Raw genomic sequence first — 115,343 nt, forward strand, 5'->3', positions numbered from 1 at the left:
GATGACGCCCAGCGCCTCGAGGCGGTCGGCGTCTTGCAGCGCCTCGCCTAGCAACGACGTGGGCGCCTCGGCGCGGCTGAAGCTGTGCGTGCGGATGGCCGCCCCCACCCGGCTCGCGGCCTCCTCGCTGAAGCCCAGCTCCAGCAGCCACTCGGTGGCCACGGCCTCGCTCTGCTCGCTGGCCAGCGCCCGGTCCGGGTGGTCTTTCGGCAGGTTCACCACGTCGTGCAGCAGCGCGGCCGCGATCATCTCGCGCGGGTCCACGTCCTCGCCGCCCAGCAGCAGCCCGGCCCGCGCCACCCGCAGCGCGTGCTCCACGTCGTGGCCCGGGTCCCCGGCGATGCGCGGGGTCACCCGCTCCAGCAGGGTGGCCAAGCACGAATCGCTCGCGATGCGCTCGAGCAGCTCGGCGCGCGTGGGGGAGGGGGGCATCGGCGCAACCTACGCGACGTGTCCGCCGCCGTCACCCAGCAGCTGCCCGATGGCCACCGTCCACACCTCGGGCTTGTCCCGCATGTGGCTGATGCGCCGCGCGCGCTTCTGGAAGATGGTGGGCGTGGGGTCCTTTTGCAGCCGCGTGATCTCCTCGCGCAGCTTCCGGCGGGCCTCGTGCACGCGCCACGCGATGGTGCCCTCGGTGGTCTCGAGCACCACGGCCGCCTCGCTGTAGTTCATGCCCTGGAGCGTGGTGAGCACCACGGTGGTGCGCAGCACGGGGCTCAGCCGGTCGAAGGCCGCCAGCAGCTGCCCATAGGCCTCCTGCAGCTCGAGGGTGCGAGCGGGGTCTCCCGCCGCATCCACCGCGATAGCGGCGGTGATACGCGGGTCGTCCAGCGGCGCCGTGGGCCGCCGGCCCCGGTCGCGCTTCACGTTGAGCGCGCGGTGCAGGGCGATGCGGTACAGCCACGTGAAGAACTGGCTGCGCCCCTCGAACTCGTGCAGCCGCGCGTAGGCCCGCAGGAAGGCGTCCTGGGTGATGTCGTCCGCGTCGGAGGGGCTGCCCGTGAGGTGCAGGGCCAGGGCATAGATGCGGGGCCGGTAGCGCAGGACCAGCGCCTCGAACGCGCGCCGGTCCCCCGCTTGGGCGGCGGCGACCAGCTCCGCGGCCTCTCGGCCTCGGGCTTCGGCGCCCACCTGGGGCTGCTCTTCGTCGCGGGACGTCATCTGCCTATCGGAACCATCAGGCTCGCCATCCTTGGGTGGAAGTGCGCACTATGCCGAGCTTGGTTGGCCGCTGCGACCCTACATCCGCTGAGTTTGGTTACATTCTCGCACCTGGGTCGGCCTCGGAGTATCCTCCCTGTAGGTGTCGGTCCGCCGACACCGGGCCCTTTCTGGGCGCTCCTTGATCGCCTCCCATCGATCTGTTAAGACCAATCTCCCCTGTTCCTCGGACGAAAGAACTGGTGAGGAGCCGTTCGGGTCGACCTCTGGCCGCCCTGACCCCACCCTCGCCACCAGACTTTCACTCCCAACGTTCTCTGTCCTCTAGGCGAGCGCCTCCGCTCGCAGGTTCGTCCCGATGCTATTCGACTGGCTCTACGGACTCTTCTCCAACGACCTCGCCATTGACCTCGGCACGGCTACCACCCTGATCTACGTCAAGGGGCGTGGCATCGTGAGCTGTGAGCCGTCCGTGGTCGCCGTCCAGCGCGACCCGCGCGGCGGCAAGAAGGTGCTCGAGGTCGGCAAGGCCGCGAAGGAAATGCTCGGCCGCACGCCCGGTTCCGTCGTGGCTGTCCGGCCGCTGCGTGATGGCGTCATCGCCGACTTCGAGATCACCGAGGCGATGCTCCGCTACTTCATCAACAAGGCGCACAACCGGAGCACCCTGGTTCGGCCCCGCATCATCATCTGTGTGCCCTTCGGCATCACCGAGGTGGAGAAGCGCGCCGTGAAGGAAGCCGCCGAGGGCGCCCGGGCCCGCGAGGTCTACCTCATCGAGGAGCCCATGGCGGCCGCCATCGGGGCTGGCCTGCCCATCACCGAGCCCAGCGGCAACATGGTCGTGGACATCGGCGGGGGCACCACCGAGGTGGCCGTCATCTCGCTGGCCGGCATCGTCTACTCGCAGTCCGTGCGGGTGGGCGGCGACAAGATGGACGACGCGATCATCGCGTACATGAAGCGCAAGTATAACCTCCTGATCGGCGAGCAGACGGCCGAGCGGGTGAAGTGCACCATCGGCAACGCCCACGCCGGCGACGAGACCCTGACCATGGAGGTCAAGGGGCGCGACTTGGTGGCCGGTGTGCCCAAGACGGTCATCGTGAACGGTGACGAGATCCGCGACGCCCTGAGCGAGCCCATCAACGCCATCGTCGAGGCGGTCATGACCGCGCTCGAGCGCACGCCCCCCGAGCTGTCGGCCGACATCGTGGACAAGGGCATCGTCCTCACGGGCGGCGGCGCGCTGCTGCGCAACCTGGACGTGCTGCTTCGCGAAGAGACGGGCCTCCCGGTCATGGTGGCAGACGACCCGATCAGCGCCGTGGTGCTCGGCTCGGGCAAGGTGCTGGACCACCCCCGCCTGCTCAAGGAAGTGACGATCCAATAGCCGCTGCCCGCGATCGCTCGCGCGATGGCGGAGCTCCTGACTGGGATCCGAAGGGCGCATGAACACACTTCGGCGGTTTCGAGATGCAGTGATCTCCGTGGCGCTGCTGATCCTCCCCTTCCTGGTCCTCCAGGCCAATCTGAAGGACCCGTCGAAGGTCAACGCGTTCGACAAGGTCATCGTGGAGCTCAGCGGCACGCTGCAGCAGGCTGGCGTGAGCGCGGCCGACGCGGTGGGCGCCGTCATTCAGGAGTACTTCTACCTGGTGGACGTGGGGCGCGAGAACGAGCGTCTGCGCCTCGACAACGCGCGCTATCGGGAAGAGAACCGCCAGCTGCGCCTGTTGGGTCACGAGAACGAGCGTCTGCGGCAGCTGCTGGAGCTGCGCACGCGTATCGGAGGTGACTCGGTGAGCGCGCAGGTGATCGGCAAAGACACGTCGGAGTACTTTCGGGTGGTGCGCCTGGTGGTGGACCGCGGCGAGCGTGACCGGGTGCGCGTGGGCATGCCGGTGGTCTCGTCCGAGGGGCTCGTGGGCCAGGTCTCGCGGCTGTTCGGTGACCGCGCGGACGTGCGCCTCACCGTGGACCAGCAGAGCGCCGTGGACATCATCATCCCGCGCACCGGGACGCGCGGCATGCTGCGGGGCACCGGCGAGCGCACGCGCTACGCCGCCCGCATCGAGTACCTGGAGCGCACCGACGAGATCCGCGTGGGCGACGACGTGTACACGAGCGGCCTCGGCCACCGCTTCCCGGCCAGCATCCTGGTGGGCCGCGTGACCGAGGTGAGGCGCCGTGAGTTCGGGCTCTACCAGCAGGCCGAGGTCACGCCGTCGGTGGACTTCTCGGCCCTCGAAGAGGTGCTGATCCTGACCAGCGGCTCGCGCGAGCAGACCGCCGACGAGCGCTCGGCCGACGTCCCCGAGCTGGACCTCGAGGCCCCGCGATGAGCACGCTCCAGCGCAGCGTGCTGATCGTGGCGCTGGGCTTCGCGCTCCTGCTGCTGCGCTCCGTGGTCTGGCGCGCCGTGGCGCTGGGCCCCTTCACGCCGCAGCTGGTGCTGCCCATGGCCATCTTCCTGGGGGTCTCCCCGGACGTGCGGCTGGTGCGCGGCGCCGTCATCGCGTTCTTGCTGGGCTACCTGAGCGATGGCTTCTGCGGGCTGCCCATGAGCGTGCACACGTTCCTCACCATGGCCACGTACCTGATCGTGCGCGGCATGGGGCTGCGGGTCTTCTTGCGCGGCCCGTGGTTCCAGGTGGGGCTCACGTTCGTGGCCTCGGCGCTCTTCGGGCTGGCCACCACGGGCGTGCGCTCCATCTTCGAGGCCGAGGCGCCCTTCGCCGTGGACGGCGGCTCACGGCTGCTCATTTACAGCACGGTGGCCACGGCGTTCGCCACGGCCCTGGTGTCACCGGTGGTGTTCGCCGCCATGCGCTCCATCGAGGACACGGCCACTGGCCGCAGGGAGTCGGCAGCCACGTGATCATGCTGTCCCAGCGCCGCGAGGTCGGCGAGTTCCGCAAGCGCTACAAGTGGTTCGCGCTGGTGGCGGTGCTGGCCTACGGCGGCCTCATGGTGCGCATGCTCTCGCTGCAGGTGGTGCACGCCGACGAGTGGCGCGAGGCGGCCCGCGACAACGTCACCAAGACGCTCACGGAGCGCGCCACGCGCGGCATCATCCGGGACACGCGGGGCCAGACCATCGCCACCAACCGCGCGTCGTACACGGTGTACGCCACGCCCTCGTTGCTCTCGCCCGAGCAGATGGACCTGACGGTCAGCCTGATGGGGCTCACCCCCGAAGACGCCCAGTCCTTCCGCAGCCGCATCGAGACGGTGGAGACCCGTCGGCGCACGCATCAGATCCGCGCCTTCGCCGACATCACCCGTGACCAGGTGGCCGCGCTCGAGGAGCACAGCCCCGAGCTGCCCGGCATCGACGTGGTGGCCGGGCCCGTGCGGCAGTACGCCTTCGGCGCGCTGGGGGCGCACACCGTCGGCTACCTGAACGAGGTCAGCGCCGAAGACCTCGAGCGCCTGGCGGACCAGAACTACTACCGGGCCGGGGACCGCGTGGGCCGCATGGGCATCGAGCGCAGCCTCGAGAGCGTGCTGCGCGGGCGACGTGGGTTTCGACACGTGATGGTGAACGCGCGTGGCCGGCGGCTCACCGAGCAAGAAGCCCCTCCCATGGAAGGCGAGAGCCACCGTGAGGCCGTGCCGGGCCACGACGTGGTGCTCACGCTCGACATGGAGCTCATGCGCATGGCGCAGCGCGCGTTCCAGGGGCACCCCTCGGGCGGCGTGGTGGTGGTGGACGTGCACACGGGGCGCATCCGCGCGCTGTACTCGAAGCCGGCCTACGACCTGAACGAGCTGACCGGCCGCCTGTCCGTGGAGGCCTACCGCGAGATGGTGGACAACCCGCACCGTCCGCTGATCGACAAGACCATCTACGACACGTTCTTCCCGGGCTCCACGTTCAAGCCCTTCAGCGCGCTCTCCGCGCTGCAAGAGGGCGCCATGGACCCGCGCGAGCTGGTGTTCTGCGAGGGCTCGCTCAAGATCGGTAACCAGCGCATGCGCTGCACCGCGCAGCACGGCGACGTGGACATGCGCTCGGCGCTGGTGCAGTCGTGCAACGTGTACTTCTGGGCCCTGGCGGAGCGCGTGGGTCTCGACCGGCTCAACCGCTACGCGCGTGACTTCGGGCTGGCGGAGCGCACGGGCATCGGCATCAACAGCGAGGCGCGCGGGTTCCTCGCCTCGCGTCAGTGGTACGAGGAGCACTACGGCCGGTTCCGCCTGGGCTACACGCTCAACACGGCCATCGGTCAGGGAAACACGCGCGTGACGCTGCTGCAGCTGGCGCTGGCGTACGCCGCGCTCGCCAACGGCGGCGTGCTCTATGCGCCGCAGCTGATCGAGCGCATCGAGACCCCGGATGGCGCCGTGGTGGAGGAGCCCGAGCCGCACGTGCGCAGGCGCCTCGGCGTGGACCCCGAGCACCTCGCGTTCAACGCCGAAGCCCTCCGTGGCGTCGTCAACGACGAAGAGGGCACCGCCTTCAGCGCCATGATCGCGGGAGGCGTGTCCATCAGCGGCAAGACCGGCACGGCCGAGGTGGCGCCCGGCAGCCAGCGCTCCGGCGACGCGCGCCGCGCGGCCTACTTCCGCCAGTCGCACGCGTGGTTCGCGGGCTTCGCGCCCTCGGACGACCCGCAGGTGGCCATCGTGGTGCTGGTGGAGCACGGCGGCGCCGGTGGTCGAAACGCGGCCCCTATCGCCACGCGCATCCTGCAGGAGTACTTGGCGGGCACCACCGACCGGCCGGCGCCTCCCCCGCCCGAGGAGCCGGCCCCTCGCCGCGGGCAGCCCCGCCGCCCCCGAGGAGCGCGCTGAGATGGCCATCGGACGCGGAATTCGCGAGCAGTTCGACTGGCCGCTGTTCGTCTGCGTGATGGCCATCGCCACGCTGGGCGTCATCAACCTGTACAGCGCCACCAGCGCCGACGCGCACTACGCGGACTTGTACATCCAGCAGATCTACTGGCTCACGCTGGGCGCTGGCGTGGCCACGCTGGTGGCCGCCATCGACTACCGCCACTTCGAGCGCTTCGGCTGGTTCGCCTACGGTGGCGGCATCGTGCTGCTGGTGCTGGTGTTCCTGCTGGGGCGCAGCATCCGCGGCAGCACGCGCTGGATCCCCATCGGCACGTTCTCGCTGCAGCCCAGCGAGCTCATGAAGGTGGCGCTCATCGTGGCGCTGGCGAAGTTCCTGCACGACGACACCAAGACGGACGGGCGCGCGCTCAAGGACCTGATCATCCCGGGCATGATCCTGGCGGTCCCCATGGGCCTCATCCTGGCGCAGCCGGACCTGGGCACCGCGCTCATGTGCGCGTTCATCTTCGGCACCATCATGGTGCTCACCCAGCTCAAGCTGCGCTCGCTGTTCACGCTGGCCGCGCTGTTCGCGGCCGCTGCACCGCTGGCGTACAACTACGCCCTGCGCGGGTACCAGAAAGAGCGCATCACGGCGTTCTTGGCGCTGTGGTCCGGCGAGCAGGACATCCAGGACGCGGGCTGGCACACGCACCAGAGCCTGGTCTCCATCGGCAGCGGTGGCGTCTTCGGCAAGGGCTACATGCAGGGCACGCAGAACCAGTTCGGCTTCCTGCCCGACCGCCACTCCGACTTCCCGTTCGCCGTCTGGGCCGAGGAGCAGGGGCTGCTGGGCACCACGCTGTTGGTGGGGCTCTACCTGTTCCTGGTGCTCTGGGGCCTGCGCATCGCCTCACAGGCCAAGGACCGCTTCGGCGCCGTGTGCGCCGTGGGCGTGTCGGCGCTCATCTTCTGGCAGTCGGTCATCAACCTGGGGATGGTGTCCGGCATGCTGCCCGTGGTGGGCATCACGCTGCCCCTCTTCAGCCACGGCGGCTCGTCGGTGCTCACGGTGTCCATCTGCATCGGGTTGCTGATGAACATCTCGATGCGCCGCTTCCAGTACTGAGCGGTGCGGCCGCTGCGGGCTGGCTCAGAGCGGGACCTCGACGCCCACCTGCACCATGAAGGGCCGGTAGCCGCGGGCACCGAACGGCCGGCGCGACACCAGCGGCTGTGCGTTGGTCACGTTCTCGAGCCGTAGTGTGACGTCGAAGCGCTCGAGCACGGTGTAGCTGCCGGTGACATCCACGATCAGGTAGCCCTCGGTGCGCACGGAGTTGTCGGCGACCTCGGGCATCGCGCTCACGTAGGTGCCCGACGCGTTCACGGCCCAGTCCTCGTGGTGCAGGCCCAGCTGCAGCGACCACTGGTGCTCCGGGACATAGGGCACGGGGTCACCCACGCGCACGCTGCCCAGCTGAGGGTCGCCCGACTCCGAGAACGCCGTGCGGAACGTGGCGCGCGTGAACGTGTAGGAGAGGTGCATGGGCAGCGTGAGGTCGTGGCCCAGGTCCAGCTCGTAGGCCGCTTGCAGCTCGACGCCGCCGATCAGCACGTCGCCCGCGTTGAACTGCCGGTCGAGGTCCATCGCGTCGCAGCCACCGCTGCCACCGCACTGGGTCACGAACTGCTGATAGTCGTTCACGAACCCGATCAGCTCGCCGCTCAGGCCATGCTCTTCGTGTTGGACCCGCACCCCCGCCTCGTAGGCGATGGACGTCTCCATCTCCACGTCGTCCCCGGCGCCGGGCGCGAGCGGGCTGAAGCCGCGGTGCACCCCCACCAGCGCGGCCACGTGCTCGGTGAGCTCGTAGGTGGCGCCGAGGCCAGGGAGCACCACCAGGTACGTCTGCGTCGAGCTGCGCGGGCCGCCGGCGGCGAGCTCGTCCCGCAGGGTGGCGCGGATGCTCTCGATGCGGATGCCGGGCTTCACGGTCAGCCCTCGGTACGAAAGCGAGTACGCGGCGTGCCCCGCCAGCGCGGTGGCCGAGCCCTCGTTCAGCGTGATGGTGCTCGGGTCGTCGCCGTTGGCCACCAGCTGCTGCGCGATCAACGAGTACGCGCGCTCCACGTGGTTGCGGTCGATCTCGTCGTAGTGCAGCCGAAGGCCGACGATGAGCTCCTGCTCGACGGCCTCGCCGAACGTGGCGTGGAGCTCCGTCTGGATGCCCTGCGAGACGAAGCGGCGCGCGTTGCTGACCACCAGCAGGTCGTGCTCCGGGCCGAACTCCGTGGAGTCGCGCTCCCCGGAGAGCACACGGTAGTAGGTGTCGCGCCCGCCGGTGGGGTTGTTCAGTGTGTCGAAGAGGGAGGGGCCCGTTCCGTCGCGCTCGCCCACGAAGCGGTTGAGGCGGCGCCAGGTGCGCTGGAAGTCGTGACGGTAGGCGGTGGTCACGAAGTCCACGTGCTCGCCGATCACCAAGTGATGGCGGAGCTCCACCTGCGTGCGCCACCACGTCATGCGGTCGAGCTGGCTCGCGGCGTAGCGCCGGTAGGGGTTGTCCCGGAAGTCTTCGTCCGACAGTCCGAGGTACGTCTCGTTGCTGCGCTCGCGCGAGAAGCCGAGCTTGAGCTCGAGCCGGTTGAAGATGGGCTCGCCCGGCGTGGTCTGCACGAAGCTGCGCAACATGAACTCGCTGCGGTTGAAGCCCGTGTCTGGGTCGCCGGCGTCGATGTCGCGGAAGCCGTTGGTGCCGAGGTGCACGCCCTCGAACAAGATGCCCGCGTGGCGGCTGCTGCCGCCGTAGTAGAAGTGCGTGCGGCGGTACTGGAAGCGGCCGTAAGACAGCTCGAAGCGTCCCTCGGGCGTGGTGGGCACCTCGCGCGTGCGCAGGTTGATGGCGCCGCCGATCGTGTTGGGCCCGAAGAGCACCGCGGCCGGGCCCTTGTAGACGTCCACGCCCACGATGCGCGAGAAGATGGGGAAGTAGTACGCGGCGGGCGCGGAGTACGGCGCCGGGCCGAACAGCACGCCGTCCTCCATGAGCGTGACCTTGCGGCTACGGTCCGACGTGGTGCCGCGCAGGCCGATGTTGGGGCGCAGGCCGAAGCCCTCTTCCTGGCGTACGTAGACGCCGGGCACCTGCTGGAGCGCGCTGTTCACGTCATCGTAGTCGTAGGCGTCCAGCGTCTCTGCGGAGAGCTGCTGCACGGAGCCACCGGTGCGGAAGGGGTCGATGGGCGCGCGCACCTCGTAGGCGTCCAGCACCCAGTCGTCGTCTTCGTCGTCCTCCTCATCTTCGTCGCCCGCGCCGTCGTCCTCGGATCCCTCTTCGTCCTCGGCTTCCTCTTCGCGCGGCTCGGCTTCTTCTTCCGCAAGCTCTTCGGACAGCGCGCTCCAGTCGATGGGCGCGTCTTCCTCTTCCTCCGCCCCTTCGGCAGGGGTCTCGGCGGGCGGCTCATCGGGGGCAGGCGGTGCGTCCGGATCCGGGTCTTCTGACGGTGCGGTGTCCGCGTCCACGTCGGGGGCAGCGTCCCGCGGGGCATCGGGGGCGGGCGCTTCGGGAGCTTGGGCCTGCGCCACCGGCGAGGAGAGCGCGAGGAGGAGAGTCAGCAGGGTGAGTCGGCGCATGGGGCAAGTCATCGACCGAGCGCGAGCGTGCGAGCTCGAGGCGGGGGTGGCGTGTGGAGAGGGGGCGTGGTGGGGGCCGGCAGGATGTAGCGAGCGGGGCTGAGGCCGTCGCGCACACCAGCGAGATCCACGTCGGGATCGATCAGGCGCTGGCTGGGGCGCCCGTTGAGGGACACGAACACGTCGGCGCGCACCTGCACGTCTTCATGGCCGCGCGCGCGGTAGTCGGCCGCGATGCGATGCGCCAGCTGCAGGATGAGATCGGGCTGACCGGCCATCTCGCGCTCTTGGAGCGCGTTCAGGTAGCGGCAGGGCTCCACCCGTTGCTCGTTCACCAGGCCGCGCGCGCGCACGCGGTATGTCACGGCGCCGGTCTTGCTGCGCACCATCACGCGGAACGAGAAGCGCATGCCCTGCTCGTGCCAGAGCACGTTGCCGCCATAGGCGTGGGCGCGCAGCGGGAGGGCCACCTGCACCAGCATGTAGAGGGCGAGCGCCAGCGTGAGCGGCGCGGTGAGGCGTGCCGACGTGGGGCTGGCCACCGTTCGCTGGATGAGCCGTGGAGCGCTGCTGCGTGCTCTGCCCAGGCGCGCGAGCGCATACCGTGGCCAGTCGGCGTCGAAGAAGATGGGCGCCGAGAGCATCATCAGGAACGGGAAGATCCCGATGTGGAACAGCACGTGCGTGAGCGCGTGGAAGACGATCACCAGCGCATACGCATAGGGGCGCGTGCGGCGCAGCAGCAGCCAGAAGACGATGGTGCTGTCGAACAGGAAGCCCGCCCAGCTCATGATGAGCGGCATGTGTGGCAGGCCGAAGAGCGGGCCGAAGAGCGGCGTCTCGGTGCGCGCGGCGAGCCAGATGCCCAGCGGCTGCCCATGCAGGAGCCAGTCGGGCTGCGCCTTGGCCAACCCCGCGAACACGTAGACCACGCCCACCTGGAAGCGCAGCACGAAGAGGCACCAGGCAGGCAGCGTGTCGCGCCGCAGACCAGGGCGCAGGCGTGCGTCCAGCGACAGCGCGCGGTGGGCCGGGACCACGCAGAACAGCAGGGCCAGCAGCGCCGCCTGGTAGTAGTGGTTCAGGTAGTTGCTGACGTCGCACAGCTCCACGTAGACGAAGCTGAGCAAGAACACGGGCGCGGCGACGCGGTACAGCAGCCCCACGCACGCCAGCGCGGCGGACACGGCCATGACCACGTGCAGCGTCATCATGGCGCTGGGGCTCAACACCTGAACGGCGCTGGCGCCCCAGTAGTGGAAGAAGAACGAGGGCTGCACGAAGCAGCGCTCTACCCAGCCCTCGGCCATGAAGCGCACGGACGACGCGCACATCAGGCCGAAAAAGAGCACGCGGAAGACCGCGACGGACGCGATGTCCACCTCGCTCGAGAGGCGCTCACGGACACGCGTGACGAGGCTCGGCGCGGACATGGTCAGTCGTTGTCGGAGCCCGCGCGGTTGGGCGGATCGAGCGACAGCGTGGCCAGGAACGTGGTCTTCAGGTCGGTGGTGCAGAGCTGCACCGCGGCGTGCAGCGCGCGCACGTCGTCGAGGTCGGACACCAGCGCCTCGGCCAGCGTGCCGTCCACATTGCCCACCGCGGCGATGGCCGCGTCGATGTGCGCCAGCATGTCGGTGGCGAAGGCGCTCGCGCCCACGTCGACCAGCAAGTCATCGAAGCCCAAGCCGTCGCCGCCCGTGATCATCAGGCGATAGCCGATCAGGTTGTGCAGGATGCGCTCCTTGTTGTCACCGGCGTACAGCGACTCGAGCGTCTCCGGGCAGGTGGCCGTGGTGCACTCGCTCAGGCCGGCAGGGCGCCCGATGCGCATGTCCTTCGTGATCTGATCCAGCACGAAGAGCCCGTCGGCCAGCGCGTTGAGCCCCTCCTGCGCGCTGCGATAGAGCGCGCCCGCGCGCATGGGGGCGGTGAGCTCCTGCAGGAAGGCCGGGTCCCATGCCGCCACCAGCGCGTCGGCGTGTGCCTTGACCTGCGTGCTCAGCACTCTGGCCATTTGGGCGCGCCGCACGTCGAGCGCGGCGGGGTCGGCCGCCAGCGCGGCCCAGGTGCCGTTGGTGTTGATCTCGGCGGCGGCACCACAGGCGTTCGCTGTGGTGTCCACGAAGAGCAGGTAGTCGATGGCGCCGAGGCCGCGGATGTTCAGCGGCTCGGCACCCAACACCGTGGCGTCCTGGTGCGTGGCGCCCGCCAAGAAGCGGTCCACGCCGCACAGGCTGAGCGGCACCACGGACCACGAGTACATCTCGTCGAACAGGTCTTGCCCGCCTGGGGTCAGCGTCGCCGCGCCGAGCGGCCCCGCGGTCATCAGCTCGACCTCCATCATGGACTCCATCAGCAGCCGGTACGCCGCCTGCGCCGCGGTCCGGTCTGCGAGCAGGCCGCTGGCGACGAACGTGGCGATGGCCGTGTCCAGCGCGGTGGCGCGCGTCTGCAGCGTGCGGTAGCTGGGCAGCATCACGTTGGTGCCGAGCGCCGCGAGCACCTCGCTGCGGCGACCCAGCAGCGGCTCCTCGCTGCTGCCACAGCCCACGACGGCCAGCGGCATATAGAAGGAAGCGAGCACCAAGGTGAGGCTCGGCAGGAAGCGCGAGGGCGTGTGGGGGATGGTCATACGTAGGCGTGCGCGGGGCTGGAGGACGCTCAAGATGATGAAAGTCACTTTCAATAACACGCGGAGTGCTAGCAGTCGACTCCGAGGTGATCAAGAAGTCCCTCGGCCCCATGCCGGGAAAAATCCGTTGCCACGCGTGCGGACTTGGCCGACCTTCGGCGCCGACCTCCGACCTCCCACCAGGAAGATCCCATGAAGCGACCCCTCATCTCAGTCCTCGGCCTCTGTGCACTCCTCTCCGGCTGCGGCGGCGCTGCAGCCACCTCCGAGCCCGCCTCCACCACCACGGCGGTCGAGGAGACCCAGCAGCCGATCATGGCCGCGGGCGAGCTGACCCCCGGCGGCACCGTCGCCAACTTCGGCGTCCACAACCTCACCTCCGGCTTCATGCCCGACCCGTACACGGTGGACGTGGTCTCCGGCGGCGGGATCGACGCCTCCACCTCGAACGCAGGCGCTGGGTGCGCGGGCTGGGTCACCGGTCAGCCCGACGTCATCGTGAACTTCGAAGAGATGTCCGGCTTCCTGCGCTTCGCCTTTCGCCCGACCGCCGACGGCGCCGACGGCACGCTCGTGATCAACGACGGCCAGGGAAACTGGCACTGCAACGACGACGCGTCGGGTCTGAACCCGGTAGTCGACCTGGCCGACGCGCCTCCCGGTCAGTACGACATCTGGATCGGCAGCTACAACTCGGAAGACCGCATCACCGGGCAGCTGCTGGTGACCGAGCTGACCGAAGTGATGCCGTGAACCACGCGCCGCGTGCGCGCGCGCTCTCGCGGTGCGCACGCGGTGGTAGGCTCCCTGGCAGATGACGCCGGGTGACAAAGTCGCGGACCGCTTCGTGCTCGTGCGCCAGGTGGGCGAGGGAGGGATGGGGGCCGTCTTCCTCGCTACCGATCAGCGCACGGGCGGGCAGGTGGCGCTCAAGACGCTCACGCTCGCGGGTGACGCCGCGCGGGCCCGCTTCGAGCGCGAGGCGCTGACGCTTCAGTCGCTCCAGCACCCGAACATCGTTGGCTACGTGGCCCACGGGCTGCCGCACGAGGGTGCGCCGTGGCTGGCCATGGAGTGGGTGGTGGGCGTGGCGCCCGACGAGACCGAGCTGCACCTCGCCGATGCGCTGCAGGTGCTGCGCGGCGCGGCGCGTGGGCTCGCGGCGGCGCACGCGCGCGGCGTCATCCACCGCGACATCAAGCCCAGCAATTGATCCTGGTGAACGGAGACCCGGAGCAGGTGAAGCTGCTCGACTTCGGCATCGCGCGGGGCCTCGTGCGCGGCGAGGGAGCCGTCACGCTGACGGCTACGGGCGAGACGATTGGGACGCCGCACTACATGGCGCCCGAGCAGGCGCGCGGGACGCGCCAGGTGGACGCGCGCGTGGACGTGTACGCGCTGGGCGCCGTGCTCTATCAGCTCATCGCGGGGCGGCCGCCGCTCGAGGGGCAGAGCGCCATCGCGGTGCTGGCCAAGATCCTGCTGGAGGAGCCCACGCCCATCGACGAGCTGGTGGAGGGCCTGCCCGACGGCGTGAGCGCGCTCGTGCACGCCATGCTGCAGAAGGACCCCGAGCGACGCCTGCCGGATGCGCGGGCCGTGCTGGACGCGCTCGACGCGCTGCCGCTGCCCACCACGGACCCTGTGCGGAGGCTGTCGCAGCCCGCGCGCTCGCTGGGCGCCGCCGAGCGCCGGCTGGTGTGCGTGGTGTTCGTGGCCGGCGATGGCGAGTCCGCCTCCGTGTACGCGCCCACGCTGGCCTCCGGGGTGGGCCTCGACGCGCGCGCGCCCATGGTGGACGTGGTGCGGCAGCACGGGGGCCACGCGGAGCTGCTGGCCGATGGCACGCTGGTGGCCACCTTCCCCGGCGAGCTGCCCACAGACCAGGCCAACCGTGCGGCGCGCTGTGCCCTGGCCCTGCGCGAGGTGGTGCGCGGGAGGCCCATCGCGGTGGTGGCGGGTCAGTCGCTGGTCAGCAGCGTGGTGCCCGTGGGCGAGGCCCTCGAGCGCGGCGCGCTGCTGCTGGCCGGGCTGGCGGCCGGGGCGGGCGCGAGCGAGGGAGGCGACGGAGCGCCGAGCGACGGAACCAGCCGCGTGCACATCGACGGCGTGGTGGAGAGCTTGCTCGGTCGTCGCTTCGAGTGCCGGCCTTTGGGCGGTGAGCGTCACGAGCTGGTGGACGTGCACGTGGCCCGCACCGGCGCGCGCCGTCTGCTGGGCGTGGAGGTGCCGTGCGTGGGCCGCCGCAGGGAGCTCGCTGCGATCGCGGCGCTCTTCCACGAGTGCGTGGAGGAGCCGGTGGCGCGCGCGTTGGTGGTGGTGGGCGCCGCAGGCTCGGGCAAGACGCGCTTGGTCCGTGAGGCGCTCGACGCCATGCAGGGCACAGACCTGGCGAGCCCTGCCGCACCGCAGCTCTGGGAGGGCCGCGCCGACGCCATGCGCGTGGGGGCGCCCTACGGCCTGGTGGGCGACCTGGTGCGCCGCGCTGCCGGCGTGCGTGAGGCCGACCCCGTGGCGGTGAAGCAGGTGAAGCTGGCGCAGTTCCTGGGCAGGTTCCTGAGAGGCACCGAGCTGCGCAGCGCGCTGTTCTTCCTGGGCGAGATGGTGCGTGCGCCGTTCCCCAACGAGGCCAGCGAGGCGCTGGCGGCTGCCCGCGCCGACGCCACCCTGATGGCCGACGCCATTCGTGGCGCCATGCTGCAGCTGCTGCGGGCCGCGACGGAACGCGCCCCGCTGGTGCTGGTGCTGGACGACTTCCAGCACGGCGACCACCCCTCGCGCGAGCTGCTGCATCACGCGCTGCGTCAGCTCGAAGATGCCCCGCTGTTCGTCATCGCGCTCGGGCGACCGGAGCTCGAGCAGCAGTTCCCGGGCCTCTGGGACGACCGCGAGCCGCAGACGCTGCGCCTCACGAAGCTCACCAAGAAAGCCTGCGAGCAGCTGGTCGACGCGGTCGTCGAAGGGGTGCGCGCGGAGGGTCGCCGCGTGGCGAGCCGCGGGGTGCTCGACAGCATCGTGGAGCGCGCGGACGGGAACGCGTTCTTCCTCGAAGAGATGCTGCGCGCGGCCATCGAGAGCCCCACCGCGGCGCTGCCCGACACGGTCATCGCCATGCTGCAAGCGCGCCTCGCCAGCCTGGACGCCGATGCGCGCCGCGTGCTGCGGGCCGCGAGCGTGTTCGGCGTGCGCTTCTGGGGCGGCGCCGTGGGGCACCTGCTGGGCCGCGCGGACGCGCCCGACGCCACGCTCGAGCACCTGGCGGAGCAGGAGCTCATCGACCTGGTGGACGAGCGCGACGTGCCCTCGGAGTGGACCTGGCGCTTCCGCCAAGACCTGGTGCGCGAGGCCGCCTACGCCATGCTCACCGACGAGGACCGGCGCCTCGGTCATCAGCTGGCGGGTCAGTGGCTGGTGGACAACGCCATCGCCGACCCGCTGTCCCTCGCCGGGCACCATCTGGCCGCGGGCGAGCACGGGCTTGCGGCGGCGGCGCTGGCGCAGGCCGCCGAGCAAGCGCTCGAGGCGTGCGACAACGAGGCTGCGCTGCGGCACGCGGAGCGCGGGCTCGCGCTGGCAGGGGACAGCGCCGCCGCGGAAGCGGACCACGGCGCGGTGCGGGCACGGTTGCTCGTCGTGATGGCTGAGGCGCAGCGCTGGCGCGGGGCGTATGCCGCCACGCTGGGGCCCGCCACGGAGGCGCTCGGGCTGCTCACCGAGGGCGAGGAGGCCTTTTACCGCGTGTTGGGCTGCGCCATCGTCGCGGCGGGCCAGACCAAGGACCAGAGCGCCCTCGAGCGCTGCTTGGCGCTCCTGGTGGCCACGCCGCCCAGCGATGCCGCGGCGGCCCAGCTCAAGCTCATCGCGTTGTGCCGGGGCGCGCACCAGCGGCTGGGGCAGCGGCGCTTGCAGGACGCCGACGCCCTGCTGAGCCGCGCGCAGACGCTGGCGCGCACGCTGCCGGCCGACGGCCCCGTGGTGGCGGCCTGGCTGCACACCACCTTCGCGGCGCGCGCGCACTTCGCCGGCGACTGGGTGGCCTACGTGCAGGAGACCGAGCGCGCGGTGCAGGCCTACGACCGGGCGCGCGACCTGCGGCATGCGTGCAATCAGCGCGTGCGCTGGGGCTATGGCCTGGTGGAGATGGGTGAGTTCGAGCGCGCCGTCACGGTGCTGCGCCGCGCGGTGGACAGGAGTCGGCCGAGCTGGGCGTGCCGCTGGTGGAGGGCTATGCGCTCCAGAACCTGGGGCTAGCCTATTGCCGCGTGGGGGAGCTGGGGCTGGCGCACGCCACGCTCCGCAACGCGGAGTCGTTGGGGGCGGCCCACCAGCACGGGAGCGTGGTGGCCGGTGCTTGCTACTACCTGGCCGAGGTGCTGCTCGAGTTGGGCAAGCTCGACGAGGCGCGCGCGTGCGCGAGCGTAGCCGCAGCCACGTTTGCGCCCAGCCGCTTCCACCACAGCCTGGCGCTCGCCGCGCAGGCACGCATCGCGCTGGCTGCGGGCGACATCGCGGGCGCGAGCGAACTGGCCGAGGCCGCGGCGCGAGACCGCGTGCCCGTGGCGTTCGCCGAGGGCAGCGACGCCATCGTGGACCTCACGCTTCTGCTCACGCGCCGCGCCGCAGGTGACCAGCCGGGAGCGGAGAGCGCCGCAGTGGCGGGCCTGGCGCGCCTCGAGATCTTCCTCACTGCCGTGCCCGACGAGGCCGCCCGAGCGCGCATGCGTGAGCGCGTGCCCGCACATGCCGGCTTGCTGGCGCAGCAGACGCGGGCCTGAGCGCTCGAGTCAGGCGCTCACTCGTTGCAGGCCCCCTCTGCGGCTATGCGGGCAGGCGCGCGCGCAGCGAGTACAGCAGCGGCAGGCGCGGCATGCCAGCGGGCAGCCGGAAGCTCCCGTCCGCGTGGCGCTCCATGAACGGCCAGCGCGCGAACGCGGTGTGGTCGAACTCGTGGAACAGCTCGAGCTGCAGGCCCTGCTCCAGCAGCGCACTCAGCACGTCGGAGATGGGGTGGCGGAACTCCACGGACACGTTGGCCGCCGTCGCGGCGCCCTGGTCGGCGTAGGTCCCGGGCTCGTCCCACACGGTGCCCGCCGGGTCGTGAAAGTAGCTGTTCTGGGCCGTGAGGCTGCGCGCCTCGAACACGTCGGTCAGCGGGTGGCACTCCACCAGGTAGAGGCAACCGCCGGGGTTCAGCAGCGCCCGGACCACACTGGCCCAGCGCCGGATGTCGTGCAGCCAGATGAGCGCACCGATGCCCGTGTACACCACGTCGTAGCGCTGCCCGAGCGCGGCCGGCGCGTCGAACACGTCGGCGCACACGAAGCGGGCCGTCAGGGATGCCTCGGCGGCCAGCGCGAGAGCCGCGTCCACGGCCGGCCGCGAAAAGTCGAGCCCCGTGACCTGCGCCCCGCGACGCGCCCACGACAGGGTGTCCATGCCGAAGTGGCACTGCAGGTGCACCAGCTGCTTCCCCTCTACCGAGCCCAGCTCCGAGGCCTCGAACGGCTGGAGCGAGCAGCGGCCGCTCTTCCAAGCGGCCACGTCGTAGAACTCACTCGCCACGTGGATGGGGACGCGCTCGTCCCACATCCGCCTGTTCTGCTCTTGGTAGCTCATGGACTCGGGCAGCCTACGGCCCGACTCGCGCGTGTCTACCCCCCCGGGGGCTTCAGAGGCCGCTGAGGCGCACCACGAAGCCGTCGTAGATGTCCGGACGTGGGTGCGACGCGCCACGCTGCTGGTTGACCGTGATGTAGGCCGTGCCGTTGCGCACCGGCGTCATGGCCGGGAACCACGGGTAGTCCACGCCCACCAGGCGGCTGAGGTCGATCTTCCCGATGATGGCGTTGCGCTGGTCGAAGATGCGCAGCGCCCGGCAGTTGCCGTCCATCACGCACAGGTTGTCGCCGCACGCGACGGCGCCGTGCACGTGGCAGAAGTGGTCGGGGGCGTTCATCGAGTCGCTGCTGTCACCGAAGGCCGGGCCGCTCGGGCGCCCGTTCACGTCGAAGATGCGCACGAGGTGCGGCGAGCTCGAGGCCGCCGCATGACCGCCCACCAGGATGCGGCGCGCGTCCAAGAAGCTCACCGAGTCGATGCGCTCGAACATGTCGGTGGGCGTCCAGTCCGCCACGGTGCAGCCCGTGTCGGTGAACGTCACGCGCTTGACGGTGTCGATCCACTTGGCGAACCCGTCGCGGCCATTGGGGGAGACGCTGAGGTCGCCCATGGTCTCGCAGTGGTAGTCCACCGTGGTGCCGGTGATACGGTGCGTGCCGCGCATGCTGGACGACACGTAGATGTGGCCCTGTCCGTCGGCGACGATGCCCTTGGGCGCGCCGCCCATGCCTTCGCCCAGCGTCAGGCGGCCGCCCTCGCCGAGGGTGGTGTCCATGGTCAGCACGCAGTCGGCGCCCGGGGTCACGGTGTAGCGCCGCACCTTGGCTTCGTTGTCCAGCAGGTACAGCGAGCCGTCGGTGGCCCACGCCGAGGGGCCGATGGAGAGGAAGCTGTCGTCGCCGATGATGGGCGGGCCGTCCAGGCGGCACACGCTGGCGGTCACGGTGACGGTGCCACCCGTCTGCTGGACGGGGGCCGGCACCACGGCGGTGGTGGTGGTGATCAGCTCGGCCAGCGTGGGAGGCGCAGCCGGAGCGGCAGGCGCGGCCGGGGCCGCCTCGGGCGTGGCCGCCGGGGCAGCGGGGTCAGCCGCAGCCGCGGGAGCGACGGCAGGCGCAACGGGCGGAGCGGCCGGAGGTGCGGGCGGGGCCTCGGGCTCCGAAGAACCACAACCGAGGGCCAGTGCGAGCAAGAGAGATACGGATAGTGACGAAGCGAGCTTCATGGATTCCTCCGCTCGTCGACCGAGATTCGTTCTCACCGACGGCGCGGCGAGCATACCCTAGAGCGAGACCATGCGGCGAGGCAGCTTGCCTGCTATGAGCCGGCCGTGAGTCTCGTCGTCTTCAGTGATGTCTCTTTGCACCTTGGCGGTCGCCCGATCGTCGAGGGGCTGTCCCTGCGTGTTGGTGAGAAGGACCGCATCGGCTTGGTGGGGCCCAACGGCTCCGGCAAGACCACGCTGCTGCGGCTCATCGCCCGCGAGCAGATCCCGGATGGCGGGGCGGTGCACCGCGCCAAGACCATGCGCCTGGGCTACCTGCCGCAGGACGTGCACGTGGAGGGCGGCAAGCCGCTGCTGGCGTTCATCCTGGACAGCATCCCGGGGCGGGCGTCCCTCGACGAAGACCTGGCCACCGCCGAGGCCGACCTCGAGGCGCTGAGCGCCGCAGGCGACCACAGCGAAGCCGCGCAGGAGCTCATGCTGGAGGCTGCCGGGCGCATCGCGGACCTGCACGAGCGCGTCGCCCACTTCGACGGCGAGTACTCGGAGCACCACGCCAAGCGCATCATGGCGGGTCTGGGCTTCAAGGACAGCGACCACGTGCGCGACATGTCCGAGTTCAGCGGTGGCTGGAAGATGCGCGCCGTGCTCTCGTCGCTGCTGTTCCAGCAGCCCGACCTGCTGCTGCTGGACGAGCCCACCAACCACCTCGACATGCCGTCGGTGGCCTGGTTCTCGGGCTTCCTCAAGCGCTACGAGCGCGCCTTCGTGCTCATCAGCCATGACCGCGAGTTCCTCAACGAGCAGATCACCACGGTGGTCAGCTACGAGCCCGAGGGCGTGCGCAGCTATCCGGGGGACTACAACTCCTACAAGCGTCAGCGCGACGAAGAGCGCGTGCTGCTCGAGAACCGCGCGCGCAACCTGGAGCGCGAGCGCGAGCACCTCGAGAAGTTCGTGGACCGCTTCCGCAGCAAGGCCACCAAGGCCGCGCAGGTGCAGAGCCGCGTGAAGAAGCTCGAGAAGATGGAGACCGTGGAGCTGCAGGGCGAGCACGTGTCCATGAGCTTCCGCTTCCCGCCCACCGAGCGCAGCGGCAAGGTGGCGCTCGAGACCAAGGACCTCGGCAAGTCCTACGGCGGCCTCGAGGTGCTGAAGGGCGTGAACCAGCACGTGCAGCGCGGCGAGCGTGTGGCCCTCTTGGGGGTGAACGGCGCCGGCAAGACCACGTTGCTGCGCATGCTGGCGGGCGAGCTCGAGGCCACCTCGGGCAGCTTCGAGTTCGGGCACAACACCAAGATCGGCTACTACGCGCAGCACCACGCCGAGACGCTGCGCCGCGAGGCCACCGTCTACGAAGAGGTGAAGTACTGCGCGAAGGACGCGCCGCACCAGCAGATCCGCTCGGTGCTGGGCGCCATGCTGTTCGGCGAGCGCGAGGTGGACAAGCGCATCGGCGTGCTGTCCGGCGGCGAGCGCGCCCGCGTGGCGCTGGCCCAGCTCATGATCAACCCGGGCAACGTGCTGCTCATGGACGAGCCCACCAACCACTTGGACCTCGTGTCCAGCGAGCGGCTGGCCGAGGCGCTCGACACGTTCGACGGAACGCTGCTGTTCGTCTCGCACAACCGCGGCTTCATCCGGTCGCTGGCCACCACCATCTGGATCGTGGAGGGCGGCAACGTCCTCAAGTACCCGGGCAGCTTCGACGAGTACATGGCCAGCTGCCTGCAGCGTGACCAAGCGCCCGTGGCCGTGAGCGGCGCGCCCGTGCCCGAGAAGAAGGCGCCCGGGAACAGCACACCCAGCAAGGCACCCGTGAAGGTGCCCGTGCAGGCCATGCCCGCCACCAACGGCAAGCGTCCACAGGAGCCCGCGCGCACCGCCGCCCCGGCCGCAGAGCCCGACAAGGGCCGCCGCCGCGAGGACCAGAACGACCGCAAGCGCCGCACGGCTGCACTGCGCCCGCTCGAGAAGCGCGCCGCCGAGCTGGAGAAGCGCGTGGCGGAGCTGGAGCAGAAGCTCGAAGCCGTGAACGCCGAGCTGTCCACCCCCGAGGTCTATGGCGACGCCGCGCGACGGGACACGCTGCTGGGCTCGGTCACGCGCGTGCAGGCCGAACTCGAGGTGGCCATGGAGACCTGGTCCGAGGTGCAAGAGCAGCTCGAGGCCGAGCGCAAGAAGCTCGAAGCGGGCTGAACCGATCGCGCTCCGCTCACGCGGGCGGGAACGAGCAGAAGCCCAGCTGAGCCTCGCACGTGCCGGTGACGCAGAACCCGCAGTCACAGTCCGAGTCCACGTTGCAGCCGCGACGCGCGCAGCCGAGTGCGTCGGCGTCTGGCCGCTCGGGGTCGCACTCGTGGTTCTCGGGGCACGCCAGGTCCAGGAAGAGGCAGCCGTTGCGCTCGCAACGCCCGGTCGCGCTGTCGCAGATCTCACCCTCTTCACAGGCCACGCCGTTGGCTCCGCAGTCGGGCACACAGGTGGTCTCCACGCCACCACAGCAGTCGGGCTGCGCCGAGCGGCACCAGGACCCCGCGCTGCACTCGGTGTCGTCCTCGCAGTCGCGCATGGGCAGCTGACAGATTCCGCAGAACGAGTCGCTGGCTCCGAAGCACTGGGTGCCCCCCAGGCAGTCGGCCGACGTGCGGCACTCGCTCTGCGGCGGCACGATGATGGGCGGCGCGCCACCGCCACCCGCAGGGCGCATCGCACCTCCCTCGCACGTGCGTCCGGCGTCGGGGCCCAGGTCCACGCCGCCCCCGTCCACGAACCCAAAGTCGGGGACATCACCGTCGAACATCACGAACTGATCCGTCGCGCCCCCGTCGCCGCCCAGGCGGTGCGCGTCCGCGCAGCCCATGCCGAGCGCGCCCGCCGTGACGACCCAAGCGACCACCCCAACCACACCCAAGCGAGAGCTCATAGAACCTCCAAAGAAGGACTCCAGTCTGCCATGTCGCGAAAAGAAGCGACAATTGCCAGCTCACCCGCGGCGTGACGCGCCCGCACACTTGGGCCACGCTGCCTGCATCCACCCCGTACGGATGCACGCCATGACCTCGCTCTCGGATCCCCTGACGCTGCCCTGTGGGGCCACCCTCCCGAACCGCATCGCGAAGGCGGCCATGAGCGAGCACCTCGCGTCGTCGCGTCAGGAGCCCACGCGGGCGCTGAACCAGCTGTACGAGCGCTGGTCGCTGGGCGGCACGGGGTTGGTCATCACCGGCAACGTGATGGTGGACGCGCAGCACCTCGAGGCGAAGACCAACGTGGTCATCGCGGGGTCTCCCAACGTCGAGCGCTTCGAGGCCTGGGCGCAGGCGGGCACGCGCGGGGGCAACGCGCTCTTCATGCAGATCAACCACCCCGGCCGGCAGACGCCGCGGCACGTGAACCCCACGCCCATGGCGCCTTCGGCGGTGCCGCCCGTGAACCTCTTCCGCCGCGCCAGCGCCTTCGGGCAGCCGCGCGCCATGACCGAGGCCGACATCCAGCAGACCATCGAGGCCTTCGCGCGGGCGGCGGCGCTGGCCAAGCGCGCGGGCTTCACCGGCGTGCAGGTGCACGGCGCGCACGGCTACCTGGTGAGCCAGTTCCTCTCGCCGCTCACCAACCGGCGCGAAGACGCGTGGGGTGGGTCGCTCGAGAACCGGGCGCGCTTCGGCAGGGCCGTGCTGTCCGCCATCCGGGCCGCCGTGGGCCCCGCGTTCCCGGTGGCCATCAAGCTCAACTCGGCGGACTTCCAGCGCGGCGGCTTCACCGAGGACGAGAGCATCCGCGTGCTGCACATGCTGCAGGCGGACGGTGTAGACCTCGTGGAGATCTCGGGCGGCAGCTACGAGTCGCGCGTGATGCTGGACAAGGTGAACGAGCGCGAGGCGTTCTTCTTGGACTACGCCCGCAAGGCCCGCGCGGCCGTGGACATCCCGCTGATGGTCACGGGCGGCTTCCGCTCGCGCGCCGTCATGGAGCAGGCGCTCTCGAGTGGCGCTCTCGACGTGGTGGGCATCGCGCGGCCCTTCACCCACAACCCCGACCTGGGCCGCGACCTGTGCACGGGGCGCATCACGCGGGCCGAGGACCCGCCGTCCATGCCGGGGCTGTCGCGCCTGGGAGGCACGTCCGAGGCCATGATGAGCGTGGCGCAGATGGCGCTGCTCTCGAAGGGCAAGGACCCCGTCCGTGGCGTTGGGCTGCGGGCGGTCTTCGGCGCGCTGCTGCAGGAGGGTCAGAGCCTGCTCCGGGGGAAGAGCTGACGAGACGCTGAGCCACCATGCGTGACCGCCGCCGAACACCGATGCTTCCCCCCGTGCCCGAGCGCCCGGACGTGCTCGAGACGCTGCGCGGGTTCTTGCTCCGGCCGTTGGACGCGCTCCTGCGCGTGGGAAGCAGCCAGATGGGCGGCCCGAGCCCGCCCGATGAGGGGCTGGCCACCGACACGCCGGCGGGTCTGATGGAGCTGTGGCGCCGCGGCAGCAGCGTGTGGACGCCGTCGCCGCCGAGCGCACAGCTGGACAGCGTGACGGCCGTGGGCCAGTGGACCGAGCTGGTGGCGCAGGTGCCGCCCATGCAGCGCCCGCGCACCGCCCACGTGCGCTTCCTGCTGGCGGGAAGAGAGGTGGGCACGGCGCCCTACCTCGAGGGCGCGCTCTCGTACCTCCCGTTCCAGCCCGACGTGGCGGGCCTGTTCGCGCTCACCTTCGAGCCGCTCGACCGGCGTGGCCGGCCGTTGGGCCTGTCCGATGACGGCCAGTGGCTGCAGGTGGTGTCACCGCGGCCGGTGGTGGCGGTGGACGTGGACCTGCTGTTCTCGGGGGTGCCCGGCGTGGCCGAGTCGCTGCGCGCCGTGGCGGGCGAAGACGGCCTCGGTTGGCAGCTGGTGTACTTGGACCGGAGCCCACAGCCCCGTCGGGCACTCGCGCGGGCGCGCATCGAGGAGTGGCGCCTGCCACGCGCCGCGATGTTGGTGCAGCAAGCCGAGACGGGCCTCGGCAAGCTCGAGCCGGTGCACGAGCCCGCGCTGTTGGAGGCCGAGCTGCGCCGGCTGCGCGCCGATGGGGTCCCGCTGTCGGTGTTCGTTTCGCACGCCGACCTGGTGCCCGCGTGCCTGGCCCGCGAAGTCACGCCCGTGGTGGTGCCGCAGCCTCCTCCGAGGCTGGCAGACCAGCCCGTGCCCTCGTGGCCACCGCGTCGCGCGGGGTCGCTCGGCTTCGACGTGGCCACGCGCAAGCACGTGGAGGCCAGCGCCAAGCGCCACCAGCGGGCGCTCGCGGCGCACTCGGGTGTGCGCTTCCGCCTCGACCAGATGACGCCCAGCGTGGCCGTGGCGGGGCACTCGTTGCGCCTCGAGCTCGACAACCGTGCAGCGCGTGAGGCGGTGTTCGCGGCCATCGACGCGAGCGAGCAGTCCGTGCAGCTGCAGTGCTACATCTTCGAGCCCAGCCGCTTCGCCGAGGACCTGGCCGTGCGGCTCATCCGCTGCGCGCGCCGCGGCGTGCGCGTGTCGCTCCTGGTGGACGCGCTCTACTCGCGCCAGGAGGTGCTGGGCGCGGTCAACCCGTTGCTCGAGGGCCTGGCGCACGAGCCGGGGGTCGACGTCCGCGCCAGCAAGCCCATCCCCACGTTCGGGAGCATGGACGTGCGCACGGTGAAAGAGCGCGACCACCGCAAGCTCATCGTGGTGGACAGCACGCTCGCGTTCGTCTCGGGGCGCAACGTGGGCGACGCCTACTACTCGGGCTTCGATGAGGTGCCCATCGCGGACTTCACGGTGCACGAGCGCATCCCCTGGCTGGACGCGCACCTCGAGCTGCGCGGCCCGGTGGTGAGCGACATCGAGAGCGCCTTCCAGGCCGCGTTCGACGGCGCTGGGGAACACCTCGAGGCGGGCACACGCATCGACGCGGCGAGCCCACCCGCGGTGAGATCCCACAAGAAGGTGCCCAGCACGCTCAAGGCCGGCCGCGACACGTGCCGCTTGGTGCTCCACGATGGGGTCCACGATGCCTACGGCCTCACCGCATACGAGGCCCTGATCGACGTGGCGCAGCGCGAGGTCTACGTGGTGAACGCGTTCCCGGTGTTCAACCGGCTGCGCGACACCATCGCGCGCGCGGTGCGGCGCGGCGTGGCGGTGCACTTGCTCACCGGCTGTGCGCTCACGCGGCGCTCGGACGGCAGCTTCTTCGCGGGGGGGCTGCACCGCGAGCTCTTCGAGTACATGCTGAAGCAGCGCCTGGAGGAGCTGGTGCGCGCCAACGTGCGCGTCTACGAGTACGTCACGCTACCCACGCCCAACATCGTGTCGCTCGGCGGCGTGGTGCGCCCCTACGTGCACGCCAAGATGCTGGCGGTGGACGGCCTGGCGCTCAGCGTGGGCTCCGCCAACCTGGACGCCACAGCCAGCTTCTGGGAGCGCGAGGCCAACATCATCATCGAGGGCGGGAAGGTGCCCGCCGAGGCGCAGCGTCTGCTCGCGGAGCTGTGCGCGCGCAGCCACCCGCTGGACCTCGACTCGAAGGGCTGGCGCGCGGAGTCTGCGCAGCGTGAGCTGGTCTCGCGCCTGTGGCCGACCTCGCTCTACTCGTGACCCACGCAGCTCTGGTGGGCGGCCAGCGCCCAGACCGGGAAGTACGTGCGGTAGAGGTCGTAGTCCACGAGCGCGGTGCGGAAGAACACCCCCACCATGCGCTCGCGCGGCCAGGAGCCGTCGGTGGCTTGGTGGGCTTCGAGGTACGCGGCTGCGCGCTCGCGTGCCTTGTGGGCACAGGCGGAACCGCCCTCTGTCATGGTCAATAACGCCCACGCAGTCTGCACCGAGTGGCCCGTGGGAAGCGGCACGTAGCGGTCTTCGAGGGCGCTCGACTCGTGCTCGCCGAAGCCGCCGTCCTTGCGCTGGTTCGCCATCAAGAACGTGAGCGCACGCACCACGCGTGGGTCGTTGGGCGTGGCGCCCGCAGCGCGCAGTCCACGCACCCCGAAGAGGGTGCCGTAGAGGAAGTGCACGCCCCACGCGCCCGCCCAGGTGCCGTCCGGGCGCTGGCTCGCGCGCAAGAACGCATCCCCGCGGGTGAGCGACTCACGGGCGTCGCGCACCAGGCTGCCATCGAGGGCGAAGCGCGCGTAGCGGGCCAGCGCCTCCATGCACGAGCCGGTGCACTCCACGTACGAAGCCTCCACCATACACTCGAGGAACATCTCGGAGGGGTTCAGCGCCTCGAGCGGCACCTCGGTGCGCCGCGCCTCGTAGCTGCCGAAGCTGCCGTCCGGGTTCTGGCAGCGCAGGATGAAGCGCACCGCGTCGTCCAGCTGGGCGCGCGGTGTGGCCTCCGGGTCGCGCTCCAGCAAGGCGGCCAGCGCCTCGGCCGTGCAGTCGCTCACGGGCCAGCCGTGCTCGCGCGTGGAGAAGCAGAAGCCCCCGCGCGGGTCGGCGCGGTAGTGGTCGGCGTGGGCTCGCAGGCTGGTCCGGATCTGCTGTGCGGCCAGCGTGCTGCGCGCCGCGTCGAGGTCGGCGTCGGTCACGGGCTCCCCCGCGCCCCGTGCGGCGTGCAGGGCGCGCAGCGCGAAGGCGGTGTCCCACGTCAGGCTGCGGGCGCCGGTCACGCGCGCGCCTTCCTCCGGGTCCTCGAACACCCAATGCTCGAGCTGCGCGAACACGCGGTCCACGTCCGGGTCGTTCGGGTTCGTCTGGTGCAGGGCCAGCGCGCCCAACAGGCCGCTCACGGGCGAGAGGCCCAGGTGGTCACTCGAGCGCAGCTCGAAGCGCACATGCTCGCGGAGCTGCGCGCGCAGCGTGGCGAAGTGGTGCGGCTTGGTGACGCGCTCGGACAGCGCGAAGGCACGGTAGGCGGCGCGCAGCACGGGGTGCTCGCTGGCCACGCGGTCGAGCGGGCTCACCTCGGAGCGCATCGCGGCGAAGGGCAGGCTCGCGTAGTCACGCCCGGGATACAGCTCGGCGCGCAGCTCACGGGTCAGGGCCCCGGCGCCCGGCTGCGGCTCCTCGCTGCGCAGGAGCGACACGCCCAGGTAGATCATGCGCGTGTGGCAGTAGAGCCGCCCCGGGTGCACCGGCAGCGCGCGCGGCAGGGCCCACACCCACACGGGCATGGGGTGCACGCCTTCCCAGGCGTACACGTCCAGCAGCGCGAGCCACACCCGGCCCCACGTCGGGATCGTCAGCACGTCGTGCTCGGCGAACAGCTTCCGGCAGGGCGCGAGCCACGGCGTGCTGGCGGGCGCACCGAGGCAGCGGGCCGCCACGTACACCAGCGTGGACACGAACAGCGAGGGGCCCGCGTGGTCGTGCAGCCCATACAGCCCGTGCTCGCCCCGGCTGCGCTCGAAGTAGCGCAGCAGGCTGCGCCGCCGAGCCTCGGGGATGGCCCGACCTGTGAGCACGTGCGCAATCACGTACTGCGCCGTGAGCATGGCGCACCAGCGCATCTCGGCCTCGTATTCGCCCTGGCGTCCGCGCGCCAGCAGGGCCTGCACACCACGCTCGAGGGCGCTGGACTCCACGGCACGCTCGGGCGCTGCGCGGCGCGGCTGCGGGGACGTCTCCATCACGCCTCCGCCGCGATCAGGCGCTCGGCGGCGTCGCGCCGGATCTCACCGCGCTCCACCATGAGCGAGGCGATGCGCTCCACCGCGTGGTCCGGCGCGCCCGCCGAGATGGCGATGCTGCGCGCGTGCAGCCGCATGTGCCCGCGCTGGATGCCCACGGTGGCGAGCGCCCGCAGCGCCCCCAGGTTCTGGGCCAGCCCCACCGCGGCCATGACCCCTGCCAGCTCGCGCGCGTCGCTCACGCCCAGCACCTTGCGCAGCGCCGCCACCGTGGGGTGCACCAGCGTGCTGCCGCCCACGTTGCCCACCGCCATGGGCAGCTCGATCTCGCAGCGCAGCAACCCGTCGGCTCGCGAGAAGCGAGACAGAGGACGATACGCGCCGCTCTGCGCCGCGTAGGCGTGCGCGCCGGCCTCCACGCTGCGCCAGTCGTTGCCGGTGGCGATGGCCACCGCGTCCACCCCGTTCATCACGCCCTTGTTGTGCGTGGCAGCGCGATACGGGTCCACGGCGGCCAGCGCGTAGGCGTGCACGATGCGCTCGGCCACCTCGGGGCCCGACATTTCACCGTCGGCGAGCCGCGCCTCCGGGATGGCACAGCGCGCCCGCGCCAAGCGCCGGTCCGCCAGGTTGGACAGGATGCGAAGCACGGCGTTGCCGCCTGTGAGCTCTTCGAGGCTGGGTGCGATGCCCTCCGCCATGGAGTTGATGGCGTTGGCACCCATGGCCTCGCCGCAGTCGATGACCAGGTGCACCACCAGCATGGGCGTGGGCTCGTGGAACACGTGCACCTCGAGCTCGCGGGCTCCCTGGTGGCGGGAGCGCATCCCGGGCTGCAGCGCGTTGGCCACGTGCAGGAGGCGCTCGCGGGCCGCCAGCACCCGCGCCCGGCCCGCCTCGAGGTCGGGCACGTCCACCAGCTGCACCTGGCCAATCATCAGCGCCGGATCGGCGTCCGCTTCGAACCCACCGGCCTCGCGCACCAGCAGCGCCGTGTTGCTCACGGCGGCCACCACGGACGGCTCCTCCACCACCATGGGCACCGCGTAGTCCTGCCCGTTGATGCGGAAGTTCAGACCCAGACCAATGGGCAGGCTGAACGTGCCGATGCAGTTCTCCACCATCTTGTCCGCGCGCGTGAGCGCCAGGCCCCCTTGCGGCGACAGCGCGGCCAGCTCGTCGCCGTTCAGATCGAAGCGCTCGGCCAGGCGGGCGTGCCGGAGCGGCATGGGCAAGCGGTAGAAGCCGGGGATGCGGGAACGGTCAGACATGGTCACCTCGCTCGAGAGTCTCGGGGGATCGAAGAGGGCGCGCGGGCAGCGTGGGCTGCCACAGCGACGCGTACGCCGTGCGCAGCAGCTCGTCCGACGTGGCCAGCGCGAGGCAGTCCGCTGCCAGTTGCTCCACCTCGGCGCGCGGGATCTTCACGGGCCGGCCCGGCGTGAACACGTCGTCGTTGTCGCGCGCCAGCATGAGCGTGCGGGCCGCCATGAACACGGGCAGCAGGCAGAACAGGCGCACACCCAAGTGCTCTGCGGGGATCGCCAGCGTGTACTCGAGGGCCTCGTCCAGCTTCGCGCGGGCCAGATCGAACAGCGGCGCGATGCTGCGGTGCGCGGCCAGCCGGCGGCGCTCGTCCAGGAGGCCGGCCAGGGTGAGCTCGTCGAGATCCGTCAGCTCGCGCGGCACGAAGGCCCAGCCGCGCGCGCGATCGTCGGTCACGTCCTTGAGGATGTTCACCAGCTGGAGCCCGGCGCCGAAGCTCTCGGCGCGGCTGCGCAGGGTCCGCTCGAGTGGCGCCGCCGGGGGCCCCATGTGCGTAAGGAACAGCTCGGTGAGCATGTGCCCCACGGTGCCGGCCACGAAGTAGCAGTAGCGCTCGAGGTCGCTGATGGTGAGGGGCGCGCGCAGCCCGTCGTGACCGGCCTCGCGGTGCGCATAGACGCGCATGCCGCCCACCATCTCGCTCACCCAGCGCCGCACCGTGGTGGCCATGGCCGGCGGCGAGGCGTCCAGCACGCGGATCACACGCGCCAGGCCTGCAGCCAGCTGCAGCTCGGCGTCCGTGCCGGGCCAGCCCAGCAGCTCGCGCTCGAACTCGGTGGCCCGCGCGTGGCCATGGAGCGCAGCGATGAAACGGTCGAAGTGCGCGTCCCGCTCGGCCGCCGTGGCGCCGGGCGCGTCCTCGATGGTGTCGGCCACGCGGCACAGCAGGTAGCCGCAAGTCACCGCCACGCGCAGGGCGGGTGGCAGGGCCGCGATGGGCTGCGCGAAGGAGCGCGAGACGCCCTCGAGCGCGGTCTGGCAGAAGTCCCAGTCGGGGCCGGCGAGCGCGCCGTTGTGGAGCGCGCGCAGGGCAGGGCGCTGCACCCGGGGGGCCGCCTTCACCTGCTCGCTGTAGCGCCGCAGGGCGCGCTCGGCTTCACTCGCCACCGTGGTCTCGTAGGGGAAGGCGCTGGTCAGCAGCCTCGCCACCTGCTCCACAGCCACGCTGTCTGGGCAGCGTGCGTCCAGCAGCGCGTTCAGCACGCGGGCCACGGTGCGGGTGCGCTCCGGGCGCGTCACGCTGGTGCGCGGCGCGTCAGTGAAGGGCACGCCATCCAGGTCCGCCAGCTTCCCCAGCAGCGCGCGCAGCGTGCGGCGCGTTCGTGGCGCCCGCGGCCAGGTCCCCGCGGCCACGGCTCCGGAGATGGACCAGGCCAGCTGCTCGAGCGAGCGTGGGTCGGTGTCCGCCTCCACGTGCGCGCTGCGGCGCGGCGCCGGCATGGACGCCGTGCCCGCCACCGAGAGCGGGTAGCGCGCCCACTCGCGCAGGCCCGCCGCGCGGTGCAGCCGGCGCAGCAGGGCCACGTCGCGCGACCGCGTGGCGTGCTGCAGCGCGCCGCCCGCCACCTTGAGGAACGCGGCCGCGAACGCCGCGGGGCGCTGCTCCTGGCCCGCCAGGATGCGCATGGTGCGCTCGCGCTCGTAGGCGGATCCGCGCCACATGCGCACCATCGCGTCGCGCACGCCGCTGGCGCTCTCGTCGTCGCGCGTGACCACCTCGTAGAGCGCTTGCGAGAGCACCTCGGGGACGCGGCTGCTGCGCGCTCGCGCCGTGGCGTAGCGCGTCACGTCGCCGGTCTCCACCAGCGTGACCGCGTCCAAGATGCCCAGCGTCATGCCGGCCGCCGAGAGCGGGTGCGTGGTGCCCACGGCGTCGCCCACCAGCGCCACGCCGGCTTCGCCATAACAGCTGCGCGGGGTGAGCCGGTTGGCGGCCCAGACCACCTTGCCGTGCTCGAGCCCGTCGCGGAACGCGTGGCGCAGCGTGTCGGGGAGCACCGGCCCGAAGCCGTGCCAGAGCGCCTCGGTGGAGCGCGCCCCGCCACCCACGGGCACGTCCAGGCAGAGGCGCACGCACGCCTCGGACACGCGGTACATCAGCAGCGGCCCGGGCCCGCCCAACATCACGTGCCCGTAGCCCTCGTGCGGCAGCCGCACGCCCGTGAGCAGCACGCCCGCCATGTGCGACACGGCCGCCGGCGCGTGCCGTGGTCCGAAGCAGCTGGCTCGCACGGCGGAGCTGCGTCCGTCGGCGCCCACCACCAGCCCTGCGCGCACCTCGTGGGTGGCGCCCGCCAGCGTGTAGCTCACGGTGCCGTTGGTCAGCGTGCGCAGACGCGCGTGTGGCCGATAGGTCACCCCCGGGGTCACCGCGATGCGCTCGCGCAGGTGGCCGAGCAAGTCCGCGTGCTCCATGGCCAGCGCGCGCTCACCGTCGGCATACGGCAAGAGCACGGGCGCGCCGCCGTCGTCCGAGAAGAACGCAAAGCCGCGGCCCTCGGCGTGCTGTGCCGCGGGCAGGTCCGCGAGCAGCCCGAGGCGCCGCAAATGACTGGCCGCCAGAGGGTGCAGCCACTCGCCGGCCAGGCGCTTCGCGGCGTTGGGTTCGGCCTCCAGCAACAGCACGCTTGCCCCGCGCTCGGCGAAGCCCGCCGCCGCCGCGATGCCGGCCGGGCCTGCGCCCACCACCACCACGTCCACCTCGCGGGTCACGCGCTCACCTCGCTCGCCGCCGCGCGCACGCTGGGCGCACGCAGCGTCACCCCGGGCCGCACGTAGTCGCGCAGCTCACCCGTGATCACGGGCTCGAGCGTGTGCAGCGCCGCCACGTTGCGACACCCCGTCAGCAGCATGACCGCGCGCAGCTCGGCCTCCACGTGCATCAGGTAGCGCAGCGCGCCCTCGCGCCCGCCCTCGCAGAAGGCTTGGTACACCGGCCGCGCGATGCCGGCCGCTTGGGCGCCCAGCGCCAGCGCGCGCGCCACGTCCAGCCCCGAGGCCACGCCGCCCGTGGCGATGGTGGTCATGCCGGCCTCCACGCAGTAGTGCACCGACGCGGCGGTGGGCGTGCCCCACTCCCACAGCGCCTCACCCAGGCGCCGCGCGTCACCTTCGGCGCGCAACGTCTCCACGCCCACCCACGACGTGCCACCCGCGCCCGACGTGTCGGCGTGCAGCACGCCCACCTGCCGCAGACGGCGCGCGCAGCTGCGCCCGATGCCGTTGCCGGTCTCCTTGGCCACCACCGGCACGGGCAGCTCCGCCACCAGCCGCGCAAAGGTCTCGAGCCCGCCGCGAAAGTCGCTGTCCCCCTTCGCCTGAATCAGCTCCATGGCCGGGCTCATGTGCACGCACAGCGCGTCGGCACCCACCTCGTCCACCAGCGCCGCGATGCGCTCGGTGCTCAGGTCACGCGCCTGGATCACCCCCAGGTTGCCCAGCAGCAGCGCGCCCTTTGCCACGTCACGGATGCGGTACGTCACCCCCAGCTCGGGCTCGCGCTCCATGGCTCGCTGGCTGCCGAGCCCAAACGCATAGCCGCGCTCCTCCGCCACGCTGGCCAGCTCGCGGTTGATGGCCGTGGCGTCGGGATGCCCACCCGTCATGGCCGCGATCACCAGCGGCGCGCGCAGCTCCTTGCCCAGCAGCCGCGTGCGCGTGTCGATGGCCGCGAGATCGAGGTCCGGCAGGCTCTCGTGCGGTAGCTTCACGCAGTCGAGCAGCGTGCCCGTCACGCGGTACGCCACGGCGTCCGTCGCACACAGCGCCAGGTGTTCGGCTTTTCGGTTCGAGACGACGGACATGCGGCGCTGCTCCTTCGCGACACGTCATGGCAACGGTCGCGGAGAGCAGCCTGCTGGCTGGGGCGCTCCGCCGCCATGGCCATCGGAGTCGCGCCGGGTGGTCGCCGCGCTCACGACTACCCGGCTGCGGAGCACGAGTAGGTCGGTGGCGACGCCTTCCTCAGCGGAGGAAACGCGACGCCGTCAGGGGCACGTCACCCAGGCCGTGATCGAGTACGACGCGCACAGGTCGCTCGCGGTGATCACCACCTCGTAGTCGATGTCGAAGCCAGCGGGCACCGACCCCGGCACCGTCGTCGTCCCGGTCTCGGAGAACGCCCCCGACCCGTGCGAGGTGGCGGCTCCGTATGCGGGTGACCAGATATTGAAGTTCGCGCCGCCGGTCGTGCCCTCGTGCGTCCACTCGAGGGTCATCGCGCACCCTGCCGCGACGCGCAGGAAGAACCAATCCTCTTCACCCGCCGAGAGCGAGCGATGCCAGGTCGTCGGCTCGTTGCTGAGCGTCCCCCTGACCTCGGACAACCAGGCGTCTGGCTCATAGGTGTCCTGCCGCGCCAACGTGCACGCGTTGCGGATGCACCCGCCTGTCCCGTTGTCGTCGTAGCCGAACTCGCACGCGCCGCAGGTCACCACGCCCGCCGCGCTCTCGCAGGGACGGTGCGCGTCGCAGCCGCCATTGTCGGTCGCGCATTCGTCCACTTCGCACCCGCCCGATCCGTCTTCCTGATAGCCGGCGATGCAGCCGCCGCACGTCGGCACGGCGTCCGCGCTCGTGCAGAGGCGCAGCGCGTCGCAGCCGCCGTTGTCGGTGGCACAGGCGTCGACTTCGCATCCCGTGAGACCGTCGCCGAGGTAGCCGGCAGGACAGTCTCCACAGACGGCCACGCCCTCCTCGTCGGTACAGCTCGTCAATGGGTCGCAGCCACCGTTGTCCCCAGTGCAGGGGTCGACGTAGGCGTCGACCGGCCCGGCATCCGTGCCCGCATCGTCGGTGCCCGCATCGTCCGCGCTCGCGTCGTGGTTGCCGGCGTCCTCCTCCGCGGGGTTGTCGTTGCCGCCGCAACCGAACGCGGCAACGGAGAGTGCGAGGAGAACGAGGAGCTGGCGACAGCGCATCGCGCTTTGTCCCACCACCGCCCCGCTCGACTCAATCGAAAAGCGCTCGCGGGCTACTCCACATCGTGAGTAGCCCGCCAGGGCTGGTCCCAGCCCGTGCGCTCTGCCGCAGCGAGCCGTGCGCTTCCACGCTCGTTCAGAGCGCTTCGGTGAACGCCCGCCCGAACTCGAGCGGCCACGGCCGGTCTCCCGGCTTGGTGGCCGTCGCCGCGCGCAGCAGCTTGGCCATGCTGGCGGGGAACACCTTCAGGCGCTCCGGGTCCTCGAACGGGTCCCTCGTCATGTGCGCGATGATGCGGTCGCGGGTGTTCTCGATCTCGTCGAAGAACGAGCGCCCCGTGGTCACGTTGTAGATGGTGCCGGCCAGCGCGTAGATGTCGGCGCGCGGGTCGAGCTCCACCGGGTCCAGCACCTGGTCGGGCGCGATGTAGCCCGCGGTGCCTGCCACGAAGCGGCCGGCCACGTCGCTCGACACGTGCTGCGCGCGCACCATGCCGAAGTCGATGACCACGGTGGCCAGCGGCGGCACGATGGCCGGGTCGCGGTGCTTCATGGGGTCGAAGCGCTCACCGCGCTGGAGCGGCAGGCGCAGCCAGAGGTTGGCCGGCTTGATGTCGCGGTGCACGAGCCCTGCGCCATGCAGCGCGGCGAGCCCAGCACAGCCACCCAGCACCACGTCGCGCAGCTCGAACAGGCTCATGCGCCGCGCGCTCGAGTACTGCTGGAGGTCCGCGCCAATGAGGTATTCCAGCACCAGGAAGGGCACGCCCTCCGAGACGCCGCGGTCGATGATGTTCGCCACGTTCGGGTGATAGAGCCCGGCCAGCGCCGCGGCCTCCTCCACGAACGACGCCAGGATGCCTGCGCTCTCCGTCTCGGACGCGTTCTGCAGGGCCTCGCGCTTCGGGATCTTGAGCACGAACATACGGTCGGCGCCAGGCTTGCGCACCAGCCACACGGAGCCGATGCCGCCCTCGCCGATGCGCTGGATGAGCTCGTAGCCCTCGATGAAGTGCGGCTCCTTCTTGGGCTTCTGCGGCGGCGGCGGAGGCGTGCGGCGGATGGCGGCCTGGACCGCGGCTTCGAGCAACGCGGACGCGATGGGGCCGAGCGACGCCAACCACACGTCCAGCATGGAGAGCTCGCGGGTGCGGATGGCGCGGGCCACCAGCGTGGCGCGCCGCTTGGCGTTCTCGGCGTGGTCCTTCGAGAAGGCCTCGTCGGCGCCCACGTTCTCCACGCGCAGCGCACGCACGGGGTCGGCCAGGGCGGCCTGCACACGGTCACCCGCGAGCACCAGCTCTTCACACAGCGCCTCCAGCTCGGGCGTGCGGCCGGCCACGGTGCCAAACCGCGAGAGCGCCAGCGACAGCGCGCCGAGCGCGTGCGCCAGCTCGGTGTCGTGGGCCTGCAGCGCCTGGAGCGCGGCGGTGGTGTCAGCGCCCCAGCGGCCCTCTTCTTCGCCCGCCGACAAGATGGTGCGCAGCACCTCGGCCTGGTCGCAGCAGTGCGTGAGCGCCTGCCGGTCCATCATGGGGAGCGCCGTCGCTAGCCGCTCCAGCATCTTGGGGCGGTCGATGACCAGCGCCCACCACGCGGCGAAGGGCCCGAGCCAGGCCACGTCGTCGCCCACGCCGAGCGTGGTGCCGCGGGCGGTGTCCACCAGGCGCCAGAAGATGGCGCTGAGCGCGGTCTCGAGCGAGGCGGGCATGAGGCGGGACTCGTCGGCCAGGCCCTGCAGCTTGCGCAGCCAGAGGCACGTGTCGTGCGCCGCCTGACCCGCACGCGGCCCGAACTTGTCTTCGCCGCAGGCGTCGAGTGCGTAGCCGCCGAGGCGCAGCGCCAGCACCTCGAGGGGCACGTCCACGGCCATGTCCACGCCGTCGTCCTGCCGGCGCTGCTTCACTACGTCCAGGATCTGGGCGGGCGTCCCCGCGATGGTCTGCCAGGTGTCCTCCAGGTTCGGCTCCTGGATGGGCATGGCGTCCGGGCTGGTCGCCAAGAGCGGGCTCCAGATGCGCAGCGCGAACGCGCGCGCGCAGGCCTCGATGGCGTTGATGGCCGCAGCACGCTGGCGCGGGCGGGACTCTTCGAGCGCCGTGCGGCGGGCCTCCTCGAAGGTGGTCGAGATGGAGCTGGCGAAGCGCGCCGCGCGTGCGTCCGCCTCGGGGTCGTCGTACTCGGCGGCCAGGCGCATCAGGTTGTCGAGGCCGATCTCCAGGTCGAGAGGGTCGCGCTCGGCGCTGTCCACGATGTCGGTCACCGCGATGACCTCGATCCAGCGGCGCATCTCCGAGAACTCGCCCGCGCGGACCCGGCGCGCGCGGGTGCGCAGGCGGCGCAGGTGCGGCTCGATCTCGTCGTCCATGGTGCCGCGCCGCCACAGCGTGGCGAGGCCGCGTGCCAGCGCGCGCGCCGTGATGGCCCCGCCGTCGCCGTGATAGACCCGCGCGGCGAGCCGGTCCCAGATGTCGCGGCGCTCGAAGTACAGATACGGCGTGGCGGCGGCCACGGCGGCCAGCACGAACGGGTCTTCGTCCTGCGAGCGCACGATGGCCACCAGCTGGCTGGCCAAGAAGCCCAAGCGGTCCGCGGGCAGTGACGCGAACGCCGTGATGGCGCGCTGGCGCAGCACGGGTGAGTCACCCATGACCCAGTCCAGCAGCATGCCCTGCAGCTCTTCCATGCTGCCCGTCAGGCGCCCGAGCGCGCGCGCCGCGTGGATCCACACCAGCGGCTCCGGGTGCAGCAAGAGCGGCTGCAGCAGCGAGAGCGTCTTGCCCACCAGCTCCTGGCTGGTGTTGGGGGTGACCGCGCACACGCTCACCTCGAGGCAGCGCGCCGCCAGCACGCGCCCGCGCAGGGCACCGTGCGCCGGCTTGCCGATCAGCGCCTCGAAGGCCGCGGGCGAGCGCCACACCCACGCGCCGAACTCGGGCAGCTCGAGCGCGCGCGAGCCGGCCTCCCAGATCAGGATCTCGAGGCGCGAGCGCACCTCGGTGTTCATGGGGTGATCGAGGTCGCTGCCGTCACCCGTCAGCGGCACGCAGGCGAGCGCGTCCAGCAGCGGCCCGCTGACCACTCGCTCACGAGCCGCGCCCGCCACCGCCTGGCGCAGCGCCGCGTCGCCTGCGGCGGCCTCCAGCAACCCGGCCATGTTGGTGTCGCCGCGCCACGCGCTGGACGAGCACCAGGTGAGCAGCACCAGCCCGCCGTGGTTCGCGAACAAGGTGAACAGCGCCACGTCCGCCTCCGGGTGCATGCTGAGCGCAGGCAGCTCCGCCGACACGAGGTCCGCGGCCGCCCGCAGCTCCTTCGGGAGGTCATCCTCCTCCGTGGGGTCTTCGCGCCAGTGGCGGCGCAGCATGGGGTCGAGATCCGGCTGACTCGAGAGGGCCGTGGTGAGCGTAACCAGCGCGTCGTTCAACGGTGAGGAGATCATCGTGGTGCATCAAACTATCGCACTTCGGCCCCACCTTTCGCATTATTGGCGGTCGGCGGGCGCGTCCACACCCTTGTAGATGCCACCGCGCACGATCCACGGGAAGAGCACGTTCTTCACCCAGAAGGCGCCAATGTTCACGCTGAAGCCGGTGGGCGCGAACACCCGCATGCCGCCGGCCTGCACGCCGAGCACCGAGCCCCAGCGGTGGGGCGTGGGCTCGAACGCGTTCATGCGCGCTTCGCGCCCCGCGAACAGGCACCGGATGTTGTGCGCCACCGTGAGGAAGCCCCCGTTGCGCGCCGAGCTGCGGTGCGGGTCCGTGGCCGCCACGTCGCCCACCGTGAACACGTTCGCGAAGCCCGGCACGCGCAGCTGCGCGTCGGCCCGCACGTAGCCGTGGGCGTCCAGCATGCTGGCCGGCACGAAGCCCGTGTTGGGGCGCTGCTGGCCCACCGCCCAGAGCACCACGTCCGCCGTGAAGGGCGCCTGCCCGCTCTCGAACTGAAGCGGCTCGCGCGTCAGCCGGTCCCCCGCGAAGCCCGCGGGCATCACCGCGCGGTGGTCCGGCCGGAGGTCCACGCCCTGCGCCGCGAGCCGCGCCGTCACCTTCTTGCGCACCTTCGGGTGGTAGTCGGGCAGGAGCCCGCGCTGGCCGTAGAAGAGCGTGACGGTCTTCTCGGGGTACGTCTCCTTCAGGTTCGACGCCGAGCTCGCGGCCGTGGCGCCGCCCCCCACGATGGCGATCGAGCCTGCCGCCGCCAGCTGGGCCGCGACGTCCGCGATGCCCCGCTCCACGTCTTCGCGCGTCTCGAGCGCGGCGCTGCGCCAGAAGCCACTCGTCACGCCCATGGAGAGCACCAGCGCGTCATACGTCAGCGTCTCCTCGGTGCCGTCGGCGTTCTGGATGGCCAGCTGGTTCTGGTCCGGCGTCAGCGAGGTGATCAGCCCGTGGCGAATGGCCATGCCGCGCAGCTTGCGGTAGCGCGAGAAGTCCGTGAGGTAGTTCTCCTGCCAGTCCCGCGGACGCGCGATGCGGGTGCCCAGCTCTTGGCCGCTCACCACAGCGAGCTTCGGCGAGATGCCGATGACGTCGAAGTCCGGGTGCAGCCCGAGCGCCACGAGCAGCCCCGTCTCTCCGAGCCCAGCGATCACGACGCGCTTCTTCATGGGCGCCGTTCTACCACTGAGCTGCCAGTCTGCTCAGCGACAAGATTCGAGTCGATCTGGGAGTGGCTGAGAAGCGTCGCTACCGACGTTGAGGAGTGGGTCGCCCTCTGAGAGGGTCGTATCCCGGGCGGAGCTCGGTGGGCGCGAAGCGGCCGGGCGCGTCGTAGACCACCGGCTCTCGATGTTCGCGTATGAGCTTGCGCACGCTCACCATGCCGACATGCGGATGACGTATGCGTCTTGGTCTCCAAGGGCGGTCTGTCCAGGCCAGGTGCCGTAGGTCATGCCGGCGACGAACAAGTCGCTGCCCGAGAGGGCGATGCTCTCGGTGTACTCGACTTGAGCCGTACCGAACTGTCGTGCTCCTGCGAACTCGCCCGTGGCGGTGTGCCGCGTCACGAACACATCGAAGCCACCCGCCGCGGTGTGTCCGGTCCATGCTCCGCTCAACGTCTGCCCGACGAGATAGATCCAGCCATCCTCGCGGATGCCGAGCTCATCGACCGACTCGTCCCCGCTCGTGCCGAACTGGTGCAGAAAGAGGACACCGCCGTCGGTGTCGTACGCGCCCAGGAACAAGTCGGAGTTGCCGGACGATGTCTGCCCCGGGAAGCTTCCCGACGTCGAGCCCGCGACAATGACCTCCCCGCTCGCGTTGACGCCGATGGCGCTCAGCCTGTCAAAGGCGCTCGTGCCGAACTGGCGCGTCCAGAGGACGTTGCCGTCGGTGTCGTACATGCGCAAGAACGCATCGCCGTTGCCCAGCGAGGTCTGCCCCGGCAATGTGGCGAGAGAGACCGCGCCTCCTACCGTCACGTTCCCGCTGGCATCCGCAACCACCCCGCCCAGAGAGAGGTATCCTGGGGCCTCCACCCCGAACTGCTGCAGCCACAGGCGGCTCCCACTCGCGTCGTACTTGGCGACGAAGATGTCCTCGTCGCCCACCCGCGAGTACGGGGAAAAGGCACCGCTCGTCATCCCCGCCACGATGATGTTGCCGTCGTTGTCGATGGACATCGTGACGATGGAGTCGTCCTCGCTCGTGCCGAACTGTTGCGTCCAGAGGACACCACCGTCCGTGTCGTACTTGCGAAGGAAGGCGTCGGAGTTTCCCGCCGAGCTCTGTCCAGGGAGCGCTGCGTCCGCCGTCCCGGCCACGATGACCTGTCCTGCGCTGTCCGAGGCAACGCCCATCATGCGATCGTGCCCGCCGGTCCCGAACTGATGGGTCCAGAGGATGCTTCCGCTCGCGTCGTACCTGCGGACGAAGGCGTCGGTGTTTCCAGCCGAGGTCTGTCCGGGCAACTCTCCCTGCGTCGTACCGACGACGAAGATGGCGTCGGTCCCGGCCACGGTCACATCCATGGCCACGTCCCGCTCCGTGGTGCCGAACTGCCTTGTCCAGGTCACGGCCGAGGCGATGGAACTGCACACTCGATTCTGTGTGGCGCTGGGCGTGGTGGTCTCCACCTGCCCGGTCCCGCACACGGCGGCATGCGCACTGCAGAGGGCCGTGTTGGGGTTCGCGCTGAACGTGCCGGGCGCGCAGGCTGTGCACACGCGGTCGGTCGCCGGGCCGGGCATGGTCGCCGAGGTGCCCGCCGCGCAGTCGCGCCACGCGTCGCACTCCAACGCGTTCGACGCGTCGCTGAAGTGGTTGGCTTCGCAAGGCTCACAACGGCGATCGTTGGTGGCGGACGGCAGCACGTCCACGTACTGGCCCGCGGGGCAGGTCACCCAGCTCGCACAGAGGGTGGCGTTCGGCGTGGTGCTATAGGTGTCCGTGCCGCAGGTGGCGCAGGTACGGTTGTTCGTAGCGTCGCCCTCGCTCATCACGAACTCCCCGGCGACGCAGCTCGAGCGAGACACACACACGGTGCCCGCGTCGGCGTCGTGATCCCAGTCGGTGGTCACGCACGGCTGCCGCGGGGCAGGGCCACCGGGGCAATAGGCACCGGGCTCGCACGCGACGCAGGTGGGCGGACTGACGGCCGAGGCCGGCGCCGTCTGGAGCGTGCCCGGCATGCACGGAGGCCAACAGGTGGACGGGTCGTAGCCCTCGTCCGTACGGCCGTCGCAGTTGTTGTCCGTCTGGTCGCACGCCTCGGTGGCGCTCGGGTTGATGTCGACGCGCAGGTCATTGCAGTCTTCGCCGCAGACCAGGTCGTCGTTCTCATTGGGGTTGCAACACGCCGCGGCCACGACGTTGTCGCCATCCACGTCGGTGCCGCCGAGGGTGGATGGGTCGCAATCCTCGTCAACGTGGTCCACGTCGCAGACCTCGGTGTTGCCCGGGAAGCGGTCGTCGTCGTCGTCGTCGCAGTCGTTGCCGCCGCAGGCCACGCTGGCGATGCCGTCGCCGTCGCGGTCCGGCTCGTCGCAGCCCCCGCCGTCCAAGGTGGCCATGTCGGGGGGGTCCACAGTCGCATCGGTGCTCGCGTCATCCATCGAGGCCGTGCTGCCACACCCGGACACGAAAGTTGCGACCAGGAGGAGATGGAGGAGGCCCTGCCCTTGCTTCATGTCCCCAGGATACGTCCTCGGGTCAGGGATTGCTCCCCTGAATTGCGCGTCGATGACGCGGAGGTCGAGCCCGAGGCGAGCGTCGTCAAACGGTCGCCGCGATAGCTGGTGGGGCCGCGTCAGGTTGCCGGCGTCGGCGAAGCCCGCCAGGTGGGCAATCTCACCCACCGTCGCGTCCGCGTTTCCACGTGCTAGGAGACCCGGAATGGCTGCTGCGGTCTCGACCATCGCTCTTCGCAAGATGACGCCCCCGCTCCTCCCCGCGCTCGTTGGCGCTGCCGTCGTGGCGCTCGTCGTGGGCAGCTTCTTCGGCCGCGTGAGCACTATCACCTGCGTGCGCGCGGCGGGAACGTGCCACGTCGAGTCGCACGGGTTTCTCTACCGCGTCCAGGACGAGCAACTCCCCATCGCTGAGATGGTCGGCGTCGGCGTCGAGACGGTCACGTCGACCAACCGCAACCGGGGCACGTCAGTCACCACCACCCAGCACGACGTGCTCTTGCGCATGGGTCGCACCGCGAGCGGAGCTGTCCAACCGGACGTGCGCGTCCACACGTACGACGTGCTCGCCGGGCCCGAGTCCACGGGCCTCGCGGCGAGCCAGTTGCTCGCTTTCCTCGGGAGCCCAACGGAACCGCAGCTCACGGTCACGTTCGGCACTCACCGCACGGGCTACGCCGCGTCGGTGCTCGTGTGGGTGCTGCTCACTCTGATCGCGAGCTACTGCTTTCTCTGGGCGGCCCGCGTCTCGGTGCACCGCGAGGACCGCCCCGAAGAGAGTCGCTCCCGCGTCCGCGTCGAGCTCGAGAAGGGTCCGGCGATCATGAAGGACGTCCTCGGGCTCGAACGGCGGGCGGGCGAAGACCCTGACCGACGGCCTTGGGCCCATCAGCTCAGTGTTGTGTGCCCCGGTCGCCCCGATAGCTCGTGGGGCTCACGCCCTCCCAGCGCTTGAACGCCCGCGTCAGGTTGCCCGCGTCGGCGAAGCCCGCCAGGTGCGCAATCTCCCCAACCGACAAGTGCGGGTCGGCCAGCTTGCTGAGCACCACGTCGTGCCGCAGCCGCTTGGTGAGGTCGCGGTAGGTGGTGCCCTCCTCGCGCAGCCGCCGGCGCAGGGTGGGCGTGCTCATGCGCATGGACTCGGCCACCTCTTCGAGCGAGGGCATGGCCAGCGGCAGGCCGCGCTGGCGCAGGATCATGGTGCGCACGCGCGTGGAGAAGGTGGTGTCGTCGCCCTGCACCGTGGTGGCGTCCACGGGCTTCTGGTGGATGAAGCGCTCGAGCTCGGACTCCGTGCGCACCGTGCTCAGGCCCACGTAGCGCGTGGAGAAGTGCAGCGCCGCGCACTCGGCGTCGAAGCGGTGGGTGCCCGGGAAGATGAGGCCGTAGTCGTCCGCGTGCGCTGGCTGGGGGCTCGCGAAGTCGGCCCGAGCGATGGGGATCTTCCGCGCGATGAGCCACGAGGCGACGCGGTGCACCATCATGAGCCACAGCTCCTGCAGTACCCCGGTGGGGTCGAGCGCCCGGTCGCGCACGCGCACCCGGCACACCGCCATCTCGCCCTCGAGGTTCAGCGATAGCGTGATGTCGCGGGTGAGCACGGAGAAGGCGCTCATGAAGCGCTCGAGCGAGCGCCCCAGCGTCTCCTGGTGGATGGCCAGCTCGCAGGCCAGCGCGAACGCGCCGCGCGGGCAGGGCGAGGCCGTCATCCCAATCAGCTCGTCATCGCACGCGTCCCAGAGGAAGCGCACCAGCGACGAGAAGTCGGCCGCGGTCACGCGGGCCCCGGGCTCGTGCAGCGCCGCGTGGTCCCAGCCGAAGCGGACCGCCGTGGCCACCGGGTCCACGCCCCGCCGGGCCGCCCCAGCGAGGAGTCCGCAGACGAAGTGACTCGAGAGGGTAGGGGTGTCGTGGCTCATGGGGCGCCTTGCTGGCCGTGGCCGTGTTGCCCTGCGGGCAGGCCCGAGGGTGCCTCTCCCTGAAGGGCCTCGCCGCCGGTGTCCACGACGTGAGCGCGATGGCCCACTTCCGTGACCACCTCGTGCCACGGTCTACCAGCTGGGGAGGGTGGGGGACAAGGCGGGCTCCTCGGCACTCGTCACCCACCTGTCGCCTGCGGGGCACGCTCGCGTTGCCATCCGCCCGCACCGTGGTGGACATGCAAAACCAGTCGATCATCACCGAGTCCCCGCTCCGCGCCTCGCGCCGCAGCGGCAGCCGCCTGGGCCGGACCACGTTGCTCATCGCCGAGGCTGTGGCCAACGAGTCGCTGCGCGGCATCGACGACCCGGCCGAAGACTGCCTGGCGCGTGCAGCCCGGCTCAGCTTCGTGGCGCAGCAGCTGTGCGCGGTGCACGGCGTGCGGGTTCACGTCACGGGCGAGATCCCCCGGCAGCCAGTGGCGCTGGTCGCCAACCACGTCAGTTACTTGGACCCGCTGGCGGTGCTCTCGTGCATGCCGGCCACGGCCATCGCCAAGCGCGAGGTGCGCGACTGGCCCGGTGTGGGCACCGCGCTCGAAGCGCTGGGCGCGCTGTTCGTGGACCGGGACGATGCGCAGAGCGGGGCACGCGTGATCCGCGAGGCCGTCACGCGGCTGCGCTCCGATGTGTCGGTGCTGACCTTCGCGGAGGGCACGACCACATCGGGGCGAGGGGTGCTCCCGTTCCGGCGCGGCATCTTCGGCGCGGCCCGCATCGCGCGGGTGCCGGTGGTGCCGATGGCGCTGCGCTACGAGGACCCCGAGCTCCCCTGGGTGGGCTCGCAGAGCTTCTTGCCGCACTACCTGCGCACGGCCAGCAAGCCGGTGACGCACGTGCACCTGCACTTCCTGCCGGCCCTCGAGGTGAGCGCTGGTGGCGAGGACCGTTGCGCCAAGCACGCACGCGACCAGGTGCGGGCCTGGGTCGCGCCACACGCCCAAGCGTGAGCTTCCCCGAGCTGGACGAGCTGTTCGTGGTGCTGGACGCGCTCGGTCCCTGGGCGCGTCCCACCGTGCGTGGGCACGTGGACGTGGACGGCCAGCGCGTGCCGCTGCTGGACATCACGCTCGGCGCCACCGACCCGAGCGCGCCCACGCTGGCGCTCATCGGCGGCGTGCACGGGCTCGAGCGGATCGGCGCGCAGGTGGTGCTGGCGGAGCTGCAGAGCCTGGCCGCGCGCCTGGTGTGGGACCGCACCCTGCGGCGCGAGCTGGAGCACGTGCGCGTGGCCACGTTCCCCATCGTGAACCCGTGGGGCATGCTGCACTCCACGCGCAGCAACGCACGCGGCGTGGACCTCATGCGCAACGCCCCGCCGGTGGACCCGCGCCAGCGCGCCACGCCGCTGGTGGGCGGGCAGACGCTCTCCTCGCAGCTGCCGTGGTTCGCGGGCGATCAAGCGCCCGACGCGATGGAGCCCGAGGCGCAAGCGCTGTGCGCGTTCGTCCGCGAGCACGTGTTCCCCGCGTCTTGCGCCGTGACCCTGGACGCCCACTCGGGCTTTGGTCTGCGCGACCGCCTGTGGTTCCCGTACGCCTACACGCGCGCGCCGTTCCCTGGCCTGCCCGAGACGGCGGCGTTGGCCGCGCTGCTGGACGTGAGCCTGCCGCACCACGTCTACGCCATCGAGCCTCAAGCGCAGGCGTACACCATTCGCGGTGACCTCTGGGACCACCTCTACGCCGAGCGCTTGGCGCGCACGGACCTGCCGCCCGGCCGCTTCATCCCGCTCACGCTCGAGATGGGCTCGTGGACCTGGGTGCGCAAGAACCCGTGGCAGCTGGTCACGCACCGCGACGGAGGCTTTCACCCCGTGGCCCCGCATCGCCTCGAGCGCACGCTGCGTCGCCACTTGCCGCTGCTCGAGTTCCTGCGGCGCGCGGTGTCGAGCGCCGATGCCTGGGTGCCCACCGGTGCCATCGAGCGCGAGCGCGCGCTGACGGCGGGTTACCGGCGCTGGTACGGATGATGTTGGTCCCCTCGATGGCGGATCGAGGCTGGGAGCCGAGTCATTGGGCACCCACGGCTGAAGCCGTGGGCAGCAAACCTGGCCTGGACATACCGAAAGTCCGCCCGTCGGGCGGACTAAGTGGTCGGCAACGGGGTGTGTTCTACCCAGGGTGGCCGGACACAAACAACAGCTGCAGGGGTCCGAGTACCCTTGGTAAAACGGCCTCCAACTTCACGACGATCTAGTCCGCCCGAAGGGGGGACTTTCAGGTGGTCGAGGCCTAGTTTGCTGCCCACGGCTTGAGCCGTGGGTGCCCATCGTTGCGTGCTTGTGATCGCTCCGTTGCCGCCCCGTTGCATGCGCACCCCACGATGGCCTCCAACAAGAGGAGAACATCATGCAGACCACGACGACCACGACGCTAGAGGCGCCCCAGCTCGACGAGTGCTCGGTCTACCCGCGCCACCCGCGCGGCCTCCCGCCCGACGAGATCCGCACGCGCCGCTACACCCTGCGCTTCGCCCGTGACGGACGTGACCTCGAGGCCATCCAGCGCCTGCGCTTCCGCGTCTTCAACGAAGAGCTGAACGAGGGCCTGGCCGCGTCGCGTGAGAGCGGTCTCGACCGCGACCCGTACGACGCGCGCTGCCACCACTTGCTCGTGCTCGACACCGCCACGGGCGAGGCGGTGGGCACTTACCGGCTGATGACCCGCGAGACGGCGCACGGCGAGTCCTTCTACTCGGACTCCGAGTACTACCTGGGCGCGCTCCCGAGCCACATCGCGAGCGACGCCGTCGAAGCGGGACGGGCCTGCGTGGCGGCCGACCACCGCAACGGGCGCGTCATCCGCATGCTCTTCGCGGGCCTGGCGCGGTACCTCGCGTGGAACAACAAGCGCTACCTCTTCGGCTGCTGCTCGGTGCCCACGCTCGTGCCCGCCGAGATGTACGCGCTGCTGGCTCGGCTGCAGGGCGAGGGCCACGTGGACAGCGAGATCCTGCTCGCGGCGCGGCCCCACGTGCGCGAGCCTATGCCTCCGCTCGCCGACGTGGCGGCGCAGCTGGCCGCGGTGGAGGCTCCCGCGCTGATGACCACGTACATCCGCCTCGGCGCGCGCGTGATCAGCGAGCCGGCCTTCGACCGCGACTTCAACGTGAGCGACCTGATGGTGCTGTTGGACGTGCACGGCATGGAGCCGCGCGTGCTGGCCAGCCTGACCTCCGTGGGCGCCAACCAGGCCGCCTGATACACTGACGCGATGAAGCGCGCGTGGTGTCTGGTGGTGGCCTTGCTTCTCTCGGCCTGCGGCGCGGGCGGTGAAGCTGCGGGAGAGAGCGAAACACCCAGCGCGGCCCCCGCCGAGCCAAGCGCCACAGGCCCCGTCTACGACTTGCACGAGTGGGGCGTGGTGGCCGTGCGCCCAGGGGGCTTCGAGGTGGCCGCCGGGGCGGGGCAGCCGCGCATGGAGCTCAACGTGGACAAGCCGGTGCTGTACGTGCACTCCGACGAGCCCGCCCCATTTCCGCTCACCGTGCAGGTGAACCTGCCGGACGCGCTGCACCCCGTGGAGCACTTTCCGCCCACCGACCTCCGCCCGCTGCGCTGGCGCGCCGAGGTGGGCACCGCCGGCTGTCGCGGCCAGTACCCCGGCGCCACCGACGTCCTCGACGCGCGCTGCCTCGACGGCTACTGCGAGGTCTACGAGCTGGCTCGGTACGAGACCACCGACGCGCGCTGTCTGACCGTGGGCGCGGCGAGCGCCCCGCTGCTCTTCTACCGGCTCTGGGCGCCCATCAGCCCGCCCGCGCTGCCGCTCGGCCTCACGCTCGACAACAACGACGTCGTCATTGCGCAGCTCGCCCCGGGAGGCACGCAGGGGTCGGTCATCCGCATCCGCCGCACGGCCGTGGGCGTGCTCACCAGCGTCACCCCGCTCGAGGACGGCCAGCGCACCCTGCGCCTCGGCACACCCACCTCGCCCGCCTCGGTGGGCTTCGCGGCGCTGCGCACGGCGCTCACGGATCAGGGCCTCACCCCACCCGAGGCGGCCGCGTTCCTGCGTGGCTGGCAAGCGGCGCTCTTCGGCACCTCGGTCCCGGTGACCAACGACGTGGATCGCCTCGGCGCGGACGACGGCCCGAGCGATGGCATCACCGCCGACGACGAGACGGCCAACCGCGACGGTGACCGCGCGGGTGCGCCGCGCGACTGGGACGTGGTGCTCTACTGGCTGACGCCCAGCGCCATCGACCGGCTGGCCCGCATCGAGGCCAGCCCGCCGCCGCGCCACCTGCGCCGCGTGTTCATGGTGCGCCACGTGCTGCGCTGAGCAGGGCTGCGGCTCAGACCGTGTGCACGAACCGCTCGCGCGGCAGCCGCAGGCGCGGGCCATACACGCCGCCCGGCGCCCGCCGCCCCGCGCTGATGACCATGGTCACGATGGCGTCGGGGTTGTCGCCCAGCCCGATGATCTTCTTCACGCGCACCTCGTCCATGCCCTCCATGGGGCAGGTGTCGTAGCCCGCCGCGCGGAAGGCCAGCATCAGGTTCTCGCACGCGAGCGCGCTGGTTTTCACGGCCCACGTGATGAGCTCCGAGCGCGACGCCGGCCCGCGTGGGATGGCCCGCACCAGCCCCGGTGAGCAGGATGGGCGCGCGCTTGAGCGCCCCGATCGCGGAGAGCGGCCCCACCGTGTACGCCACCTTCGTGATGTACTCGTAGTAGAAGTGCATGGTCTTGGGCCAGCGGTAGGGAGACCCCTTCAGCGAGTCCAGCACCAGCTCGCTGTTCTCGCGCCAGGTGTCGATGCGCGCGATGGCCACGATCAGCTCGGGCGCCGTGGTGGCCGCCGGCTGTCCCAGGCAAGCGGCTGCGAGGGCGCGCTTCTTGTCGGGGTCCACCACCCGGTAGAACTCCCAGCACTGCAGGTTGCTGGAGGTGGGCGCGAGCAGCGCGAGGTCCAGGCAGCGCTCCACCACGTGGTCGGGCACCGGCTCGTCGTGGAAGCGGCGCACGCTGCGGCGTGACTCCACCACGCGGGCGAACGCGTCCATGTCCGTTTGCGGCGCGGGCTCTTGGTAGTCTTTGACGGAGGGCTTTTCGGTGGCGGTGCTCATGCGAGCGATAGCGTACTCCACTCCGCCCCGACGGACGCTACGCTGCGCGCCGATGCCCCTGGCCCGCCCGTTCCTCGCTCCCTCGGCTCGGCTCTCTCGGTCACTTCGGTCCTCAGCGCTGCCATGGCGCTCTCGCTGCTGTGTCCCGGCGCGGCGCGGGCGCACGGTCGCCCGCTGGGCGTGAACCAGCTCTTCCGCATGGACGGCCGCAACGTGCTCTTCACCACGCGCGGTCCGGTCATCGAGGGGGAGGACGGCGTCTACCGCTGGACCTGCTCGCAGGCCTACGGGGACACCGGCCAGTCGTTGATCCCGAACCTGGCGCGCACCGCCACGGGCACGCTGCTGGCGGGCACCATCGCTGGCCTGTACCGCCGCCCGGGCGGGGACTGCAGCTGGGCGCGCGCCGAGGGCGAGCTCCAGTTCGTGTTCGTGGCGGACGTCCATGCGCCGCCGGCGCTGGGTGCTCGCATCTTCGCGGTGACGGCCGACCCCGTCCCTGACAACTATATCGCGTACAGCGACGACGACGGCGCGTCGTTCACGCCGCTGGTGGTGGGTGCCCGCATGCAGAGCGTGCGTGTTGCGCCCAGCGATGCCAGCCGCGTGTTTGCTGCGGGCTTCATTCCGGGCGACACCCCGCTGGCCACCCCGGCCGGCGTGCTCCTGTGGAGCGAGACCTCCGGCAGCAGCTTCGAGACGCTTAGTGTGCCGCTGGTGGCAGGGGAGCTGACCCTGGTCATCACGCACGTCTCCAGCACGGACCCGGGCCGGGTGTACCTGCGCACCGTGACGGCGCGGCAACCCGAGAGCCCACCCGAGCGCCTGCTGCAAGTGGACGCGGCCCTCGGTGTCATCACGGAGGTGCTGCAGCGGCGCGAGCTGCGTGGGGCCACGGATGCCGGCGCAGACGGAGACCTGTGGGTCATCGCGCAGCCGGAGGAGCAAGTGGGCGGCCTGCTGCGGGTGCCCGAGAGCGGCGCGCCCGCCGTGGTGGACGCGGCCATGGACGCCAGCTGCGTGCTGGAAGACGCGACCGGGCTGTATGTCTGCCCCATCCCGCACACGGGCCAGACCGCTGCGCTCGTTCGCTCCATGAATGCCGGCGCCACCTTCGACGTGGTGCTGGATTTCCGGGACGTCACCGTGAGCGAGGGCTGCCCCGAGGGCGACAACACGGGCATCTGTGAGCGCGACTTGGCCGACATCGCCCGGGACTCGCTTCTGCTGGTGGTCACGCCGCCCGACCCCGAGCCTTCGGGAGGGTGCGACATCCTGTCCCACCGTGAGGACTGGCCCGTGCTCGTCCAGGCGGCCCTGCTGGCCCTGGCGCTGGGGCTCCGGCGCCGGCGAAGCCGCGCGCCGCAACCGTGTAGGTAAAACTACACAGACATGTGGCCAATTGTGCAGCACTCGACGTATGCTGCCTCGAAGCGACGGGTGAGCCCTGCTCCTCACCTGGACCGATACGGGACTCAAGATCTATGAAGATACGTGTACTTCTCGCGTTCTCCCTGTTCTCTATGGCGCTGTTCGGTGGCGGGGCGGTCGCTCTCGCTCAGCCGGGCGCGGACGAACCGGGTCCCACCAACGAAGACCAGGCAGCGCGGCTTCTATTCCAGTCGGCGCGCGAAGCGTTCGCGGTGGGTGAGTACGAGCGCGCGCTGAGCGGCTTCCAGCAGGCGTACGACCTCAGTCGCCGTCCTGCGCTGCTCTACAACATCGGCACCACGCTCGACCGTCTGCGCCGCGACGACGAGGCCCTCGCGATCTTCGAGCAGTTCCTGCGTGAGGACCCCGAGACGCCCAACCGCGCCGAGATCGAGTCCCGCGTGGCCCAGCTGCGCGCGGGCATCCAGGCACGCCACGCGCGTGAAGAAGCGGCTCGCCTCGAGGCCGAGCGCGTGGACGCCGAGCGCCGCGCCGCCGAAGAAGAGCGTCGCCTCGCCGAGGAGCACCGTCGCCTGGCCGAGGAGGCTGCGAGCGGTGGCGCACACCCGGCGCTGATGATCTCCGTGGGTGGCGTGGCCGTGGCCACTGGGGCGATGGCCCTCGGCTTCGGCCTGCGCACGCGCGCGCTGGATGACAGCTACGAGGGGTACATCGCCACGACCGACGCCGCGAGCGAGTTCCCCCCCACGGACGAACAACGGGCGGAGGCGCGCGAACGGTACAACCGCGCCAAGTCCCGCCAGACGCTCACCAACACCATGCTGGGCATCAGCGGCGCAGCGCTGATCGGGGCGGTGACCCTGATCTTCTTCACGGACTGGGACGGCGACAGCGACGATGCGCCAGCCCCCGCTGCTCGCCTCACACCTTCTCTGGGCGTCTCGGCTCAGGGCGTCGAAATGGGGATGACCTATGACTTCTAGTCGGTTCCACAAGGTCGGGCGCCAGGCGCTCTTCGGGCTCATCTCCCTCGCGTCGCTCGGGGCGAGCGGCTGCACCATCGTCGACTCCGGCTCGCTGCGCGCCTTCGAGGGTTCGGCGGACACTGGCCCCGTCATGTTCGGTGCGGAGCGCTGCGGTCAGTCCGACACGCCCATCATCAACCCCCGTGTAGGCCAGCCCCTCCTCATCGACACCACGGAGGCGACCAACAACCTGCGCAGCAGCTGCGGCGGCGGTACCGAGGGCAACGACGTCTTCTTCGCGGTGGACGTGGAGGCGGGCGACTACTGGCACTTCCACCTCGCCGCCAACCCGGACGACCCGAACGCCAGTATGCGCGACCCCGTCCTCTACCTGTTCAGCTCGGGCGACGAGGACAACAGCGGCAACCGCACCTGCGCCGACCGCAGCTGCGACTTCTTCGCCGACCGCTGCAGCAGCAGCAGCGACGAGCACTTTGCTTTCGTGGCCGCTACGAGCGGGCGCTGGTACCTGGGCATCGACGATCACAACGCGGGCGGCGGCACCTATGTCCTCAACGCCTACCACCCCACCTGCCGCAACGCCATGGTGGAGCACGGTGAGGCGTGCGACGACGGCAACGACATCAACACCGACGCCTGCGACAACCTCTGCCGCAAGATCATCCGCCAGGATGGCGCGCAAGAGAGCATCCCGAACGACAACGAGGTGGAGGCCAACGTGCTGGTCTTCGACGTCAACAGCCTGCTCCGCATCCGCGGCACCGTGGGCGGCCAGGTGGACTGCTACCCGGACGTCTACGCGCTCAACATCCCCGAGCAGTCGCGCTTGGCGGTCACGGCCATCGAGTCGTTCGGCGGCGCCGAGACGCCGTGCGATGCCGACACCGTGGCGCCGTTCTCCATCACGCTCCGGAACCGCGCTGGCGGTCAGCCCATCTCGGGCGGCGTGGACTCGAACGGCTGCCCCGTCCTCAACACCGCCGGCCTCGACGCCGGCGAGTATCTCGTGACGATCGACGCCACCGAGGACCTGCCCCAGGCCGCCCTCTATTGGATGCGCTTCGAGCTGCTCCCTCCGCTCTAGCGGACTTTGGCGCCGGCGTTCGTGCCGGCGTCCCCCGTCTTTCGCTCTTGTTGATCCGCGAGGAGTCCCATGCCCCTCTCCCATCGTTGCTCGTGGTTGCCCGCCGTGTTGGCGGCGACGCTGCTGCTGGCGCTCGTTCCAGAGCGGGCCAGGGCCTTCCCCGAGCTGGCGGCGCAGGTCCCCAACGTGGCCTACGCCACCAACGACGTGGGAGAGTCGCGGCCGTGCATCACCTGCCACAACAACGCCAACGGGGGTGACGGGTGCGTCGCCAGCGGCGGCATGAAGCCCTGCCACAACCCGTTCGGAGCGGCGTTCGGCGCGGCCGGCCGCCAGTGGTCGGCGGCGGTCGCGGCCGGCGATGCAGACGGCGACGGCTTCACCAACGGGCAAGAGCTGCAGGACGCCGCGGGCACGTGGTTCCCCGGTCTCCCCGCGCCGGGCAACGCCTCCTACGTCACCCGCCCAGGCTTCCCCGAGTCCACGCCGGGGGCGTTCGACGCCGACGACGACGGCTTCTGCTGGGTGGGACGCGACACGAACAACAACGGCTCCTGCCTGGATCCGGGTGAGAACGACGGTGCGTTCGACTGCAACGACAACGTGGCCTCGGTCAACTCCGCCGCCGTCGAGCTCTGCACCGACCTCGCGGACAACGACTGCGACGGGCTCCCCACAGTGGAGGACCCCGAGTGTGCCCAGGTGGTGGACGCCGATGACGACGGCTACTGCCTGAGCGGCCGCGATCTCAACGCGGACGGCGACTGTCTAGACAACGGCGAGCCTGGCGCCACGGTGGACTGCGACGACACCCAGCCCACCGCCAACCCTGGCGCGTTCGAGAACTGCACCGACACGGTGGACAACGACTGCGATGGCGACATCGACATGCTCGACAGCGCGTGCACCGGTGAGGCCGACGAAGACAACGACGGCTTCTGCCCCATCGGAAGCGATCTGAACGACGACGGGGACTGCTTGGACGACGGCGAGTCGCTCGGCGAAGGCGACTGCAACGACCAGAACGCGAGCGTCAACCCGAACATCGCGGAGGTGTGCACGGACGTCGTGGACAACGACTGCGACGGCTTCCCGGACTTCCGCGACCTCGACTGCGCCGACTTGGCCGACAGCGATGAAGACGGCTTCTGTCCGCTGGGCATCGACCTGAACGACGACGGCAATTGCGCCGGCACCAACGAGTCGGACGGGAGCGCGCAAGATTGCAACGACGCGAATCAGCTGGTGTACCCCACCGCGCTCGAGATCTGCACCGACGCCACCGACCAGGACTGCGACGGCGAGCCCTCGCTGGGGGACCCTGACTGTGCGGGCTACCTCGACTCGGACGGTGACGAGTACTGCGCCGTGGGCCGCGACCTGAACCTGAACGGCAACTGCCTGGACCCAGGCGAGTTCGGGCTGGCGGGCGACTGCAACGACGCGAGCGATCAGGTGAACCCCGCCACCGAAGAAGGCTGCTTCGACAGCCTGGACAACGACTGCGATGGGAGCGTGGACGCCTTCGACTCGGACTGCAGTGAGTTCTCCGACACCGACAGGGACGGCTACTGCTCCGAGGGGCGCGATCTGAACGGGGACGCGGACTGCACCGACGCCAGCGAGCAGACGGGCGACATGGACGCCGCCCCCAACGACGGCACCATCTACCCGGGCGCCCCCGAGCACTGCTCCGACAACAAGGACAACGATCAGGACGGCCTGCTCGACCTCGACGACGGCGACTGCACCACCGCCCTCGACAACGACGGCGACGGATTCTGCCCGCTGGGCATCGACCGTAACGACGACGGCGACTGTCTCGACGACGGCGAGAACGACCGCTACCCCGACTGCAACGACAACGATGTCAACGTCTTCCCGGGGGCCGACGAGCTCTGTCAGGACTTCCGCGACAATGACTGCGACACGCGCATCGACCTCGAGGACCTAGACAGTTGCGGGCGCTACCTGGACGTGGACGGCGACGGCTTCTGCGGCGCCGGCATCGACGACACCAGCGATGGCGACTGCCTGGACCTCGGCGAGGACCGCTTCGGCGCCGACTGCGACGACGGCGTTCGCAGCATCAACCCGCGCGCGGGCGAGACCTGCGACGACGGCATCGACAACGACTGCGACGGACGCGTGGACGCGGCGGACAGCGACTGCAACTGCAACGCCAACGACCAGTGCCCGGCCGCGGGGGACTGCACCCTCGGCGTGTGCCTGCAGGGCGACTGCACCGTGGTGCCGGACCGCGCGTGCGAAGACTCGGCCGACTGCTCGGCGCAGGGCGGCGGCTCGTCCAGCGCGCCCTACTGGCTGGGACTGGTGATCGGGCTCGCCTGGCTGGCGAGAAGGAGGTGGCGCATCTCGAATGCGTCCACGTTTCTAGTTGCGCTCGTGATCGGAGGCGCTTCGCTTCCGACCACGGCCTACGCGTTCCCCACCTACGTGAACACCCGCTATGGCCTGACGGCGCTCAACGAGGCGTCCTACACCGCAGAGTGCAGTGACTGCCACGTGAACCCCGCTGGAGGCGGTGGTGCGCCGTGTGGCCCGAGCTCCGGCGGCCAGCCGTGGGCGTCCTGCCTGAACCCGTTCGGCATCCTGTACCGCAACAACGGCTGGACCGTTGGCGTGCGCAACGGCGATGTAGACGGGGACGGCACCAGCAACGAGAACGAATTCCTCGACGTGGCCGATGCGGGCGGGTCCCCTGGCTCGGCTGGCTTCCCTCGCGGCGCGGAGGACGCCTGCGACATCCTGGCTTGCGCTTCGGCTTTCCCCGCCACCGTGGCCTGTGGCGCCACCAACATCCGCTGCACGGCCTCGCGCGCCAACGGCCCCGCCGCGCACATGGACGCGGTCAACGCCACCAGCTTCAACTACGCGTTCTCGTTCACCTGCGTGACGGGCAGCAGCCCCGTGCCGGTCAACAACGACACCAACTGGAGCGACCGCTGCCTGGACCAGAACGAGTGCGCGGGGAACCCGTGCTCGCCGGGCGCGTGCAATCAGTTCGCCATCGGCGGCGCATGGCAGAGCCCCGGGTACTTTTGCTCGGGCTGCCCGTCCGGCTACCAGCTGAACGGCACCAGCACGGCCTGCGTCTTGATCGACGAGTGCGCCGCGAACGTGGACGACTGCGTTGGCGTGGCCACATGCAACGACCCGTCGAGCGCGGTGGGCAACTTCACGTGCACCTGCCCCGCCGGCTACATGGGCAACGGCGAGGCCAGCGGCACCGGCTGCGTGGACATCAACGAGTGCGCCGGCAGTCCGTGCGGGCCCAACGGCGTGAGCTGCTCGCAGACGCCCATCGGGTCGTGGAGCTCTCCCGGCTACTCGTGCACGTGCGCCATGGACTACGCCTTCGATGGCACCACCTGCGTGCTGACCAACGAGTGCACGGCGGTGCCTGCTCCGTGCACCGCGGGCCTGGCCACCTGCCTCGATCCGAGCGCGGTGGACGGTGACGTGCAGTGCGACTGCATGAACGGCTACGCTGGCGACGGCTTCGCCATGGGCACCGGCTGCACGAACATCAACGAGTGCACCACGGCCATGCACAACTGCTCACCGCTCGCGGCGTGCATCGACAACCCGGGTTCGTTCTCGTGTGTGTGCAACCCGGGCACCACGGGCAACGGCACGTCGTGCACCAACATCAACGAGTGCGCGTCCCCGCAGCCCTGCGGCGTGGGCGGCACCTGCACCGAGCGGGCGCTGGGGGGCACGTGGAGCGCGCCCGGCTACAACTGCAGCTGCACGGCCGGGTACACCAACTCGGGCGGCACCTGCGCGCTGCAGAACGAGTGCCTCGCGAACCTGGACGACTGTGTGGCCGACGCCAGCTGCTCCGATCCGGGCGTGGCCGTGGGCAACTTCGAGTGCGAGTGCGACAACGGGTTCTCGGGGGACGGCAGCGCCTCGGGCAGCGGCTGCACCAACGATGACGAGTGCCTGTTGGAGTCGGACAACTGCTCTCCCAACGCCGCGTGCGTGGACACCGTGGGCAGCTTCACGTGCACCTGCAATGCCGGCTTCTTCGGCAACGGCGTGAACTGCACGGACATCAACGAGTGCCTCTCGAACACGGACAACTGCTCCGTCTTCGCCGACTGCACCAACACCCCGGGCAGCTTCACCTGCGCGTGCAAGAGCGGCTATCAGGGCACGGGCGTCAGCTGCATCGACATCGACGAGTGCGTCACCGACAACCCGTGCGTGGCCAACGAGGTCTGCCGCAACGCCGCGGGCGGGCCGCCCACGTGTGACTGCGCGCCGGGCTTCACGCGGGTGCTGGGCATCTGCGAGCGCTCCTGCGGAGACGGCGTCAAGAGCGTGGGCGAGGCGTGCGACGACGGCAACATCGTGCCCGAGGACGGCTGCGACCCGAGCTGCCAGATCGAGGCAGGCTGGAGCTGCTTCGAGCCGCCTTCGAGCGCGAGCCAGTGCACCAACACCTGCGGCGACGGGGTCATCGACTACCCAGCCGAGCAGTGCGACGACGGCGAGGCGAACAACGACACGGCGCCGAATGCGTGCCGCGCGGTATGCACGGCGCCCGCGTGCGGGGATGGCGTGCAGGACGACGGGGAAGACTGCGACGACGGCGCGGGCAACTCGCCCACCACCGCCAACGCGTGTCGCCCCACCTGCCAGCTCGCGTTTTGCGGCGACGGCATCGTGGACTTCGGCGAGGTGTGCGATCCCGGGTTGGGGGACCCGCTGAGCAGCGAGCGTTGTGTGCAGCGCTGCTACGCCGACGCTGGCGTGGGTGGTGGGGGTGGATGTTCCGTGTCGCGCGATGGGTCGGGCAGCCCAGCAGGCTGGCTCGCGCTCGTCGCGCTCGTGCTCTTCGGCGCGCGGCGCCGGCAGCGTGGGAAGACTCCTACAACGAGAGGCCGAGGATGAAGGACGAGCTGTTTCGCGTTGCGGTCATGGCGTTTGCCCTGGCGTTGGTCACCCCGGGCTGTGGCGATGGGGAGGATCTCCCGCCGGTGGACCTCGGGCCCGAGGACGACATGAACGTCCCCATGGACCTCGACCTGGACCGAGACATGGGGCCGCCCCCTTGTGACGGGCCCCCGGGCCTGTACGTGGAGGGCTCGTGCACGGAGCTCGCGGCGGGGGTGCGTCCGTTTCGCCCTCGCTTCCAGCTGTGGAGCGACGCGGCCGAGAAGGAGCGCTTCGTGTTCATCCCGGAGAACGGCGTCATCGACACCTCGGACCCGGACCGCTGGCTGTTCCCGGTGGGCACCGTGTTCTGGAAGACCTTCTCGCGCGGCGGCGTGCGCCTCGAGACGCGCATCCTGACCAAGGTGGCGGCGGGCGAGGGCATGGATTCGTGGACCTTCCAGACCTACGGCTGGAACCAGACGCAGGACGACGTGACGCTGGTGGGCGTGGACGGGCTCAGCAACGTGCTGGGGACCACGCACGACATCCCGTCGCGCGAGGACTGCTTGGCGTGTCATGCCGCCGCCACTCGTGACGTGGGCCTGGGCTTCGACGCCATCCAGCTGGCCGACATGAACCTCCCGCTCACGCTCGATGACCTGGCGGCGGCGGGCGAGATGAGCGCCAACATCACCATGGCCAGCGCCGCCACGCCCGGCACCACGGTGCAGCGCAACGCGCTGGGCTACCTGCACGCCAACTGTGCGCACTGCCACGGCGGCAGCTCGCCGCAGGTGGGTCTCAACATGCAGCTGGTCACGGGCCTGACCGGGGTCTGCGAGACCAACACCTACCTGACCGCGCTCGATGCCGCCGACGACATGGCGGGGGGCTGCACCACGCCGGGCAGGGATTCGTTCTGGGGTACCATGGACACGCTGCGCGTAGCGCCCAACAGCCTCGCCAACAGCGCCGTCTATCAGCGCATGAGCGTCCGCACGGCCGGCAACCAGATGCCCCCGGTGGGCACCGAAGACCCGGACACGCTGGGCCTCATGACCATCCAGAACTGGATCATGGGCGGCGTCCCGCACGTCCCCTGAGCCGTTCGCGGCACCTGCGCCGAGCTCGGGGCAGCACCCCGGGCTCTCAGTCGAGTGACGCCGGCCTGTGCTGCGCGTCGCCCGGGGTGCGCACCACCAAGCGATAGTCGCCCACGGGGAGGTCGTGGGGCACGCCGAAGCCGCCGAAGAAGCGCCCTTGCGCGTCGGTCACGGCCACGCCCAAGAGGCGCTCGCCGCGACCCGCGAGCAGCACCTCCACGCGCATGCGGCCCACCGCGGTGCCGGCGTCGTCCACGACGCGCCCCTGGATCTCCAGCGCCCGGCCACGCAGCACCTCGGGGCTGGACGTGGTGAGCTGCACGCGCACCCCGCGGCGCTCGGCGGCAGCCGTCCCACCCGTGCCGGAGCTGCTGGCCGTGCCGCTCCCTGCAGACGAGCGGGTGCCCGAAGCGGCCTCGCTGCCGTTCGTGCCCGACGCCGCAGCATCGTCTCCCCCGGGCTCGCTGCCCTCCGTGCCGCTGCTGCTCGCGTTGTCGGCGCCTGGCTCGGTGCTGGTGGCACCCGCGCCGTCTCCTGGCTCGCCGGCCCGGTCGAGGGCTGCGCGGTACGCCGGTGGCTGGGGCAGCGGGTCCGGCATGCGCGGCTCGTAACGCGGCGCTTCGGGGTCGCCCTGCGTGCGCACCCCCACCGGCGCACCGCCCAGGTCCACCCGCAGCCAGTCGCCGTCGGGCAGCCGCACCTCCACCCACGCGTGCGCCTCGTTCATGACGAAGTGCGTGGGGATGCCCAGGGCCAGCGCCGTGATGGTGAACGCATAGGCCCGGTGACGGCACACCCCCAGCATGCCGCGGGCCAGGTCCACGTAGATGTCCTGACCGTCACCGAACTCCTCGTTGGCCGAGCGGAACGAGCGGAAGTGATGCACCAGCCCCGCGAGCGCCTCGGTGTAGCCGCTGCGCGGGGTCAAGTGCAGCACCTCGGCTGCGAAGGCCAGGGCGTTCTCGCGCACCTGCGCTGGCATGAGCGGCACCTCGGCCGCGCGCGCGCCCACGGGCAGCCCCACCTCGGGAAGCTCACGGTTGAAGTAGCCCACCGGCGCGTCGGTCAGGAACGCCAGGCGAATGACGGCCGGCGCCCCGGCCGGCGCGCGCACGAAGTAGTTGCCGGCCTCGTCGCGCTCGAACTGCAGCGGCACGCGCGGCTCGGTCTGCACGCTGAGGATCTGGCTCTCGGGGCTGACCGACGGGATGGGCACCCGCGCGCCGCCGCGAAAGTCCAGCGTCACGCTGCCCCAGAAGCGGTCGCGCCCCTGCGCGGGGGCGTTCGCCACGGTGAGCGTCTCCACCACCGACGAGCCCGCGACCAGCACCGGCACGCCGTCGGCGGCCAGCACCACGCGGTCGAGCGCGCTCACGCGCTTGTGCGGCATGACCGACGGCGAGAAGGCCTCGGTGTAGTCCACGTCCTGCTCGAGGCTGGTGACCCGGTCGGGGCGGAACTCGGGCGAGCGGCGCCCCGGCTCATCGCGCCCCATGCCGTCCCCTGGCTGCGCCACCATGCGCGGCCCCAGCGGCTCGGCGCTGGTCAGGTTGGGCGCGGCCAGCACCTCCCCGTCGTAGACGATGGCGCTCGGCGTGCCTTCGGGGGTCTCCCAGACGCTCAGCTCGTCGTCGCTCACGGCGGGCACGTACTCGTGCAGGACGGGCGTCTCGTCAGCCCACGCATGGAAGGGGAGGGCCCCGCTCAGCGCCACCAACACCAAAAGCCCCAAAATGCGCCGACCGAAGACACGGGTCGACGCGCCGCCCCGGACGGCTATCCTGTCCGACAACGTGGACGCGCTAACGATTCTGGTCTCCATCGTGGGTCTCTCTGTGATGGTCATCGTACACGAGACCGGTCACTACCTCGCCGCGCGCGCGTTCGGCATGCGGGTGCTGCGCTACAGCATCGGCTTTGGGCCCACGCTGTTCAAGTGGCAGCCCAAGGGCAGCGACACGATCTTCCAGGTCGCGGCCATCCCCTTCCTGGCCTACGTGCAGATCGCGGGCATGAACCCGTACGAGGAGAACGACCCGGACGACGAGGGCCTCTTCAACAAGAAGAGCGTGCTCGGGCGCATCGTGACCATCGCGGCCGGCCCCGTGGCCAACTACATCCTGGCGGTGCTCATCTTCTTCGGGCTGCTGGTCAGCTACAACATGCCCGACCAGTCGCCCAGCGTGCCGCCGCAGGCGGGCACCGTGCTCGAGCCCTCGCCCGCGCACGAGAGCGGCCTGCTCCCCGGCGACGTGTTCATCAGCGTGGCGGGCCAGCCCGTGGGCACCTTCGACGACGTGGTGGCCGCCACACGGACCCGCGGGGGAGTGGCCACCGACTACGTCATCGAGCGCGCCGGCGAGCGCATGACGCTCACCATCACGCCGCGCGCCGAGGGCGACACCGCGCGCATCGGCGTGGGCAGCGCGGCGACGGAGGGGCTGCGCGGCGCGTCGCCCGCGGAAGCTCTGGAAGAAGCCATGCTCATCCCGTGGGAGCGCACCAAGGGCACTCTCATCGGCATGGCGACCATGTTCCAGGACCGCAGCACCGAGGGCGTGGGTGGGCCGGTGGCCATCGCCGGCATGCTGGCCGAGGCCGCAGACAAGGGCTGGCAGCACTTCGTGGGCCTCATCGGGCTCATCTCCATCGCGCTCGGCGTGTTCAACCTGCTGCCCTTCCCGGCGCTGGACGGCGGCCGCCTAGTGTTCCTGGGCTTCGAGGTCATCACGCGCCGCAAGCCCAACGAGCGCTTCGAGACGGCGGTGCACGTCATCGGCATCCTGTTCCTGCTGAGCGTGATGGTGCTGGTGACGTACCGCGACATCTTCGGGGGGTGAGGGCGGCGCGACGGTTGACACCCGCGCAGCGCCCGGCGACTGTCGGCGCATGGACCTCCGCAGCGACTCCTTCGAGCACAACGCCCCCATCCCCGCGCGCTGCGCCTTCGGCACGTACGACGCCGAGAGCCACGTGCGCTTGAGCGACAACAAGAGCCCGCACCTGGCGTGGTCGGACGCGCCGGACAGCACGCAGAGCTACGTGGTCATCTGCACGGACTTCGACGCGCCCAGCAAGGCCGACGACGTGAACCAAGAGGGCCGCACCGTGCCGTACGACCTGCCGCGCGTGGCCTTTCACCACTGGGCGCTGGTCGACGTGCCCGCCAGCAAGACCACGCTCGCCGAGGGCGAGTTCGGCGTGGGCGTCACGCCGCGCGGCAAGAGCGGGCCCGACAGCGCTGGCGGCACGCGCAGCGGGCTGAACGGGTACACCGAGTGGTTCGCGGGCGACGCCGACATGGGCGGCCAGTATTTCGGCTACGACGGACCGTGCCCGCCCTGGAACGACGAGCGGCTGCATCGCTACCAGTTCGTGGTCTATGCGCTGGACGTGCCGCGCGCTCCGGTGGAAGGCACGTTCCGCGTGGAGCAGGTGCTCGAGGCCATCGCACCGCACGTGGTGGCGAAGGCGGGCATCGCGGGGACGTACCAGATCAATCCGGACGCCAAGTAGAGCGCGGGCCTGCGGGCCCACGCGCTTTGCTCAGCGAACGAGCGTCATGCGGATGGGAACCGTGATCTCTTGTGGCCCGCCGTCCCAAGCCGTGCGCAGCTCCGCCGGCGGGGCGGGCACGCTGGCCAGGCGCTCGGCGGCCTCGAGCACGGCCGTGTCCAGGCTGGTGTGGCCGGAGGAGCGCTTCACGCGGCGGCGCAGGATGTTGCCCTGGGCATCCACCAAAAGCCCGATCATCACGGTGCCCTCGAGCCCCGCGATGACGGCTGCGCGTGGGTAGACCACGGCAGGCCGCACTCGACCGTTGAGGGTGGCCATGTAGCCGCGCATCAGGCCGCGCATGTCCACGCCCGTGCCCGTTCCCTCGCTGGGCCGCGTGGCGGCCGGGTTGGTCTCGCTGGCAGTCGGGGTGCTGCCCACGCCGTGCGTGCTGCCGCCCGCGGTGCCGGTGGTGAACGCGGGGCCACCGGCTGCGGCGCTGGTGGCGGCCAGCACTTCGGCGGCCGCGGGCGGCGGAGCGCTGGGCGCAGGCTCGCTCTCGGGAGGCGGGGCCGCGGGGGTCACGGCGGCTGCCGGGGGCGGCGTCAGCGGCTGCTGGGCCTCGGGTGGCGGCGGGACCACCAGCGGCTCGGGGGCGGGCGGCGGCTCCGGGGCAACCGGCAGCATGACCTCCCGCAGGTCCATGAACATGAGGTCGGGCTCGGCGGCCACGGGCTGCAGCGCTGCGGCGCTGGGCATGAAGACCGTCATGAGCACGTGGGCGCCCACCGACAGCAGCACGCACACGGGCACGTGCCAGCCGTCCGGCACGGTGCGCCTTCGGGTCTGACCTTCGGGGGCGCCTTCGGGCCCGCGGGGTGCGCGAAGCTGCCGCCCCGTCTGCTCGACCCGGCCCGGAGGGGCGTCCGAGCGCACCTCCCGGGGGAGATCTTCCACCAGCCGCAGCGTCGCGGGAGGGAGCATCTCGGTCGAGGTTTCGAGCGCCTGCATGGTCTACGGGTTAGATATTGATATTCGTTTTCGATTTCAGCAAGCCGAAACGCGCCTTGTGTGATCGGTCGTACGCTGGGTAGCGGGGCGTCTTCCCTGGCCCCCGAGACCGGTCACCCCCGACGGCGCCTGAGCCCCCAGCGGCCCCGCCGGAACACCAGCAGGCCGAGGCCGAGCCCCAGCCAGACGGCCCCGTTCTGGCTCGCACCCGCTCCATGGCCGGCCGAGCACAGCGCGCCCCCGCGGATGTCCACGCGCGGAGCGTCCGAGGCGTCCTGGAAGTCCCAGATGCCGTCGCGGTCGGCGTCGGGCAGCGGAAGGGCCGTCCCCCCCGCCATCACGTCCACGCGGTCTACGAGCCCGTTCATGTTTCCGTCGCTCGTGCCGTCCAGGCGGCCGTCCTCATCGGCGTCTGTGCCCCCCGCCTCGGTCGTGTCGGTGGCGCCCTCGGCGTCAGAGTCGAGGTCCAGGTAGTCCGGCGTCCCGTTGGCGTCCGTGTCGCGCACGGTCACCACGGACACGGTCTGTTCCGGGTCGTCGTCGTCGGCGTCCGCGGTGGTCACCAGGCCGTCTCGGTCGCGGTCGCGTGTGTCGTCGAGGCGTCCGTCCCGATTGGCGTCCAGCACGTCGCGCCCGGCGTTCTCGAGCGTGTCTGGGATGCCGTCGCCATCTGCGTCGAGGTCCAGCTGGTTGGGCACACCGTCGGCGTCTGCGTCGCTGCGGTCGTCGGTGCCGTTGCCGTTCAGGTCCAGGAAGCCGAGCGCCTCGTCATCGCGCCAGTTGGGCGTGCCGTCTTGGTCGTGGTCCAGCGAGTAGTCCGCGCCGGCACCCTCCACCAGGTCGGTGATGCCGTCGTTGTCGTCGTCGGCGTCCTTGTCGTCGGGCACGGAGTCGTCGTCGCTGTCGGCCGTGGCCAGCGGGAAGCAGCGCCGACGCGGCACGTCGCACGTGAAGCCCACGCCGCAGTCGGCCTCGGCCACGCAGCCGCAGCGGTTCCCCTCGGTGGCGGTGATGCACACGCTGCCGCCTGCCGCGTCGCGGCACTCGCTCGCGTCGAGGCACGCGCCACACGTCCCGGCGTCCTCGTTGCAGAGCCCGGCGCCCGGGTCGCGGTCGAAGCACTCCACGCTGTTCACGCACACCAGGCAGTCTCCGCTCGCGCAGATGGGCGCGTTGCTCGGGCAGTCGAGGTGCCGCTCGCACGCCACGCACTGCCCGTTCGGGCCACAGTAGGGTGCGCTCGGGTCGCCGCACTCGGCGTCGCTGGTGCAGCCGCGGCAGGCGCGCGCCACCGCGTCGCACACGGGCGCGAGCGGGCCACACGCGCTCGCCTCGGCGGGGGTGCACTGCACGCAAGCGTGATCGCCCAAGTCGCACACGCCCAAGCCCGGCGCGCTGCAGTCGTCGCTCGTGTTGCAGCCCGAGCAGCCGGACGCGACGCTCCACTGCAGCGGTCGCAGCGGGTCACACACCTCGCAGGCGTCGAGCGGGTTGCTCGCGCCGCTCGCCACGCAGGCGGCGTCGATCACGCAGCCGCTGGCCACCACGTTGTCGCAAGCGTCCACGGACTCGTCGCACACGTCGTCGGTGCAGCCGAGGCCATCGCCGCAGGGGCTCGCACCGCCCACGCAGCTGCCAGCCAGGCACGCATCGCTGCCGGTGCAGAAGCGCCCATCATCGCAAGGGTCGCCATCGTCCACTGCGGTCCACACGGCGCTGCTCACGCCCGGGTTGCAGCGCTCGCACACGTTGGCGGCGTTGAGGTCGCCGGCGTCGTAGCACTGGCCATCGATCGAGCAGTCGCAGCCCTCGTCGAGGTCGATGCGGAGCTCCTCGAAGCGCGCGAACGCCTCGGGCGCGCCCGGGGTCCCCGACACGTCCGAGAGCGTCACGTCCACGCGGTACTGCAGGAACGCGCCGGGCGGCACGCTAGAGAGCACAGCGCCGCTCGCGAACGGGCCCGACCAGGCGGCCGTGCTCACGTCGGCTTCGCTCGCCCCGGTGCGCAGGTAGACGGCGACCGTGGCGTCGCCCACCTGGGCATCGAACGCGAGGCCAACGAGCCCGCGCGGGTTCCCCAGCGCGAACACCGATGACTCGAGCGAGCCCGTGAGGCCGGACGCGAAGAAGAACGGTACCGGTGTGCCGGGCGCTCCGTTGTTGGGCAGCGAGCCCAGCGGCACGTCCACCAGCACGCCACCGGCTGCATCGGCCACCACCTGCAGCTGCTGCAAGTTGGTGCGGCTGGTGATCGCGCCGTCCACGCTGGCCCCGCTGTTGGGCAGCTGCAGGATGAACCCGTCGCCACAGCCGTTGTTCCAGGCGTGCGAGACCATGCCCACGCCGCCCACCAGCGTGACGTCGTCCTGCTCGTCCGAGTGCACGAGCGTGACTCCCGCGTTGGCCGTGAAGCTGGCCTCGTAGGCTCCCGAGCAGCCCATGGTGTCCGACCCGTCGGCCACCGAGACCAGGCTCACGACCCCGGTGGTGGTGTCGCGGTGCACGAAGAAGCGCATGGCGCGGCACTCGGGCGCAGGGTCCGTGAGCGCCACCTCGCAGCCCATGAAGCCCACGTAGGCGAGCGCGCTCGAGGCGCTCTCGATGGCTCGCAGGGACCGCGTGGGGACGGCCGTGCCGCTGCGGAATACGACGGCGCGGGCGCCGAGCTCACCCGCGGTGTCCACGCTCCACTGACCCGTGACGCTCGCGAAGGCAGCCTCGGTGGCCAGGTCGCTCGAGGTCGCCTGGCCAGGGCCGGCCGACCAGTCCGACTGCCGGAGCTCGTCGGCCTGGGCGTGCCCGAGGGGGAGCCACAGCGCGCTCGCGAGGAGGGCTCCCAGCCACGCCGTCATGGGATTCACGCGCGGACGACCAGCGCCCGGCGCGTAAGGTGAAGCAAGACACATAATCCCCATTGTACGCGATTGGGGACGGGTCGGTAGCGCTCGCCCTCTGGGGCGTGGCGTTCTACTCGTCCGTGACGCAGCCCAGCGAGGCCGAGGACACGGTCTTGATGTACTTGTAGAGCGTCCCGCGCGTGGCCTTGAGGGGGCGCGGCGTCCAGCGCGCGCGGCGCGCCGCGATCTCCTCGTCGCTCACCTGCCAGTCGATCAGCAGCTTGTTCACGTCGATGATGATGCGGTCGCCGTCTTCCACCAGCGCGATGGGCCCGCCCACCTGCGCCTCGGGCGTGATGTGCCCGATGATGAAGCCGTGGCTGCCGCCGCTGAAGCGCCCGTCGGTCATGAGCGCCACTTGGTCACCCAGGCCCGCGCCCATGATGACCGACGTGGGCGACAGCATCTCCGGCATGCCGGGGCCGCCCTTGGGGCCCTCGTAGCGGATGATGATGACGTTGCCCTTCACGATCTCGCCGCGCTCCACGGCCGCCAGCATGTCCTCTTCGCAGTCGAACACGCGCGCGGTGCCGTCGAAGTACATGCCCTCCTTGCCGGTGATCTTGGCCACCGAGCCCTCGGGCGCGAGGTTGCCGTAGAGCATGTTGAGGTGGCCCGTCTCTTTGACCGGCTTGTCCCAGGGCTTGAGCACCTGCTGACCCGGCGTGAGGCCCGGCAGGTCCGCCAGGTTTTCGGCCATGGTCTTGCCGGTGACCGTCATGCAGTCGCCGTGCAGCACGCCACGCTCCAGCAGCATCTTCAGCACGGCGGGCGTGCCGCCCACGGCGTGCAGGTCCGCCATGACGTACTGGCCGCTGGGCTTCAAGTCCGCGAGGAACGGCGTGCGGTTGCTGATCTCCTGGAAGTCCGCGAGCGTGAGCGGCACGTCCACGGCGCGCGCCATGGCGATGAGGTGCAGCACCGCGTTGGTGGAGCCGCCCAGCACCATGGTGAGCACGATGGCGTTCTCGAACGCCTTCCGGGTCATGATGTCGCGCGGCTTGATGTCGCGCTCGAGCAGCAGCCGGATGGCGGCACCCGCGGCGCGGCACTCGGCCTCTTTGGCCGGGTCTTCGGCGGGGATGGACGAGGAGTAGGGCAGCGACATGCCCAGCGCCTCCACGGCCGAGGCCATGGTGTTGGCGGTGTACATGCCGCCGCACGCGCCCGCGCCGGGGCAGCTGTGCTGCACGATGTCGAGGCGCTTGGTCTCGTCGATGCGCTTCGAGAGGAACTCGCCGTAGCTCTGGAACGCGCTGATGACGTCCAGCTTCTCGCCCTCGCTGCCCACGCCGGGCTTGATGGTGCCGCCGTACACCATCAAGGACGGGCGGTTGAGGCGCCCCATGGCGATCAAGCAGCCGGGCATGTTCTTGTCGCAGCCCGGGATGGCGATGTTGGCGTCGTACCACTGCGCGCCCATCACCGTCTCGATGCTGTCGGCGATCAGGTCGCGCGACTGCAGCGAGTAGCTCATGCCGTCGGTGCCCATGGAGATGCCGTCCGACACGCCGATGGTGTTGAAGCGCATGCCCACGAGGTCGGCGGCCACCACGCCCTCCTTGACCCACTGTGCGAGCCCGTTGAGGTGCATGTTGCAGGTGTTGCCCTCGTACCAGACGCTGGCGATACCGACCTGGGCCTTGTCCATGTCGGCGTGGCAGAGACCCGTGCCGTAGAGCATCGCCTGCGACGCCCCCTGGGCCTTCACCTGGGTGATGCGTGCGCTGTACTTGTTGAGCTTGGTGGTCGTCATGGTGCTTTGATGGTTGGTAGGGCCGCGAGGGTGGCTTTGACGGTGCGGAGGTCTTGGTCGCAGTCGGTGATGTTGCCGGTGTACTCGATGATGTGGACGCCGGTGATGTACCAGGTGCCCACGACCAGGAGGATGACCTGGATGACGACGGCGAGGGCCCACCAGACGCTGGTGAGGACGCCCACGGGGACGGCGATGACGACCAGGGCGATCATCTTGATGGCGTTGTTGCGGTCGCGCTCGCTGGACGCTTTCAGCTGGACGAGGCGCTCGCGCTCGCGCTCCAAGAGGAAGACTTGGTGCCGGAGTCCTTCGGGGGAGTCGGGGGCGAGGGAGGTGCGCACCGCACACGTTTGTCATGCGCCCGCGGGGGGGTCAACGGTGCCGGCGCGCGAGGGCTTGCGCCAAGCGCGAAGAGGTCGCACCGTTGCGCCCTGCCGCGAGGATGGCGGAATGGCAGACGCGCCGGGTTTAGGTTCCGGTATCGCAAGATGTGGAGGTTCGAGTCCTCTTCCTCGCACCAGGCCCCCCGCGCGTGGCTCGTCTCAGGCGGGTGGCGCGGCGGGGAGGCGCAGGCGGAAAGTGGAGCCGTGGCCGGGCTCGCTGCGGACCTCGATGCTGCCGCCGTAGCCTTGGATGATGCCGTAGACCGTGGCGAGGCCGAGGCCGGTGCCTTCGCCTTCGGGCTTGGTGGTGAAGAAGGGCTCGAAGATGCGGCCGCGGGTGGCGGAGTCCATGCCCATGCCGGTGTCTTCCACCTCGACCACCACGTCTCCGTCGAGCGCGAAGGTGCTGATGGCCAGCAGGCCGCCGTTGGGCATGGCGTCCACCGCGTTGACCACCAGGTTCACGAAGATCTGGCTCAGGTGGCTGGACGCGGCGAGCACGAAGAGGGGGTCGGGCGTGAGCGTGAGCGTGAGCGTGATGTGTTCGGGGGTGAGGCGTTCGAGCAGCTGACGCAGGCCCTCGAGCTGCTCGTTCACGTCCAGGCGCTCGGGGGGCGTGGGGTTCTGGCGCGCGAACGACAGCAGCTGACGCGTGAGGTCCGCGGCGCGGGAGGCCGCGTCGAAGATGCCCTCGAGCCCGGAGGACACGCGCGGGTCTTCGGGGCTCGCGGTGCGGCGCACCAGCTCGGCGCTGCCCACGATCACCGTGAGAATGTTGTTGAAGTCGTGGGCCACGCCGCCCGCCAGGCGGCCCAAAGACTCCATGCGGGTGGTGCTCTCGAGGCGCCGCTCGAGCTGCATGCGCTCCTCGGCCAGCCGAAAGCGCTGCAGCTCGTGGGTGAGCTGCACGTAGACCAGGGCGGAGACCAGCGCGACCAGCGCGATGGCGAAGAGGAACACTACGTCGGGGCGTCCGGCGCGCATCTGAGACCACAGCTCGTCGCGCGGCCAGACCTGCAGGGTCCAGCGCCGGTCGAGGACGTCGAAGGTGGCGGAGGAGCTCGGGCGGCCATCGGTCGCGGCGGCGTGGTCTTCGTCGCTGCGGAGCGCCACCAGGCTCTGGCCGGCGTCGTCGTCCAGCTGCAGCACGTAGCCGTCGAGCACGCGGCCGCGCAGCGCGGTGGTCATGATGGGATCGATGCGGAAGACCCCGTTCACGAAGCCCGCGGCACCGCCCGCGCGGATGGGGACGTAGACCGCGAAGCCGCGTCCCCCCTGGAACAGGTCGATGGCGTCGGACACGTGCGGCTGGCCGCTCGCGACGGTGGCCTCGAAGGCCGGCCGCGCGTGCGGGCTGTCGTGGATGTCGCGGCCGAGCGCCCGCAGGTTGTCGCGCTCGGGGGTGACGACCTCGATGATCCCCTCGGGCGACATCCAGTTGATGGCTTGGAAGCCGCCGAACTCGCGCTGCGCGATGAGCGCCTCGGCCGTGAACGACGGGCGACTGGCCATGGCCAGGCGCGACACGGCGATGCCGCGTGTGGCCAAGAGGCGCGCGTGGATGTAGTCGCCCAGGCGCAGTGCGGCCTGATCGGCGGTGAGGTCCACTTGAGACGCGACGCTGCGCGACCACTCGCGCCGCTGGTGGAGCCACGTGGCTGCGAGCACCCCCGACACCAGCGTGAAGAGGAGCAGGGAGAGCCAGCGCGCGCGCTTCACCTTCTTCGGGTCGAGAGATGCGGCGCTCACCATTGACCCCAGCCTACCGCTTTTGCGGCCAGCTACCCGGGCTTGTTTTCCTGGGTCCCCCGGTGGGGACTAGGCTAGGAGCGCGAGCAGGGCCTCCAGCTGCTCCTCGATGGCGCGCTGCGTCTCGCCGGCGGAGAGCCCGTGCTCCCGACGCAGCGTGTACCAAGTGCGGCCCCCGGTGAGGGTCAGGACCATGGCCACGCGGCGCTTCTTCTCCGTGGCGCTGAGCCCTGCGAAAGCGTCTCCATGACGGGCCTGTAGCCATGCGGCCTGGAGCTCGCGGCTGCGCTGCACGTACTGCCGAACGCCGGGCACGCGGTGCTCGTGCGCCATCACGCGGATGCTCTGGTCGCCGTGCGCCTCGTAGAACGTCATCAGCTGGCGCAGCGCGGAGCGCCAGTCGTCCACGCGCCCGGGCTCGAAGCCAGCCATCATGGTGGCGAGGAAGCGCTCGGCCACCTCGGCGAACAGCGCCTCCTTGGAGCCCGCGGTGCGCACCACGGTCTGCAGGCCCACGCCCGCGCGCTCGGCGATCTCGCGCAGGGACACGGCGTCGTAGTCTTGCTCGCCGAAGCACGCGGCCGCCGCGTCCAGCACGCGCTCGCGCGTGAGGGCGGCGCTCTCGGCGCGGGCACCCATGCGGTAGGCGCGGGGCTCAGGCGCGCTGGGCATGCGCGCTCGCGTGCGGGCCGTCCGTGGACGGCTGCGGTGTCACGGCCAGCGCCTCGTAGCGCCCCAGCCGGAAGGGCACGGCCAGGTGCGCGAGGTACGATTCGGGCACCGCGGCGTCGGCGATGCCCACCACCGTGCCGGCCTGCTCGCCGCGCGGCAGGTGGAACGTGCGGAACACGTGGTCCCACAGCATGGTGGTGTTGCCGAAGTTGGTGTTGGACTCGTGCAGGTGCACCGAGTGGTGGTAGCGGTGCACGTCCGACGTGGCCACCACGTAGCTCAGCCAGCCGGGGCGCAAGTCGATGTTGGCGTGCTGGAGCAGGCCGTTTACCGCCTTGAACACCGTCCATGCGGCCAGCGCCGCAGGCGAGATGCCCAGCAGGATGAGCGGGCCCGTCTCGCATGTGAGCGTGAGGACCGCGTTGAGCGGGTGCGTGCGCGCGCTGGCCAGCACGTGCAGCTGCGCGGGCGTGTGGTGCACCGCGTGCAAGCGCCAGCCGAAGCGCGTGAGGTGCATGAAGCGGTGCGCGCTGTAGGCGCCGAAGTCCGAGATCACCAGCGCCAGCACCAGCTGCAGCGCCACTGGCCAGGTGCTCGGCCAGAGCCCCACGCCCACCGCGCCCGCGAGGCGCGCGCCCACGTCCACGAGCAGCGCGAAGATCACCGCGCGCACCAGCGGGGCCACCGCGAACGCCGTCATGGCGTTGTGCAACACGTCGATGCCCAGCGTGCCCCAGCTGGGCCGCCAGTCCGGCGTGTGCGGCATGCGCTGCTCCACGAACAGCAGCAGCGCGCCCACCCACACCACAGCAAGCAGCGTGGCTTGCGGGGCCTCGAGGCCGAGGCGCTGCCCGAGCCACAGCGTGCCCAGCGCGAGCAAGAGAGCGCCCGCGTAGCCGGTGCGCGAGACGAAGCGGCGAAGTGGCGTGGGTTGATTTGATGGTAACTGCATTACCACGTAATAGAGCGGAGGCGGGCACGCGTCAAGAGCCACCCGTTTGGTCGGTGAACTCGGGCGACATCGCCTGTGCGAGCCGCTGGCGCCGGTGCTCGGGTTCGGCCGTGATAGGTTTGACCTCGTGACCGCGCCCAACCCAAAGCCAGCGCCCAGGAAGGCGACGAAGCGTGGGAGCGCGAGGGCGCTCGAGACGCCCGAGACGCCCGAGGCGGCCACGGCGCCGGGCGACGCGCCGATCCTCGCGCTCGCGATCTGGGGAGACATCGTTGCGACGGCGGACGGCGACGGTCGCGTGCGGACCTGGCACTTCAAGGGCACGCAGCTCGTCGAGCGCGGGACGCTCCACGGGAGCGTGGAGGAGCCCATCACGTCGCTCGCGACGACAGCGCCTGGTTTCGTCGGAGCGGGCACTTCACTCGTGGCCTTCAGCACGGCATGCGAGGAGCTCGCACGGACGGCGCTGCCCGCGGTCGCGACCAGCGTCGTCGTTCGGGGTGACGCGGTGTACGTGCTCGCGGGGAAGCTCCTCCGCTTCGTTCTCCCGGACCTACAGGCCAGCGGCCAGTGGAAGCACGCGAAGGGCATCACGTCGGAACTCGACGTGGATGACGAAGGAGCGCGCGCGCTCGTCCTGCGTGACAACAAGCAGGTCGAGCTCATCGACCTCGTGAAGCGCAAGAGCCTTGCGGACTGGACGCGCAGCAGCCGCAAGATCAAGGCGCTCTCGGTGCGCTTCAGCCGTGCAGGCAAGGTCCTCTTGGTCTCCGACGAGGACATGCGCCTCTCCCGCGTGAAGGACAGCACCGGCCGAATCACGAGCGAGGAGTTCACGCTCGAAGGTTTCTCGAACGGCCCGCTCGTCCTCGACAGCGCACGTTCCGTCGCGGCCATCGGAAGCGAGGGAGAGGGCGTGGAGGTCATCGACCTCGAGCCCGCGCGCACGCGGTTCTTCCTCGACCCGAGGATCACGGACGCGGGCGAGAAGGCGATCGCGGGCATGAACCGCATCCCGAACTTCAAGGAGCTCGCGCCGGGCTTCTTCGTTCGGCACGGCTCGGTCAAGGCGCCCCCCGCGCCCTCGACCCTCAGCGCGGTCGCGGTGACGGACGGCGGGGGCGTCGTCGCTGCGGGCTTCCTGTCCGGCGACGTGGTGGTCGCGGACACAGCAAGCGGTGCGGTCGTGTCGAGCCAGCGCGGCGTGCTCGGCGAAGCGCGCTGCAAGGCCAGGCATCCGTCGAGCGACGTCATCGCGTACGCGAGGGTCGAGCGGGACGTCTGGCTGCTCCATGCCGATGGGCGCTTCGCTATCGTGGACGTCGAGCGCCAAGTCGTGCGCGAAGGACCCCGGCTCGCACTCGAAGGAGACCTCGGAGAGGGCTGTAAGCTCGCGGTCGCGTCGGACACGGTCACGTCCTTGAGCGCGGGGCGCATCCACCGGTGGTCACGGCACGATGGCACCCTGCTCGTCGCGCGCGACCTGCCGCGGAACAAGGGAGCCTACCTCGACGGCGCATCGGTGCTGCTGCTGCCGCTCGACTCCCTCGGACATGACGGGTTCGACATCGTCGCGCTCGACGTGGAGAGTGGGGAGTCGAGGGTCGTGGTCCACGTCGATCGAGACGCCGAGCGGTTCGCCCTGGGCAACGATCCGAAGCACTGGGCCGCGTTCGGTCGCCGCGGCACACAGCCTATCCTCACGATCTGGGCGGGCAAGGGCCTCACGATCGCGCAGGAGTTCGCGTTCGATCTCGCGTCGGGTGAGCTGGGACGAGAGCTCCCATGGGGAGCGCCGGCGACAGGAGCCTTCGTCACCGCGCCCGACGTCTCGAACCCGCTCGAGCCGAGCGGCGCCGTGCGCGTGACCAGTGTCGAGACCGGAGAAGAGATCCTCCGCTGCCCCTATGAACCGGGCGACCTGCCGGTCAGGGGTGCGGCCACGTTCGATGTCGACTCCAAGAACGTGGCCGCAGAGGTCAGCGACTCGCTCGTCGCGGTGTGGCGCCCAGGCGCGAGGCGCCTCGTCCTCGGCGGTCACCGTCGAGTGACGAAGCTCTGGGTGAGCGCGAAGACCCTCGTCGTGCGAGACAGCTCTTGGGTGCGCGTCTGGGACATCAGCGGCCCATGAGCTGAGACGCAGGACGCTGTCGGTCAGCGCGCTCTCTTGTTCGCGGATGGCGGCCCGCCAGTCCGGGACGCCAGGATCCCGAGTGACATGGCCCCCGTTGGCGCTCGCCGTCCCTACTGCACGGTGGCGGCGACTGCCTCGGACACGCGGCCTTGCGCGTCCACGAACAGGACCTCCACGGAGGCGCCTTGCTGCACCAGCTCGCCAGGGCGGCCGGGCTGGCAACGGCCACCAGCGTTGTTGAACGAGAAGCTCACCTGGTCGGGCGCGTCGAGCGGGACGGCAAAGCCATCGGCGGCGGCAGGGCGACCGGCGGCAGGGGCGTTGCGCACCACGATGCCGAAGGTGCCGGCCGGCGCCGGCGCCGAGATGGTCAGCGTGTTGTAGGCGGCTGCCGTGCTGGGGCCGCGTGGCCCGCCCTGGACCTGGCGCGACGGGTAGAAGCGCAGGCGCGGTCCGCTCGGGGGCGCGAGGGGCTCGGTGCTCGCGCGGGCCATGGTGAAGTCACGCTCGCTCGAGCCGGCCATGGCGCGGATGGCGCCGGTGGTACGGGCGCGTGGGCGGAGCACCACCCAGCCGGGGGCCAGCTCGATGCGCGTGCTGGGGAGCGCGCGCGTGCCGCGGCGGAGCGACTCGCGCGGCGGGTCGTTCGGGCCGGCGGCGGCGTCGGGTCGGCCCGAGGCCAGCGTGGGCGCGAACAGCACGCCCCCATCGGCGGGAAGCGTGGTGCCCGCGGCGGCCGCGAAGCTCGTCTCGAAGTGGCGGATCGTGGCGCATGCCCCCGCGCTCGCCCGCGGAACCGGGCTGGCCAGCATGCCCAGCACTACCATCATCAACGAACCCAGGCCCAGTTGAGTCACCCTCGTGCGCATCGCTTTCACCTCTATTAACGTCAAGTTGGAAGCCGGTAGCGTTTCACAGCGACCCCCCGGTTGGCTAGCGTCAGCGATGCGACCGGCGCCTCCGGCCCTTGACGCTGCCGGGTCCTGAGTCTATTGAACTTTCAAGAGCTTTTGAAAGTTCTGAAAGCATGACCAGGCCGATCCGCAATCTCACCGCCAGCCCCTCGGAGTCCACCACGGACACCGGGCCCGAGCTGGACGCGCCCGAGTGGTGGCGCGTGGAGCTGCAGGTGGCCGAGGCGGTGGGCCAGCTCATGGAGTTCTGGGGCTTCAAGCGCCAGATGGGGCGCCTCTGGACGGTGCTGTTCCTGTCGCCCGACCCGCTCGACGTGGCGGCCCTGACCGAGCGCCTGCAGATGAGCAGCAGCGCCGTGTCGCTCTCGCTGGCCGAGCTGGCCACCTGGGGGGCCGTGCGCAAGACCTGGGTCACCGGCGAGCGCCGCGACTTCTACAGCGTGGAGCCGCGCGTGTGGCGCCTGGTGCGCCAAGTGGTGGAGCGCCGCGAGCTGGTGCTGATCCGCGACGCGAGCGAGACCTTCGCAGCCGCCGACCGAGCGCTCAAGGAGCTGCGCAGCACCGGCCCCTCGCGTTCCGCCATCGCCTTCAAGCGGCGTCGCCTTGCCTACCTGCGCGCCCTCGCTAGCGTCGGCGACCGGATGGTGCGCGCCTTCGTGGCGGGCAAGACCGTCGACCCGAGCGAGCTCTCTTCCGCCGAGGAACAAGTCTGATGTCGTTGCTCTCCGCCGTTCGTACCGACCCCTCGCGCGATGTCCTGCGCAGCCTGCGCTCCATCTGTGACGAGCAGGGCCTGGCCGAGCTGGCCGCGCGCCTCGCGGACCTCGGCGACCTGGTGCGCTGGGACATGAAGGACTTCGAGGGCGCGCTCAACACGCTGCCCACGCGCAACGCCGAGAAGAACGTGGTCACCGACAGCGCGCTGCACCTCATCGCGCGTGGTGGCAAGCGCCTGCGGCCCATGTGCGTGGCGCTCGCGTCGCGCGTGGGCTCGGGCTTCAGCGACCAGGCCCGCGAGATGGGCGTGGCCGTGGAGCTGGTGCACTGCGCCACGCTGCTGCACGACGACGTCATCGACGAGAGCGACCAACGCCGTGGGGCCCCTGCTGCGCGCATGCTCTACGGCAACGCGGCCAGCATCTTCGCGGGGGACTGGCTCTTGGTGGAAGCGCTCCGCCGCGTGCGCAACGCTCGGGTGGAGGGGACGCTCGACCGCCTGCTGGCTATCATCGAGGAGATGATCTTCGCCGAGGCGCTGCAGCTCGAGAACCGCGGGAAGATCGACACCCGCCGCGAGAGTTACTTCAAGGTGGTCGAAGGCAAGACAGCGGCGCTCTTTCGGTGGGCCATGTACGCGGGCGGTCGCGCCGGCGGCCTGGACGAGACCACCTGCAAGACGCTCGAGGACTACGGCACGCACCTGGGCATGGCGTTCCAGCTCATCGACGACTGGCTGGACTACGCGGGCGACCAGCAGGCCACCGGCAAGGCGCTCTTCACGGACCTGCGTGAGGGCAAGATGACCTACCCGCTGCTCCACGCCTACGAGCAGGACCCCAGCGTGGGCGTGCTGCTGGGCGAGATCCTGGGCGCCGACGACGTGGACCCTGTGCGCACCGCGGCCCTGCACGAGTCCTTGAAGCAGGCGCTGGTCCGCACGGGCGCGCTCGACGCCTGCCGTGCCCTGGCCCTAAGCCACGCCGACCGCGCCGCGGCCGTGCTCTCTCCACTGCCCGACTCGCGCGCCATCGAGGCGCTCCTGACCGTTGCCCAAGCTACCGTTCACCGGGAAGCCTGAGATCACCATGACCGACTCCGTCACCAGTCGTATTCCGGGCTTCTACAAGAAGTCACTGCGCGAACGCCTCGCGCGCCTCGTCGAGACGGGGCGCCTCTCGCCCGAGTCCATCGCGTTCTTGGAGGCGGGCGGTGGCCTGCCGGCCGACGTGGCCGACCGCATGAGCGAGAACGTGGTGGGCTGCTACGGGCTGCCCATGGGCATCGCCCTGAACTTCCGCGTGAACAACCGCGACGTGCTGGTGCCCATGAGCGTGGAGGAGCCCTCGGTGGTGGCCGCGGCCTCCAACGCGGCGCGCCTGGTGCGCATGACCGGTGGCTTCACGGGCAAGGCCAGCGCGTCCATCATGACCACGCAGGTGCAGTTCGACGCCGTGCCCGAGCCCGATCAGGCCACGGCGCGCATCGAGGCCATCCGCGAGCGCATCTTCGCCACGGGCGACGCCAGCATCCCCGGCATGGTGCGGCGCGGCGGCGGCTGCCGTGACCTCGACGTGCGCGTGCTGGACGCGGCCGAGGGCATCTTGGTGGTGCACCTCTACGTGGACGTGGGCGACGCGATGGGCGCCAACGTGGTGGACACCGTGGCCGAGGCCGTGGCGCCGCTGCTGCACGCCGAGATCGGCGGCCAGATCGGCCTGCGCATCCTCAGCAACCTGCCGCTGCGTCGCACCGTGAAGGTGTCTTGCGAGGTCACCGCCGACGCGCTCGGTGGCACCCGCGTGGCCGACGGCATCGCCAAGGCCAGCCGCTTCGCGGAGCTCGATCCGTTCCGCGCCGTCACCCACAACAAGGGCATCATGAACGGCTGCGACTCGGTGGCGCTGGCCACTGGGCAGGACTGGCGCAGCCTCGAAGCCGGGGCGCACTCGTTCGCGTCGCGCGACGGGCAGTACCGGCCGCTGGCCGTCTGGCGCCGCACCGAGACGGGCGTGCGCGGCGAGCTCGAGATGCCCATGGCGGTGGGCACCGTGGGTGGCTCCACGCGCGTGCACCAGGGCGTGCGCGCGGCCTTCGAGCTGATGGACCTCGAGCGCGCCGGCGACCTCGGCATCGTCATCGCGGCGGCCGGTCTGGCCAGCAACCTCGCGGCGCTCAAGGCGCTGGCGGGCGAGGGCATCCAGGAGGGGCACATGCGGCTCCACGCACGTAAGGCCGAGGTGGCCGAGCGCAGTGAAGAACAGGGGGCGCTGCGTCGCGCCCTTGGCGAGGGAAAAGCGCCATGACCGACGCACGCATGGGCTCTGGGCAGATGTTCGACAACATCGCCGACGGCTACGACCGGCTGAACCGCATCATGTCCATGGGCGTGGACCAGAGCTGGCGCCGTAAGACGGTGGCTGCGCTGAACGTGACGCCGGGCGCACGGGTGCTGGACCTGGCCACGGGCACCGGTGACCTCGCGATTCAGATCGCCGAGACGCACCCCGACTGCACCGTGGTGGGCGTGGACCCTTCCGTGAACATGCTGCGCGTGGGCCGCACCAAGGTGGACGCGGCCAAGCTGAGCAAGCGCGTGACGCTGCTGGAGGGTGACGCGCAGTCGCTGCCGTTCGACCCGGGCTCGCTGGACGCGGCCTGCATCGCCTTCGGTATTCGCAACGTGCCCGACCGCGAGCGTGGCTTGCGCGAGATGGCGCGCGTGGTGAAGCCCGGTGGGCGCGTGTGCGTGCTGGAGCTCAGCGAGCCGAAGCAGGGCGTGCTCAGCCCGTTCGCGCGCTTCCACATCCGGCAGGTGGTGCCGCGCCTCGGGGCGTGGCTCTCGGGCAGCAAGGAATACCGCTACCTGCAAGAGAGCATCGCGGCCTTCCCGGACCCGGAAGACTTCGCCGCCATGATGGAGCGCGCCGGCTTGCAGATGGTCTCGCTCGAGCGCCTCACGCTGGGGGTCTGCTGCCTCTACGTGGCCGAGAGCAAGGGCGGGAGCACCAGCGCATGAGCCAGCGCGCCGCGCAGCGCGAGTGCTCGGTAGAGGCCCTCTCGGCTGAGGCCGCGGCACGCACGCGCACGCCCGAGGAGTGGGCCGCCGACACCCGGCGCGCGCTCCGCGAGGCGCTCGGTGCGCACGTGGGGCAGCGGGTGCACGTCACGGTGCCGGCGCCCGAGGCGCACCCGGCGCAGCTGTTCGAGGCCGGTCGCGAGCGCGCGTCGGTGTACTTCCATCCGCCCACGGGCCTGGCCATCGCCGGCCTCGAGGTGGCGTTCGAGTGCCTGCAGGACGCAGGCCTCGCGGCGCAGCAGCGCGCCATCGCGGAGCGCCTCGCCGGTTTGGTGGTGGTGGCTCCCGAGGGGGCGCCCGCACCGCGCATGTTCGGTGGCCTCGCGTTCGCGCCCGGCGCATCGGTGGGCACGCCGTTCGCGCCGTTCGGCGACGGCCTCTTCGTGATGCCCCGCGTGCGCTACGCCGTGAACCCCGGCGGTGGCGCGGGCACGCAGGCCTGGCTCTCGTTCTGCGTCACGTCGGGTGCCGACGACGACGCGCTGCTGAGCGACGTGGACGGGTTGATCCAGGCGCTGGTGCGCGCGCCCAAGCAGCCGGGCGCCGCCACGGCGGTGCACGTCACGCACCTTCCGCGCGAGCGCTTCATCGGCATGGTCAGCGACGCGCGCGCGGCCATCGCGGCTGGCGACCTCGAGAAGGTGGTGCTGGCGCGGCGCTCGGAGGCCAGCGTGGCCGATGGTGCGCTGCCCGACGCCGTGGACATGCTGGCGCGCCTCGACGCGCGCTTCGGCTCCTGCACGCGCTTCGCTCTCTTCCGCACGGATACCGACGGCGAGCGCGTGGCATTCCTGGGCGCCACGCCCGAGTGCCTGGTCACGCGCAGCGGCGACCGCGTGCACACCGAGGCGCTGGCGGGCTCCATGCCGCGCGGCGAGAGCGCGGCGCTCTTGGCCAGCGACAAGGACCGCCGTGAGCACCGCTTCGTGGTGGACGCCGTGGTGAGCGCGCTCGAGCCGCACTGCACGGCCGTCACGCATGACCCGCAGCCGGGCACGCGTGAGCTTCCGGACGTGGTGCACATGCGCACGCCCATCGAGGGGCGCCTTCGTGACAGTGCCAGCGTGCTCACCCTGGTGGGCGCGCTGCACCCCACGCCTGCGGTGGGTGGTGTTCCGCGCGAGGCCGCCGTCCGCTGGATCGCGGAGCGCGAGCCCGTGCCACGCGGCTGGTACAGCGCCCCCTTCGGCTGGACCGATGCCAGCGGCGACGGCAGCTTCGTGGTGGCGCTGCGGTCGGGCGTGGTGCGCGGCGGGCGCGTGTCGGTGTATGCCGGCGCGGGCATCGTGCGCGACTCGCGGCCGGACGCAGAGTACGACGAGACGGAGCTCAAGATGCGGGCGGTCTTGGGCACGCTCGCGGGCGCCTGAGGCGGAGCGCGCATGATCGCGGCACCCGATCTCCAATACACCGCGGCCTGCTGGCTGGTGGACGCCATCACGCGGGGCACGGGCGCCACGCGCTGGGTGGTCAGCCCGGGCTCGCGCAGCACGCCGCTCGTGCTGGCCCTGCACGCGCTCGGGGTCCCGCTGCACCACGTCATCGACGAGCGTGCGGCGGCCTTCTTCGCGCTGGGCGTGGCGCGCGAGACGGGCGTGCCCGCGCCGTTGCTGTGCACCAGCGGGACCGCGCTCGCGCACTACCTGCCCGCCATCATCGAGGCGTCCGAGACGCGCCTGCCCATGCTGGTGGTGTCGGCCGACAGGCCGCCCGAACTGCACGGCTGGGGCGCCAACCAGACCATCGCGCAGCACGGCATCTTCGGCGCGTTCGTGCGCGCAGAGCTGGACCTCGGCACGCCCGAGTCGCTCGCCCAGCTGGAGACGTGGGGGCCGCGCCTCTCACACTTCATCGAGGCGGGGCTGGTTGGGCCCGACGTGGGGCCGCTGCACCTGAACGTGCCGTTGCGCGTGCCGCTCGAGCCCAGCGTGTCTCCCGACGCCGAGGCGCTGCAAGCGCTGGCGACGGTGCGGCAGTGGGCCGAGCGCGTGCCCCAGGTGGTCCGCCGCGCAGCGCCAGCGTTGCCCGTGGATGGCGTGGACGAGCTCCTCCGCGCGGCGCGTGGCTGCATGGAGCGGGGCGGTCGCGGGATCATCACCGTGGGCCCGCTCGCTGTGGACAGTGACGTGCCCGGGGCGGTGCAGCGCCTGGCGCAGGCCACGGGCTTCCCCGTCTTGGCCGAGGCGGCCAGCCAGTGTCGCTTCGGCGCGCAGCTCCCGGGAGTCACGTGCGTGGCGGGCTTCGACGCGCTGCTGCGTGGTCCGGTGGGCCGTGCCCACCTCGCGCCCGAGCTGGTCATTCAGGTCGGCGCCACGCCCACGTCGAAGAGCCTCGAGCTGATGGCGCAGGCAGGGCAGGGCGCCCGCTTCGTGCTGGCCCCCTTCGGTCGCCCCGACCCGAGCCGCAACGCCCAGCGCGTGCTGGTGGGAAACGTGGCGGCCGCGCTCGATGAGCTGTGCGGTGAACTCCCGCAGCCCTCGGCCGCGACCCCCACCGTGAGCGACTATGCCAACGCGTGGCGCACCCTCGACGCGTGCTTCCTCGAGCTGGCAGCCCGCAAGCTGAGCGAGGACGATGCGCTGAGCGAGGGTGAGGTGGCTGTGGCCGTGGTCGCCAGCCTGGGTGAGCGCGACGCGCTGCTGCTGGGAAACAGCCTCGCCATCCGCCACGTGGACGCGTACGCCACGCGCACCCGCGCCATGGGTCCGGTGCACAGCCAGCGCGGCGCCTCGGGCATCGATGGCCTGCTCGCCGGAGCTGCCGGTGCGGCCTCGACGGGGCGCCCCGTGGTGGCGCTCCTGGGAGACGTGAGCTTCCTGCACGACTTGGGCGGCCTCGGCGCTCACTTCCCCGGCAGCTCCGTGACCGTGGTGGTGCTGCAGAACGGCGGCGGGCGCATCTTCGAGCTGCTGCCGGTGGCGAACCACCCGGGCGCGCCAATGAACAGCTTCACCACCGACCACCGCGCGGACCTGGCCGCCGCGGCGCACGTCTACGGCCACGCTCACACCGCCGTGCGTAGCCGCGCCGACCTGCATGCCGCGCTCGCTGAGCACATGGGCAAGCCGGGCCTGCACGTCATCGAGGCCATCGTGCCGCCTCACGATGCGGGTCCGCGCCAGCGCGCCATCTACGCGGAGGTGGACAGCATGCTCCGTGAGCGCCAAGGAGCGAGCGCATGAGTATCGTCTTCCTCCACGGCTTCACCGGCGGTCCCACCAGCTGGGACGCGGTGCTCGGTCACCTGCTGAGCGGTCCGTGTGCTGCGGAGCGCAAGCTCTGCCCCGTCATCACCGGGCACGAGGGCAGCGTCACGGGCCCACGCGACGCATGGCCCGCGCAACCCCACTCCTTCGAGGCGGAGGTGGACCGCCTGGCCGCGCTGCTGCCGCGCGGCACGTTGCACCTGGTGGGCTACTCGCTGGGCGCGCGCTTGGCGCTGGGCCTCCTGGTGCGCCACCGCGTGCGCTTCGAGACCGCCACGCTCATCGGCGGGCACCCGGGCCTCGATGACGCTGCAGCGCGCACTGCCCGCGTGGAGGCCGATGACGCGCTGGCCGCGCGCCTCGAGCAGGCTGGCCTTCCGGCGTTCGTGAAAGAGTGGGAGGCGCTGCCGCTGTGGGAGTCGCAGCGTACCCTCGCGCCCGCGAGGCTCGCCGCCCAGCGCGCGCTGCGCCTCACGCACGACGCGCCTCGCTTGGCGCATGCGCTGCGCACGCTGAGCCTCGGCCGCATGCCCTCGTGGACCAGCGCGCTGCCCACGCTGGACCTCCCGGTGACGCTGGTGGCGGGTCACGGCGACAGCAAGTTCCGCGCGCTGGCGGAGGGCATGGCCGCAGCCCTGCCGAGCGCCCGCCTGCAGGTGCTCGGAGACGCGAGCGCGCCCTTCGGGCACAATCTGCTGCTGGAGGCGCCGGGTGACCTGGCGCGTGTGATCGTGGAGACGGTGGATGTCTGATGTGCGACCGGGGTCCCCGCGGGCGTGGCTGCTCGCCTCGCGTCCCGCGACGCTGAGCGCGGCGCTCGTGCCCGTGGCGGTGGGCACGGCGTGCGCGTCGTCGCACGGCGGCACCCAGTGGTTGCCCGCCGCGGCGGCGCTCTTCGGCGCGTGCATGATCCAGATTGGCACCAACTTCGCCAACGACGTCTTCGACTTCGAGAAGGGCACCGACGACGAGACGCGCCTCGGTCCCGTGCGCGCCGCGCAGGCTGGCCTGCTCACCCCGGCGCAGCTCAAGCGCGGCATGCTCGCCAGCTTCGGTCTCGCCATCCTGGCCGGGCTCTACTTGGTGTCGGTGGGGGGCTGGCCCGTGGTGGCCATCGGCGTGGCCAGCGTGGCGTCGGGCATCGCCTACACGGGCGGTCCGTTTCCTCTCGGCTATCACGGCCTCGGCGATGTCTTCGTCATGCTGTTTTTCGGCTTCGTGGCGGTGTGTGGGACGGAGTACGTGCAGCTCGTGGGCATCACCGCAAAGCACGTGGAGCTCGCCAGCCACTCGGGCACGCTGGGGCTTCCCACCACGCTCGCGTGGTTCGCCTCCGTGCCAGTCGGGGCGCTCGCCACCGCCATCCTCGTGGTGAACAACCTGCGTGACCGCGAGGGGGACGCTCGCAGCGGAAAGCGCACGCTGGCCGTGCGCCTCGGTGCCACCGGCGCGCGCGTCGAGTACCTGCTCTTGATCGTCGCCACCTATGGCATCCCCGTGTACCTCTTCTACACTGGGCTAGTGGGCTCGCTCGTGTTCGTGGTGTTTGCGACTTCTCCGTTCGCAGCGACGCTGCTGCGAGCGGTGTGGGTGCGTGATGGTGCGGCGCTCAACGACACACTCACCGGCACTGCCAAGTTGTTGCTCGTGTACGGCTTGCTGTTCGCGGTGGGGATCGCGGTGACCACATGAAGCTCGGGCTGACGCTCGCACCGCTCGCGGGTCGGCTCGATCAGCCGGTGGAGAACTCCGTCGCCAGCTTTCGAGAGCGTCGCGGTTGGCTGGTGAGTGTCTTGTTCGAGGGGGTGCGCGGACTGGGCGAGGCGTCGCCGCTCAGCGGATACTCATCCGACACGGCGGAGCAGACGGAGGCCGCCTTGCGCGCGCTGGGCTCCACGCTCGAGGTGCAGGCCGACACGCTCGAGGCCTTCACGCGCTCCGTTCTCGAGCACAGTGAGCGCCTCCCGCGCGAGGCCTACGCGGCGCGCTTCGGGCTCGAGAGCGCGCTCTTCGATGCGTACGCGCGCTTCCGTGCCGTGCCCCTGTGGGCGGTGTTGAGGCACGGCCTCGAGCTCGCTCAGCGCGACGCCCAGGTGCCCACGCGGCTCAGCGTGGCGGCGTGGATCACCTCGCTCCAGCTGGACGACGCGCGCGCGCGCTTCGACGAGGGGTCGCACACATTCAAGCTCAAGCTGGGTCGCGACCTGGACGCCGAGCTGGCCTTCGCGAAGCAGGTCCGTGAGCGCTTCCCCGCGGCCCGGCTGCGCTTCGACGCCAACGGCGCGCTCTCGGGGGCGGCGCTCGACGCGACGCTCAGCGCGCTCGGGGGGCTGGACATCGAGTTCCTCGAGGAGCCGAGTCGTGTCCTGCCAGCGCGCTCACCGGTTCCGCTGGCGCTCGACGAGTCCCTGCGTGGACTCGAGCCCGAGGACGTCATCGATCACCCGGACGTGCGGGCCTGGGTGCTGAAGCCCACGGCGCTCGGCGGTCTGTTGGAGACCGCGCGCTTCGTGAGGGAGGCTCAGGCGCGCGGGCTCGACGCCGTGGTGTCGCACACGCTCGAGGGGCCCGTGGCGCGCGCCACGCTGGGTGAGCTCGCGCTCGCCATCGGCAGTGGTGTGGCGGTGGGTCTCGGTGATCACCCCGGCCTGCGCGCGCTCGTGCCGCCCTTCGAGGTTCACGCCCCCGCCTTCGCCGCCGAGGGCTACTTGGCGCCGCACCAGACGCCGGGCTTCGGTCACGTGGAGGTGGACTTGTCCATCCGCGAGGCGGCGCGTCAGCACCCCACCCGTGCGGCGCTCGTGGGTCCGGGCTTCGTGCTCACGTATGCCCAGCTGGCCGAGCGCTGCGCGGACCGTGTCGCGGCCTTCGAAGCGCAGGGCGTGCGTGCGGGGGACACGGTCGCCTTCGTGCCCACGCTGGACGTCGCCGGCGTCGTCACCATCCTCGCCGCCATCGAGGCGGGCATCTGCGTGGTGACGCTGCACCCGCGCGCGACCGAGGAGGAGCACGAGCGGGTGGTGCGCGAGAGCGGGGCCACGCTCCTCGATCAGCGGTCATCTCGTCTTGCGCACGGTGAAGCGGCCCGTGAGGTGCGCCCCGAGGCGCCGCTGGCCATCCTCTTCACATCGGGGACCACGGGCAGCCCCAAGGGCGCGGTGCTGCCGCGCCGCGCGTTCGTAGCGTCCGCGTGGGCATCCCGCGCGCGGCTGGCCGAGGGCCACGGGCCACTCGCGGAAGCTCACGTGGATCGCTGGCTGCTGTCGCTGACGCCCGCGCACATCGGTGGACTCTCCATCATCGTGCGCATGCTGGTCACGCGTGGGACGGTGGTGCTGGCGGGAGCCCCCGAGTTCGACCCGCGCTCGTTCCGCGGGCTCATCGACGACTTGGGGGTGACGCACGTGTCGCTGGTGCCCACCATGCTGAGCCGGCTGCTGGACGCGGGCTTCCGAGCGCCGCCCACGCTGCGCACCGTGCTGCTCGGAGGCGCTGCGGTGGAGCCGGCACTCGTGGCGCGCGCGCGCGCGGCAGGGCTCCCGGTTCGCGCCACCTACGGCATGACCGAGGCGTGCTCGCAGATCACCACGCAGGCCAGCCATGACGAACCCGGCTGCGGTCGGCCGCTCGATGGTCTCGAGGTGCGCTCCCGGGAAGGCGTGCTCGAGGTCCGCGGCGCCACGCTCTTCTCGGGCTACCTGGGGCAGCGCGAGCACCTCGACGAGCAGGGCTGGTTTCGCACCGGCGACCTCGGCCGCGTCGACGAACACGGCTTCGTGCACGTGGAGGGCCGGCGCCACGACCTGATCGTGAGCGGCGGCGAGAACGTCTACCCCGCCGAGGTGGAGGCGCGCCTCGCCGAGCAGCCGGACATCAGCGAGGCGGCGGTGTTCGGGGTCTACGACGAGACGTGGGGTCAGCGCGTGGTCGCCGCGTGCGTGCTCCGGCCGCTGCCCGCTGGCGCTGGAGAAGACGAGCCGTCGGACCCGCAGGCGCGGGTGCGCACGCTGGACGCGGCGCTCGCCGGCGTGCTCGCGCGCTTCAAGCTGCCGAAGGAGTACTGGGTGGTCGACGCTCTCCCGCGCACCTCGCTCGACAAGGTGGCGCGCAGCCGGCTGCAAACCCTCTCGGAGTCTCCCGGCACCGTGGTGGTGGACGTGGCGCGCCTGCGCAGTTCCGGCCGGCCTCACTGAGCGGCGCGGCGGCCGCGTGGGTGGTAGCCTCCCCGCGATGACCAGCACCCCCCGCACGCTCCACGCGCTCCTCGGAAACAGCCAGCGCCTGGACGGTGGCAGCATGTTCGGAAACGCCCCGCGCGCGCTCTGGGAGCGCTGGATCGCGCCGGACGAGCGGCACCGCATCCCGCTCGCGTGTCGCTGCCTGCTGGTGCGCGAGCCTCATCGCAACATCCTCTTCGAGGCCGGCATCGGCACCTTCTTCCCGCCCGCGATGCGGGATCGCTTCGGCGTGCAGGAGTCCGAGCACGTGCTGTTGCGCGAGCTCGCGGCCCACGGCCTCACCCCGGCAGACGTGGACGTGGTGGTCCTGAGCCACCTGCACTTCGATCACGCGGGCGGAGTGCTCACGGCCCACGACGCCGAGCAACGCATGCAGCTGGTCTTTCCTCACGCGCACTACGTGGTGGGGGCGCGCGCCTTCGAGCGGGCCCTCGCGCCGCACGCCCGCGACCGGGCGTCGTTCATCCCCGAGCTGCAGGCGCTGCTGCAGGAGACGGGTCGGCTCGAGCTGGTCCCGAGCCCGTCAGCCGGCGCGGAGGGCGTGGCATTCTCCACCACGCTCGGACCGGAGTACCCGCTGCGCTTCGCCGAGGGCCACACGCCCGGGCTCATGATGGCCGAGGTGCCGAGCGCTCACGGGCCGCTGCTCTACGCGTCGGACCTGATTCCCGGCGCGCCGTGGGTGCACCTGCCCATCACCATGGGCTACGACCGCTTCCCGGAGCGGCTGATCGAGGAGAAGGAGGCGCTGCTGAACGACCTCGAGGCGCGCGGGGGTGGGCTGTTCTTCGTGCACGACCCCGAGGTGGCGTGGGCCCGCGTGGCGCGCGACGAGCGCGGGCGGTTTCACGCGGCCGACCCACAGCCCACACTCTAGGAGGCACTGGTGGACTCAGACGTCATCCGTAGGCTGCGCGACCGACTCGTCGGTCACGGTCGACCCTCCATCCTTCCCGGTGGTGATGGAGCGGACGACGGACGGACGGGTCCAGATCGGGGTGCCCACGACCAAGGCGCGTCGCGCGAGCGCGTGGCGCCGCTGGCGGAGCTGCTGTTCCTCGCGATGCACGCTGACGGGCAGGCCACGGACAGCGAACAGCTCGCCGTTCGCGGAGCCGTTCGCACGCTGACCGATGGCCTCGTGCCGGGGCGCGTGTCCGACACCATGGTCGACGCCTTCGAGGAGCACCTCGCGCGCGACGGCTACGAAGCACGCCTGCACACCGTCACGCAGCGGATCGTCGCCGACCGTGATGACGCCGAGCTCGGCGTCTTGCTCTTCGCGGCGGTCGCGCTGTCGGATGGGGTCGTCGATGCGGCCGAACGCGAGGCCTTCGAGCGCGTGGCCGAGGAGCTCGGAGTCTCGCCGCCGCGGCTGGCCCAGTTGCTCGGCGACGTCCCCTGAGGCGGTCAGTCCTCCGACAGCCAGACCTCGTCGACGGTGATGGCCGACTCTTCGAGGCGGAGGCGAACGTGGTGACGCTCGCCACCGGCGCGAGTGGCGCGAACGCGGGGGAGTCGGGCGGCGTTGACGTACGTCGTTCCGTCGACCTCGACCGCCCAGGTGCGCAGTCGGCCGTCGTCGAGCGGGTAATGCATGTGCCCTGCCACCACGGCGAGCACTCGCAGCCCGCGTGCGCGCGCGTGGTCGACCGCGACCCGCAGGTCGCTGTCGCCGTGATCGCCCTCGCCGGGATGGAAGTCCCTGCCCCATGGCGCAACGGGGGAAGCGCCGAGGCCAGTCGGCCCGTTGTGGGCGAGGAACACGACCGAGTCCGTCTCGACGCCATCGACGAGGGAGACGAGTCGCTCGGCTGACTGGGCCACCGAACCGAGTCCGAAGCGGCTCTGCATCGCCTCTGCGAAGGGCCATTGGTCGCCGCCCATGGCGTAGGGCCGACCCGAAACGACGGTCACGCCCGACTCGCCGACTGCGACGACGTGCCGGTCGAAGCCAGCGAAGCGTACGTTCGCTCGCCGCGTCGTCGACTCACCGCGCGCGACGACGCCTCCGAGGGCCAGGAGCGCCGAGCGGCCCACCTGATGCCCGAACTCCGCACGCAGGAGCGGAGCGTGCTCGCAGTCGTTGTTGCCCGGCATGACCACGACCGGAGTGCGCAGCTTCGCGATGGTGCGAGCCACCCGAACGTCGGCGTCGCGAGTGCCCGGGCCGAGGTCCCCGACGAACCACAGCGCCTCATAGCGACACGCATCGAGTTGGTAGACGTCGGTGGCATCGAACGAGCCGTGCAGGTCACCGACCACCCCAATTTCGACCATGGCGGGTGCGGCCTCGGACGCGGACACGGTCATTCGAGGCGCGCCCGAAGGTGAGGGGCAAGCGAAGACCGAAAGCCTTCCGTGCTCAGCTCCTGAGCGACGAGCTCGACTTCATGAGCGGTTCGGGCGCTGACCGATGCTTCTCCAAAGGCCCAAGAGAATGCGTGCAGGTTGCCGAACCCGGTGGGAGGCACGTCCGGCGCCGGCAGCGAAGCGGTGAAGTCGAACGTGGAGGTCGCGGGTGTGCTCGAGCCCCGATCGAGCGACGACTGAACGCGAGTCGTGTCCGCCACGTGACATGCGGCACAGCTGACCTCCGCGGTGGACACCAGGTTGGGATTGGCGAGCCTGGCGAGGAGATCGACGCCCTGTGTGAACTCGGCCGGGCTGAGCGCCTGGGTGCTGTCGGTGCCGAGCAACGCGTCCGGAAACCAGGACACCGAGAACGGTGTTCCGAAGCGAAAGCCCATGGACCCCTGGTCCGTGAACGAGTCGCTGGTCGCGGACACCCCCGGGATGCTCGAGAGCGAGAAGGTTCCATCGTTCGCTCGATCGAACACGCCAAAGAACCAGTTCTTGGAGCGGCCCGTAGCCATGAACGTGAAGCGCGTGAGGGTGCCTGCTTCGCAAGCGGTGACCAGAGCCGTGCGAATCGACTGAGCGTAGGGGCTCCCGAGGCCTTCACGCAAGAGTCCCGGGTGCACACCGAGCGGCCCGGCCTCGGAGCCGGTCTCCCGAAGGGCCACGAGCAGGTCCACGAAGTGCTCGTCATCCAGCGTATAGAAGAGGTGAATCGCTGCGTCCGAGAGACTCGGTGGCTCCGGGTCGTTCGTCAGCGGAAACAGAATCTGCGCCACCAAGCGCACCTGACGCTGGCATGGCGTCACATTGTCGAAGCACGGATCGACTCGCGCAGAAGTCACGCGAAGCCTCGGATACACGTCCGTCGAACCGGCTCCCTCGGCCAGCCTCGGAAGCTCGCCGCTCGCGTCACCCAGTCGCCCGAACAGCGCAACTGGAAGGAGCTCTTCGCTCATCGAGATGAGCAGGTCGTCTTCGCCCATCTCGGGATGGGGGAACAAGATCGCCACGTCATTGGCGCTCGGAGCATAGGCACCCGAGGGAGAGGGGGAGTCCGAGCAGCCAGCCAACGAGACGACGACCAGCGAGAACAGCGTGCGCGCGACCCGGAGCGACATTCGATAGTTCATGTGAGGTACCAGGGGAGGGTGTCGCCGTCCTAGCACGCTGGGGCATGGCCGTGCCGTGAGCGAGTGCTCTCGGCGCGAGAGCCTGTCATGCTCGCCGGGTGCGACCGCCTCCGCTCCCGCTTGCGCCTCGAAACCTCGTCACGGCCGCGGACGTGCAGATGGAGCTGGCGCGGCTGTTCGGGGGCACGTTCGAGCGCGACCTGGTCGTCTCGGTCTACGGCGACGAAGACGCCGAGGGGGCCGTGTCCACCTTCCACGAGCTCATGCGCTCACTCGAGATGCACGGCGGCGCCGAGGCTGGGCCACGGTTTCAAGACGCCATCGTCGAGCCTCCCAACGCCACCACCATCGAGCGCGCGCTGCTCACACTGAGTCATGCGGACCGCCAGCGACGATTGCTGGATCAAGTGCTCACCACGTTCGGGCACCACCTCATCGACCCGCTCGGCGCCGTGCTCAACGCGGGCCCCGACGGCGCCCTCATGCGCGAGCTGACCACCGTGCGCGAGCGTGTCATCGCGGACCTGGGCGCGCTGCGGGTCACGCCCGAGACGCGCTCCATCGTCATCGCCGATGTCAGCAAGCTGCTGAGCGACGACTACCTGGCCATGATGGTGGAGCACGAAGAGCGCGAGCTACGGCCGCGCGTGAGAGAGCTGGCTCAGGAGATCCTGCGGCTGATCGGCGACATCTTCCATCACGCGCTCGGCCGCTGGCCGGAGCACGCACGCTCCATCGCGCACGCGGTGCGGCGGCGCCTCTCCGGGGAGGTGCGCCTGGCCGAGCTGCCCCACCTGCTCCGTGAGCAGGTGCTGGACGGCATCGAAGAGTTCCTCTGGGTGGAGACCAGCAACGACATCGAGGGCGCCCTCCGGTCCATGTTCGCAGCGCGCCGGGGCATCGTGGACGAGCCGCCCACCCTCGAGCGCAGCGCCTACCGCTCGTTCGCGGTGGGCTGCTGGAAGCTGATGACCGAGCACGCCTGAGCGCGGCTCAGAGCCACCAGCGGAGCAAGTGGGCCCACCAGGGCGCGGGTCGCTCGCGGGGTTCCCAGTCGTGTTCGGCCATGTTCGTCGTGCTCGCCATGTCCTGCTCCTTCGCTCTCTGACGCGCGTTCCATCACGCGTCTCGCCATCCTCGCGCCGCTGCGATCCCGGACCAAATTTCGTGTGACGCAGCGCGGCAACGGGTGGGATGCGTCAGAGCCCCGTGTCGTCCGCGCCTCGGCTCAGCACGTAGGAGACGGCGCGCGTGAGCATGCCCCCACGCTTCGAAGCCAACACCTTCACGATTGCCACAAAGAGCACGCTGCGTCCGTTGTCCATATCCATGGTCTGCCTTCTTTCGTGGGGCGGTCTCGCTGACCGTCTTCCCCTCTAGATGCGGGGTGCGTTCGAAACGGCTCAAAAAAAGATCCGGTGGGCTCCGCGTCATTTCTGGGTGGTGCGTCTCCGCGCCAGCTCTGGTAACTTCCGTATCCCTGTAAGAGGAGCCCGCCGATGGAACAGACTCAGACCCGCTCACAGAAGACCACCTCGACGCCGTCCATCGCGGACCTGGTGTCGCGCACCCGGGAGCGCTTCGACACCGGCATGACCCGCTCGCTGCGCTGGCGCCTCGCGCAGCTCGACGGCCTCGCGCGCTTCCTGGTGGAGCGTGAGTCGGAGATCTACGACGCGCTGGCCGCCGACGTGGGCAAGCCGCGCTTCGAGGCCTACCTCGCCGAGATCGGCTACATGAAGACCGACATCGAGCACACCAAGAAGCACCTGCGCGAGTGGGCCGCTCCGCAAGAGGTGCCCACGCCCATGGTGGTTCAGCCCGGCAAGAGCGAGATTCACAAAGACCCGCTCGGCGTGGTGCTCATCATCGCGCCGTGGAACTACCCCTTCCAGCTCATGATGGCGCCGCTGGTGGGTGCCATCGCGGCCGGCAACTGCGCCGTGCTCAAGCCGTCGGAAGTGGCGCCGGCCACGTCGGCGCTGTTCGCCAAGTTCATCCCGCGCTACGTGGACCCCGACTGCTTCCCCGTGGTGGAGGGCGCCGTGAAGGAGACCACCGAGCTGCTCCACGAGCAGTTCGACCACATCTTCTACACGGGCAACGGCAGCGTGGGCCGCATCGTCATGGCCGCGGCGGCCAAGCACCTCACGCCCGTCACGCTCGAGCTGGGCGGCAAGAGCCCGGTCATCGTGGACAGCACGGCGGACCTCGACATCACCGCCAAGCGCATCGTGTGGGCCAAGTTCGTGAACGCCGGCCAGACCTGCGTGGCGCCGGACTACATCCTGGTGGAAGACCGCGTGCACGACGCGCTGGTGCACCGCATGGTCGCGTGCATCCGCGAGTTCTACGGCGACGACCCGCAGCAGAGCCCGGACTTCGCGCGCGTGGTCAACGCACGTCACCACCAGCGCCTCATGAAGCTGCTGGGCGCGGGTGAGATCGTGGCGGGTGGCAAGGGCGACGAGGCCGACCGCTACATCGCGCCCACCATCATCAAGGACGTGCCGGAAGACGCGCCGGTCATGCAGGACGAGATCTTCGGGCCCATCCTGCCCGTGCTCTCGGTGCCCAGCGTGGACGCCGCCATGGCCTTCATCAACCGCCGGCCGAAGCCCCTGGCGCTCTACCTCTTCTCGAGCGACGAGCGCACGCACGAGCGCGTGCTCAAGCGCACCACCTCGGGCGGCGTCACCATCAACCACGGCTGGTTGCACTTGGGCGTGCCGGACCTGCCGTTCGGCGGCGTGGGCGAGAGCGGCATGGGCGCGTACCACGGCAAGCGCAGCTTCGACGTGTTCAGTCACCAGAAGGCCGTCTTGCGCAAGGGCACGCGCGTGGACCCGCCGGTCATGTACCCGCCCTACTCCGAGTGGAAGCAGAAGCTCGTGGCGCTGCTGGCCTGAGCCGCCAGCGCTTCCGCCGATAACCAGGAGCCCTGGCGCGCATGCGTCAGGGCTTCTTCTTGACGTCCTCGGTGGTGACGCCCACGTGCAGGTACACGCCGGTGCTCGGCCGCGGAGGCCCGAGCGATGGACGGCGCGAGTCGGCGGTTGGCGCCTGGCTCTGCCCCACCATGGTGTCCTCGGCCTCGAACTCGTTCTCTTCGCTGGGCGCGCCCGCCGCAGCCAGCGCCAGGCCGTCGAGGTCGGTGGACTGTTCCGCAGGGGGGGACGAGCTCCGACGCGGTGGTGGCGCAGAGCTGTTGTAGCGGCCCGGCGGCAGCGACGTCCTCGGCCCGGGCGGCACGCTGACACGGGCGGCCGGCACCGGGGACACGAGCGACCCGTCCTTCTCGCGCTCTGAGCCCGGGGGAAACGCTTCGGCCAGGTACGCGCCCACGCGCGCGGTGCCCAGCTGGATGCGCTGCGCCGCCGCGAACCCTTCGATTTGCCGCTGCAGCACGTCGGCGCTGGCGGGGCGCGAGCTCGGATCACGCGCCAAGGCGCCCGCGAGGATCTCGTCGAGCACCGCCGGAAAGCCGCTGCGCCGGGTGCTGGCAGGCGGGGCGTCCACGTCCATGAGCGCACGCCGGAGGCGCTCGCCGCGGCCGTCGTAGAGCCGCACGCCGGTGGTCATCTCGTAGAGCAGCACGCCCAGCACGAACACGTCGGCGCGCCGGTCGGGGGGCTCGCTGCCCAGGATCTGCTCGGGGGCCATGTAGCCCGCCGCGCCTCGCCCGTCGCTGCCGGTGGCGTCCAGGTCCGAGCGCGGCACCGCGCACCCGAAGTCCATGAGGCGCGCCAGGCCGTCGCGGCCCAGCACCACGTTCTCGGGCGCGAGGTTGCGGTGCACCAGCTCGCTGCGCTGGCCGTAGGCGTTGGTGAGCTCGTGCATGTGGTGCACGGCCGCGCAGAGCTGGCTGACCACCGACAGCGCGAGCGCCATGGGCAGCGGCGTGGCGCGCTCGCGCTCGGTCTCCATGACCCACTTGAGCGTGGGCCCGGGAATGAACTCGAGCGCGATGAACCAGGCGCCAGACTTCGGGTCGCGCTGCAAGTCGTACACGTGCGGGATGCTGCGTTGACGAAGGCGCGCCAACAGCAGCGCCTCACCCTGGAAGGCCCGGAGCGCGCTCGTCTCCGTGGTGAGCGCATCTTTCAAGCGCTTGACCAGCACCTCGCGGACGAAGCCTCCGTCTCCGTGTTGGAGCGCGGTATAGGCATCGCACAGGTCATTGTCGCCGAGTCGGCGAACGAGCTGGTAGCGGCCGAGCCTCTCTTCCATTGGCGCTCATCGTAGCCCTCTTTGCGCCGCCAGCGTCCCACAATCGAATGTGGCACAGTCCCGCCCATGGCCGATTCTGCTCTTCGTAGCGCGCTCTCGCGCGTGCCCGGCGCCGACAAGGCGCTGCCCTTCCTGGACATCGACGGTCCGGTCAACGTGGTGCGCATCGCCTGGGACCGCCTGCGCGGGCTGCCTTACGGGAACGTAGTGTTCAGCCGCATGATCGGCCGCGCGGCGCCCTACACGGGCAGCATCCGTGCTGTGGTCACGGACCTGACCGAGGGACACAGCCAGGTGGTGCTCAAGGACCGCCCGGAGCTGCGCAACCACCTCGACTGCGTGCACGCCATCACCCTCGCCAACCTGGCGGAGATGACGGGCAACGTGGCGCTGGCCTACGGGCTGCCCGACGACGCGCGCTTCATCGTGGCGGGTATGGACCTCGAGTATGTGAAGAAGGCGCGGGGCACCATCACGGCCACCAGCGACTTTCCGCCCATTCGCACTTCGGCGGTGTCGCACCACGACATCCCCGTGGTCATGAAGAACGCCGCCGGCGAGGTGGTCACGCGCGCCACGCTGCGCACCCAGGTTGGTCCCAAGCGCAAGCGCGCCTAGAGGAAGCCGAACCCATCCCGTCGACGTTGACGTTGTCGTGGGCGTCGTCGTGGTCCTTGACGGCGACGGCGACGGCGACGGCTATCGACTCGTCGCAAGTGCAGTGGCGACCAAGGGACGGTTCGGAGGGTTTGGGTGGGCTTCGGCTGTCGATGAATACAGCCTGTTTCAGGCACTTGGGCACCCCCGGCTGAAGCCGAGGGCAGCAAACCAGGCCCCGGCGACCTGAAAGTCCGCCCGAGGCGGACTAACTGGAAGCGAGGTTGACGACCGTCCTACCAAGGTTACCCGGACACCCCATGCCGCGAGGCTCCTCAGACCTTCTGCGTCCGGGTACCTCGGGTAGAACACACCCTGCTGTCAGCCACGTAGTCCGCGCCGTCAGGCGGGGACTTTAAGACTATCCATGCGTGGTTTGCTGCCCTCGGCTTCAGCCGGGGGTGCCCCAATTCGCCTTCCCAGAAGCCGATTCGGCTTGCCGGTCACCACCCAGGACTTGGGACGAGTCGCCGTCAAGGCCCACGTTTGCGACAACGACAACGACAACGATAACGACAACGACAACGTCGACGTCGAGGGAGCGTGTGGGGGTCCTCGTGGTCGGTTCAGCCCTGCCGTAGGGGCTTCACCGGCTCCCGGGAGGCTCCGAGTTGGTGCGCCCGGTCTGCGACGACGGCAGGGTGCCCAGGCGCTTGGCGCGGTCCTGCCACTTGGCGCGCGCCATCTCGCGCATGTCCTGCACGGCGTCGGCCTCGTCCACGATCTCCATGCCCAGCACCGTCTCGATGACGTCTTCCATGGTGACCAGGCCGTCCACGCCGCCGTGCTCGTCGCTCACCACGGCGATGTGCTCGCGCGAGTCCAGCATGCGCTCGAAGAGCGCCGGCACGGGCAGGGTGGAGGGCACGATCAGGTGGTCTCGCACGAACTCGCCCACGACGCGGTGGTGATCTTGGCGCGCCGCGCGCAGCAGGATCTCGTTCTTGAGCACGTAGCCGATGATGTTGTCGATGCCGCCGCGCCCCACCGGGATGCGCGAGAAGTTCATGGCGCCGGGCTTGTCCAGCACCTCGGCCAGCGTGGTCTTCTCGTCCAGCCAGAAGACCACCGTGCGCGGCGTCATGATGTCGCGCGCTCGCAGGGTGCCGCAGTGGATGAGGCTGCGCAGGATGCGCGACTCGGTGGGGTCGATGGTGCCGCCCGCTTCCGCGAGGCCCGCCATGGCCGCGATCTCGGCGCGCGAGATGGACGGAGTGGGCTCGCGCCCGCGCTTGATGGCCATGGTGATCAGGTCGCTGAGCCACACCAGCGGCAGCATGAGCTTGATCATGGGGGGCAACACGTAGGCCACGGGGACGACGAAGCGCTGCCAGTAGACCGCGCCCAGCGTCTTGGGGATGAGCTCCGAGAGCACCAGGATGAGGAGCGTCAACACGGCGGACGCGATGGCCAGCTTGTCCGACCCCCAGATGCGCGCGGCCTCGGCACCGGCACCCGCGGCGCCGAGGGTGTGCGCCATGGTGTTCAGGCTGAGGATGGCGGCCAGCGGCCGGTCCACATCGGCCTTGAGGTGCCGGAGCTTGGCCCCCACGTGAGGGTGTGCCTCTTCGTAGTGGGCCTGGAACGACGGGGTGATGCTCAGCAGCGAGGCTTCGAGCAGCGAGCACGTGAACGACACGCCGAGGGCGACGCTGATGTAGATCAGCAGCAGGGTCATTTCGGAGAGCTCGACAGGGGACCGGTGGTCCCTGGCGCCGGGGCCAGCGCGTGCGGGCTGGGGAGCGCGTCGGCGCCACGCGGGAGGTGCGTGACCAGCCGTGTTCCCCGCTTGTACGTGAGGTAGGCCCACACCCACTCGAAGAGCACCATGGCGCGGCTGCGGAAGCCGATGAGGTAGACGATGTGGACGAAGCCCCAGGCCAGCCAGGCCAGCAGCCCGCTGGTGGTGAGCACGCTGGACTGCACCACCGCGCGGGAGCGCCCGATGGTGGCCATGATGCCCTTGTCTACGTAGCGGAATGGCTTGCGCGCCATGGAGCGGAGGTCGCCGCGAATCAGCGTGGCCACGTAGCGCCCCTGCTGGATGGCGACGGGCGCGAGCCCAGGCAGGGCCTCGGTCTCACCAGCAGGCACGAAGGCCGCCATGTCTCCGATGCAGAGGATGTCGGGGTGGCCCAGCACCGCGCAGTTGCTGTCCACGCGCACCTGCCCGCGGCGCGTGAGCTCTACACCCATGCGCTGCGCCAACGACACGGGCTGCACGCCCGACGCCCACACCACCAGCGACGCGGGGATGAGCTCGCCGGCCACCACCGCGCCTTCGGCGGTGACATCGGTGACGGGCGCGCCGAGGCGCAGCTCTACGCCCAGCTCTCGGAGCTGGTGTGCGGCAGACTCCGACAAATCGGGCCGGAAAGGGGCGAGCACGCGCTTGCCCATCTCGACCAACACCACGCGGATGTCCTTCGGGTGGATGCGCTGGTACTCGTCGGCCAGCACGGTGCGGCCCAGCTCGCTGATGGCGCCGGCCGTCTCCACGCCGGTGGGGCCGCCGCCGATGACCACGAACGTGAGCAGGCGCTTGCGCACCGTCTCGTCCAGCTCTTGCTCGGCGGCCTCGAACGCGAGCAGCACGCGCTCGCGAATCTGGATGGCGTCGCGCATGTTCTTGAGGCCGATGGTGTGCTGCGCCCAGTCGTCGTGACCGAAGAAGTTGGTCTTCGCGCCGGCCGCCACCACCAGCCAGTCGTAACGGAGCCGTGCCCCGTTCGCGAGCACGACCTCCTTGCGGTGCTTGTCCACTTCGAGGGCCTCGCCGAGCACGACGCGCGTGTTGGGCTGCCGCCCCACCACCGAGCGAATGGGCACTGCGATGGCGCCCGGGCTCAGGCCCGACGTGGCCACCTGGTAGAGCAGCGGCTGGAAGAGGTGGTGGTTCTCGCGGTCCACGACCGTGACGTCCACGTCCACGCCGTCCAGCGAGCGAGCCGCGTTGAGGCCGCCGAAGCCTCCTCCGATGATGACGACTTGCTTACGTTGGCTCATGGGCAGCGCTAACCATGACGCGTTTGGGACGAAGGGGCCAGACCCGTCCACGCCACGAGGGAAGTGCGTGCGTGCTCGAAAGTATGATACCTATGGCCACGAGAAGCCGACGATGATGGGACCACGACAAGGGAGCTGTCCGAACTGCGGCGGCCCAATCGAATTCAAGCTCGGTTCGTCGGGCGCGATGGTGTGCCCCTGGTGTCGGCACTCGGTGGTGCGCACCGACCGTGACCTGCGGTCCATCGGCAAGGTCGCAGACCTGGTGCCCACGGCGGCCTTCATGGCGGTGGGCGACATCGGCACCGTGGAGGGCGAGGAGTTCGTCGTCGGCGGGCGTCAGCAGCTGGACCACGGCCGCGGCCCCTGGGACGAGTTCTTCGTCGAGTTCACGCAGTCGCGCCGCTGGGCCTGGGTGGCCAAGGCGCAGGGCAAGTTCTACGTCACGCAAGACTTCCAGCCCACGGGCCAGCTGCCCTCGTGGGAGCAGATGGCACCGGGCACGGGTGGCATGCTGGAGGGCGCCAGCTGGACCGTGGCGGAGCGCGGCGGCTCGGCCCTGGTGTCGGCCGAGGGCGAGCTGCCGTTCCCGGCCAAGCCCGGTGACTCGGGTCGCTTCGTGGACCTCGAGGGTCCCAACGGCGCCTTCGCCACCATCGACTACGGCGACGGCAGCGCGCCGCCCAAGTTCTTCGTGGGCCGCCAGGTGGACCCCACGCGCGTGGCGTTGGTCCGCACGGCCGTCGGTCCGCGCCCCGAAGAGAAGGTCAACCTGGGCGCGCTCAAGTGCCCCAGCTGTGGCGGGCCCATGCCCATCCGCACGCCGGACACCACGGAGCGCGCGGCCTGCCAGTACTGCCACGCGCTGGTGGACGTGAACCACGGCAACCTCGCCATCGCCGAGCAGCTGCGGCAGCCCAAGATCACCCCGCTCATCCCGCTGGGCACCGAGGGCACCGTGCGCGGTGAGCCCGTGGTCTGCATCGGCTTCATGCAGCGCAGCACCTGGTCCGACGGTGAGGCGTTCAACTGGCGCGAGTACCTGTTCCACGCGCCTGGCGGCTACCGCTGGCTCATGGAGGACAACGGCCACTTCATGTGGATCAAGCCCGTGAGCAACGCCGACGTGGCCGTGCAGGGCTTGAGCGCGCGCCACGGCGGCCGCTCGCATCGGCTGTTCTCCACGGCGCACGCCACGGTGGAGTTCGTCATCGGCGAGTTTTACTGGCGCGTGTGCGTGGGCGACACGGCGGACCTCGCCGATTTCATCGACCCGCCGCACATCATCAGCGAAGAGCGCACCGACAACGAGGTGAACTGGTCGGCGGGCGAGTACCTGCCCGGCAAAGAACTCTGGCAGGGCCTCGCGCTGCCGGGTGCGCCGCCCAAGCCGCAGGGTGTGGGCATGGCGCAGCCCAACCCGGTGCGCCTCGGCATCGCGTCAGGCACGGCGCTCGCGCTGCTGGTGTCGTTCTGCGTCATCGGGATGGTGTTCGACCTGAGCACCACCGGGCAGACTGTCTACGAGGGGGCGCTGCCCATGCCGCCGGTGCCGGGCGAGACACCCGAGGGTGCCTACGCCAGCTACACCAGCACCTTCGCCGTGGGCGCGCGCACGCCGCTCGAGATCCAGCTCACCACCACCTCGGACAACCAGTGGGTGGCGGTGGCTGGGTCGTTCGTGAACCAGAACACGGCCGAGGTCATCGACTTCTTCGTGGACGCTGGCTACTACCACGGCAACTCCGAGGGCGAGGCCTGGACCGAGGGCAGCCAGAGCGCGAGCATCAACATCTCGGCGCCGCCGCCCGGCAACTACTTCGTGCGCTTCGACCCCGAGTGGCAGTCGTTCCCGCAGCCGGGCTCCATGCCCTCGTACACCACGCCCACGGCCAGCGTGCGCGTCACCGCCGGCAAGCGCGGCATGGGCTGCTTCTGCTGCGGCTTCATCTCGCTCATGCTCCCCTGGATTGTCATCTTCATGCGCCGTGGCTCCTTCGAGAACCGCCGCAACCAGAACTCCAACCTCCACTGAACCCGTGCGTCACCTCCTCTACCCACTCTTCGGCGCCACCATCATCGCGGTCTACGCGTACACGGCGTCCATGGGCATCGACCCGTTCGCGGCGTCCACGGAGCGGCGCTCGATGCCTCCCGAAGTGCGCGCGCAACCGTCGGGTCCGGGGGCCGCGGTGTTCTGGTATGGCGGCATGCACGGCGGCAAGTGAGTCTCAGGAGCAGACGCCAACGCACGAGAAGCCGCCCGCGACGGTGACGGCGCCTGCCTCGAGCATCAGCTCCACCAGCGGCCCGCAGTTGTAGTAGCACCCGTTGATCTCGCGCGACCCACCAACGGTCGCGCGGCCGGGCAAGACGTTCATCAGGACGCGGTCGCCGGTGTCGCCGGGCGTCAGCACGTTGGCGTCGGCGTAGAGCTGTGTCCCGTCTCGCGCGGTGAATATGAGGTCTCCGGGGGCGCCGTCCGGGAGCATGTTGGCCAGGATGATGGCGCGCGTGGGATCGACGGTGACGGTCTGCGTGGCGAGCCACGCGTCCAAGGCTGCTTGCGATACGATGGGGCCGAACCCCGTGTCGTCGTTGCGCGGCTGGATGTGGGTGGGATAGCCCGGCGCTTCGATGCGCGCCCAGCTCACCGGACGGTGGGGGAGGTCGTACTCTCCCGCCGCGTTGGTCGTAGCCGTGTACGTGGCGCACGTCCCGATGAAGGTGATGGTGGCACCCGCGATGGGCTCCCCCGTGGTCACGTCGCGCAGCGTGCCGCCGCTCGACGCCGTGGCGCGCTGGTGCGAGCACTCCCCTCCGGAGCAGTACGCCCCCGCCTCCCAGCAGGGGAAGTTGCACCCGTCACAGCTCGCGACGCTGGTGCACACATCGACCTCGCAGCCATCCGTGAAGCTCCCGTTGCAGTCGAAGCGGTTCCCCGTGCAGCCAGTGATGATGCACTCCCCGCTCGTGCAGAGGGCGACCGAGCCCGGGAACTCCGTCTCGCAGGCCGCCGCACCGCCTTCGTCGGTCATGTCGTCGCAGTCATCGTCCACCGCGTTGCAGGGCTCGTCCGCGTCGGGATGGATGGCATCGTTTCCGTCGTCGCAGTCCCCGCCACGGTCCGCTCGCCCCGTGGGCACCGAGCACCCGGTCGTGGGTGTGGCTGCGGCGTCTCCATAGTCGTCTTCGTCGAGATCGGGCCAGGAGTTCACCAGCAACCCTTCGTCGGTCTCGGTGTTGCAGTTGTTGTCGAAGCCGTCGCACACCTCGGGGGCGAGCCGATGCACGTTCGAGCGTTGGTCGTCGCAGTCCAAGCCGCAGCGCGCACCGTTGCAGCACGCGTCGTCCACCTGCTGGTCCTCGTCGAGGTCCACGTCTCCGAGGCTCAGCGGGTCACAGTCCTCGTCGACACCCGCCACGTCACAGACCTCCAGGTTCCCCGGGAAGCGCGTCTCGTCTTCATCGTCGCAGTCGTTCCCGCCGCAGGCGATGGAGCGAGCACCGTCTCCATCCAGGTCGTCGTCGCACCCGCCGCAGACGTCCTGCGCCTCGTTGCACATCGCCACCGCGCACGGTGGGGCCGCGGCCGCTATGCATCCGCGGGCGTCGGCGAGCGGGCTGTCGGGAGTGCAGCTCTCCATCCCGGTGCAGAACAGGCCGTCGTCACAGCCGGCGGCGTTCGTGCATGGGGCGTCTGCGTCCGCGCCAGCGTCAACGGAGGTTTCAGCCTCACCACAGCCTGAGACAACGGCCGCGAGGAGCAGGATGCGAGCGATGGGGGTCGTCACGCCCCTAACCCTACACTCATCACCTTCGAGGGTGAATGACGTTCTCTGTAGGGCGCCGTGGCGCTTCCACTCGCCGAGCCGGGCGCATACGCTCGGCGACATGGAAATCCCGAGCCTCCTTCGCACCTCCCTCGCCGCCTTGCTCACCCTCGCGCCAGGCTGTGCGTCTTCCACTGCGCCCGGGTCCACGTGCCCCGAGCCCGCTGCCAGCGGCGCGCCCATGCTGCGCGGCACCTACGTCATCACGCGCATCTCCGGGGCCGACGGCCGCATGCTGACCGCCGACGAGATGCACCGCAACCTCGGGGTCGAGGGCTCGCGCCTGGCCCTCACGTTCGAAGCCGGCAACGTGGGCGTGGAGCTCATCCTCATCGCCGAGGTGGACGCCCAAGTCTCCGCGACGGCGTCGCATCGTTTCTTCGTGGCGTCCACCTGCTCGGCGAGCATGGCGGCCGTGTGGAGCAGCTCGGGCTTCGTGCTGCCGAGCGACCTGCGCGCCGTCGGTACGGCCTCCGCCATCCTCGTCGACCGTTCCGTCGAGGACGACGGAAGTCGGACCACGCAGACGGAGTCGGAGCGCGAGCGCTGCTCCGCCAGCCTGGACGCGGACACCTTCACCATTGCGGAGCAAGGGGCACCGGACGAGGATGGACGCCCGAGCACGGTGGTGCTGCGCTACGGCGAGAACCAGGGCTCCATGATGGAGCTCGAGGCCACTCTCTCGCTGGAGGAGCTCGACCTCGTGGACTTCGCCGTCGAGACGGCCGCGGACGAAGACGCCGCGTCAGCGGCACCGAACTGAGACTCCTGCTGTCGGCGATGCGCGCCATGGGGCGGGGCGCCACCTATGCGTACGGATGGCGGCCGGGCGGCGTTCGGTCAGCGGCGTGATATCGTCCGCTCGCTGGAGCCGGAGTTCCCGCGCCAGAGACGTCTCGTTGACTTGCAGGCCGACCCCCCCCTCCGTAAAGCACTGAGCCATGATGTCTGACGAACTCGACCACAAAGGGCTCCTGGAGCTCGATCCCCTCGGGGGCGAGATTCGTTTCGCTGGCCAGCGCGCCGTCCTGCTCGACGCGGTCGCCATGGGCGTCCTCCGGAAGTACATGGTCGATCACCTCGGCCTGCCCGCGGCGCGCAGCCTCCTGACTCAGTTCGGGTTTTCCCATGGCTGGCGCATGGCGGAGGCCATCGAGAAGGACTTCCGATGGGAGACCCCGCTCGAGTGGCAGCAGGCCGGGCTCCGGGTCGCCGCGCTCCAAGGCCTGTTCGAGCTCGACGTGGGCGACCCCCTCTCGCGCTCTGGCGCGATGTTGCGCGGCTCGTACGAGGCCGAGCAGCACCTGCTCCACTTCGGCCCGGGCGAGACCCCGGCGTGCTGGAGCATCGCCGGTCTGATCAGCGGCTACCTCAGCCGCACGCTGGGCGCCGACATCTTGGTGCTCGAAGACCGTTGCGTAGCCATGGGCCATGGGAGCTGTCACCTCGTCGGACGCTCGCGGGAGGAGTGGGGCGCAGACCGCGCCGATGAGCTCCAGTACTTCTCGGCAGAGCACCTCGTCTCGTCGCTCGACGTCACGCTGGGACGGGCGGTGACCACGCTCAAGACGGCCGAGCCGAAGCTGAAGCTTCGTCGCCGAGGGGTCGCCGAGCCAGACACGGTCGTGGCGCCGCTCTACGTCACCGCGAACAGCCCAGCGATGCGTGCGGTCGTCGACCTCGCGTGCCGTGTCGCCAAGGTCGACTCGACCATTCTCATCACGGGCGAGAGCGGCGTGGGCAAGGAGCGCGTCGCGCAGCTGGTGCACGAAGAGTCGACACGCGCCGATGGGCCTTTTGTGGCGATCAACTGCGGCGCAGTGACCGAGAGCTTGCTCGAGAGCGAGCTCTTCGGACACGTGCGCGGCGCGTTCACCGGCGCGACCCAAGACCGGGTGGGGCTCTTCGACGCCGCGAACAAGGGCACGATCCTGCTCGACGAGATCGGCGAGATCTCTCCGGGCATGCAGGTGAAGCTCCTCCGCGTGCTCCAGGAGCGCGAGATCCGAAGAGTGGGCGAGAACAAGACCCGGCCGATCGACGTGCGGGTGATCGCCGCGACGAACCGAGACCTCGCGGCCGGTGTCGCGGCGGGCACGTTCCGGCAAGACCTCTACTACCGCATCAAGGTCGTGGAGCTGCACGTCCCTCCGCTCCGCGAGCGCCGAGAGGACATCCTCCCGCTCGCGCGGCTCCTCCTCAGCGAGGCGGCGCTCCGGATGAAGCGGAACATGGCGCAGCTCTCCCCCGCAGCGGCGGAGCAGCTGCTCGGATACGAGTGGCCCGGGAATGTGCGCGAGCTCGCGAACGTCATGGAGCGCGCGGTGGCGCTCGCTCGGGGTGTTCGGGTCGAGGACGAGGATCTGCCGGACGAGATCACCCAGGCCACGCCGCCTGCCAAACCGGTGAAGGGCGGGGTCCGACCCCTCGACATGGTCGAGCAGGAGTACATCCTGGCCGCGCTCGCGGCGAACGACGGGAACCAAACGGCCACGGCGGCGCAGCTGGAGATCGGCTCGGCCACGCTCTATCGCAAGCTGAAGCGCTATCGCGAGATCGAGGCGGAGAGCTGAACGGGCGCGGCGGCGCGATGGTAGCTCAACCCAGCGGGTGACGCGCATTTCCAATCGACGCCGTACGGACCGAGAGCGTGTCGCGCTTGCCGCCGAGCGTTTGCGGCTGGTTCCGGCGGAGGTTCTGCCGCAAGCTATCGAGTATGAGTGCGAGGCGGGCTCGGTGCGTGTTCACGGCTGCAATGGCGCTCGCCACGAGTTCAGCGTGCGGCGGGCCCGTCCCATCAGAAAGTGCCTCGGTCACTGCAGCCACTGAGACACCCGTGCAGCAGGGCCCTGGTCCACTGGGCGTCGTCGTGCAGCGGCTCGGAGTCCTAAGCGGGGAGCGCAGCGCGGCGAGGGCGTCCGGCCATGGCCATGACACGGAGCGGCTCCTGTTCGGGCCGATTCGTGTCCTACGCGCGAATGGACGCGTGGAGGTAACCGAGTACCCCGCCTGGTCGCCGATCGTCGAGGCGCTGCGCTGCGGGGCGCACTTCGTCTACCAACTCGACGACTCCAGCCTTGCCGTCAGCGATTCGTTCACCGGGCCGCTGAGGCTGTTGCTGCCCGCGCAGGGGTCGGTGACGGGGCTCGCGGGCACCACCGATCAGCACGCGATTCTGCATGACGTCTCGGAGCAGCGTATCCGAGCGGTCCGGTGCACAGATGGCGAAGTCACGGAGGTCCCAGCGCCACACGACGCCCCCATCAGCGACGTCGTATGGGCCACAGGTCACGGGATCCTCGTCCGGGCTGTCGGAGGTCGGCTGTTTCGAGTGGGCGCAGCCTCGCCCGTCGCACTCGCGCCGTTCTCTACTCCGAACGGTCTCGCCACCGACCTCCGCGGCTACCAGGGGTCAGCCACGCTGCGCCACTACGACGAGCGAGAGGTCTCGGTGGGCCAGCGGCCCACCGAGACCGACACGACGCTGCCGAGCCTCGCTTCGTTGCTCTGGAATGAGCGCCCATCCTGGCTCCTGTCGGGCAGGCGCGGGGCACTTCAGGCCCATGTCCCGCTGGGCAACGATGCGATCCTGGATGTCCACCTTGGTCACGTTGTGCATCACGGTGGTCGGACAGATGAGCTGATCCGCCCTGAAGACTGCGACTACGGAAGTGATGGCGCGCGCTATGACGGTGGTGCGGCTGTCATCTGTCGCCATGGAGCCTACTTCGTGGACCCAGCGGCTCGAGTCAGCGTACTCGAGGCTGGGAGGGAGACGCGCTTCGACCCGATTGGGCCCTGGCGCCTGGACGAACTTGGTGGCGGCGCGCGGCTGACCCATCGCGTCACGAACGAGCAACGAGCGCTCGTGCTTGCCTCGGGATACCAGCTCTTCGCAGTACGGGGGAGCCACGTCCTCGCGTCCAGCAGCCATCCCGACTACGAGGCCGTGTGGCACTGGATCGACGAACGCAGCGACGTCTCACCGCTGCGTAGTGGCGACGACGCGCTCGACCTCCACGGCGTGAGCGACGACGGAGTGGCGTACGGACAGCTCATGCGCGCAGGCGAGTGGCTCCAGGAGCACACGACGAGCCAGCCGCGCTTCGCGTACTCGACGCGCCCAGGCGAACTGGTTGGCGTGTCGCTTCCGCGAGGAGCCAATCGATTTGGTGTCATCAACGCGCAGCTCGCGATCGCTGTCGAGGTGGGCGACACGCTGCGGGTCTGGGCGTCCTCGGACTTCGGGGGCGTCTGGGCGCCGGTCGCCGTTCCGGCCGGCGCGCCGCGCGTTCGCTCGGTGCTGGACTGCTACGGCGATGGCTGCCGGATCGGGGCGCTCTTCGTGGGCCGGCTGCCGCGCTGGGAGACGCCTGCGACCAGCATTCCCCTCGTGCCGAGCTACCCGCGGTACCCCGCGCAAGAGGAGCTGGCGGCTTGGTCGTGCGTTGGCGATTTGGCTCAGGACGATTGGCGGCTGGTGGTGGCGCACGCGGACCAAGAGACCATGAGGAGCGTGGGCAACTACCTGCGCGTCAGCCCCAACACTCGAATGAACGTGTCGTTGCGGGACGATCGTCTGAGTCTAGCGTTCACGGCGCAGGAACTCGCGGGGACCGTGTCGTGGTCGACTGGATCCGGGTTCTCCCTCCAACAAGAGACTCGCGAGTATCTCGAACCGATCGCGGTCACCGCCGACACGGCCGTCATCAAGTGGTGCGTTCGCGCCACAGACTACGAACCCTTCTCGTGCACCTTGTGGACGGCGCGGCCCGGCGCCAGGCCCGCACAGCTCGAGTGGCCACCGCACCTGATGCCGCTCACGGCAGCGCTGCGCGGTCCTGACGTGCACGTCCTCGGTCTGAACCGCGCGCCACAGCTGGTGGAGCACCACGTCTTCACGCGTGGCCAGCACACGCTCCGGCGGGTCTTTGGCCACCGGGAGGCGACAGGCTTGGCACTTGTCGATGGGGGCATCCGTGTTCAGGCCGCGTCTCCCCACCACGGGCGCAGCATTTTCGTCGAGGGGGCGGACGACCTCTTCACGCGGATCGAGCTACCCGCGACCGTCGTGGCGTGCGAGCGGGGTGCGAACGGCCCTGTTCACTACATCGCCTGGCCTCGTAGCGAGTTCAGTCACGTATGGCTCCGCGCCACCCCTGCTGGGGTCTGCCTGGAGGCGGCCCGGACGAACGGCGTCGTTGTCCGTGGCGACGGTGCCGGTGGTCTCGCGGGGACGGCCATGATCGACTCAGCTCCCGTCGCTTGCCGACTTCTCGCGGCTGGTCGCGACGACCCCTGAGGAGCGAGACTCGTGCAGAGCCTCGCTGACCGGTCGTCACGCGATGCCGAACATCTCCCGCACCTTCTCGTCGGCCCTCGGCCGCAGGTAGGTCCGGGACAGCCAGACGAGCCCCGTGTTCAGGAGCCCCATCGACACCGCTAGTCCGGCCGCGGCCATGGTTGGTTCGTAGTTGATGAGCCCGTAGATGGCCGCAACGGCAATCCAGAACATCTCAAGCAGCATGCCGACCACCGCCATGGCCATCGTTCCCCCACGCAAGACGGGGTTGCCGAACACCCGCTTGCACGGGACGTCCAGCGCCTGGGCGAAAGCCTGCGCGATGCTCCCCGCGACGGCCGGCTGCTTCGGCTCCGCGACTACGAAGACCATGTCTCGACACACGACATACACGGGATAGATGGCTGTGCTGCCGTACTCCGTAGTGGAGATGATCTCGCCGGTGTACACCGCCCGCACATGGTCCACCGGGACGACGTGGCCGTCGAACGCGACGGCGGCGATGCGTGAGGTCTCGCGGTAGCCATGCGACGCGCGCTTGCGGTAGTACCGTGCCACGCGGTCACGCACACGGCGCAGCTTGCCACCGTGGACGGCCTGGACGAGGCGGATGTAGCCCGTCGCCCACGCCACCGTGAGTGCGGCGAGCGCAGCGAAATGCAGGGACTCCCATCCGCGTGCTTCGTATGCCGCGCCCGCCAGACACACCAGGCCAAGCGTCGCTGCGTAGAAGAGGTTGAAGCGTAGAGGGCTCCAGGCAGGTCGTACGAGCTGGAAGACGACCTCGTCACCTGTCTGCTCGATTCGGTAGGGGCCCACGCTGCGATGACTCACAGCGTGCATCTCTTGATTCCCTCGCTCCATGCGGCGAGCCTACCACCGCCGGAGCGCTCGCGCGGCTGGTGGTGGACATTCACGCTCGGTTGGCGTACCTGGGCGCGGAGGGAGCGGGCAAGCGCCCGCCAAGGAGCTGCTATGACCGCTACGATCAAGCCCGCGTCCTCCGTTGTCCGAGAGACCGTTTGTGCAACCACGCTGCTCATGGCGCTCGTCGCGGGATGTGGCCCTGGGAGCGCAGCCACAACGCCCGCGGGCCGCGGGGAGGGCACAGCTGGCGGAGAGGGCATGGCTCCGAGCGCGCATGCCACGCAGACCAACGCCGAACCCGCTGAGACACCGCCCGACGCAGGTGCGACAGCCGTAAGCGATGGCCTAGCGCCCAGCCTGGACGACGAGACCCCTGCTGGCCCACCCCCTTCCACCGGGCCGCTAGACAACCTCGCAGCGCGCCTGGCGTATTCCAACACGATCCAGCTGCGCCGCGTCCAACGCTCCGTGCTGAAGGCTCTAGGCGACCGAACCATGGTTGAGATGGTCGCGTTCAGTGGCGCCGGGGAGACCGTCGTGTGTCTCCGCATCGACGTGGAACAAGCGTCCTGCTGGCGGGCACCGCTGGCCGCCGCCTGGATGGGCAACCCCAGCGTGACGCACAGTGGCGGCACCATCGACATCACCTTCGTGGGCTTTCGCTCACTGCGGTTCGAGTTTAGCGACTGCTGCATCAGGACCATGCTGAGTCACACGGACACGGTCGTGCGCTTCGACGAGTTCGTTCCCACAGCGGCTCCGGCAACGCTCGATGACTTCAGCTCGCTGACCGTGCTCGGCGCGGGTCGTCGTCTGCTCCTCTCTCATGATGGCCGCGTCGTGTTTTGCTCCCGCCGCGCGGGCGTGTTCACCTGCGCCGCACCGGTCGCGCTGGTCGCGCTCGCGGACTCCGCCCACTACTTGGTGGAGTTCACCCACGAAATGGGCGACCTGTTTGCCGTGGGGGTCGCGTGGGAGCTCCCCTTGGAAGGCGGCGAGACGATCGAGTTCCTGCGCTTGGGGCCCAACGGGTTTCAAGAGCTTGCGGTAGTGCTGGTTGCTTTCGAGCGGTACTCCGAGCGCACGGCCGACCGCCCAGACGTGGAGGTCCTGTCGGTGCAGGCGTTCGGCGTCGAGGCGCGCCGCCTGAGCTGCATCCACGTGCCGACGCCAGTCATCGAGCGCCGACTCGAACCCCGTGACGGGCGCGCTCGCACACTGAGCCCACCGCGCTTGGCACGCGCACCCAACACCGTCCCTCTCGCGGGCGTCGACCCATTAGCGGTCAATCTGCGAGGCGCGTGGGAGCTGGTCCCAACGGGAGGTCTCAGGCGTATCGCCCGTTGCGAGTACGATGAGGAGGAGATGGCGGACCTCGAGGACGACGAGTTCGACGAGTAGCCGTCGCTCAGCGTCGTCTCGGGTGCGTGCGGTGGCGGTCGCTCCGGTCACGCCTCTGGACTAGGCGGGTCACCGTGACATGGTCGGTTCCACGTCCGACGCATCGGTGCTGCTGCACCCATGCACCCCAAACATCCCCAGAACCAAGAGCACAATTCGGGGCCGAACCTGCCGCCTGCGCGCGCACTTGTCGATGGGTGCGCGGAGACGAAGTGGCCGTCCAATCATGAAGCACTACATGTAGACCGCTGCCGGCACCAACCACGGACCGTTGTCCGCCAACAGAAAGGGCAGGACTTGACCCTCCTCCAAGTGGCCCTTGGGCAGCCTCCGCGAGTCCACCATCGTGACGGACCAACGCAGGCGCGTACCGGTGTAGAGGGAGTCCGGTAGCGGCTCGTTGATGAAGTGCGAGCGCTCATCGTGCATCTTCTGGACGAGCGGCAGCAGCGTTGGGTCGGTCGTCCCCTGCGCGCGGAGCTGCTTGAGCCTCGCGCTTGCCTCCAACACGAGCGCGGCGTTGGCCACCTGCGGGTCGGTTGGATCGATGTACACCACGATGGTGGGCAGCACGTCTCCGGGTCCAGGTTCGTAGAGACGACGGTTGGCCTGCACGATGGCTCCGAGCGTGAGAGGCATCTCCGAGTAGCGTTTTCGTGCCCGGGCCAGTGCGCTTGGCTTGGCGACCAACTGGGCCAGCTTGCCGAGCACCATCAGCCCGAGCCCGATAGCGATGAATGACCATGGGGTGACCCCGAACAAGGCGAGCCCCCCACACACCATAGTGACGAAGCCACCGGCCATGATGGCGAGACACCCGCCCTCGTAGAGCTTCCCTTCTGGCTTGATGGCGGTGTTCAGTTCGGGCGGCAGTGCGCGCGGCACCTGCGCAAGAGTCGCTAGCTTGTCCGGGTTCATTCGCTCTCCCTCACCTTTCATCGCGCTTCGTCCAAGAGCCGCGATCGTTTGCGCCTGGTTTGTGGCCGAGGTCCAGCCCCACGCTAACGCAATCAAGCGCGACGCGGGCTACTCGCCTGGCACGGGGAGCGCTGTGGTCGGCGATGAACGCTCGAGCCGATGAACGATCGGTGGGTTACGCAGGCGCCGCGCCACCATGGCTGCGCTCCCGACCACGACCAAGAGTGTCAGGCCGATGATGCCAAGAGGGCCGAGCGTGTTCGCAATCATACCGACGAACGCCGCCCTCGCGGCACCACGACCGCCACCTCCCGTGACCACGGCACCGAGCTGGGACCAGAGAACGGCGCCCAGGAACAGGGCTGTCGCCGCCGCAATCATGGGCTCCTTCACGCTCTCGAAACTGGTCTGCTGCCGTGTAGTCGTCCGCATGGAGGAGAGCCGGGCCACCGTGTCGGTCAGCTGCACGCAGTCACTCGCCGAACTCGCCTCGAACTTGCCGCCGTAGGACCCGTGCCCCGCGACCTCATAGCGCCAGCTCAACTGCCGCGGAGGCGAGTAGTCGAGCCAGACAAGGCTCTCCCAGGGGATGCGGCCCGCGATCTCCGGGATGCTCGTTGGGTCGTCACCTCGCTCGAGTCGCTGGTGGATGGTCACCACCACGTCGCTCGTGTGGTTTACGGCGCTCAGCCCAGCTTCGTTCACGTGGACCAGCTGCGACTTGTTGCCATCCAGACTCACCCAACACCCCTCCGTACTGCGCATCGCCAGACCTCCTAGTGGGCGCGATGCTAGCCAGCTGCGCCCAAGGGGTCAACACCGCAGAGGGCCATGGCGTCGCCTTTCGAGTGCAACGCCACGGGCAACGCTGCGTCATGGCCGACTCCGTTTCATGGTCGAGCATCCAGAGCGCGGTGGGAGTGCAAACTAGCGCGCCAGGTTGAGGTTCACGTACTCCGACTCGTTCGTGACCTCGCGGACCACGTAGGGGGCCAGCCACTCTGGAAAGGCCGGCTCCTGATGCGGGTCGTCGAGCTCCACCTCGGCGAGGAACAGCTCGCGGTCGTCGAAGGCATCGATCTCCCAGACCAGGTCGCCCTCGGACACCGCGTAGCGGCGCTTGATGACGCGGCAGCCTTCGGTGAGCTTCCAGAGCGCGTTGAACACGGGCGCGGTGGTGGCCTCTTCGAGCTCGATGCGCTGGACGCCTCGCCCCAGCTTGATGGTGCGCAGGTAGGTGGTCTTCCCGCCGCTGGTCACGGAGCGCACGCGCTCGCGCAGGCGCTCGCCGGGCAGGTAGCCCTGGCGCAGGTGCTGCTCGGTGCCGCGCGAGGTGACCACGCCGGGCAGCCCGCTCAGCAGGTACTTGCGCTCGATCTCCACGTCGGTGGGCGTGCTCTCGAGCGAGCTCACCAAGCGCTCCACGCGCGACAGCAGGTCGAGGTGGCGCGCGCCCAGCGATTCGCGGTCGGGCGCGGGGGCCAGCTGGGCAATCTGCGAGGCGTCGATCAGCGCGCTCAGGCCGGCGGCGCCCAGCACCGTCTCGATGGCGGCGGCGCTGACCTTGGGCTGCAGCGAGCGCGTGAGCTGGTGGCACACGCGCAGGGCCTTGCCGGCGTCTTCGTTCACAGCGTCCGACAGCTCGGTGGTGGTGCACAACCCCAGCAAGAGCCCCAGGCGCCGGGTGCGCTTGGCGGCGCGATGGGCATCGAACGCGCTCGCATCGGCAGGTCCGTCCAGCGCCTCTGAAGCGTCTGCCATGCAGCGCCGGAGGTGACCGGAGAGCACGCGGTCGAAGCGCTCGGGCTTTGGTGCGTCGAAGCGCGTGCTGACGCCGCTGTAGGTGCGCAGCACTGCGACGGCGGCCTTCTGGGCGTGCAGCTCTGCCTGGGCCACGTCTCTTCGACCCCGCGCGTGCTCGAGCCTCAGGTAGCCCGCCACGATGGGCGCCGTCTCGGGCCCGAGGCGTGCCTCCACCCAGCCGGCGAGCTCTTCGGCGGCGGCCACGGCGGCGAGGCGCTTCTGGGCTCGAGCCAGCCGTGTGCGAGCCCGGCGGTGTGCCCGGGCGGCGCGCTTGGCGCCGCGTCGGTCGGCGTGCCCCGCCGTGTCCCCCGCGCTTGCGACCAGCGAGCCGTGGAAGATGGCGAGCGCGTCGCGCAGCGCTACGCAGGCCTCCGTGAGGGACGTGGCAGCCACCGCAGAGGCGTCGCCGATCGGCTCGCCGTGCGCGTGCGCTTCGTGCGCGTCGCCCTCTGCGTCGCCCTGCTCGGCGTCGCTCTCATCGTCGTCGTGGTCGTCGTCTTGGGGATCGTCCAGCTGCCCCGTCTGCGCGAGCACCGCCTGAGCGAGCATACGCACAATCATTCGAGCAGCTTCGTGGTGGGACCGGTCGCGCAGATCAATGGGTAGCACGCGCCCAGCGTAGCAGTCTCTCGGCGCATGCTCGACGTTGCCGTCATGCGGGGCGCGCGCGACACTGCGCGCGATGCCTCTCCCCGACACCGCGCAGGGCGTGCTGCCCTTCACCGCCCGTGAGGATCCGCGCGCGGAGCAGCTGCGCACAGCGCCCCTCCGCACGCGCTGGTGGTACGCGCTCAAGCCGGCCAGCTGGCCCAAGCTGTTGGTGCCGGCCGTGCTGGGGCAGGGCGCCGGGGCGCTGCACGCGGGGCGCGTGAGCGTGCTGGGGCTGGGCGTGGGCGCGGCGTTCAGCGTGCTCTTGCTGGTGTTCATCGTGCTGCTCAACGACTGGAGCGACGCCGAGGTGGACCGCGTGAAGCGCGCCATGTATCCACGCGAATGCAGCCCCAAGACGCTGCCCGACGGGCTGCTGTCGCCCCGCGCGCTGCTCACGGCGGGGCTCGGGGCGCTCGCGCTGGGGCTCGTGGCGGCGTTCGCGGGTGCGCGTGCCAGCGGGACGCCGTTGCTGGGCTGGTCGGCGCTCGCCTGCGCGGGCATCTTCGCGGCGTACTCGCTGCCGCCCCTGCGCCTGAATTACCGCGGCGGGGGCGAGCTGCTGGAGGCCCTGGGCGTGGGCCTCGCGCTGCCCGCGTGGAACGCGCTTTCGCAGGGTGGCGTGGCGCTGCCCGCGGTGCTGGTGGACATGCTGCCCGCGTTCGTTGTGCTCTCGCTCGGGAGCGCCCTCGCCAGCGGCTTGAGCGACGAGAACAGCGACCGCGCCGGCGGGAAGCGCACGTTCACCACGCTGTTCGGCAACGCCCGCGTGCGGCGCGCCGTCGAGGCCTGTGTGCTGGTGGCTGCGGTGCTGTTCGTGGGGGTGCCTGGCGTGCTCTACGCAGGCCTCTGGCCCGCGCTGCCCCGCGGGGTGGACGCGCTCGTGGGCGGCGCGGTGGGCAGCGTGGCGGCGCTGGTGGCCTGGGTCCGCATGCGCGCCGTCACTCCGCCTCCGGCCACCGACGCGTTCGCGTCTCAGGCGCTCTTCAAGCAGCGCCTCCACGGTGCGATATGGTATGGCTCCGTGGCTGTGTGGCTCACTCGCGCGCTGATGATGGAAAGAGCATGAACTCGGGAAGCCTCTCGCGTGAACGCGACCCCCTCGAGCGCATCCTGGAAGCGCTGGAAGCGCTGGACGCCCGCGTGGACGCGGTGCCCGGCGCGGGCCTGAGCCTCGACCCGCGCGAGCCCGGCCGGCGGGCCACGCGCATGCAGGCGCTCCTGCTGTCCGCCGGCGACGCGCCGCCCGACGAGCGCATGGTCCTCGGTGAGGCGCTCGCGCAGGTGGCCGAGTCCGTGCTCCAGGCGTTCCCGCTCAACCTGTTCTGGGACATGGACGGCGTCTTCGCCGAGCTGCGCCGCGTGAGCTGCGTGTCCCTCGCCGACGCGGGCCGGCTGGCCACGGGCCTCGCCGACTTGATGACGCTGTTCGGGCGCGAGTCGCCCATCCGCTTCCAGTACGTGCACGACTTCGTCTACGGCTTCGACTGGGCCGAGTGGGTGCGCCGCGAGCCGGCGGGCCGCGCCGCCGTGGGCCCTTTCAGCGCGCGCTACGTGGCCCGCACGCGGCAGCGCGGCCTCGAGCTGCTGGCCCTCATCGAGGCCGACGACACCAAGTACCCGAAGGTCCCGGCGGGCGAGTTCCGCAACCCCTTCACGTTCACGCGCACGCCCGAGGAAGAGCGCACACTCTTCGAGTCCCTGGCCGCGGCGGACGCCATCCCCAACCCGGCCTGGTGTCAGCACACGGCCCCGCGCTGGGAGCGCGACTTCGATGCGGAGCGCGAGGTGGTGGCGGCGCGCCTGGGGCTGCTGCGGTAGGCGCTGCTGCGCGGGGTGCGCAGGCGCCACGCTCGCTATCCGCCCACGAGCCCCCACGCGAATGCCAGCAGCCACAGCGTCATGCTCACGCCCTGAATCAGCGCATACGCGAGCGGCGCACGAAGCCCCAGGTGCAGCAGCCAGGGCAGGGCGGCGCACGCCATGAGGCCCTGAGCCAGCGGAGACAGCTGCGCGCGCGCGAGCCAGCTGGCCAGCACCATGGCGCACAGCTGGAAGAACACACCGGCTATCCGCGCGCGCGTGTCGCCCACCACCACGGGGAGCGTGCGCTTGCCCACGGCGCGGTCGGCGGCGAGGTCCGGGACGGCGGTGCTGATGTTGCCGGCCACGCCGAAGAGCACCATGGGGAGCAGGATGGCGAGCGGCGCGCGCGGGTCACCCGTGACCAGGTAGAAGCCCACCCACGGCAGCACCAGGCCGATGCCCGCGCCCTGCAGCCACTCGCCGCCGCCGCGGTGCGAGAGGCGCACGGGCGCGTAGCTGTAGAGCTGCATGAGCACGATGGCGCTCAGGCTGGCGGCGATCATCCACGGGCGGCGCGTGACGAGCACGAGCGCGAGGACCAGCAGCCCCACGAGGTGAGCCAGGGCCGCGCGCCGCACGTGGGCCGGGCTGAGCGACCCGTCCACCAGCACACCGGAGCCGCCCGACACCCACGTGCGCGCGGCGGAGTCCGTGTGGCGGTCGGCGTAGTCGTTGGCGAACACGATGAAGAGCTGGTCCAGCACCGAGAACGCCGCGCAAGCCCACAGCATCCAGGCTTCGAGCGCGGCGCCGGTGCCCACCGCCGCCGCGACCCCCAGCGCGATGGGCAGCGCGATGTTGGCCTGCGCGTGGGGCCGCGCGGCGCGCAGCCACGCCTTGGCGCGGCTGCTGCGCGAGACGGATGCGGGTGGGCTGGACATGATGGGCACCCACGGCTTGAGCCGTGGGCAGCAGACTAGGCCTCGGCGACCTGAAAGTCCCCCCTTCGGGCGGACTAAATGATGGTGAAGCTTCCGGCCGTTCTACCAAGGGTACTCGGACACATTCAGCCCGCCCTTCGGGCAGACTGGGTGATCGACCATGGGGTGCGTTCGAGCAGGGGTGGCCGGACGCCGTGTCTGAGTACCCTTGGTAGGGCATACCCTGCTGTCAGCCATCTAGTCCCCGCTAGGGGACTTTATGCCGTGCGCCCAGCATGGGCGCTGACCAGGAGGTGAAAGTCCTCCCCTTAGTAGTCCATAACGAAGGAAGTGAAGCGCAAGGGCGGAAGGGCGACCGACCGTCTGGAGGAAGCGTGGAACGGGGGGGAAAAAAAAGGGCATCTGCGAGCCGGGAAAAAAAACGGGAAGGGGGGGCCGGGGGCAGCCGGGCTACCGCGAAGCCGCGATGGACAATGGGCTGCGGCGTAGATCCGGCGGTTGTGCAGAGAAGGTCAGCGTTCTTACCTGGGGAGATCTCGCCTCATGCCCGAAAGGGCGACGCGTTCACGACGCGGAGCGAGAAGTCAGCCGAGGTCGTAGTAGGCCGCGTCGCGAGACGCTGCCGAAGGGCCGAACGATGGGAAGGGCAGGACGCCCGGGAGTCTCGACGTAGCCATGGTCCAGAAGTCCAAGCAGTTGGAGCTTCCGTTCGAGGGTAGGGGTGAAGCCCCGAGAGCAGAGCGAAGCGGGCAAGCCACGTCGGCGACGACCGGAACCGAAGGCCCAGGAATGGACGCGATCATGGAGCGTGTGCTCGATCACACGAACTTGCAGCGCGTTGAAGAGAGTGAGAGGAACAAGGGGAGTCCCGGCATCGACGGGATGACGGTGGACAAGCTACCAGAGTGGCTGAAGGACCATTGGCCGCGTGTCCGCGAGGAACTCCTCGCGGGCACGTACCAACCCCATGCGGTGCGCCGCGTGATGATCCCAAAGCCCGGGGGCGGCGAGCGCATGCTCGGCATTCCCACGGTACTCGACCGCCTGATTCAGCAGGCCCTGTTGCAGGTCCTGCAGCCGCCGTTCGACGCGACCTTCTCGGAGCACAGCCACGGATTCCGCCCAGACGAGGAGCACACGGCGCCATGCGCGAGGTGTGCGCCATCGTCGAGGGCGGGAAACGCTGGGTGGTGGACGTGGATCTGGAGAAGTTCTTCGACCGCGTGAACCACGACGTGCTCATGGGGAAGCTCGCGAAACGGATCGCGGACCGACGCGTGCTGAGGCTCATCCGCCGCTACCTGAACGCTGGCGTGATGGCGAACGGGGTCGTGGTGGAGCGGCGCGAGGGCACACCACAAGGTGGCCCGTTGTCGCCCTTACTTGCGAACGTGCTCCTCGACGAAGTCGACAAGGAGTTGGAGCAGCGCGGCCACGCGTTCGTCCGCTATGCGGATGACCTGCGCGTGTTCGTGCGGACGGAGGTAGCCGGCGAGCGCGTCATGCGCTCACTGGTGACCTCTTCGGCCGGCTCCATCTCCGCGTCAACGAAGCGAAGAGCGCGGTGGCTCCGGCGCCGCGCGACCATTCCTTTACGCTGTCGTCCGTCCGAGGCCAAACGGAGCCACGGGTGGCGCCGAAGGCCCTTCACACCATGAAGGACCGAGTGCGCCAGCTCACGCGTCGAACGCGTGGGCGCAGCCT

General features: G+C 70.5%; 84 protein-coding genes, 1 tRNA gene and 2 pseudogenes (2 of these 87 cut by a window edge). 49 read left to right on the forward strand and 38 right to left on the reverse strand.

Annotated features, from left to right (window positions below; translation table 11 throughout):
• Together IPI43_21905 and IPI43_21910 are read right to left on the reverse strand one after the other, a co-directional pair.
• Positions 1-432, reverse strand: partial view of an HD domain-containing protein gene (locus tag IPI43_21905; protein MBK7776752.1) — the 5' portion only. It extends 258 nt beyond the left edge of the window; 432 of the gene's 690 nt are visible here — the first part of the coding sequence; the start codon lies at positions 430-432; its stop codon lies off the left edge, out of view.
• Between the two features lie 9 nt (positions 433-441).
• The gene (locus tag IPI43_21910) at positions 442-1,164 is read right to left on the reverse strand and encodes a sigma-70 family RNA polymerase sigma factor (GenBank protein ID MBK7776753.1); all 723 of its coding nucleotides are present in this window, start codon (positions 1,162-1,164) and stop codon (positions 442-444) included.
• A gap of 358 nt (positions 1,165-1,522) precedes the next feature.
• Between IPI43_21910 and IPI43_21915 the strand changes: the two genes are divergently transcribed.
• The 5 genes from IPI43_21915 to rodA are packed head-to-tail and all read left to right on the forward strand — an operon-like array spanning position 1,523 to position 7,075.
• The gene (locus IPI43_21915) at positions 1,523-2,557 is read left to right on the forward strand and encodes a rod shape-determining protein (protein ID MBK7776754.1); all 1,035 of its coding nucleotides are present in this window, start codon (positions 1,523-1,525) and stop codon (positions 2,555-2,557) included.
• A 58-nt stretch (positions 2,558-2,615) separates the two neighbouring features.
• Entirely contained in the window at positions 2,616-3,509 is an 894-nt protein-coding gene (gene mreC / locus IPI43_21920) for a rod shape-determining protein MreC (protein ID MBK7776755.1), read from the forward strand.
• On the forward strand, positions 3,506-4,045 hold the full coding sequence (mreD, locus tag IPI43_21925; protein MBK7776756.1) for a rod shape-determining protein MreD: 540 nt from the start codon (positions 3,506-3,508) through the stop codon (positions 4,043-4,045). Before mreC ends, mreD begins: the two co-directional genes overlap by 4 nt.
• A gap of 2 nt (positions 4,046-4,047) precedes the next feature.
• Complete coding sequence (gene mrdA / locus IPI43_21930; protein MBK7776757.1) at positions 4,048-5,964, forward strand: penicillin-binding protein 2; 1,917 nt, start codon at positions 4,048-4,050, stop codon at positions 5,962-5,964.
• Between the two features lies 1 nt (position 5,965).
• Entirely contained in the window at positions 5,966-7,075 is a 1,110-nt protein-coding gene (gene rodA, locus IPI43_21935; GenBank protein MBK7776758.1) for a rod shape-determining protein RodA, read from the forward strand.
• 24 nt (positions 7,076-7,099) lie between these two features.
• Here the strand turns inward: rodA and IPI43_21940 are convergent, their stop codons facing one another.
• The 3 genes from IPI43_21940 to IPI43_21950 are packed head-to-tail and all read right to left on the reverse strand — an operon-like array spanning position 7,100 to position 12,215.
• Positions 7,100-9,580, reverse strand: a complete 2,481-nt coding sequence (locus tag IPI43_21940) for a TonB-dependent receptor (GenBank protein MBK7776759.1) — start codon at positions 9,578-9,580, stop codon at positions 7,100-7,102.
• 8 nt (positions 9,581-9,588) lie between these two features.
• Positions 9,589-11,013 carry an HTTM domain-containing protein gene (locus IPI43_21945; GenBank protein ID MBK7776760.1) on the reverse strand — a complete coding sequence of 475 codons (1,425 nt, stop codon included), beginning with the start codon at positions 11,011-11,013 and terminating at the stop codon, positions 9,589-9,591.
• A 2-nt stretch (positions 11,014-11,015) separates the two neighbouring features.
• Positions 11,016-12,215 (reverse strand): imelysin family protein, encoded by a 1,200-nt coding sequence (locus IPI43_21950; protein MBK7776761.1) that lies wholly within the window; start codon positions 12,213-12,215, stop codon positions 11,016-11,018.
• Positions 12,216-12,407: 192 nt separating this feature from the next.
• On the opposite strand from IPI43_21950, the gene IPI43_21955 reads away from it, so the two are divergent.
• The 4 genes from IPI43_21955 to IPI43_21970 all read left to right on the forward strand — a co-directional run bounded on the left by IPI43_21955 (position 12,408) and on the right by IPI43_21970 (position 16,990).
• A complete protein-coding gene (locus IPI43_21955; GenBank protein MBK7776762.1) occupies positions 12,408-12,968 on the forward strand; it encodes a hypothetical protein in 561 nt (186 codons plus the stop codon).
• 61 nt (positions 12,969-13,029) lie between these two features.
• Positions 13,030-13,428 (forward strand): protein kinase, encoded by a 399-nt coding sequence (locus tag IPI43_21960; GenBank protein ID MBK7776763.1) that lies wholly within the window; start codon positions 13,030-13,032, stop codon positions 13,426-13,428.
• 5 nt (positions 13,429-13,433) lie between these two features.
• On the forward strand, positions 13,434-16,466 hold the full coding sequence (locus IPI43_21965) for an AAA family ATPase (protein MBK7776764.1): 3,033 nt from the start codon (positions 13,434-13,436) through the stop codon (positions 16,464-16,466).
• The gene (locus tag IPI43_21970) at positions 16,424-16,990 is read left to right on the forward strand and encodes a hypothetical protein (protein ID MBK7776765.1); all 567 of its coding nucleotides are present in this window, start codon (positions 16,424-16,426) and stop codon (positions 16,988-16,990) included. Before IPI43_21965 ends, IPI43_21970 begins: the two co-directional genes overlap by 43 nt.
• Positions 16,991-17,033: 43 nt before the next feature.
• Here IPI43_21970 and IPI43_21975 read toward each other — a convergent pair whose 3' ends face one another.
• Positions 17,034-17,831, reverse strand: a complete 798-nt coding sequence (locus tag IPI43_21975) for a class I SAM-dependent methyltransferase (protein MBK7776766.1) — start codon at positions 17,829-17,831, stop codon at positions 17,034-17,036.
• A 52-nt stretch (positions 17,832-17,883) separates the two neighbouring features.
• Entirely contained in the window at positions 17,884-19,059 is a 1,176-nt protein-coding gene (locus IPI43_21980) for a hypothetical protein (GenBank protein MBK7776767.1), read from the reverse strand.
• Between the two features lie 105 nt (positions 19,060-19,164).
• On the opposite strand from IPI43_21980, the gene IPI43_21985 reads away from it, so the two are divergent.
• Positions 19,165-21,258 carry an ATP-binding cassette domain-containing protein gene (locus tag IPI43_21985; GenBank protein MBK7776768.1) on the forward strand — a complete coding sequence of 698 codons (2,094 nt, stop codon included), beginning with the start codon at positions 19,165-19,167 and terminating at the stop codon, positions 21,256-21,258.
• Between the two features lie 16 nt (positions 21,259-21,274).
• On the opposite strand, the gene IPI43_21990 is transcribed toward IPI43_21985, so the two are convergent.
• Complete coding sequence (locus IPI43_21990) at positions 21,275-21,985, reverse strand: hypothetical protein (protein MBK7776769.1); 711 nt, start codon at positions 21,983-21,985, stop codon at positions 21,275-21,277.
• Positions 21,986-22,115: 130 nt separating this feature from the next.
• Between IPI43_21990 and IPI43_21995 the strand changes: the two genes are divergently transcribed.
• Both IPI43_21995 and IPI43_22000 read left to right on the forward strand, forming a co-directional pair.
• Positions 22,116-23,318 carry an NADH:flavin oxidoreductase/NADH oxidase family protein gene (locus tag IPI43_21995; protein ID MBK7776770.1) on the forward strand — a complete coding sequence of 401 codons (1,203 nt, stop codon included), beginning with the start codon at positions 22,116-22,118 and terminating at the stop codon, positions 23,316-23,318.
• A gap of 53 nt (positions 23,319-23,371) precedes the next feature.
• Complete coding sequence (locus tag IPI43_22000) at positions 23,372-25,651, forward strand: phosphatidylserine/phosphatidylglycerophosphate/cardiolipin synthase family protein (GenBank protein ID MBK7776771.1); 2,280 nt, start codon at positions 23,372-23,374, stop codon at positions 25,649-25,651.
• Here the strand turns inward: IPI43_22000 and IPI43_22005 are convergent.
• From IPI43_22005 to IPI43_22040, 8 genes are all read right to left on the reverse strand, one after another.
• Positions 25,642-27,624, reverse strand: a complete 1,983-nt coding sequence (locus IPI43_22005) for a 2,3-oxidosqualene cyclase (GenBank protein ID MBK7776772.1) — start codon at positions 27,622-27,624, stop codon at positions 25,642-25,644. The genes IPI43_22000 and IPI43_22005 overlap by 10 nt on opposite strands.
• Positions 27,624-28,895: a hydroxymethylglutaryl-CoA reductase, degradative gene (locus IPI43_22010; GenBank protein MBK7776773.1), complete on the reverse strand. Its 1,272-nt coding sequence runs from the start codon at positions 28,893-28,895 to the stop codon at positions 27,624-27,626. Before IPI43_22010 ends, IPI43_22005 begins: the two co-directional genes overlap by 1 nt.
• Entirely contained in the window at positions 28,888-31,662 is a 2,775-nt protein-coding gene (locus IPI43_22015) for a squalene/phytoene synthase family protein (protein MBK7776774.1), read from the reverse strand. The genes IPI43_22010 and IPI43_22015 overlap by 8 nt, the downstream gene beginning before the upstream one ends.
• On the reverse strand, positions 31,659-32,753 hold the full coding sequence (locus IPI43_22020) for a type 2 isopentenyl-diphosphate Delta-isomerase (protein MBK7776775.1): 1,095 nt from the start codon (positions 32,751-32,753) through the stop codon (positions 31,659-31,661). The genes IPI43_22015 and IPI43_22020 overlap by 4 nt, the downstream gene beginning before the upstream one ends.
• A gap of 183 nt (positions 32,754-32,936) precedes the next feature.
• Positions 32,937-33,869, reverse strand: a complete 933-nt coding sequence (locus IPI43_22025) for a hypothetical protein (protein MBK7776776.1) — start codon at positions 33,867-33,869, stop codon at positions 32,937-32,939.
• Between the two features lie 136 nt (positions 33,870-34,005).
• Positions 34,006-37,311: a serine/threonine protein kinase gene (locus IPI43_22030; protein ID MBK7776777.1), complete on the reverse strand. Its 3,306-nt coding sequence runs from the start codon at positions 37,309-37,311 to the stop codon at positions 34,006-34,008.
• A gap of 42 nt (positions 37,312-37,353) precedes the next feature.
• Positions 37,354-38,481 carry an FAD-dependent oxidoreductase gene (locus tag IPI43_22035; protein MBK7776778.1) on the reverse strand — a complete coding sequence of 376 codons (1,128 nt, stop codon included), beginning with the start codon at positions 38,479-38,481 and terminating at the stop codon, positions 37,354-37,356.
• Between the two features lie 207 nt (positions 38,482-38,688).
• Positions 38,689-40,929, reverse strand: a complete 2,241-nt coding sequence (locus IPI43_22040; GenBank protein MBK7776779.1) for a hypothetical protein — start codon at positions 40,927-40,929, stop codon at positions 38,689-38,691.
• A 280-nt stretch (positions 40,930-41,209) separates the two neighbouring features.
• Between IPI43_22040 and IPI43_22045 the strand changes: the two genes are divergently transcribed.
• Complete coding sequence (locus tag IPI43_22045; protein ID MBK7776780.1) at positions 41,210-41,959, forward strand: hypothetical protein; 750 nt, start codon at positions 41,210-41,212, stop codon at positions 41,957-41,959.
• Here the strand turns inward: IPI43_22045 and IPI43_22050 are convergent.
• A complete protein-coding gene (locus tag IPI43_22050) occupies positions 41,898-42,923 on the reverse strand; it encodes an AraC family transcriptional regulator (GenBank protein MBK7776781.1) in 1,026 nt (341 codons plus the stop codon). The genes IPI43_22045 and IPI43_22050 overlap by 62 nt on opposite strands.
• A gap of 239 nt (positions 42,924-43,162) precedes the next feature.
• On the opposite strand from IPI43_22050, the gene IPI43_22055 reads away from it, so the two are divergent.
• The 4 genes from IPI43_22055 to IPI43_22070 all read left to right on the forward strand — a co-directional run bounded on the left by IPI43_22055 (position 43,163) and on the right by IPI43_22070 (position 47,269).
• Entirely contained in the window at positions 43,163-43,933 is a 771-nt protein-coding gene (locus IPI43_22055) for a 1-acyl-sn-glycerol-3-phosphate acyltransferase (GenBank protein ID MBK7776782.1), read from the forward strand.
• Positions 43,930-44,955, forward strand: a complete 1,026-nt coding sequence (locus IPI43_22060; protein MBK7776783.1) for a DUF2817 domain-containing protein — start codon at positions 43,930-43,932, stop codon at positions 44,953-44,955. The genes IPI43_22055 and IPI43_22060 overlap by 4 nt, the downstream gene beginning before the upstream one ends.
• 379 nt (positions 44,956-45,334) lie before the next feature.
• The gene (locus IPI43_22065) at positions 45,335-46,186 is read left to right on the forward strand and encodes a GNAT family N-acetyltransferase (GenBank protein ID MBK7776784.1); all 852 of its coding nucleotides are present in this window, start codon (positions 45,335-45,337) and stop codon (positions 46,184-46,186) included.
• Between the two features lie 12 nt (positions 46,187-46,198).
• Positions 46,199-47,269 (forward strand): hypothetical protein, encoded by a 1,071-nt coding sequence (locus IPI43_22070; protein ID MBK7776785.1) that lies wholly within the window; start codon positions 46,199-46,201, stop codon positions 47,267-47,269.
• Positions 47,270-47,282: 13 nt separating this feature from the next.
• Here the strand turns inward: IPI43_22070 and IPI43_22075 are convergent.
• Positions 47,283-48,057 (reverse strand): annotated as a pseudogene (locus IPI43_22075) (nitroreductase family protein).
• A 123-nt stretch (positions 48,058-48,180) separates the two neighbouring features.
• Here IPI43_22075 and IPI43_22080 point away from each other — a divergent pair.
• From IPI43_22080 to IPI43_22100, 5 genes are all read left to right on the forward strand, one after another.
• On the forward strand, positions 48,181-49,437 hold the full coding sequence (locus IPI43_22080; GenBank protein ID MBK7776786.1) for a hypothetical protein: 1,257 nt from the start codon (positions 48,181-48,183) through the stop codon (positions 49,435-49,437).
• A gap of 104 nt (positions 49,438-49,541) precedes the next feature.
• Positions 49,542-50,432 carry a hypothetical protein gene (locus IPI43_22085; protein ID MBK7776787.1) on the forward strand — a complete coding sequence of 297 codons (891 nt, stop codon included), beginning with the start codon at positions 49,542-49,544 and terminating at the stop codon, positions 50,430-50,432.
• Positions 50,433-50,784: 352 nt separating this feature from the next.
• Positions 50,785-51,519, forward strand: coding sequence for a hypothetical protein (locus IPI43_22090; protein MBK7776788.1), 735 nt, complete (start codon positions 50,785-50,787; stop codon positions 51,517-51,519).
• A 69-nt stretch (positions 51,520-51,588) separates the two neighbouring features.
• A complete protein-coding gene (locus tag IPI43_22095; GenBank protein ID MBK7776789.1) occupies positions 51,589-56,442 on the forward strand; it encodes a hypothetical protein in 4,854 nt (1,617 codons plus the stop codon).
• Positions 56,439-57,530, forward strand: a complete 1,092-nt coding sequence (locus tag IPI43_22100; GenBank protein ID MBK7776790.1) for a hypothetical protein — start codon at positions 56,439-56,441, stop codon at positions 57,528-57,530. Before IPI43_22095 ends, IPI43_22100 begins: the two co-directional genes overlap by 4 nt.
• Positions 57,531-57,576: 46 nt before the next feature.
• Here IPI43_22100 and IPI43_22105 read toward each other — a convergent pair whose 3' ends face one another.
• Positions 57,577-59,169, reverse strand: coding sequence for a hypothetical protein (locus IPI43_22105; GenBank protein MBK7776791.1), 1,593 nt, complete (start codon positions 59,167-59,169; stop codon positions 57,577-57,579).
• Positions 59,170-59,323: 154 nt separating this feature from the next.
• Here IPI43_22105 and IPI43_22110 point away from each other — a divergent pair, with 154 nt between their 5' ends.
• Both IPI43_22110 and IPI43_22115 read left to right on the forward strand, forming a co-directional pair.
• Positions 59,324-60,370 (forward strand): site-2 protease family protein, encoded by a 1,047-nt coding sequence (locus tag IPI43_22110; protein MBK7776792.1) that lies wholly within the window; start codon positions 59,324-59,326, stop codon positions 60,368-60,370.
• 49 nt (positions 60,371-60,419) lie between these two features.
• Positions 60,420-61,046 carry a YbhB/YbcL family Raf kinase inhibitor-like protein gene (locus tag IPI43_22115; GenBank protein ID MBK7776793.1) on the forward strand — a complete coding sequence of 209 codons (627 nt, stop codon included), beginning with the start codon at positions 60,420-60,422 and terminating at the stop codon, positions 61,044-61,046.
• Between the two features lie 30 nt (positions 61,047-61,076).
• Here IPI43_22115 and IPI43_22120 read toward each other — a convergent pair whose 3' ends face one another.
• The 4 genes from IPI43_22120 to IPI43_22135 all read right to left on the reverse strand — a co-directional run bounded on the left by IPI43_22120 (position 61,077) and on the right by IPI43_22135 (position 67,033).
• The gene (locus tag IPI43_22120) at positions 61,077-62,036 is read right to left on the reverse strand and encodes a TonB family protein (protein ID MBK7776794.1); all 960 of its coding nucleotides are present in this window, start codon (positions 62,034-62,036) and stop codon (positions 61,077-61,079) included.
• Positions 62,037-62,149: 113 nt separating this feature from the next.
• Positions 62,150-64,897 (reverse strand): hypothetical protein, encoded by a 2,748-nt coding sequence (locus IPI43_22125; protein MBK7776795.1) that lies wholly within the window; start codon positions 64,895-64,897, stop codon positions 62,150-62,152.
• Positions 64,898-65,003: 106 nt separating this feature from the next.
• Positions 65,004-66,689 (reverse strand): dihydroxy-acid dehydratase, encoded by a 1,686-nt coding sequence (gene ilvD / locus IPI43_22130; protein ID MBK7776796.1) that lies wholly within the window; start codon positions 66,687-66,689, stop codon positions 65,004-65,006.
• A complete protein-coding gene (locus IPI43_22135) occupies positions 66,686-67,033 on the reverse strand; it encodes a hypothetical protein (protein MBK7776797.1) in 348 nt (115 codons plus the stop codon). Before IPI43_22135 ends, ilvD begins: the two co-directional genes overlap by 4 nt.
• A gap of 95 nt (positions 67,034-67,128) precedes the next feature.
• Here IPI43_22135 and IPI43_22140 point away from each other — a divergent pair.
• Positions 67,129-67,212, forward strand: a tRNA-Leu gene (locus IPI43_22140).
• A gap of 22 nt (positions 67,213-67,234) precedes the next feature.
• Here the strand turns inward: IPI43_22140 and IPI43_22145 are convergent.
• The 3 genes from IPI43_22145 to IPI43_22155 all read right to left on the reverse strand — a co-directional run bounded on the left by IPI43_22145 (position 67,235) and on the right by IPI43_22155 (position 70,448).
• A complete protein-coding gene (locus IPI43_22145; protein ID MBK7776798.1) occupies positions 67,235-68,827 on the reverse strand; it encodes a CHASE domain-containing protein in 1,593 nt (530 codons plus the stop codon).
• A 66-nt stretch (positions 68,828-68,893) separates the two neighbouring features.
• Entirely contained in the window at positions 68,894-69,496 is a 603-nt protein-coding gene (locus tag IPI43_22150) for a TetR/AcrR family transcriptional regulator (GenBank protein MBK7776799.1), read from the reverse strand.
• Positions 69,480-70,448: a sterol desaturase family protein gene (locus IPI43_22155; protein ID MBK7776800.1), complete on the reverse strand. Its 969-nt coding sequence runs from the start codon at positions 70,446-70,448 to the stop codon at positions 69,480-69,482. The genes IPI43_22150 and IPI43_22155 overlap by 17 nt, the downstream gene beginning before the upstream one ends.
• Positions 70,449-70,575: 127 nt before the next feature.
• On the opposite strand from IPI43_22155, the gene IPI43_22160 reads away from it, so the two are divergent.
• Positions 70,576-72,579 (forward strand): hypothetical protein, encoded by a 2,004-nt coding sequence (locus IPI43_22160; GenBank protein MBK7776801.1) that lies wholly within the window; start codon positions 70,576-70,578, stop codon positions 72,577-72,579.
• Between the two features lie 113 nt (positions 72,580-72,692).
• Here IPI43_22160 and IPI43_22165 read toward each other — a convergent pair whose 3' ends face one another.
• Complete coding sequence (locus IPI43_22165; protein ID MBK7776802.1) at positions 72,693-73,439, reverse strand: hypothetical protein; 747 nt, start codon at positions 73,437-73,439, stop codon at positions 72,693-72,695.
• Positions 73,440-73,609: 170 nt separating this feature from the next.
• On the opposite strand from IPI43_22165, the gene IPI43_22170 reads away from it, so the two are divergent.
• From IPI43_22170 to IPI43_22220, 11 genes are all read left to right on the forward strand, one after another.
• Positions 73,610-74,209, forward strand: coding sequence for an ArsR family transcriptional regulator (locus IPI43_22170; GenBank protein MBK7776803.1), 600 nt, complete (start codon positions 73,610-73,612; stop codon positions 74,207-74,209).
• 62 nt (positions 74,210-74,271) lie between these two features.
• Positions 74,272-75,294 carry a polyprenyl synthetase family protein gene (locus tag IPI43_22175; GenBank protein MBK7776804.1) on the forward strand — a complete coding sequence of 341 codons (1,023 nt, stop codon included), beginning with the start codon at positions 74,272-74,274 and terminating at the stop codon, positions 75,292-75,294.
• 7 nt (positions 75,295-75,301) lie between these two features.
• On the forward strand, positions 75,302-76,519 hold the full coding sequence (locus tag IPI43_22180) for a hydroxymethylglutaryl-CoA reductase, degradative (GenBank protein ID MBK7776805.1): 1,218 nt from the start codon (positions 75,302-75,304) through the stop codon (positions 76,517-76,519).
• Positions 76,516-77,232, forward strand: a complete 717-nt coding sequence (gene ubiE, locus IPI43_22185; GenBank protein ID MBK7776806.1) for a bifunctional demethylmenaquinone methyltransferase/2-methoxy-6-polyprenyl-1,4-benzoquinol methylase UbiE — start codon at positions 76,516-76,518, stop codon at positions 77,230-77,232. The genes IPI43_22180 and ubiE overlap by 4 nt, the downstream gene beginning before the upstream one ends.
• Positions 77,229-78,662, forward strand: coding sequence for an isochorismate synthase (locus tag IPI43_22190; GenBank protein MBK7776807.1), 1,434 nt, complete (start codon positions 77,229-77,231; stop codon positions 78,660-78,662). The genes ubiE and IPI43_22190 overlap by 4 nt, the downstream gene beginning before the upstream one ends.
• A gap of 12 nt (positions 78,663-78,674) precedes the next feature.
• The gene (gene menD, locus IPI43_22195) at positions 78,675-80,474 is read left to right on the forward strand and encodes a 2-succinyl-5-enolpyruvyl-6-hydroxy-3-cyclohexene-1-carboxylic-acid synthase (protein ID MBK7776808.1); all 1,800 of its coding nucleotides are present in this window, start codon (positions 78,675-78,677) and stop codon (positions 80,472-80,474) included.
• Positions 80,471-81,250, forward strand: coding sequence for an alpha/beta fold hydrolase (locus IPI43_22200; GenBank protein ID MBK7776809.1), 780 nt, complete (start codon positions 80,471-80,473; stop codon positions 81,248-81,250). The genes menD and IPI43_22200 overlap by 4 nt, the downstream gene beginning before the upstream one ends.
• On the forward strand, positions 81,243-82,190 hold the full coding sequence (locus IPI43_22205) for a 1,4-dihydroxy-2-naphthoate polyprenyltransferase (protein MBK7776810.1): 948 nt from the start codon (positions 81,243-81,245) through the stop codon (positions 82,188-82,190). The genes IPI43_22200 and IPI43_22205 overlap by 8 nt, the downstream gene beginning before the upstream one ends.
• Positions 82,187-84,691: an AMP-binding protein gene (locus IPI43_22210; protein MBK7776811.1), complete on the forward strand. Its 2,505-nt coding sequence runs from the start codon at positions 82,187-82,189 to the stop codon at positions 84,689-84,691. The genes IPI43_22205 and IPI43_22210 overlap by 4 nt, the downstream gene beginning before the upstream one ends.
• A gap of 37 nt (positions 84,692-84,728) precedes the next feature.
• The gene (locus IPI43_22215; protein ID MBK7776812.1) at positions 84,729-85,613 is read left to right on the forward strand and encodes an MBL fold metallo-hydrolase; all 885 of its coding nucleotides are present in this window, start codon (positions 84,729-84,731) and stop codon (positions 85,611-85,613) included.
• A gap of 153 nt (positions 85,614-85,766) precedes the next feature.
• A complete protein-coding gene (locus tag IPI43_22220) occupies positions 85,767-86,141 on the forward strand; it encodes a TerB family tellurite resistance protein (GenBank protein MBK7776813.1) in 375 nt (124 codons plus the stop codon).
• Positions 86,142-86,146: 5 nt separating this feature from the next.
• Here the strand turns inward: IPI43_22220 and IPI43_22225 are convergent, their stop codons facing one another.
• Both IPI43_22225 and IPI43_22230 read right to left on the reverse strand, forming a co-directional pair.
• A complete protein-coding gene (locus tag IPI43_22225) occupies positions 86,147-87,016 on the reverse strand; it encodes a metallophosphoesterase family protein (GenBank protein MBK7776814.1) in 870 nt (289 codons plus the stop codon).
• A 29-nt stretch (positions 87,017-87,045) separates the two neighbouring features.
• On the reverse strand, positions 87,046-88,215 hold the full coding sequence (locus tag IPI43_22230) for a hypothetical protein (protein ID MBK7776815.1): 1,170 nt from the start codon (positions 88,213-88,215) through the stop codon (positions 87,046-87,048).
• A gap of 170 nt (positions 88,216-88,385) precedes the next feature.
• On the opposite strand from IPI43_22230, the gene IPI43_22235 reads away from it, so the two are divergent.
• A complete protein-coding gene (locus IPI43_22235) occupies positions 88,386-89,213 on the forward strand; it encodes a hypothetical protein (GenBank protein ID MBK7776816.1) in 828 nt (275 codons plus the stop codon).
• A 513-nt stretch (positions 89,214-89,726) separates the two neighbouring features.
• Entirely contained in the window at positions 89,727-91,136 is a 1,410-nt protein-coding gene (locus tag IPI43_22240) for an aldehyde dehydrogenase family protein (GenBank protein MBK7776817.1), read from the forward strand.
• A gap of 46 nt (positions 91,137-91,182) precedes the next feature.
• Here IPI43_22240 and IPI43_22245 read toward each other — a convergent pair whose 3' ends face one another.
• On the reverse strand, positions 91,183-92,457 hold the full coding sequence (locus tag IPI43_22245) for a serine/threonine protein kinase (GenBank protein ID MBK7776818.1): 1,275 nt from the start codon (positions 92,455-92,457) through the stop codon (positions 91,183-91,185).
• 66 nt (positions 92,458-92,523) lie between these two features.
• Between IPI43_22245 and IPI43_22250 the strand changes: the two genes are divergently transcribed.
• Positions 92,524-93,075: a DUF4442 domain-containing protein gene (locus IPI43_22250; GenBank protein ID MBK7776819.1), complete on the forward strand. Its 552-nt coding sequence runs from the start codon at positions 92,524-92,526 to the stop codon at positions 93,073-93,075.
• A gap of 625 nt (positions 93,076-93,700) precedes the next feature.
• Here IPI43_22250 and IPI43_22255 read toward each other — a convergent pair.
• Together IPI43_22255 and IPI43_22260 are read right to left on the reverse strand one after the other, a co-directional pair.
• A complete protein-coding gene (locus IPI43_22255) occupies positions 93,701-94,792 on the reverse strand; it encodes an HlyC/CorC family transporter (GenBank protein MBK7776820.1) in 1,092 nt (363 codons plus the stop codon).
• The gene (locus tag IPI43_22260) at positions 94,789-96,120 is read right to left on the reverse strand and encodes an NAD(P)/FAD-dependent oxidoreductase (GenBank protein MBK7776821.1); all 1,332 of its coding nucleotides are present in this window, start codon (positions 96,118-96,120) and stop codon (positions 94,789-94,791) included. The genes IPI43_22255 and IPI43_22260 overlap by 4 nt, the downstream gene beginning before the upstream one ends.
• Positions 96,121-96,334: 214 nt before the next feature.
• On the opposite strand from IPI43_22260, the gene IPI43_22265 reads away from it, so the two are divergent.
• Complete coding sequence (locus IPI43_22265) at positions 96,335-98,155, forward strand: DUF4178 domain-containing protein (protein MBK7776822.1); 1,821 nt, start codon at positions 96,335-96,337, stop codon at positions 98,153-98,155.
• A 4-nt stretch (positions 98,156-98,159) separates the two neighbouring features.
• The gene (locus IPI43_22270) at positions 98,160-98,348 is read left to right on the forward strand and encodes a hypothetical protein (GenBank protein MBK7776823.1); all 189 of its coding nucleotides are present in this window, start codon (positions 98,160-98,162) and stop codon (positions 98,346-98,348) included.
• 3 nt (positions 98,349-98,351) lie between these two features.
• Here the strand turns inward: IPI43_22270 and IPI43_22275 are convergent, their stop codons facing one another.
• Positions 98,352-99,914: a putative metal-binding motif-containing protein gene (locus IPI43_22275; protein MBK7776824.1), complete on the reverse strand. Its 1,563-nt coding sequence runs from the start codon at positions 99,912-99,914 to the stop codon at positions 98,352-98,354.
• Positions 99,915-100,014: 100 nt separating this feature from the next.
• Here IPI43_22275 and IPI43_22280 point away from each other — a divergent pair, with 100 nt between their 5' ends.
• From IPI43_22280 to IPI43_22290, 3 genes are all read left to right on the forward strand, one after another.
• Positions 100,015-100,716: a hypothetical protein gene (locus tag IPI43_22280; protein ID MBK7776825.1), complete on the forward strand. Its 702-nt coding sequence runs from the start codon at positions 100,015-100,017 to the stop codon at positions 100,714-100,716.
• A gap of 181 nt (positions 100,717-100,897) precedes the next feature.
• Complete coding sequence (locus tag IPI43_22285) at positions 100,898-102,526, forward strand: sigma-54-dependent Fis family transcriptional regulator (protein ID MBK7776826.1); 1,629 nt, start codon at positions 100,898-100,900, stop codon at positions 102,524-102,526.
• Positions 102,527-102,939: 413 nt separating this feature from the next.
• Entirely contained in the window at positions 102,940-105,255 is a 2,316-nt protein-coding gene (locus IPI43_22290) for a hypothetical protein (protein MBK7776827.1), read from the forward strand.
• A gap of 36 nt (positions 105,256-105,291) precedes the next feature.
• On the opposite strand, the gene IPI43_22295 is transcribed toward IPI43_22290, so the two are convergent.
• Positions 105,292-106,089: a hypothetical protein gene (locus tag IPI43_22295; protein ID MBK7776828.1), complete on the reverse strand. Its 798-nt coding sequence runs from the start codon at positions 106,087-106,089 to the stop codon at positions 105,292-105,294.
• Between the two features lie 207 nt (positions 106,090-106,296).
• Here IPI43_22295 and IPI43_22300 point away from each other — a divergent pair, with 207 nt between their 5' ends.
• Positions 106,297-107,523 (forward strand): hypothetical protein, encoded by a 1,227-nt coding sequence (locus IPI43_22300; GenBank protein ID MBK7776829.1) that lies wholly within the window; start codon positions 106,297-106,299, stop codon positions 107,521-107,523.
• A 234-nt stretch (positions 107,524-107,757) separates the two neighbouring features.
• Here the strand turns inward: IPI43_22300 and IPI43_22305 are convergent, their stop codons facing one another.
• The 3 genes from IPI43_22305 to IPI43_22315 all read right to left on the reverse strand — a co-directional run bounded on the left by IPI43_22305 (position 107,758) and on the right by IPI43_22315 (position 110,793).
• The gene (locus tag IPI43_22305) at positions 107,758-108,441 is read right to left on the reverse strand and encodes a hypothetical protein (GenBank protein MBK7776830.1); all 684 of its coding nucleotides are present in this window, start codon (positions 108,439-108,441) and stop codon (positions 107,758-107,760) included.
• A 108-nt stretch (positions 108,442-108,549) separates the two neighbouring features.
• Positions 108,550-109,206 carry a hypothetical protein gene (locus IPI43_22310; protein MBK7776831.1) on the reverse strand — a complete coding sequence of 219 codons (657 nt, stop codon included), beginning with the start codon at positions 109,204-109,206 and terminating at the stop codon, positions 108,550-108,552.
• A 162-nt stretch (positions 109,207-109,368) separates the two neighbouring features.
• A complete protein-coding gene (locus IPI43_22315; GenBank protein ID MBK7776832.1) occupies positions 109,369-110,793 on the reverse strand; it encodes a hypothetical protein in 1,425 nt (474 codons plus the stop codon).
• A 133-nt stretch (positions 110,794-110,926) separates the two neighbouring features.
• On the opposite strand from IPI43_22315, the gene IPI43_22320 reads away from it, so the two are divergent.
• Entirely contained in the window at positions 110,927-111,961 is a 1,035-nt protein-coding gene (locus IPI43_22320; GenBank protein ID MBK7776833.1) for a prenyltransferase, read from the forward strand.
• The gene (locus IPI43_22325) at positions 111,958-112,713 is read left to right on the forward strand and encodes a hypothetical protein (GenBank protein MBK7776834.1); all 756 of its coding nucleotides are present in this window, start codon (positions 111,958-111,960) and stop codon (positions 112,711-112,713) included. Before IPI43_22320 ends, IPI43_22325 begins: the two co-directional genes overlap by 4 nt.
• A 35-nt stretch (positions 112,714-112,748) precedes the next feature.
• Here the strand turns inward: IPI43_22325 and IPI43_22330 are convergent, their stop codons facing one another.
• Positions 112,749-113,639, reverse strand: coding sequence for a prenyltransferase (locus IPI43_22330; GenBank protein MBK7776835.1), 891 nt, complete (start codon positions 113,637-113,639; stop codon positions 112,749-112,751).
• A gap of 882 nt (positions 113,640-114,521) precedes the next feature.
• On the opposite strand from IPI43_22330, the pseudogene ltrA reads away from it, so the two are divergent.
• A pseudogene (ltrA, locus tag IPI43_22335) lies at positions 114,522-115,343 on the forward strand (group II intron reverse transcriptase/maturase); it runs 312 nt beyond the window's last position.

The organism is Sandaracinaceae bacterium (assembly GCA_016706685.1).
Classification (GTDB): domain Bacteria; phylum Myxococcota_A; class Polyangia; order Polyangiales; family Houyiibacteriaceae; genus JADJJE01.

Coding starts and splice junctions, on each gene's coding strand:
- mrdA (MBK7776757.1), top strand. CDS start 4,048: ATGCTGTCCCAGCGCCGCGAGGTCGGCGAGTTCCGCAAGCGCTACAAG.
- IPI43_22045 (MBK7776780.1), top strand. CDS start 41,210: ATGGCTGCTGCGGTCTCGACCATCGCTCTTCGCAAGATGACGCCCCCG.
- IPI43_22155 (MBK7776800.1), bottom strand. CDS start 70,448: ATGCAGTTACCATCAAATCAACCCACGCCACTTCGCCGCTTCGTCTCG.
- IPI43_22070 (MBK7776785.1), top strand. CDS start 46,199: ATGAAGCGCGCGTGGTGTCTGGTGGTGGCCTTGCTTCTCTCGGCCTGC.
- IPI43_22225 (MBK7776814.1), bottom strand. CDS start 87,016: ATGGTCGAAATTGGGGTGGTCGGTGACCTGCACGGCTCGTTCGATGCC.
- IPI43_22210 (MBK7776811.1), top strand. CDS start 82,187: ATGAAGCTCGGGCTGACGCTCGCACCGCTCGCGGGTCGGCTCGATCAG.
- IPI43_21980 (MBK7776767.1), bottom strand. CDS start 19,059: ATGAAGCTCGCTTCGTCACTATCCGTATCTCTCTTGCTCGCACTGGCC.
- IPI43_22005 (MBK7776772.1), bottom strand. CDS start 27,624: ATGGAGACGTCCCCGCAGCCGCGCCGCGCAGCGCCCGAGCGTGCCGTG.
- IPI43_22315 (MBK7776832.1), bottom strand. CDS start 110,793: ATGCTCGCTCAGGCGGTGCTCGCGCAGACGGGGCAGCTGGACGATCCC.
- IPI43_22310 (MBK7776831.1), bottom strand. CDS start 109,206: ATGCGCAGTACGGAGGGGTGTTGGGTGAGTCTGGATGGCAACAAGTCG.
- IPI43_22095 (MBK7776789.1), top strand. CDS start 51,589: ATGCCCCTCTCCCATCGTTGCTCGTGGTTGCCCGCCGTGTTGGCGGCG.
- IPI43_22050 (MBK7776781.1), bottom strand. CDS start 42,923: ATGAGCCACGACACCCCTACCCTCTCGAGTCACTTCGTCTGCGGACTC.
- IPI43_22280 (MBK7776825.1), top strand. CDS start 100,015: ATGGAAATCCCGAGCCTCCTTCGCACCTCCCTCGCCGCCTTGCTCACC.
- IPI43_22325 (MBK7776834.1), top strand. CDS start 111,958: ATGAACTCGGGAAGCCTCTCGCGTGAACGCGACCCCCTCGAGCGCATC.
- IPI43_22145 (MBK7776798.1), bottom strand. CDS start 68,827: ATGGTGAGCGCCGCATCTCTCGACCCGAAGAAGGTGAAGCGCGCGCGC.
- IPI43_22205 (MBK7776810.1), top strand. CDS start 81,243: ATGTCTGATGTGCGACCGGGGTCCCCGCGGGCGTGGCTGCTCGCCTCG.
- IPI43_22285 (MBK7776826.1), top strand. CDS start 100,898: ATGTCTGACGAACTCGACCACAAAGGGCTCCTGGAGCTCGATCCCCTC.
- IPI43_22300 (MBK7776829.1), top strand. CDS start 106,297: ATGGCGCTCGTCGCGGGATGTGGCCCTGGGAGCGCAGCCACAACGCCC.
- IPI43_22305 (MBK7776830.1), bottom strand. CDS start 108,441: ATGAACCCGGACAAGCTAGCGACTCTTGCGCAGGTGCCGCGCGCACTG.
- mreC (MBK7776755.1), top strand. CDS start 2,616: ATGAACACACTTCGGCGGTTTCGAGATGCAGTGATCTCCGTGGCGCTG.
- IPI43_22035 (MBK7776778.1), bottom strand. CDS start 38,481: ATGAAGAAGCGCGTCGTGATCGCTGGGCTCGGAGAGACGGGGCTGCTC.
- mreD (MBK7776756.1), top strand. CDS start 3,506: ATGAGCACGCTCCAGCGCAGCGTGCTGATCGTGGCGCTGGGCTTCGCG.
- IPI43_22260 (MBK7776821.1), bottom strand. CDS start 96,120: ATGAGCCAACGTAAGCAAGTCGTCATCATCGGAGGAGGCTTCGGCGGC.
- IPI43_22040 (MBK7776779.1), bottom strand. CDS start 40,929: ATGGATGACGCGAGCACCGATGCGACTGTGGACCCCCCCGACATGGCC.
- IPI43_21915 (MBK7776754.1), top strand. CDS start 1,523: ATGCTATTCGACTGGCTCTACGGACTCTTCTCCAACGACCTCGCCATT.
- ilvD (MBK7776796.1), bottom strand. CDS start 66,689: ATGACGACCACCAAGCTCAACAAGTACAGCGCACGCATCACCCAGGTG.
- IPI43_22255 (MBK7776820.1), bottom strand. CDS start 94,792: ATGACCCTGCTGCTGATCTACATCAGCGTCGCCCTCGGCGTGTCGTTC.
- IPI43_22030 (MBK7776777.1), bottom strand. CDS start 37,311: ATGATCTCCTCACCGTTGAACGACGCGCTGGTTACGCTCACCACGGCC.
- IPI43_21910 (MBK7776753.1), bottom strand. CDS start 1,164: ATGACGTCCCGCGACGAAGAGCAGCCCCAGGTGGGCGCCGAAGCCCGA.
- IPI43_22055 (MBK7776782.1), top strand. CDS start 43,163: ATGCAAAACCAGTCGATCATCACCGAGTCCCCGCTCCGCGCCTCGCGC.
- IPI43_21975 (MBK7776766.1), bottom strand. CDS start 17,831: ATGAGCTACCAAGAGCAGAACAGGCGGATGTGGGACGAGCGCGTCCCC.
- IPI43_22065 (MBK7776784.1), top strand. CDS start 45,335: ATGCAGACCACGACGACCACGACGCTAGAGGCGCCCCAGCTCGACGAG.
- IPI43_22215 (MBK7776812.1), top strand. CDS start 84,729: ATGACCAGCACCCCCCGCACGCTCCACGCGCTCCTCGGAAACAGCCAG.
- IPI43_22080 (MBK7776786.1), top strand. CDS start 48,181: ATGGCGCTCTCGCTGCTGTGTCCCGGCGCGGCGCGGGCGCACGGTCGC.
- IPI43_22150 (MBK7776799.1), bottom strand. CDS start 69,496: ATGCCCAGCGCGCCTGAGCCCCGCGCCTACCGCATGGGTGCCCGCGCC.
- IPI43_22010 (MBK7776773.1), bottom strand. CDS start 28,895: ATGTCTGACCGTTCCCGCATCCCCGGCTTCTACCGCTTGCCCATGCCG.
- IPI43_21945 (MBK7776760.1), bottom strand. CDS start 11,013: ATGTCCGCGCCGAGCCTCGTCACGCGTGTCCGTGAGCGCCTCTCGAGC.
- IPI43_22200 (MBK7776809.1), top strand. CDS start 80,471: ATGAGTATCGTCTTCCTCCACGGCTTCACCGGCGGTCCCACCAGCTGG.
- IPI43_22230 (MBK7776815.1), bottom strand. CDS start 88,215: ATGTCGCTCCGGGTCGCGCGCACGCTGTTCTCGCTGGTCGTCGTCTCG.
- IPI43_22250 (MBK7776819.1), top strand. CDS start 92,524: ATGGCCGATTCTGCTCTTCGTAGCGCGCTCTCGCGCGTGCCCGGCGCC.
- ubiE (MBK7776806.1), top strand. CDS start 76,516: ATGACCGACGCACGCATGGGCTCTGGGCAGATGTTCGACAACATCGCC.
- IPI43_22240 (MBK7776817.1), top strand. CDS start 89,727: ATGGAACAGACTCAGACCCGCTCACAGAAGACCACCTCGACGCCGTCC.
- IPI43_22245 (MBK7776818.1), bottom strand. CDS start 92,457: ATGGAAGAGAGGCTCGGCCGCTACCAGCTCGTTCGCCGACTCGGCGAC.
- IPI43_22025 (MBK7776776.1), bottom strand. CDS start 33,869: ATGCGCTGTCGCCAGCTCCTCGTTCTCCTCGCACTCTCCGTTGCCGCG.
- IPI43_21950 (MBK7776761.1), bottom strand. CDS start 12,215: ATGACCATCCCCCACACGCCCTCGCGCTTCCTGCCGAGCCTCACCTTG.
- IPI43_22115 (MBK7776793.1), top strand. CDS start 60,420: ATGGACCTCCGCAGCGACTCCTTCGAGCACAACGCCCCCATCCCCGCG.
- IPI43_22320 (MBK7776833.1), top strand. CDS start 110,927: ATGCCTCTCCCCGACACCGCGCAGGGCGTGCTGCCCTTCACCGCCCGT.
- IPI43_22100 (MBK7776790.1), top strand. CDS start 56,439: ATGAAGGACGAGCTGTTTCGCGTTGCGGTCATGGCGTTTGCCCTGGCG.
- menD (MBK7776808.1), top strand. CDS start 78,675: ATGATCGCGGCACCCGATCTCCAATACACCGCGGCCTGCTGGCTGGTG.
- IPI43_21955 (MBK7776762.1), top strand. CDS start 12,408: ATGAAGCGACCCCTCATCTCAGTCCTCGGCCTCTGTGCACTCCTCTCC.
- IPI43_22090 (MBK7776788.1), top strand. CDS start 50,785: ATGCGCGACCCCGTCCTCTACCTGTTCAGCTCGGGCGACGAGGACAAC.
- rodA (MBK7776758.1), top strand. CDS start 5,966: ATGGCCATCGGACGCGGAATTCGCGAGCAGTTCGACTGGCCGCTGTTC.
- IPI43_21940 (MBK7776759.1), bottom strand. CDS start 9,580: ATGCGCCGACTCACCCTGCTGACTCTCCTCCTCGCGCTCTCCTCGCCG.
- IPI43_22020 (MBK7776775.1), bottom strand. CDS start 32,753: ATGTCCGTCGTCTCGAACCGAAAAGCCGAACACCTGGCGCTGTGTGCG.
- IPI43_22190 (MBK7776807.1), top strand. CDS start 77,229: ATGAGCCAGCGCGCCGCGCAGCGCGAGTGCTCGGTAGAGGCCCTCTCG.
- IPI43_22330 (MBK7776835.1), bottom strand. CDS start 113,639: ATGTCCAGCCCACCCGCATCCGTCTCGCGCAGCAGCCGCGCCAAGGCG.
- IPI43_22180 (MBK7776805.1), top strand. CDS start 75,302: ATGACCGACTCCGTCACCAGTCGTATTCCGGGCTTCTACAAGAAGTCA.
- IPI43_22120 (MBK7776794.1), bottom strand. CDS start 62,036: ATGCAGGCGCTCGAAACCTCGACCGAGATGCTCCCTCCCGCGACGCTG.
- IPI43_22235 (MBK7776816.1), top strand. CDS start 88,386: ATGGAGCTGGCGCGGCTGTTCGGGGGCACGTTCGAGCGCGACCTGGTC.
- IPI43_21990 (MBK7776769.1), bottom strand. CDS start 21,985: ATGAGCTCTCGCTTGGGTGTGGTTGGGGTGGTCGCTTGGGTCGTCACG.
- IPI43_22170 (MBK7776803.1), top strand. CDS start 73,610: ATGACCAGGCCGATCCGCAATCTCACCGCCAGCCCCTCGGAGTCCACC.
- IPI43_22085 (MBK7776787.1), top strand. CDS start 49,542: ATGAAGATACGTGTACTTCTCGCGTTCTCCCTGTTCTCTATGGCGCTG.
- IPI43_21995 (MBK7776770.1), top strand. CDS start 22,116: ATGACCTCGCTCTCGGATCCCCTGACGCTGCCCTGTGGGGCCACCCTC.
- IPI43_21960 (MBK7776763.1), top strand. CDS start 13,030: ATGACGCCGGGTGACAAAGTCGCGGACCGCTTCGTGCTCGTGCGCCAG.